Here is a 115343-nt window from a genome sequence, read left to right as displayed (position 1 = left end):
TGCGCTAAACGCACAACATTGAACCCACCTACGGATAGTTCATTCCAAGCACTACTTAGGTATGGGCTAGTTTTGTTAATTTTTATTGAAGGTGGTCTCTCTCTATGGTGGTGAATCTACAACAAATGCGCTTCATTCCACAAAGCGCGGAGCTGTCCTTATTAGGACCGATAGATCTTCAGCTTAATGCAGGCCAATGGCTATGTGTATTTGGCGGTAATGGCAGCGGGAAAAGCACACTAGCGCAAATACTTGCAGGTTGGCATAGTGACCTTATTCAAGGGAAAATAGAAGGAACCGCTGAAGTATTACAAGTTCCCTTAGCTGACAGCTCTGTGGTTCAGGTATCAGTATCACGCCAACTTGTTCAGCAATCCCCCCAATTACAACTCTCGGGTTGCGCGTTTACCGTTGAACAAGAAATTGCGTTTGGGCCTGAAAACCTTGGCTTGTCACCCAGTGAAATTAGTCAACGAGTTGAACACGCGATTGCGCTCACGTTTTGTGAAGCTCTACGTACGCGCCATCCTGCGACATTATCGGGTGGTGAAGCACAACGCGTCGTGTTAGCAAGTGCATTAGCGATGCAACCTAAACTCCTCTTGCTCGATGAAGCCTTTAGTCGGCTAACACCCAGTGCAACACAACGTATTTTAGTGCAATTACAACACTATACAGAACACACAAACTGCAGCATTATTTTTTTTGAACGCAATTTATTACCTGCCATCAGTTTCTGTGATTCATTCCTTTTGTTGAGTACTGGCAAAGCCTTTTTAGAATCTGGGAAAGTGGTTGCTATAGGCTGTTTGGATGATGTTTTTCTTGATGCTATTGAAACAATCAATATGCCAGAGGCTTGGCGTGCTATAGGTGAACTGGTCAAATTAGGGCATTGGCGAGACACAATTCCCCACAATGAAGCGCAATTGCTACAGATGTTTAAGGAGCGGCATGTTACAGCTTAAAAACCTGAGCTATCGTTGGCCAAGCTCTACTATTGATAATATACAATCTTTATCTCTATCCATTCACCCTGGTGAATGGGTCGCTTTAGTTGGGGATAATGGCGCAGGTAAATCAACATTATTACGCCTGCTCGCAGGGTTATTGCGCCCTACGCAAGGTGATATTCAGCTTGATAGCCAGCCGCTTAACCTTCTTTCCTCACCACAAAGAGCCAACCATATCGGTATTTTATTCCAAGAAGCTGAGAAACAAATTTTTCATAGTTGTGTGCGTGATGAGATTGCTTTTGGTTTAAAACGCCAAAGATATCATAAACGTGATATTCACGCGCGAGTACAGCAAGCACTTGAAATTTGTCACTTAGTCGATGTAGCAGATAAACACCCTTTAGATTTACATGCAGGCCAACGCAGGATGGTTGCTGTTGCCTGTTTAGAGGCCGTTTCACCTAAGTTATTGCTGCTTGATGAACCTAGCCGTGACTTCGACGCTTTTTGGCTGCGCAAATTTGAACATTGGCTAACCTTGCAACGTGAAAAAGGGGTAACCGTCGTTTCTATTAGCCACGACCTTGATTTTGTTGCCCGCCATTTTCAACGCGTATTGCATTTATCAAATGGCGAACTCATCGCTGACGGTCAGCCAACGGAAATATTAAGCCATCCAGAGTTACAAGTCGAAAGCCCATTGCCCGCGCCTACGTTGACGTCACTTAGTCAACAACTACAAATAAAGACTACTGATACCGCTCTCTCATCATGGATTACACATTTTATTAGCCAACAATCACCCTCGATTAGCGACTAAAAAAATAGCCTGCAATGCAGGCTAAAATCTCATTCAAATTATAGGAAATTGATTAATCTAGCTGTACGCCAATACGGCGTGCGACTTCTTCGTAAGCTTCGATTAAGCCACCAAGGCTCTGACGAAAACGGTCTTTATCCATTTTATTGAGCGTTTCTTTATCCCATAAACGGCTGCCGTCTGGTGAAAACTCATCGCCTAATACCACTTGGCCTTTATACAAGCCAAACTCCAGTTTAAAATCGACTAAGATTAACCCTGCATCCGCAAAAATTTTACTGAGTACTTCATTGGCTTTGTAGCTTAGCTCACGCATTTTTGCCAAGTTTTCTTTGCTCACCCAACCAAAGGTTTCACAGTACGATTCATTCACCATTGGGTCGTGTTTGGCATCGTCCTTTAAAAATAAGTCAAATAGTGGCGGATTTAACACCATGCCTTCTTCAACACCTAAGCGTTTTACTAGTGAACCTGCGGCACGGTTACGGATCACACACTCAACAGGCACCATATCTAACTTTTTCACCAGGGCTTCTGTGTCAGACAATAATGCTTCCATTTGTGTTGGAATACCGGCTGCTTCTAATTTGCTCATAATGAAATGGTTAAATTTGTTATTTACCATACCTTTACGGTCAAACTGCTCGATACGCTCACCATCGAGTGCTGATGTATCATTACGGAACTCCAGAACCAGTAGATCAGGATCCTCTGTGGTATAGACTGTTTTTGCCTTACCACGATACAACTCAGCTTTCTTTTGCATCTTACACACTCCAGGGATGTGATTAAACTAAACAAAAATCAACCTGCACAGCAGATTCAGATAAGTAACAGAAGAACAAAAACCAATCAAATGGCCTATTCATTGTTAATTTTCTGCTCTGTTTCAGTCAGTTACTGAAATTCACCATGTGAAACGCTAACTAGCTGATATTCAATATTTTATAATTCACTGTTAATCATGATAATAAAATTCCCGAGCAGACGCAAACGATTACTTAACCATAAACACTGATTTTTTGTCCATTTGTTTTAGGTGAAAACATGAAAGATAAAATTAGCCTACCAGAGAAGGAAAATTCAAATTGATGAAATGCTATTTAATAACTAACTAAGTATATAGATTACGAGTAGCATGAAATAAACAAAATACAGAGTTGATAACCACCAGCCTATGCGTATGAAGCTTAATATCTTTACCCCAATACAAACCCATCCAATTTAAATAAAAAAACCGCAGCTTGTATTTAAGCTACGGTTTAATTAGTCATCTCAAAATGTTGAATGATTACTTTTTGGCAGGTGCTTTACTAAATGCTGCTTTCAGCGCTGCAACCATTTCATCATTTTGTTTTTGTGTTAAAGGCACACCTTTGGTGGTGATAAATTGCAGTGTACTACGGTTATTTAAGTCACCAACCTGCACTTTATAATCTGCTTCTGGCACAGTTGGGTCATCAATACCCAAAGCCTGCCATTCTGAGCTGCTTAAACCTTTGTAAGTTACCATCACAGAACCACTTGAGCGCGTACGGTCACCCACTTTCATACCAACACTTTCTAAGGTGTGAGGTAAACGTTCCCATACTGCATCAAATGGCGCACGAACCACAACTAAAGGTAAGCCAGTATCATCACTACCGGTTTGAACATCAATGATACCGTAGGCATTTTGGATACTATTTTTGTTTGAAGTATCACGTAACGTATATAAGTTATCGGTTAATTCATTCAATAACAGCTTGTTATAACGTTGAGTTTCGACAACATCAGTAATTGTCTCTCCCCCTTGACGTAAGCCTAAGCTAGTTACCGTTAATGCCATCATACCGTTTTCTGGCTGCACTGTAACTTTATGGCGACTCTCAATCGGTACGTTTTCATCTGCGCGATCCCATTTCACCCAATCGGTTTCAATTGAGCGAGAGCCATCGTCTTTAGATGAAACTGGAATCCCTCTTTGCTCTAAGATCATCGTAACTTGTGACCAAAGTGCGCTATTTTCAGGTGTATTTTCTAGCAACAAACGACTTGCTTGAGCGCTATCCTCTGTACGAGAACCCGCTAATTGCGAAATTGTCAGTACTGGTGGACGAATGTCTAACGCTTTTCCTATTGCCCCTGTTGATGTGGCTTTAGGGATATCATACTCACCATTTTGTTCTGGTAATGTAAGCCCCTGTGGCACATTCAACACTTTCAATGGCGCAGCATTGAGATATTCCTCATCACCACTGACCTGACGTTTATAGCGCTGATCGCTGGAGCAGGCTGCCAGTAACACAACAAGTGACAGGCCAGCAACCTTCATAACCTTCGATTTTTGCAATAATGTTGCCATTAAAATTCCCTAAATTTTACAGTAATCCAGCGAGTTTCAAGGCTTCCTCAACTTTTTGCTGGCCCGAGGTGGTTAACGGTGTCATTGGCAACCGTAATGTCCCATCTGCAATCAGACCTAAGCGATGACAGCCCCACTTCGCTGGAATTGGATTTGGTTCAACAAATAACTGAAGATGAAGCCCCATCAGTTTTTTATTTAATTCACGCGCCTCAGTATATTTGCCTGCAAGCGCTAAGTCACACATTTTTACCATCTGTGCGGCCGCAACGTTAGATGTGACCGAAATAACGCCTTTACCACCTAGTTGCATGAAATCAAGCGCCGTTGCGTCATCACCTGTTAACAGTACAAAATCATCATCAACCAGTTCTTTGATTTGATGAACCCTAGCTAAGTTCCCTGTTGCCTCTTTAATTGCAACAATATTCGCCAGTTTTGCTAAACGCCCCACAGTTTCAGGCAACATATCACAGCCAGTGCGTGATGGTACATTATAAAGAATCTGTGGCAAGCTGGTGTTTTCTGAAATTGCCTTAAAGTGTTGATATAGCCCTTCTTGAGAAGGCCTATTATAATAAGGTGTTACCGTCAGGCAAGCAACCACACCGCTGTTTTCAAACTCATTTGTCAAAGAAATAGCTTCAGCGGTAGCATTTGCACCGGCTCCTGCAATAATAGGAATACGACCATCTGCTAATTCAAGCGTCGCTTTCACGACATCCACATGTTCTTTGTGCGTTAAGGTTGCTGATTCGCCAGTTGTACCAACAGAAACAATCGCAGTTGTTCCACTTTCAACATGATAATCCACCAACTTTTTCAGGCTCGCTTTATCTAAACGCCCTGCCGAATCCATTGGTGTAATAACTGCAACAATGCTTCCCGTTAAAAAATCTTTATAATTTGCGTTTCCATTAGCCATAGCGATACCCCCTTAATAATTGAACTACCATGTTACTTTTTCATTTCAAAGAAGAAAACCACCCAATAGCAAGAATTTAATGAATTTTGTTAATGCCGAGGACATTAACTTAAATAGAAGTAATAATTCACTGATATTTCTCGCAAGAGTCTATTTACCCCCTTGGCAGATTGCCTTTTTTATGGTTTCCTTACCCTCATAGCCAGTCAGTTGTTAGCGCTAGAATTTTACTGCTATATTCTAATTAAATGTTTAACTGACATAATTAAAATACTAAGGAATAGACTTTGCCTAAGACTGAACAGCAATTTCTTGTCATTACTGCGCTGGGAACAGATCGTCCGGGCATTGTGAATACCATTACACGTCTCGTCAGCGAGTGTGATTGTAATATTGAAGATAGTCGCTTAGCGATGTTTGGCAAGGAATTCACCTTCATTATGATGCTCTCCGGCAGTTGGAATGCTATTACCCTTTTAGAAGCGACATTACCACCTAAAGGCGCCGAGCTCGACTTGCTTATCGTAATGAAAAGAACTCAGAGTGTGCAAACAACCTATTACCCATCGACAGTAACAGTGAATGTTGTTGTCGACGATGCACCTCGTATTGTCGAGCAATTCACAAATTTATTCACAACTTCGCAGTGTAATATCGCAGAGCTTGTTTCTAAAACACAACCAGCCAATAATGATATGCCCGCTCAACTGGAAATTCAGATTACTGCACACGATCCGTTGGACGATAATGGCATAATTATAAAAAATAAATTTCAACAACTATGTACAATGCTAAATGCTAAAGGCAACATAAGTATTGTTAACAACCCCAACATGCAAAGTTAACGGAGATATATTTAATGAACCCATTGAAAGCCGGTGATAAGGTGCCTCAATTTAGCCTTCCTGACCAAGATGGTGAGCTCATCAATCTTTCTGATTATCAGGGTCAGCGCGTATTAGTTTACTTTTATCCTAAAGCGATGACTCCTGGCTGTACTGTTCAAGCGTGTGGTCTACGTGATGAAATGGATACACTTAAAGCGAAAGGTGTCGAAGTATTAGGTATTAGCACAGACAAACCAGAGAAACTATCTCGTTTCGCTGAAAAAGAGATGTTGAACTTCACTTTGTTATCAGATGAAGACCACCAAGTATGTGAGCAATTTGGGGTTTGGGGTGAAAAACAATTCATGGGGAAAACCTATGATGGGATTCATCGCATTAGCTTCCTTATTGACCCTACTGGGAAAATAGAGCACGTCTTTGACAATTTTAAAACCAGTAACCACCACGAAATCGTGCTTGATTACATCAATACACACGCTTAATCGTTACTTCTTAGTGCTGTATGCCCCCATACAGCACTATTACTAACCTAGTTCGTTGACTCCGTTGGCTCTTCCGGCCAGACATGAATAACCGCTTTAATCAGTGTTGCTAAAGGTATTGCAAAAAACACGCCCCAAAAGCCCCATAACCCACCAAACACCACAACAGATAAAATAATCACTAGTGGATGTAAATTCACGGCTTCAGAAAACAATAAAGGCACCACAACGTTGCTATCCAAACCTTGAATAACTAAATAAAACAACATTAAGTACCAAAATTCACTACCAATACCGTACTGAAAGAGCGCAACAATAACCACGGGGATCGTGGCTGCGACCGCACCAATGTAAGGGATTAATACCGCTACCCCGACAAGAACCGACAGCAATACGGAATAGCGCAAGTCAAAGTAAGCAAAACATAAATATGTTGCCACCCCAACAATCACCATTTCAGTAACTTTTCCTCGCAAATAATTGGTGATTTGTTCATTCATTTCGACCCAAACTTTACCCACTAACAAACGATTTTTCGGTAACAGCTTGAGGAAGCTTTTGCTAATACGCTCTTTATCTTTTAAAAGAAAGAATGTCATCAACGGCACTAGAACTAAGTAAACTGCTAAAGTAAAAATACCTATTAATGAAGCAACTGACGCTTTAACTACAGAGTCTGCAATACCCGACATACGGCTACGCAGGTTATCTGCCATCATATCGATAATGCCTACATCCACTAGTGCTGGATATTGCTCTGGCAGTTTTTGTGCAAATTCATTGAAACGGTTAACCATATTTGGCAGATCGGCCATCAAATTAATCCCTTGCTGCCATGCGGTTGGTGCAATAATTAAAATAACCATGGCACTTATTCCGGCGAATAAGGTCAAAATAATACCGACAGCAACTGAACGGGATAACCCTATGCGTTGTAATAAATTGGTTGGCCATTCAAGCAAATAAGCTAAAGCAATTGCCGCCAGCAATGGAGCCAGTATACTGCTGAAAAAGAAGATGATCACAAACCCTGATACGAGTAATGTAAAAAGGGCTATGGCTTGTGGGTCAGCAAAACGCCGACGATACCACTGTAAAAACAATTCCAGCATTTATTGCTCCTAGGGAATAACACAAAGGACAGTTCCTAAAGTAACGAAAATTATACCGAAGAACAGATTTTACGATAGCTTTTGCTATCATGTGTTTTAAACTTTTCGTATTTTTAAGTGCCTTACTTAAAGCACACCCGAAATAAAGTCGGTACTTACCCTAAATTAAAATGTTGTATGGGATACTCACGTTTCATGAAGAAAAATTTAAAATATCCATTATTGGCTTTCATGATCGCTGCGCTAATGAACGGTGCAGTATTACCTGCTTATAGTGCAATTGAAGATACCTTACCCGATATAGGAACCACAGCAGGAGGCACACTTAGCATCAACCAAGAAATTATTATGGGAGATGCTATTACACGCCAAATACGTGCCAGCACCCCTCTTATTTATGACCCATTGTTAACCCAATATGTTAACAAACTTGGCATGCGGTTAGTGAAAAATGCCGACTCAGTTAAAACACCGTTTAAGTTCTATTTAGTCAACAACCCCAATATTAACGCATACGCCTATTTTGGGGGCAATGTAGTGCTACACTCAGCATTGTTCCGATACAGCCAAAATGAAAGTCAGCTAGCATCCGTCATGGCGCACGAAATATCTCACGTTACGCAAAGGCACCTTGCGCGAATGATGGAAGACCAAAAAAGCACCACTCCTCTCGCGATTGCAGGGACGATTGGTTCTTTGCTGTTAGTGATGGCGAATCCTCAAGCCGGTTTTGCCGCTTTAACAGGCACAATGGCTGGGGTTCAGCAAGGTATGATCAGCTTTACCCAAGCCAATGAACAAGAAGCTGACCGTATTGGTTTACAGACATTAAGGCGCTCTGGCTTTGACCCGCATGCGATGGCTGATTTTATGCAAACAATGTCAGACCAAACTCGCTATATGTCAAAGCCCCCTGAAATTCTATTAACGCACCCCTTGCCGGATAGCCGTTTAGCTGATGCCAGAAACCGATCGAACCAATACCCTAAAGTGAGTGTGCCATCATCACTGGACTTTATGTTAGCCCGAGTTCGTATTTTGGCTATGTATAGTACCGAGCAAAAACATGCTTTAGACCAAATCATTGAAAACTATGGTAAAGGTTCTGCACAAGAACAAATTGCAGCGCAATACGGTAAAGCGCTACTACTTTCTCAAGACAAAAAGTACGCAGAAGCAGGAAAAATCCTGACAGAGCTATTAGCGAAACAACCCGATAACCCTTGGTTTATCGATAGCATGACTGATGTCGACATTGAACAACATCAAGTCTCTAGAGCGGTCTCTCGTTTACAGAATGCTTTGAGAAAAGCACCGAAAAATACCGTATTTATTGTCAACCTAGCTAACGCATTAATTAATAATCATCAATATAAAGAAGCAACAACCTTACTGAATAAATATACGTTTGATTACCCTGATGACCCGATTGGTTGGGATTTACTGGCAGAAGCGTCCGCAAAACAAGGTAAGCGTACCGAAGAACTTGCTGCTTACGCAGAAGGGATGGCGTTACGGGGTAACTATGACACTGCAATTAATTATCTCAGCGATGCTAGCCGTCAAAGCCGTTTAGGCAGTTACGAACAGCAGCGTTATGACGCTCGCATTGATGCGCTTAGAAAACTACAATTACGTGACAAAAATGCAAAACCGTAAGGAGTTATAATAATGACGGATTCGATTAAGATTTACCACAACCCACGCTGTTCTAAAAGCCGTGAAACCTTAGCACTTTTAACTGATAAGGGTATCGCCCCCACGGTGGTCGAGTATTTAAAAACGCCCCCAACGGTCGCTGAAATCAAAAAACTCCTTAAAATGTTAGGCTTTAAAGATGCTCGTCAATTAATGCGCACCAAAGAAGAGTTGTATAAGGAATTGAATTTAAACGATGACAGCTTAACTCAGGATCAACTCATTAAAGCAATGCATGAAAATCCTAAATTGATTGAACGCCCTATCGTTGTTAATGGTGATAAAGCACGTTTAGGTCGTCCGCCTGAGCAGGTTTGTGAAATCTTATAAACTCTATTTTGGCAGCTATATGGCTGCCAACTCATTTAATCAACTAGAGTTTTAAAATATCTTTTACGAAAGGAATCGTTAATTTTCGCTGAGCGACAATTGATGCGTGGTCAAGTTTGTTTAAGATATCAAACAACGTTCCCATTTTTCTATCTAGACGTTTTAATACGAAACGACAAACATCTTCCGGTAATTCAAAACCACGAATACGAGCGCGTAATTGCAGTGCCCAAATCTTATCTTCGTCACTCAGTGGGTGCAGTTTATAAATTTGCCCCCAATCAAGGCGAGAGGCTAAATCGGGTAATTTCAGTTCGATTTGCCGAGGAGGCCTGTCCCCAGTAATTAATAGACAAGTGCGACCAATTTCCAAAATACGGTTATACAAATTGAAAATCGCCATTTCCCACTCTTCATCACCCGCGATGCACTGAATATTATCAATACAAACGAGTGATAAATGTTCCATACCGTCGAGTACTTCAGGAACAAAATACGCACGTTTATCCAAAGGAACATAACCGACTGCAATGCCTTGTTCAGACAGCTCTGCACAAGCTGCGTGCAGTAAATGGCTTTTCCCGCCGCCTTCACGCGACCAATAATAGATATAACTGCCATGGGGTTGATTAATAGCAGACTGAATAGCAGACAGCAACGCCCCATTTTCCCCTGCATAAAAGCTCGCAAAGGTTTCATCATCTGGCAGATATAGTGGTAATGAAAGCTGTGATGGTGTGTTCAGAAGCGCCTCTGGCTGTACAAATCAATTTTCATCTAGCAGTTTACCATAAAAAACACGGATAGATGAATAAGAACGGTGACCAAATGCCGTTCAAACAATTGAACGGCAATATGGAAAATTGTGTGGCTTATTTTTTATTGCTATCAAGCTCTTGGACTTCAGATGTCACAAACTGCTTTTCAGGCCTAACAAACGTTATAAAACGGAATAATAATGCCATAAAGATCCCAACTATCGTTGCTAGCGCCATACCTTTGAGTTCAGCTTGACCAATATGGATAACGGCTCCGCTCACACCAATAATTAAAATCACTGAGGTTAAAATCAAATTTTGTGGCTTGTTATAATCGACTTTTGAATCAATCAACACTCGAATACCTGATGCACCAATTACCCCGTACAATAAGAGTGAAACCCCGCCCATCACAGGAACTGGTACTAATTGGATAGCAGCCGCTAATTTACCAACACAAGATAATAAAATAGCAATAATTGCGGCTCCGCCAATTACCCAAGTGCTGTATACCTTGGTAATAGCCATGACCCCAATGTTTTCACCATAAGTCGTATTTGGTGTCGAGCCAAAGAAACCGGAAATCACCGTAGAAAACCCATTAGCAAACATTGAACGATGTAAACCTGGTGATTTCATTAAGTCACGTTCAACAATATTCGCAGTGACGACCAAGTGCCCTACGTGCTCAGCGATAACCACTAATGCAGCGGGCAAAATGGTTAAAATAGCAAACCATTCGAAGCGTGGAGTATAAAATGTAGGAATAGCAAACCACGGCGCTTCAATAACCGGGGTAAAGTCCACAATACCCATAAAATAGGACAATGCATAACCCGCTAAAAAGCCAATCAAAATTGGAATAATAGATAAAAACCCACGGAAAACGACCGCGCAGAGAATAGTGACTGACAACGTGGTCAGGGAAATAATTAACGTGTTCGAATCAACCACTGCGCCATCTTTAGGTAATAGCCCAGCCATACCTGCAGCCGTTTGAGCTAATTCTAAACCAATTACGGCTACGATTGCCCCCATTGCTGCTGGGGGGAACATGACGTTTATCCACCCTCTTCCTGCAACTTTAACAATCAGTGCAACAATACAGAACAGCACGCCACAGATAATGAAGCCGCCAAGTGCCAGCTCATAACCTAATGGTAATAAAATCAGCACTGGGGAAATAAATGCAAAACTTGAGCCTAAATAAGCAGGAATTTGCCCTTTACAAATAAACAGATACAGCAGCGTTCCGATCCCATTAAACAGCAAAATTGTAGCGGGGTTTACACCAAACAGAATCGGTACGATAACGGTTGCGCCAAACATAGCAAATAGGTGTTGAAGGCTCAGTGGTATAGTTTGTAATAATGGTGGTCTTTCTTCAACACTGATGGTGCGACGTGTCATGTGGCTTTATCCTCTTTTAGCGAAATGGCTAATCACTGAATAAGCAGTGAGTCTCTACAATTAATCAAAAAAAAGCCGACTTCTCAGTCGGCTTATCATTATTTAGTACCAAATATCTTGTCGCCCGCATCACCGAGACCCGGAACGATATATCCCTCTTCATTTAAATACTCATCAATTGAAGCGGTATATAATTCAACATCTGGATGCGCAGCTTCCAACGCTTTTAAACCTTCAGGCGCTGCAACAAGAACTAAGATTTTAATCGAGGTACAACCCGCATTTTTTAATAAATCAATGGTAGCAATCATTGAGCCACCCGTCGCTAACATTGGGTCGACCACTAATGCCATACGTTCTTCAATGTTAGAGGCGAGTTTTTGGAAATAAGGGACAGGCTGCAGTGTTTCTTCATCACGATAAACACCTACCACACTGATACGTGCACTTGGAATGCTATCTAATACACCGTTCATCATACCAATACCCGCACGAAGAATTGGTACTACAGTGATTTTCTTACCTTTAATTTGTTCTATTTCTACAGGACCACACCAACCATCGATAGTCACTTTTTCAGTTTCAAGGTCAGCAGTTGCTTCATAAGTCAGTAGGCTACCAACCTCTGAGGCCAGTTCACGAAAGCGCTTTGTGCTTATATCATGATCTCGCATCAGGCCGAGTTTATGTTTAACGAGAGGGTGTTTTACCTCAACGATCTTCATGGGTTTCTCCTACTATTTAAGACGGCGGCGGACAAAAAAATCGCCGGATTATACCTCTTTTAGCTTTGGTTGCCACTAGATAACGCTTGATTTTGGTCAAAACAACAACGATTAACGCCATTTTTTTAAAAATTATACCTCATCTCAGTTAAGTTGAAATTGGTAAAACCGCAAATTTGATTTAAATAAATACATTTCTTATTTTGCTATACAACTTCTATAACGTTCTACCATTCTTCGATTATGCGTACCCAAAAATTTCCAACACAAAGCTATCGCAAACGTTTGCCTAGCCTGTTAGAATAATGTCAATGATGTTATTTTTCTCAAAAATGTAATTGCCTTGGGGGCCGTAGTGACTGATAAAACCTCTCTCAGCTATAAAGATGCCGGTGTTGATATTGATGCGGGTAACGCCTTGGTTGAACGTATTAAAGGTGTCGTAAAAGAAACCCGCCGCCCAGAAGTCATGGGAGGTCTTGGGGGATTCGGTGCATTATGTTCCCTACCGCAGAAATACCGTGAGCCTGTTTTAGTTTCAGGCACTGACGGTGTCGGTACCAAATTACGCTTAGCAATGGATTTAAAACGTCATGACTCCATTGGGATTGACCTTGTGGCTATGTGTGTCAATGACTTGATTGTTCAAGGCGCAGAGCCCCTGTTCTTCCTTGATTATTACGCGACCGGTAAACTAGATGTCGATACCGCTGCGAGTGTGATTACGGGTATCGCAGAAGGTTGTAAACAGTCAGGTTGTGCGTTAGTGGGTGGTGAAACCGCGGAAATGCCGGGAATGTACCATGGTGAAGACTACGATGTGGCTGGTTTCTGTGTGGGTGTTGTTGAACGCTCAGAAATCATCGATGGTAGCAAAGTGAGTGCTGGTGACGCCTTAATTGCTTTAGCCTCTAGCGGCCCGCATTCAAATGGTTACTCGCTGGTTCGCAAGATCCTCGAAGTCAGCCAAACCAACCCAGAAGAAACTCAATTAGATGGGAAACCTTTAGCTGACCACTTATTAGAACCAACACGCATTTACGTTAAAAATGTATTAGAGCTGATCGCAAACAGCGATATCCATGCAATTTCCCACATTACTGGTGGTGGTTTCTGGGAAAATATTCCTCGCGTACTGCCTGACAACACACAAGCAATTATTGACGGTAGCAGCTGGCAATGGCCTGCTGTCTTTAACTGGCTGCAGCAAGCTGGTGATGTGAGCACTCATGAAATGTACCGTACCTTCAACTGTGGTGTGGGGATTATTATTGCTCTACCACAACAGGAAGTTGAAAATGCACTTGCTCTGTTGAACAAGCTTGGCGAAAACGCATGGCAAATCGGTACAATTGGCGCATTACCAGCGGGTGAAGAGCAGGTTGTGATCCGCTAATGAAAAAAATTGTTGTCCTCATTTCTGGCAGCGGTAGTAATTTGCAATCATTAATTGATAGCTGCCGCACTGGGGCAATTGGCGCTCACATTGTTGCTGTCATTAGCAACCAAGCCAATGCTTATGGGCTTGTTCGGGCACAACAGGCTGGAATACCAGCCTGTTTTTTAGATGTCAAACAGTATACTGACCGCCAAGCATATGATGCTGCATTACTCGCACAAGTCGACCAATATCAGCCTGATTTAGTCGTATTAGCGGGTTTTATGCGTATCTTATCAGCCCAATTCGTCAACCACTTTGCGGGTAAATTACTCAATATCCATCCTTCTTTGTTACCGAAATACCCCGGTTTACACACGCATCGTAAAGCGCTAGAAAATGGGGATAAAGAACATGGCACATCCGTTCATTTCGTTACCGAAGAACTGGATGGCGGGCCAGTTATTTTGCAAGCTAAAGTGCCTATCTTTGAACAGGATAACGAAGACGATATTATCGAGCGGGTAAAAGCCCAAGAACATACGATTTACCCATTAGTTGTTGAGTGGTTCATTAGTGGCCGATTAACAATGCAAAAAGGTAAAGCTGTGTTAGATAACCGAATTTTACCGCAACAAGGTTACGCTAACGAATAATATTCGTGATGAGCAAAACGTCATTTCAAGGGTGGGTATCCACCCTTTTTCTTCGCATTCACATAAAAACACGATCGCAATCTATTACATAAAAACATTAGCGTTGGGTAAAATGAATTATTTTTCAACAAGGTGATAATCTCTCTGTGCTGTGTCATTATTTTATCGCAAATAAATGTTATCCTTATAGTCGAAGAACAAAACATTTTTCCTAACTAAATAGAGGTATTTTTATGACGACCGGGCAAGTTCATCCGTTTAGGTTGCGCCCACTTGAACGTGAAGATTTAGCATTTATTCACCAGCTTGATAACAATGCCAGTGTTATGCGTTATTGGTTTGAAGAACCTTATGAAGCTTTCGTTGAATTAAGCGATCTTTACGATAAACATATTCATGACCAGTCTGAACGCCGTTTTATCGTTGAAAATGACAGTGAGAAAGTTGGCTTAGTCGAATTGGTAGAAATTGATTATGTTCACCGACGCTCTGAGTTTCAAATTATCATTGCACCGAGCCATCAAGGCCATGGCTATGCGAGTCGCGCTGCGAAATTAGCAATGGACTACGCGTTTTCCGTACTAAACTTATATAAACTTTATCTTATTGTTGATAAAGAAAATGTTAAAGCTATCCATATTTATAATAAACTAGGCTTCCATACTGAAGGCGAACTGATCGACGAATTCTTTGTCAATGGTCGCTATCACACCGCTATCCGTATGTGTATTTTTCAGCAACAATATTTTACGATGAAGCAACAATCTGCTAATCCAGAAAGTGTTATTACCCAAGATAAAGCAATTAAACAACACATTTAGCTAACTGACTGGTATCATAGCCATAAAGTAACAAGAGTCTAATACGGAGTTAGAATGTCCCAAGAACGTCTCTATCATGAAAAAGAGTTAAGCTGGCTGTCTTTTAACGAGCGTGTTTTACAAGAAGCAGCCGACAAGCGTAACCCTCTTATTGAGCGAATGCGTTTTTTGGGAATTTATTCCAATAATCTAGACGAGTTTTATAAAGTCCGCTTCGCCGACGTTAAACGCCGTATTTTAATTAATGAAGAACGCGGCTCGGCAAGCGGTGCTCGCCACTTGTTAAAGAGAATTCAGTCAAGAGTTGCCAAACAAGAACAAGAATTCGACATTCTCTATAATGACTTATTATTGGAAATGGCTCGCAATCAAATATTCTTGATTAACGAACGTCAAATTTCGCCTCGCCAACAGATATGGTTACGTCAGTATTTCCGCCAGAATCTGCGGCAGCATATTACGCCAATATTAATTAATCCTGATACCAATCTCGTTGAATTTCTAAAAGATGACTACACTTATCTTGCAGTTGAAATCATCAATGGCAATCAGATTCAATATGCACTATTGGAAATTCCATCCGATAAAGTCCCGCGGTTTGTTAACCTGCCTCCAGAAATGCCAAAGCGTCGCAAGTCAATGATCCTAATTGATAATATCCTTCGCTATACGCTCGATGAAATTTTCAAAGGTTTTTTTGATTACGATAAGCTCAATGCCTATTCGATGAAAATGACGCGTGATGCAGAGTACGACATCGCAACAGAGATGGAATCGAGCTTGCTCGAAATAATGTCATCTACATTAAAACAACGTTTAACCGCAGAACCCGTCCGTTTTGTCTATCAGCGTGATATGCCTGACGAAATGGTTGCTCTTTTACGTGAAAAACTGGGGCTATCCAGCGATGACTCCGTGATTGCCGGTGGCCGCTACCACAATTTTAAAGACTTTATTAATTTCCCTAATGAAGGAAATAAAAACCTATTAAACAAGCCATTACCAAGGCTGCGTCACCGCTGGTTTGATAACTTCCGTAACGGTTTCGATGCCATTCGCGAACGCGATGTACTGTTATATTATCCCTACTATACCTTTGAACATACTTTAGAATTATTGCGCCAAGCGTCTTTTGACCCGAATGTATTATCGATTAAAATTAATATTTACCGTGTCGCGAAAGACTCACGCATTATCGATTCTGTCATTCATGCCGCTCATAATGGAAAAAAAGTCACAGTGGTCGTTGAGTTACAAGCACGATTTGATGAGGCCGCTAATATTCATTGGGCAAAACGATTAACTGAAGCGGGCGTGCATGTTATTTTCTCCGCGCCCGGGCTTAAAATCCATGCAAAATTATTTATTATTTCACGCATGGAAGAAGGCCAAATCGTGCGTTATGCCCATATCGGTACGGGCAATTTTAACGAAAAAACCGCTCGGCTTTATACTGATTACTCCCTACTCACTGCAAATGAACTGATCACCAACGAAGTTCGTCGGGTATTTAGTTTTATTGAAAACCCTTATCGCCCAGTGACTTTCGATAATTTAATGGTATCACCACAAAATACACGTATTCGTTTGATGGCCTTAATTGACCAAGAAATCGAAAATGCGCTCGCTGAACGGCCCAGTGGTATCACATTAAAAATTAATAACTTAGTCGACAAAGAATTGACTGACAAACTGTACGATGCCTCCAATGCAGGTGTCAAAATTCGTTTATTAGTCAGAGGGATGTGCTCTTTAGTCGCCGGCCAAGTCGGCTACAGTGAAAATATTCAGGTAACCAGTATTGTTGACCGCTTTCTTGAACATGACCGTGTTTATGTTTTCACCAATGGGGGGGACGAAAAAGTCTTTATTTCTTCTGCTGACTGGATGACCCGCAACATTGATTACCGCATTGAAGTCGCCGTTAGCTTAGTCGACCCGCATTTAAAACAACGGGTATTGGATATTTTAGAGTTGCAATTTAGCGATACTGTTAAAGCACGTTATGTTGACAAAGATTTAAGTAATCATTATGTTCCCCGCGGAAATAAACGTAAAATTCAGGCCCAGCTTGCTGTGTATGATTATTTAAAATCAATCGAAACACCGGATACAAGAGCTTAAAAATATGCCAATAACCAACGCCTCAACACCGAGACCACAAGAAATTGCGGCTATAGATTTAGGCTCAAACAGTTTTCACATGGTCATTGCTCGCATCGTTAATGGTGCATTGCAAGTTCTTACACGGTTAAAAAAACGTGTTCACCTAGCTGATGGTCTAAGTGATACCAATGAATTAAGTGAAGAAGCCATGGAACGTGGGCTTGCCTGCCTCGCGTTGTTTGCCGAACGGTTACAAGGCTTTCCCCCTGAAAACGTATGCATTGTTGGCACTCATTCATTACGTGTAGCAACGAATGTAAAACTGTTTTTGCAGCGCGCTAAAGAAATCATGCCTTACCCTATTGAAATCATTTCAGGTCAAGAAGAAGCACGGTTAATTTTTATGGGCGTTGAGCACACTCAACCCGAAAAAGGCCGTAAATTAGTACTCGATATCGGTGGTGGTTCGACAGAGTTAGTTATTGGTGAAAAATTTGAGCCGCTTTTGATTGAAAGCCGCCGTATGGGCTGTGTTAGCTTTGCCCGTACTTACTTTCCAAATGAAGAAATTACCCCTGAATATTTCAATCGAGCCTACCTAGGGGCTTGCTTAAAATTAGAAAGCACCGCGATTTTATTTAAGAAACAAACTTGGGACGTTGCGATGGGCGCCTCGGGCACCATCAAAGCTGCCCATAGTGTGATACAAGAATTAGGCTATAAAGACGGTATTATTACACGGGAACGTCTTATCGAAATCAAGCAAATGGCGTTGAAATATAAGTCATTTAGCACCCTGAATATATTAGGCCTATCGAATGAACGTAAACACGTATTTGTTCCTGGCTTAGCGATTTTACTTGCCGTATTTGATTCATTAGAAATTAAAGAGTTACGTTTATCTGACGGTGCATTGCGTGAAGGTGTTTTATATGAAATGGAAGGCCGTTTCCGCCACCAAGATATCCGCCAGCGTACTGCTTTAAGCCTTGCTGAGCATTATAATATCGATAGAGAGCAAGCTAAACGCGTATTAAAAACCATGGAAGAACTCTATTTCCAGTGGGGACAACAAAACCCTAAGCAACTTAACCCACAACTGGAATCCATTTTAATATGGGCAGTTATGCTCCATGAGGTTGGGTTAAGTATTAATCATAGTGGTATGCACCGCCATTCTGCTTATATTTTGCAAAATACCAACTTACCGGGCTTCAACCAAGAACAGCAACTATTACTGGCAACATTAGTACGTAATCATCGTAGGGCTATTAAGTATGACGATATCCCTAAATTTAATTTATTTAAAAGAAAACAATTTATGCCGCTTATTCAAATTTTGCGGCTAGCCATTTTGTTAAATAATCAACGCCAATCTACCACAATCCCCTCTTCGTTACGGATAGAAACGGATGATGGGCACTGGACTCTCTATTTACCATCTGAATATCTCGTGCAAAATACATTGATGATATTGGATTTAGAAAAAGAAAGTGGCTATTGGGAAGATGTCCCCGGTTGGTCGTTAACTATTTGTGCAGAAAATGAGTGATTTGCGGCCATTATTGTAGTGATTTATGCTTATTCTTCATCACTGATGACTTTGAAATCACCGCTTATTTGACTCAACTATTTGATATATTATTTAAATAGGCGACAATAATGATAATAAATTTCGTCCGCTCGCAGACGAATTCATAAAAAGCGCTTTTGCGCTGCTATTGCTTTAAGGATTAAAATGTCACAACCTGCTTTTTCAATCGATGCGGTGCCAACAGTCAACCCGCACTCTCAAAAACTGGCACATATTCGCCAGCAAATCCTGACGCTATTTTTAGATGACGAAGAGTTCGTCCATGCGCTTGTTGAAAATGATCAACACGTCAGTATTGATGACAAAGCAATTAGTGAAAAAATTAGTCTTGTAAAAGAATTGCTACTTGATTTACACACTGCGGATATCGCCGATATCTTAGAAATGCTCCCTTATGATGAGCGTCTCGCGTTATGGCGTCTTGTTGATAATAACGAACGTGGTGAAGTCTTAGTTGAGGCCTCCGTATCTGTTTGGGATAGCCTAATTAAGGATATGTCTGACAGAGAACTGCTTCGCGCCGTTGCTAATTTGCATGTTGACGAACAAGCTTATATTGCTGAGCATTTACCTCGTGACACCATGCGCCGGCTCCTCACCTATTTAGAGCCTAGCCTACGTAGCCGCATTCGCGAAGTTTTACAATATGCGAAAGATAGCGTCGGGCAAATGATGGATTTTGAATTCGTCACCGTACGCCCAAATGTGACACTAAAAACGGTTCAACGTTATTTACGCCAACGAGGCAAGATCCCAGAAGCCACCGATAAAATTTTTGTTGTCGATAACAATAATTATCTGCAAGGTGAATTACCACTAACCACTATTTTGACGCAATCCCCTGAAAAAATAGTGGCCGATGTCATGAAAACTGACACTGTGACCTTCTTGCCCGATGAAAAAGGCGAAGACGCCGCTAGTGCGTTCGAACGTTATGACTTAATTTCTGCTGCTGTTGTTGATAATAGCGGCCTACTGATGGGCCGCCTGACGGTTGAAGATATCGTTGATAACATCAGTGAAGAAAACGATAACAGTATTCGTCGTATGGGGGGGTTAAGCCCTGAAGAAGACGTTTTCGCCCCGGTTGGCCAAGCCGTTAAAACCCGTTGGACATGGTTAGCCATTAACCTATGTACCGCTTTTGTCGCTTCTCGTGTTATTGGCGTCTTTGAAGATACCATTTCCCAATTAGTCGCGTTAGCCACATTAATGCCAATTGTGGCAGGAATTGGGGGAAATACGGGAAACCAAACCATCACCATGATTGTTCGCGCCATTGCCCTGCACCAGATACAAAATAATAGTTTCTCTTTCTTAATGTTAAGAGAGCTTGGCGTCGCCTTTATTAATGGCGTTGTTTGGGGCGGAATTATGGGTGTCGTTACCTATTTCCTATATGGCGATATCGCTATGGGCGCTGTCATGACATTAGCGATGATTTTGAACCTACTGATGGCAGCGATTATGGGGGTGCTTATTCCGCTCATTATGCTGAAAATGGGCAAAGACCCTGCTATCGGCTCTAGCGTGATGATCACCGCTATCACAGACACTGGCGGGTTCTTTATTTTCCTTGGCTTAGCCACACTATTCCTCGTTTAAATTTACTTTGCACGCGTCCTGTTTCTTGGCGGGCGCGTGCAGTTTACAAAACACTCCCTGTACTAACAAAATCCCGTTAAAAACCCAAAGTTTCGCAAGTAGGCTTGTTATTTATCTATTAATTAAATGCTTTTATAGTTATTTAGTTCATCGAGATGAATAAAGTTAATTATAACAAAAAATAATTAGGTAATATTTGTTTACTATATTTCAGTAAGAATTTATTAAATTAAATATAATTAACACTGTAACTGACTAATTTAAATATACGATATTCTGCAAAATTCATATTATTAACATCATATAAGGTTATTTATCATCGCACCAAATCAATAATCCAGACAAACAAAACTAATTGGAATGTTATTCTTGTTTTTAGGGTTGAGGTTTACAGAATATAGAATTTCCTGCTATAAATATACACATGCAAAAAAGATACTGTGTATTAAACTAAGTTATACCCATCCAACGTTTTATACCTCTTATCTGCACCAATAAAAATGATTAGCTCATTATTATGAGCCAATGCTTATTATTTTGAATTTATGCAATTTAGTATTTCAGGTAGTTAGAAGGAAACTATAATGACACCGCAAACAGCCAGCCAGCCCTCTGCGAGGCCTTTGGGCAAAGAAGACTATAAAACATTAGGCTTATCCTCTTTAGGGGGTACCCTTGAGTTTTACGACTTCGTTATCTTTGTTTTTTACGCAAAAATTATTTCCCAACTATTTTTTCCAGGGGATAACGAATTTCTCGCACTAATGGCAACACTGGGCCTATTTGCAGCAGGTTATCTTGCTCGTCCTCTTGGTGGCATTATTATGGCTCACTTTGGAGATAAAATTGGCCGCAAGAAAATGTTTACCTTAAGTATTTTCTTAATGGCATTCCCAACATTTGTCATTGGTTTTTTACCGACTTTTGAAACCATTGGTGCTGCAGCCCCATTACTGCTGCTGTTAATGCGTATTATGCAAGGTGCCGCGATTGGTGGTGAAATGCCAGGAGCATGGGTATTTATTGCAGAGCATACACCAAAGCAACGCTATGGCTTAGGTGTTGGTACACTGACTTCTGGGATCACTGGCGGTATTTTATTAGGCTCTATCGTCGCTATTATTATTGAACGCTCTTATACCACAACTGAAATTCATGATTTCGCATGGCGTATTCCATTTATTCTTGGTGGTATTTTTGGGTTTATTTCTGTGTATTTACGCCGTTTTTTACAAGAAACTCCGATATTCAAAGAACTGGCCGCTAAAAAGGCTTTGTCACAAGAATTACCCGTCAAAACTGTGATTAAATCTCATAAGCAAGCCTGTATGATCACGGCGGCACTGACGTGGTCATTATCAACCGCTATCGTTGTCACTATTTTGATGACGCCAGATGTGGTGTTAAAAGGGATCTATAACATTGACCGAAATATTGCATTGCAAGCCAACTGTGCCGCAACATTAACCTTAACATTAGGCTGTATCTTCTGGGGTTGGTTAGGTGATAAAACAGGAACACGTACCTCAATGACTTTATCCTGGGGTGGATTGGCCGTAACGGCAATTTACTTCTATTCGTCATTATCCAGTGATATTGCGGCGAGTACGTTGATTTTTAACTATGGCTTGATGGGCTTCTTTGTTGGCGCGATTGCAACGACACCAATTATCAGTACACGCGCATTTCCACCTGAAATTCGCTATTCTGGCCTGTCATTCGCTTACAATGTGGCTTATGCAATTTTTGGTGGTTTAACACCAATATTAACTGGTGCTTGGTTGCAGCAGTCTCACATGGCACCTGCCTATTATGTTGCTGGCGTCTCATTATTAGCGGTTGCTGTAGCCTTTATTCCTCTATCTTGGAAGGGTTGGACAGTCAATTCTGAATCCTCAAACGAAAAATCTGCGGTTCTAAACGCTTCTAGCTTATAACATTTCTTGCACCCTATTTATTAGGGTGCAATTCTTATTGAGAAAAATTAATTTCCCCCACGCCCTCCTTTACACACACCGCAGCATACAAGTACAGAAATTGACACTTATTCATATTTCCTCCATTTTTCTTTGTACCTATCACGTTAAACTACTAATATGTCTAACTGACTCTTTTTTGTTAGTTTTTTAGTATACAGCCTGACGGATCTCATCCACTTTTTTGAGTTAAGCGAATTACCCAAAATGAATAAACAAAAACAACGTAAACCTTTTATTCGCTCTGCCATTTTTATTGCCATTATTGCGGCAGCTGGCGCTTCTTGGTATTTTTATCATCAAGAAAAACAATCAGATACACAATCTACTGACGCCGTAGCAAAACCAAACTCACAGCGAAGTGCAATGGGCCGCCCACCACGTGTTTTAGCCCCTGTACAATTTGCCGTCGCAGAACAAAAAGTCGTTCCGCGCTTTTTATCGGGTTTAGGCACAGTCCAAGCCGCGAATGTTGTCACTGTAACCAGCCGTGTTGAAGGCCAGTTAATGCAGCTGTATTTTACCGAAGGGCAATACGTCAATAAGGGAGATTTATTGGCACAGATTGACCCTCGCCCATTTGAAGTTCAGCTATCACAAGCAGAGGGGCAATTGGCAAAAGACAAAGCAACATTAGCAAATGCACAATTAGATTTAGCTCGTTATCAAAAGCTTGCTGGCACTAAAGTGATTTCGCAACAAGAGTTAGATAACCAAAAAGCGGCGGTATTACAGGCGCAAGGCAGTATTAAAGTCGACCAAGCGGCTGTTGATAATGCCAAACTGCAATTAACCTACAGTAAAATTACTGCGCCTATCTCAGGACGCGTGGGTTTAAAACAAGTGGATGTTGGAAACTTTATCTCTTCCGGAACCTCAACTCCTCTTGTCGTCATCACGCAAACTCAACCTGCAGATGTCCTTTTTGCGTTACCTGAGGGCGATATTCCCGCGATCCAGCAGGCACAATCCTCTGGTGAGAAAGTATTGATTGAAGCTTGGGACAGAAACAATATCGCGCTAATCGCAAGTGGTGAGCTACTCAGTACTGATAACCAAATTGATGCTGCGACCGGCACGCTGAAAATAAAAGCGCGCTTTACCAATGAAGAAGAAAAACTTTTTCCTAATCAATTTGTTAACGTAAAAATGCAAGTTGAAACGCTGCAAAATGCCGTGGTGATCCCAACCGCTGCACTGCAAATGGGCAATGAAGGCCATTATGTTTGGATACTGAGTGATGATAATAAAGTCAGTAAACACAATGTAACCGTGGGTATGCAAGATAGCCAACAAGTGGTTATTGAAAGTGGGCTCGCGGCAAATACCAAAGTCATCACGGATGGTGTTGATAAACTCACCGATGGCACAACGGTCGAAGTTGTAACCCCTGAAGGCATCGCTAAAAAAGAGCCCCGCAAAGGTAAACCTAATAGCGCGGAGAAAGCGTAATGCGGCCTGAAATGTTAAAAGGCGGTGGGCCTTCTCGTTTATTTATTTTGCGCCCTGTAGCAACCACATTATTCATGGTGGCTATATTACTCGCAGGGATCATCGGTTATCGCTTCTTACCTGTTTCTGCCCTGCCTGAAGTCGATTACCCAACGATTCAAGTTGTTACCCTTTACCCAGGCGCCAGCCCTGATGTGATGACCTCGGCAGTGACAGCACCACTGGAAACCCAGTTCGGCCAAATGTCAGGGCTTAAACAGATGTCATCGCAAAGTTCAGGAGGGGCATCCGTTATCACGCTGATGTTCCAATTAACCTTGCCTCTAGAAGTTGCTGAACAAGAAGTTCAAGCAGCGATTAATTCTGCCAGTAGCTTACTACCTTCGGATTTACCCTATCCTCCAATTTATAATAAGGTAAACCCTGCTGATCCACCTGTACTCACCTTAGCGGTCACCTCTGATGCAATGCCGTTAACGCAAGTACAGGATATTATTGAAACGCGAATTGCCCAGAAGATATCCCAAGTAAATGGAGTGGGCTTAGTGACGTTAGCCGGCGGCCAACGTCCTGCTGTTCGTGTGAATATCAACCCACAAGCCATGGCTGCTAAAGGGCTAGATAGCGAAACAATTCGCCTTGCCATTAATAATGCGAACGTCAACTCCGCAAAAGGGAGTTTCGATGGCCCTACGCGCGCGGTAACGCTGTCTGCTAACGACCAAATGAAGTCACTTGACGACTATCGTCAACTTATTGTGGCCTTCCAAAATGGTGCGCCGGTACGTTTAGGTGATATTGCAACCATTGCACAAGGTGCTGAAAATGCCTATTTAGGTGCATGGGCGAATAATGAGCAAGCGATTGTGATCAATGTTCAGCGACAGCCCGGCGCTAACGTGATTGAAACCACAGATACCATTCGTACGCTATTGCCCGAATTGATTGAAAGCTTACCTAAATCGGTTAATGTCGAAATTTTAACCGATAGAACCAGTACCATTCGTGCATCCGTTAATGATGTCCAATTTGAATTAATGCTAGCCATCGCCCTCGTAGTGATGGTGATTTACTTGTTTTTACGCAATGGAATTGCCACCTTAATACCGGGTATTGCCGTACCGTTGTCACTTGTTGGCACCTTTGCAGTGATGTATTTCTGTGGTTTTTCTGTCAATAACCTCACCCTAATGGCTTTAACCATCGCCACCGGTTTTGTGGTCGATGATGCGATAGTGGTGATTGAAAATATTTCTCGCTACTTGGAGCAAGGCGATAAACCGCTGGTCGCCGCACTCAAAGGGGCTGGTGAAATCGGATTTACCATTATTTCCCTCACCTTTTCCTTGGTTGCAGTATTAATCCCACTGTTATTTATGGGGGATATTGTCGGCCGGTTATTCCGCGAGTTTGCCATTACCCTAGCCGTGGCTATTTTGATCTCTGCTGTCGTCTCATTGACGCTAACGCCAATGATGTGTGCGCGTTTATTAAAACCGGAGTCGCAGCATAAACATAACCGTTTTGAACTAGCGTGTGAGCGCTTCTTTGACCGTATGGTTGCTGGATACGCAATTTGGTTAAAACGTATTCTTAATCACCAATGGTTAACCCTTTCTGTGGCGCTAGGTACCATGGTGCTGACTGTTTTACTGTATCTGTGGATCCCAAAAGGTTTTTTCCCTTTGCAAGACAGTGGAATTATTCAGGGCTCAATTGAAAGCCGCCAATCTATTTCATTTGCAGCCATGGCGCAAAAGCAGCAAGAAGTCGCGTCAAAATTATTAGCAGATCCTGCAGTCGACAATGTCACCACCTATGTGGGTGTTGATGGCAGCAACCCGACATTAAACAATGCGCGTCTCCAAATTACATTAAAGCCTCTTGATGAGCGTGAAGACAGAGTGATGGCGATTATTGATCGTCTCCAGCAATCCGTTGATAACATTGCTGGAGTGAATCTCTATCTGCAACCCATGCAAGATCTCACCATCGATACGCAAGTAGCGCGCACACAGTATCAATTTACTTTACAGGCTGGTTCATTAGAAGAATTAACCACTTGGGTTCCACGCTTGTTAGATGCCCTAGAACAACAACCTGAACTCACCGATGTCAGTAGTGATTGGCAAAATAAAGGGTTAGTTGCCTATGTGAATGTTAATCGTGATACGGCAAGCCGTTTTGGTATCACGATGTCGGCTATTGATAACGCCTTATATAATGCGTTTGGGCAGCGAATGATTTCGACTATCTATACGCAGTCAAATCAATATCGTGTGATATTAGAACATGACACACAAACCCGTGATGGTATGGATGCGCTGAATGATATCCGTCTAAAAGGGACTGATGGTGCCATTGTACCACTGAGTACTTTAGTGAACATTCAAGAAGGTAATGGGCCATTAGCCATTAATCACCTAGACCAATTTCCCGCGGTGACTTTTTCGTTTAATGTAGCGGATGGCGCTTCTCTAGAGTCAGCTGTCAATGCAGTGAAATTGGCCGAATCTCAAATTGCGATGCCAAAATCTATTACAACGCAATTCCAAGGAGCGACTTTAGCCTTTGAAGCGGCACTGAGCAGTACTATTTGGTTAATTGCAGCTGCCATTGTGGCGATGTATATCGTATTGGGCATTTTATATGAGAGTTTTATCCACCCGATTACGATTTTATCTACCCTACCGACAGCCGGGGTTGGTGCATTACTTGCTTTAATGATGGCAGGGAAAGACCTTGATGTCATCGCGGTCATCGGCATCATCTTACTAATTGGCATTGTGAAAAAGAATGCCATTATGATGATTGACTTTGCCCTTGCCGCGGAGCGTGAACAGGGAATGTCCCCTTATGATGCCATCTATCAAGCTTGCTTGCTGCGTTTTCGCCCAATTCTAATGACCACCATGGCGGCCTTGCTGGGTGCCTTACCATTGATGCTGAGTACTGGTGTAGGTGCAGAATTACGTCAACCATTAGGGATTTGTATGGTTGGTGGCTTAATTATGAGCCAAATCCTCACTTTATTTACCACACCGGTTATTTACTTATTGTTCGACCGTCTTTCTCATTACTTTAAAGACCGTCGCCAAGCGAAGAAGGCACAGGTGTCATAATGAAGCGCTTTTTTGCTCTGTTTATTAGCCGACCGGTAGCAACGACGCTTATCAGCGTTGCGATTACTTTGTGTGGTGCCCTGAGCTTTCTGTTTTTACCCGTTTCTCCGTTGCCACAAGTGGATTACCCTGTGATTAACGTGACAGCGTCACTTCCAGGGGCATCACCCGAAACTATGGCGTCCTCCGTTGCGACGCCACTTGAACGCTCTTTAGGCAGTATTGCTGGGATCAGTGAAATGACCTCAAGCAGTGCGCTTGGGCGAACCACCATTACACTAGAGTTCAATCTCGACAAAGACATTAATAACGCTGCACGCGAAGTTCAAGCCGCAATTAATGCCGCACAGAACCTGCTACCCAGCGGTATGCCAAGCCGTCCACGTTATTACAAGTCAAACCCGTCTGATGCGCCAATTATGATTTTGACCATGACCTCAGACACTCTAAATACTGGCGAAATTTATGATATTGCTTCGACGCGTTTAGCCCAACGAATTGCCCAAATTGAAGGGGTTAGTGAAGTTTCTGTGGGGGGAGGCTCGCTCCCTGCCGTACGCGTTGAACTCAACCCAACCGCCCTATTTAACCAAGGGGTTTCCCTTGATGCCGTGCGCTCAGCCATCAGCAATGCTAACGTTCGCCAACCGCAAGGCTATATCAATGATGACGAAAAACGTTATCAGGTACAGACCAATGATGAACTAAAAAAAGCCGCAGATTATCGACCCATTATTGTTCATTATAGCCAAGGTAATGCCGTTAAACTCAGCGATGTCGCCAATGTTAAAGATTCCATTGAAAACGTGCGTGCGGCAGGTATGGCAGACGGTAAACCGGCTATTTTGATTGTCATTCGTCGTGAAGCGGGTGCCAATATCATTGAAACGGTTAACCGTATTCGTGATGAATTACCCGAATTCAATGATATGATCCCCGCCGCCATTGAGTTAAAAGTAGCACAAGATAGGACACCGACCATCCGCGCGTCTTTAGCGGAAGTCGAGCGCGCCCTACTGATTGCCGTTGCCTTGGTGATCCTCGTTGTGTTGCTATTCTTACGTTCAGGTCGCGCTACTTTGATCCCTGCTGTTGCCGTCCCCGTCTCATTGATTGGAACTTTTACGGCCATGTATTTATGTGGCTTTAGTTTAAATAACTTGTCATTGATGGCACTAACGGTTGCGACTGGCTTTGTGGTCGATGATGCGATTGTGGTATTAGAAAATATCTCACGTCATATCGAAAATGGCACAAAACCGTTTATTGCCGCGGTTAAAGGCGTGCATGAAGTCGGCTTTACTGTCGTTTCCATGAGCATTTCTTTGGTGGCTGTTTTTATTCCCCTATTGCTAATGGATGGGCTAGTCGGGCGCTTATTTCGCGAATTTGCTATTACCCTTGCAACCGCTATCGGTATTTCATTGGTGATTTCGCTAACGCTCACCCCCATGATGTGTGCTTATTTACTGAAGAAACGTCCTCGCAACGTCAAAGCCAAACATCGTGGGTTTGGACGTGTGTTACTGCGTTTGCAAGAAAGCTATGGTGTCGCTTTAAATTGGGTGCTCGGACATCGCCGGAGTGTTCTCGCGGTGCTATTTGCCACAATCGGCTTAAATGTTTACCTGTATATCACCGTTCCGAAGACTTTCTTTCCTGAACAAGATACTGGCCGAGTGCTGGGCTTTGTGCGCGCAGACCAAAGCATTTCATTTCAGTCAATGAAAGAAAAAATGACCCGTTTTATGCAGCAAGTTAAAGCCGACCCAGCGACGGATAATGTCACCGGTTTTACTGGCGGTAGCCGAGTAAACAGCGGTTTTATGTATATCTCATTAAAACCACTGGGTGAACGTACTGAAAGTTCAGCTGAAGTCATTAATCGGTTACGCATGAAATTAGCCAATGAGCCTGGGGCTAACCTGTTTATGATGCCAGTACAAGATATTCGTGTGGGAGGTCGACAGGCCAATGCCAGTTACCAGTTTACCCTGCTTGCAGATGAACTTTCAGCATTGCGTGACTGGGAACCCGCTATTCGTAAAGCACTCGGTGAATTGCCACAGCTAACAGATGTGAACTCGGATAAGGAAGACAAAGGCGCGGAAATGGCGATCACCTACGATAGGGACTTAATGGCCCAGCTAGGTATCGATGTCCGTGAAGCTAACAGTCTGCTTAACAACGCATTTGGCCAACGCCAAGTTTCCACTATTTATGAGGCGATGAACCAATATAAAGTCGTGATGGAAGTTGCTCCTGAATATACGCAAGATGTCAGTGCTCTCGACAAAATGTTTGTCATCAACAAAGATGGAAACGCTATCCCACTGTCTTATTTTGCACGTTGGCAACCCGCAAATGCACCGCTAAGTGTGAATCACCAAGGGCTATCTGCTTCATCCACTATCGCGTTTAATGTTGCGGACGGCTATACCTTAAATGATGCCATTGTCGAAATTGAAAAAACCATGACTGCACTTGGCGTACCATCGACGGTAAGAGGCACTTTTGCAGGAACGGCACAAATATTCCAAGAAACCTTACAGTCACAATTGTTTTTAATTTTAGCCGCCATTGTGACCGTTTATTTGGTTCTGGGTATATTATATGAAAGTTATATTCACCCACTGACTATTTTATCAACCCTACCCTCTGCAGGTGTCGGGGCATTATTAGCTCTTGAATTATTTGATACGCCATTTAGTTTAATCGCCTTAATTGGCATCATGCTATTAATTGGGATCGTCAAGAAGAACGCGATTATTATGGTGGATTTTGCCATTCAAGCCCAGAGAACGGCGGGTTTAACCGCCCGAGAAGCCATCTTTCGTGCCAGTTTATTACGTTTTCGCCCTATTTTGATGACAACACTCGCAGCTATTTTTGGTGCATTACCGTTAATGTTGGGTAGTGGTGATGGCGCAGAACTCCGTCAACCTCTCGGGATCACCATTGTCGGTGGCTTAATAATGAGCCAATTGCTAACGTTATTTACCACCCCTGTTGTGTATTTAAGTTTTGATAGCTTGAGACAACGTTGGCAGCGCAAGAAATCAGTAACGCAGCAAATTGCGGAGGATACCCATGAAGCTTAGGTTGAATAGCGTGAGTACTCGGCTTTTTCTGGCTATTTTTGCGACATGCTTGTTGTTAGTGCTGATTATGCACCAAGGCGTACGCATGAGTTTCCAGCACGGCTTTATTGATTATATTAAAGAAAATGATCAACAACGCGTTGAGCTGGTTTCTTCTGCCCTTGCCGAACAATATGAAGAAATGGGCAATTGGCGGTTTTTGATTGGTAATGATCGCATTTTCTTTCGCATTTTGCGTTCTGTAGAACATCAACAACATCGTGGCCCGATGCGCCAACGCTGGCGAACCTTTTTTTGGGTTTATGATACACAAGACCGACTCATTTTCGGGCAAGACACGCCCTTGCCGAGTAAAGTTCTTCGTGAACCTATTGTTACTAGCAATGGCGATACCGTCGGCTGGCTCGTTGCCAGTTATGAAACAGGAATTAGCAGCGCCCTTGACCGCCGTTTTGATACCAAGCAAATGTATACCAGTTGGATCATCGCTGGGCTATCTTTGTTTGTGGCTCTGATTGCCACATTGTTCCTTGCTCGTAGCTTTTTAAAACCGATTAAGCGGTTACTCGAGGGCACTAACCGGCTCGCCAATGGTGACTTTGCCACACGAGTTCCTGAATCTGGCCGCGATGAACTAGGGCAACTGGCTAAAGATTTTAACCATCTGGCCTCGACTCTCGAAAAAAACGAACAAATGCGTCGTGACTATATGGCGGATATTTCCCATGAACTCCGCACACCATTATCAGTTCTGCGAGGCGAATTAGAAGCAGTGCAAGATGGCGTCCGGCAAGCCACTCCCGAAACAATCAATTCTCTACTCAATGAAACCCAAACTTTAATTAAGCTAGTTAATGACCTCCACCAGCTCTCATTATCGGATAGAGGTTCATTGGTCTACCGTATGCAACTTACCGATATTATCCCTTTAATTGAAATGGCAATAGGCCAAGCCCGCTGGCGGTTAGAAGACCAACAACTTTCAGTTGAACGGAAATTTATTGCAGAAGGCTACGTGTTTGCAGACCCAGATCGCATCACCCAGTTGTTCTATAATTTAATGGAAAACAGCTTACGCTATACGGATCCACAAGGTAAAATTGCCATCCAAATCACACAAGACCAAGACCAGCTCTGTATAATTTGGCAAGATAGCGCCCCGGGGCTTACAGCTGAGCAATGCCAACATTTATTTGAGCGTTTTTATCGCGCTGAAGGCTCACGTAATCGCGCCAGTGGTGGTTCCGGTTTAGGACTGGCCATTTGCTATAATATTGTTGAGGCTCATCATGGTACAATTTCTGCAGCACCGTCATCATTAGGAGGTGTCAAAATTACCATCAATTTGCCGATTCAATTAAAAGATAAAGGGTTATGATCATGGCTGAACAGAGCAATACCCCTATTTTGGTTGTGGAGGATGAACCCAAACTAGGCCAACTGCTGTTTGATTACTTACAAGCTGCAAACTACCAACCTGCGTTAATTGCACGTGGCGACGAAGTCATTGAGTATGTGAAACAACACCAACCTGCGCTCATTTTATTAGATTTAATGTTACCGGGTCTGGACGGTATTTCAGTGTGTCGTGAACTGCGAAAATTCAGTGATGTTCCCATTATTATGGTGACGGCAAAAACTGAAGAGATTGATCGCTTATTAGGGTTAGAAATCGGCGCTGACGACTATATTTGTAAACCATTTAGCCCACGAGAAGTTGTGGCTCGTGTCAAAACGATTTTACGTCGTTGCCAACCAAACATAACGACCAACAATAACCAAACCAAACTTATTATCGATGAAAATGCCTTCCAAGTACGCTATGGCTCACAGTTACTTGAACTCACACCTGCTGAGTTTCGGTTGCTTAAATTTATGTCTGATAATGCAGGCATGGTATTTTCTCGCGACCAGTTACTGGATATCTTGTATGACGACCACCGCGTGGTAACAGACCGTACAATTGATAGCCACGTCAAAAATTTACGCCGTAAATTAGAGTCCCTCGATAACGAAAAAACTTTTATTCGGTCAATCTATGGCCTTGGCTACCGTTGGGATGAATGTTAAGTAACCAATAGACATACTATTCTTGTGGGATATTTGGTTTTTTTAGCAAATAGGAGTAAAATCCCCATCCCTTAAAAACACTCTCTCGTATGAGTGAGTGCTGACTTGACATCAGATAGAGAATAACCATGTTTACACCAGAGCTTTTATCCCCCGCCGGTTCGTTAAAAAATATGCGCTACGCTTTTGCGTATGGGGCAGACGCCGTTTATGCAGGCCAGCCTCGTTACAGCTTACGCGTACGAAATAACGAATTTAATCACGAAAACTTAGCCAAAGGCATTCAAGAAGCCCATGAGCTGGGTAAAAAGTTTTATGTGGTCGTGAATATTGCCCCTCACAATGCGAAATTAAAAACCTTTATTCGTGATTTAACCCCCGTCATTGAAATGGGACCAGATGCACTGATTATGTCTGATCCTGGCCTTATTATGATGGTTCGTGAAGCGTTTCCTGAGATGGATATTCATTTATCTGTGCAGGCCAATGCGGTTAACTGGGCATCGGTGAAGTTCTGGAAACAAATGGGCTTAACACGCGTGATCTTATCGCGCGAATTATCCCTCGACGAAATTGCTGAAATTCGCCAACAGGTACCGGAAATTGAGCTTGAAGTTTTTGTCCATGGTGCCCTTTGTATGGCCTATTCCGGCCGTTGTTTACTTTCCGGTTATATTAATAAGCGCGACCCTAATCAAGGGACTTGCACCAATGCTTGCCGCTGGGAATATAACGTACAAGAAGGTAAAGAAGACGATGTGGGTAACATTGTCCATATTCATGAGCCCATCCCAGTACAAAATGTGACGCCAACCTTAGGTGCGGGTGCGCCAACAGATAAAGTCTTTATGATAGAAGAAGCCAAACGACCTGGCGAGTATATGACCGCCTTTGAAGATGAACATGGCACTTATATCATGAACTCAAAGGATTTACGCGCAATCGAGCACGTAGAAAATTTAACAAAAATGGGTGTTCACTCATTAAAAATTGAAGGCCGTACAAAATCGTTTTATTACTGTGCTCGTACTGCGCAAGTCTATAGACGTGCAATTGACGATGCTGTCGCTGGAAAACCCTTTGACCCAACGTTACTCTCCACTTTAGAAGGATTAGCGCACCGTGGTTATACTGAAGGCTTCTTACGTCGCCACACCCACGATGCCTATCAAACCTATGAATATGGCTACTCTGTTTCTGAAACTCAGCAATTTGTGGGTGAATTTACCGGCAAACGTGTCAATGGTATGGCAGAGGTTGATGTAAAAAATAAATTTAACGTTGGAGATAGCTTAGAGATGATGACACCTGCGGGTAATATCGTCTTTACCTTAGACGCCTTAACAAACCGCAAAGGTGAAACGATTGATGTTGCACCAGGCAACGGCCATGTGGTTTATCTGCCAATCCCTGAAGATGTTGATGTCAATTTTGGTTTGTTGATCCGTAACCTAGCAGGAACAACCACCCGAGCACCTCATCAAACTCAGCCAGAAAATCAAATTGCAGGCTAATCACCACTTAGTTATTTTTAAATAGCTTGTTCACTATAAGCCAAAACCTCATCGTTTAATACTTTGATATTTTGGCTTTTTTTAATATATAAAACGATATTATTTCACTTTATATGCTTTTTTCTTATATGATAATCATTCGCGTTATTGACATTTCCATTAAAAAATGCGCTGAATATCCAATTTTATGCAACAGATCACATCAATTGGTTATTCAATATCGTATAGTCACTCTCGAAAACGAAGAACTAGAAAGTCATAAAATAAGACTAGGAACCACCTCCTTGGCTGGCTCAATCTCCCTTGAGCTAGCCATTTCTTTTATCTGCTACTTTATTTCATTTCTCTTGTTAACTCTATTTCTGTAAAAAAACTAAAAAAAGCTCATCAATATTTTATTAATCCATTTATACTCATTTTAACGAATATTTGACATACGTTAAGCCAAATGGATGGGTATTTATGAATCAATATCAGTCAGCCATGGTTATTCTTAATGGTAAACAAGCAAATCACATTGAGCTGCGAAAAGCCATTACTCACCTGCGTAAAGAAGGCCATAAAATTCAAGTCCGTATTCCTTGGGAGCTGGATGATACGCATTATTTTATTTCTCAGGCGATAAAACACGGTGTTGATACCATTATTGCCGCCGGAGGTGATGGCACAGTGAATGCGGTTGCCAGCACCCTGATGAAGTTCCCTAGCGAGTCTCGTCCTGCTTTAGGGGTCCTTCCGATGGGTACAGCAAATGATTTTGCCACTAGCGCGAATATCCCAATGGATATTGAATCTGCCCTAGCACTCTCATTAAAAGGCAAAGCTGTGCCTATTGATATTGCGCAAGTCAATGAGCAATATTATTTCCTCAATATGGCCACTGGCGGCTTTGGGACACGTATTACCACCGAAACACCTGAAGCACTAAAGTCAGCATTAGGGGGAGCGGCTTACGTGATAAATGGCTTACTGCGTCCTGACACACTAAAAACGGACATTTGCCATATTGAAGGGGAAAATTTTAGTTGGGAGGGAGAAACGTTAGTCATTGCTGTCGGAAACGGCCGACAAGCAGGTGGAGGTCAGCAATTGACACCACAAGCACTCATTAATGACGGTGCATTAAATTTACTGATTATTCCTGCAAGGGATGTGATACCCGCATTTTTATCGAATTTATTTTCAGCTGATAAAAACGAACACTTAGTTGAAAAGCAATTATCGTGGGTAAAAATTTCATCTCCTCACGATATGATCTTAAACCTTGATGGTGAGCCATTATCGGGAGATACCTTTACGTTCTCAGTGCAGCCAAACGCCATTCAGTGCCGGTTACCTCCTCAATGTAACTTATTAACTTAAAGCATAATATGAAAGCCCAAGTATTTGGGCTTTCAATCTTTTAAGGTTACCACCATGCATGGAAGTGATGCACAGGACCGATTCCCTTGCCGACTTCTAAGCTATCCGCTTGTTCTAACGCGGCTTGTAAATACGCTTTAGCCTGCGTAACCGCTTCTTGCCAAGAAGCGCAACGAGGGCGCAATGCAGCCAAAGCTGCTGACAAAGTACACCCTGTACCATGGGTATTTTTAGTATTTATACGAACTGACGTAAAACGCCATTCACCTTCTGGTGTGATTAACCAATCTGGGCTTTCAGCATCACTTAGATGACCACCTTTCATCAATACCGCTTGGCAACCTTTCTCAAGCAATTTATACCCTTGAGTCAGCATTTGGCTTTCTGTTTGTGCGACTTTTTCGTCTAACAATACCGCGGCTTCGGGTAGATTTGGTGTAATAATAGAAACGAGGGGTAATAACTGTTGACGTAGCGCATCAACCGCATCTGGTAATAGCAACGGGTCGCCACTTTTAGCCACCATTACAGTGTCCAATACCACATACGGAATAGGATATTGTTTCAGTGCATTCGCCACAACTGCGACATTACTTTGGTTAAACAGCATACCGATTTTAGCGCTATCAATTCGCACATCACTGAGAACCGAGTCTAATTGTGCCGCTACAAATTCAGGGGGTAAGTCTTGAACAGATTGCACACCTCGGGTATTTTGAGCCACCAATGCTGTCATCACACTCGTACCATAAGCCTCTAATGCAGAGAACGTTTTTAAATCTGCCTGAATACCCGCCCCACCCGATGGGTCTGTTCCGGCTATGGTTAACGCATTGATCCTCATGTGTGATTCCCCTTTTCGTCGGCTAAAGCAATTGAATAGATTGATAAGCAAGGTTTACTGACATCATTTTAAACCAAACAATAAAACCGCCTTAATTGTCTCATAACATTTAACAAATACCAGCGGTTAGTGAATGAATTTTAATGAGTTAGATAAAAAGAGAGGATATCTCACACAGGAAAAATTGACATGATTTATAAGTACACATTAGGCAAATGAATATGACCAACGCCTCGTTGTCGTAATAGTTGAGCGAATGCCTCCACTTCTGTTTGGGTTGCCGCAGGCCAGCTAGCTGCTTCATTTTTTACGCCATGTTGTTGAAAGGCGTTAATCTTTATCCGTGTGTTTGTAGGCAATTGATTTAGGAAATCAGCAAGTTTATCAATATGCTCTAAGTAATCTGTTTGCTGAGGAATATACAATAAACGCAATTCATACAATTTCCCCGCTTGCCCCAAATATTGAATTGATTGAAAAACACGCTGGTTATCTTTTCCTGTTAGCCTTAAAGCACACTCATCACTCCATGATTTCAGGTCAATCATCACGCCATCCGTATACTCAATCACTTTATTCCAACCCGCAGAAGCCAGATGCCCATTACTGTCAATAAAGCAGGTTAAATGCTTGAGCTCTGGTGTGGCCTTAATTGCTTTAAATAATTCAATAATAAAAGGTAATTGTGTTGTTGCTTCCCCACCACTAATGGTTACGCCATTCAGGAAAACAACATTTTTTTTCAAATCATTGATTGCGTCATTAACACTTAATGGCACCGTCATCGGGCTTGAATTTTTAGTGCAAGTTTGTAAACAGGTATCACAAAGCTGGCAGGCATCGCTATCCCAGATAACCTGACCATCTACAAACAATAACCCATTGTGAGGACAGGTAAAAACACAGTCCCCACAATGGTCACAAAGCGCCATGGTATATGGATTATGGCAATTCAAACACCGTAAATTGCAACCTTGCAAAAAGATAACATGCCGATTACCCGGCCCATCTACACAGGAAAAAGGAATAACCTTATTCAGCGTAGCGCATCGATTGCTCATGACTAATTACTCGTTGCTGACGGGCTGTAATTTTACAGTTCTTAGTCGCTTCCTCCCCTAACCAGGTAGTGTTACTTCTAGAACCTTGTTCTTTGTATTTTTCGATATCCGACAGACGTACCATGTAGCCAGTAACACGGACTAAATCATTACTCGCCACGTTTGCAGTAAACTCACGCATTCCACAGCTAAATGCCCCTTTGCATAATTGCATTAGTGCTTGCGGGTTTTGTTTAATCGTTTTATCGATGGTTAAAATGTCACTGATCCCAGATAAATAGTGTTTGTGATGAGGAGCTACGGCTTGGATATGCGAAACAGGATCCGGCTCTTCACCGTATGGAATGCGAGCCCCCGGTGTAGTCCCTATATCCGAACTGATCCCAGATTGAGCATGGAGCATGGCTCGGTTTTTATAACCATATTTAACAGGTGTGGTTTCGACAAAGTCTGCCAACTGTTCACTGATTTGATAAGACAGTGGTAAGGCGGGTGAATTTGCTTGATATGCGCCTTTCGCTCCGTCTTTTTCCATGAGGATATTCACGGCTTCGGCTAAACCATAAATACCAAACATCGGGGCAAAGCGTTCTGGTTCTATTAACCCTTCTTGGACAAGAAAACTGGTTTGGAAGAAGTTTGATTCCTCAAATAAAAATGCGCTACGTGTTTCTATGAGTTCCATTTGTAACTCACAATACTTTTTCAATTGCACATTTAAAAAATCAACTGAATTTTGACTGCGTAATGCAACCTCGCGCAAATTAATACGGACTAAAGTGCTTCCTCCACCTGCAACAGGCAATGCATTATAACAGCTGACAATGCCGTAACCTTGTTCATCAAATGCAGCACGATGAATAATATCATTCGCAATATGCGGTTTGCTACATTCACAAATATTTTCAATCGCTTGTAAGAAAAGTGATTCAGGTGTGCGCTGTGGGTGGTAAACAAATGTCAGGTTAGGTGCTACTTGTTTCAATTCCGCATCGATACGTAAAATCAAACGGCAAATCACGTTGTCATCCGGCCCAATATTGGCATGCATAAAGGCATCAGGTAGAGTTCGGTCTAATTGTATCCAAAATCTTTTTAATTTTGGATACAATTGTTCTTCTGTCAACTCACCTACATATGGCATGAGTACTTTATCTAAGTACCCTAAAAATACAGGGAAATTGGTTACCGACGGAACGTGATGATACAAAATCATCAGATGATTAAGCGCATCATCAAAGTCCTCTGCAGGGGCTAATTCTAAGTATGTTGAACCTTGATTGAGGTATTTTACATAGTCAGGCAACACATAGCGCGGCTTATATGGTGCATTTCCTTCATACATATCACAAATAACACGTTCACTTAACGCCTCTGCGAGGGGTTCGCTCATCGCAAGATAGGGAATGTGGCTATCCGCTTCTACCGCTAAAAAATTGGCTTTTTGTTTTGGTGATAATATTTTATCTGTGGCGATAGCCAAGCATTTAGCTTGGTATTCAGTCAGTGGTTCTTGGCGTTTCATCATGGTGATGTTCCTTTTTTAGTTAGAAGCTAATGTTGCTTACAGCAATGTATCTGCCATAAACTTTCAAAAATTAGCTCCTAGCCGTGTTGACATGCAGCAACTTATAACCGCCGCCTATGTCCTCCATTTCATCCCATTGAGACAAGTCATTATTTGACGTGCGTCATACTTTTTGGATTTGTTTACACGCTATTTTTCATAAATGTCTGCTCTATCAACATTACTAGTCGTTATCACCTAAATAATACGAAATATCTCTTTATTACAGAAAGTTAGCCACAGCTATAATGAGTGATACATTAGTTTTTCTTATCTTTTTTTAACTCAATTCAGCTCATTTATTTTCATCAAGTAATCACATTATCTAATTTAAAAATGGAGTATTTTGTCAATTATTGGTTTTTAGGAGAATTAACCTATTCAATAACCAATTTGATGAGCTAATATCCCTTTCTACTGTCGGTTATCCCCCTTAAAAATAGGCAAAATTAAACAGTTCTAATATGACCAGCGAGTTATTATCCTTAACTATGTAATTAATACTGTTATATTCTGTACATCTTAATTAAAATAATTGAGCTCAAAATTATAATAATAATGCTAATCTGATAATCATTAGCGAGCTAATCATCATTTTTATATCTGCGATACAGAACTGGATTTACAATGAGAGTTTATAAAAACATACAGTTGGCTGTAGGTGCTTCGCTACTCATGAGCGCCTCAATCTGCATATCATCGCCTGCCGTTGCGCAAGAACAATCGGCAAATTTATGGGATAAATTTAAAAATAATGTCAGTACCACATGGGACTCTGACAAATATGAGTTATATGTTCCAGCGGTGACTTGGCACAACCGTGCAATGTACGACAAGAAAAAAACGGATGAGTATAACGAGCGACCTTGGGGTTTTGGCCTTGGTAAATATCGTTATGATGAAGACAATGACTGGCATGCTATCTATGCAATGGCATTTAAAGATTCACATAATGATTGGGAGCCAATTGGTGGTTATGCATTCCAAAAAATGTGGATCCCAGGGGACATTGATGGTTTTCGCATGGGAGCAGGTTTCACTCTGAGTGTCACTGCCCGTAGGGATATGTACTATATTCCAATCCCAGCACCGCTCCCGCTAGTATCAGTGGAATATGACAAGCTTTCGCTGCAAGCCACTTATATTCCAGGGACTTATAATAACGGTAACGTATTATTTGCTTGGCTACGTTGGCAATGGTGACCTAACGACTTCATCGCAGTATAAAAAGACCGGTCGGGTATTCCCACCGGTCTTTTTATTATAAGAAAAAACCAAATCTAACTTAATTGTTGGCTTTTGGCTAAGTCTTGTTTTTTAGCCCCTGAGAATTGGTATCCAACCCATAGAACTGCTATCCATAATGGCATAATTAATACTGAAATGCGCAAACCGTCCATTGTTAGGATGATCCCTAAAATCAGCAGTAAAAATGCTAAGCACAGATAGTTCCCAAATGGATACCAAATGCTTTTAAATTTCGTTTCAACACCTTGTTTGTTCATTGCTGCTCTGAACTTCAAATTTGAAACACAAATCATAATCCAGTTTAGAACTAACGTTGTCACGACCAATGACATTAACAATTCGAAAGCTTTACCTTCCATCACAAAGTTAATTAAAATCCCGCCAGAAGTCGCAATACCTGAAACCAATAAAGCCATGACGGGAACGCCACCTTTATTCACTTTCGCAAGAAATTTAGGTGCGTTACTTTGTTGTGCCAAGCCATATAACATACGGCTTGTCGCGTAAGCCCCACTGTTATACACCGACAACGCAGCGATTAGAATGACAACGTTCAATGAATTAGCAACCAGTAAGTCCCCTAATTCATGGAAAATTAATACAAATGGGCTTGTTTTGCCATCAAGGTCAACCCAAGGATATAATGCGAGTAATACCGCTAACGAGCCAATATAAAAAATTAAGATACGGTATACAACTTGGTTAATCGCTTTTGGAATGCTTTTATCTGGGTCTTCTGCCTCTGCGGCGGTAATACCGACAAGCTCTAATCCCCCAAATGAAAACATAATAATTGCCAAAGCCATTATTAGCCCATTAAAGCCATTAGCAAAGAAACCACCATATTCCCATAAGTTACTGACTTTCGCTTGTGGGCCGCCATGACCGCTGAGCAGTAAGTAGCAACCAAAAATAATCATAGCAACCACTGCAATGACTTTGATTAATGCAAACCAGAATTCCGTTTCCCCATAAGAGCGCACATTGACCAAGTTAACCGCATTCACAGCAATAAAAAATACCGCAGCAGAAACCCATATCGGGAGCTCAGGCCACCAATGTTGCATATATTTACCTGCGGCGGTGAGTTCTGTCATCCCAACAAGGATAAACATGACCCAGTAGTTCCACCCTGAGAGAAAACCCGCAAAGCCACCCCAATACTTAAATGCAAAATGACTAAACGAACCCGCGACAGGTTCCTGAACAATCATTTCTCCCAACTGGCGCATAATAAGAAAAGCAATAACCCCACACAGTGCGTAGCCAAGTAAAACCGATGGCCCTGCCATTTGTATGGTTGTTGCTATTCCAAGGAATAACCCTGTACCAACAGCGCCTCCCAAAGCAATCAATTGGATATGCCTGTTTTTTAATCCCCGCTTTAGCGTCTGTTGCTGTTGCGCCATAACTTTACCCTTTCGTCCTCTTACTTGCTTTTTATCGTCCAAAATAATGATAATGACACAAGTTTATTTGAATTTTCTTATTAACACTACATTCTTCTGGCGCTGTTTTTACCATATCTTACGGCCCAAAAGCAGGTGCTATTAGTTATTTTTTTTCATCACATAACAAAATGATACAGCGGGATAGCTACCCCAACTCAATATCATGGATTGTGCATTAAAAAGCAAATTCAAAATGGTAACAAGTCAGTTACACGACAAATACCAAAAATAAAGTTTTCTCCTCCCTGATCACACAGGTTGTCCATCGCTAAGAGATAGAAAAAAAGACACGCTAAAACAGCACTTACAGCAATAATTAATTTACGACCAAACACCGACAATTCCTTCATATTTCTATGATGATTTTATTTTTCAAATGATTACAATATTAAGGTACTGCCATTTTATGATAGATATCATTTATGGCATTGCACGTAATGCGTTTATAGAATAAATGGTACTCTAATTTAGAGCGTCAAATTTGAGGAAAATATGCAATTAACCTCTTTTTACAAAAATTCCGCTCATTTTAGGTGCTATTGGCCAGTAACTTATTCTGATTGTGCTTTTTTTACCCTAAAAATGGGAAATACCGCACAAGCAGCCTTTGTCATCATGAAATGAAGTTGTGTATACTTCTGCTACCGTAAAACTAGAAAACATTTGAGATGCCACAAGATAACCACTTAGCACTTGTTTATGCTTTGAGTAAATGGATAGAAGAACACTTAGGGCGCGTGATCCACTTAGAAGAGCTCGCGGCTTATTCAGGCTATTCACTTTGGCATATGCAAAAAATCTTTAAAGAAGTCACAGGGATTTCACTGGGTAAATATATCCGTCAACGCCGTCTTGCTGGTGCGGTTAACTTACTGCGCAATAGCAGCCAGTCTATTTTCGATATCGCTCTGGATTTTGGTTTTGGGTCACAATCCCACTTTACCTATATGTTCCGTAAAGAATATGGCATTACGCCATTTGATTTTAGACAGAATGACCAAATTCAATTAGATGTGAAGCAACCGCTTCATTTGATTCATAATTATGAGTGAGAATATTTTAGCCGCATTAATCTATTGATTCACATGCTAATGCTATAAAACATTGTCATTTCAAGCTTCGACTATTGAACAGAGTTCCTGCCTTGTATTCTGTTCAATTTCAAATCAAATACCCATTATTCTATTGTGAATAAAATTATAACTATTTGTATAATTTACATTCTGAATAATTGGAGTAAGGTATTGGCAGAAAGCACGCATTTTAGGAGGCATTGGATGTCAATCAAACTGGTCGCCATTGATTTAGATGGCACATTACTTAACTCCCAACACCAAATATCTCCCGCAGTAAAAGAGGCTGTCACTCAAGCCAAACAAAAAGGTGTACATATTATTTTAGCCTCAGGTAGGCCATTTTCGGGGATCTCCCCTTACCTACGGGAATTAGGTTTAAATACCGCAGATAACTATTGTATCAGTAATAATGGTAGTGTCATTCACCAAGCCAATGATGGCAGTCATCTGGCAGAGAATTTGTTAGATTTCGCTGACTTCCAATATTTTGAGGAACTGGCTAGAAATGTCGGGGTTCACATGCATGCTCTTGCGGATAACAGCATGTTCACGGCAAACCGCCATATTAGTCACTATACAGTTGCAGATGCTTATTTAACTCACACTCCGCTTATCTATTGCCCCGTTAATGAAATGGACTCTTCTTTGGAATTTACTAAATTTATGATGATTGACCATCCAGAGAAATTAGATATTGGTATCAGTTATCTTCCAGAGAATGTCTTCGATAATTACGCTTTAACCCGAACAAGCCCGTATTTCCTAGAGGTATCAAATAAAACCTCAAGTAAAGGCGCGGCATTGCAATGTATCTGTGAAAAACTGGGTATTACACCTGACAAAGTCATGAGTATTGGTGACCAAAATAATGATATCCAAATGCTACAATACGCCAGTGTTTCTGTCGCAATGGGCAATGCTTTAGAGCCAATTCGCCAAATGGTTAAATTTGTGACCACAACTAATGATGAAGATGGCGTTGCCGTCGCCATTAATAAATTTATTAATGTATAAGCCCGCAAAAATTCACTTCAGTATATTTTCTGTTGCAGCGCTTATCTGGGACGCGCTGCACCTTTTAACCGCGTATTGGTTTTTGCCTCGTCGCTAAAAAGCAAATCACCGACCCCATTGTCACCATTAACACACCTTGCCAAAAACTTAACGTTAATGCCGTGCTTAATAACATAGACGCGAATGCAGTTGATATAACTGGGGTAAAATAAGAGAGTGTCCCTAAAAAAGCCACATTGCCCTTGATAACCGCAAATGTCCATAATGCATTCGCACCGCCAGTCGCAATTGAGGCCACCACTAATAATAACAGGCTTTCTTTATTGATAATAAACGGTGTTGGAGTACTGAAAAAATACAATATCCATAACCCAATAGAGGTCATGATAAAGAATAGTACCATACCATTGTAACCTCCAGAAATACGCTTAGTGACATTGCTGTAAAACGACCAAACAATAGCCCCAATAAAGGCTAAAAAATAACACAGTGGATTACTTTGAATATTTGCCCAAATACTTTGCACCGACAATGGTTGATTTCCTGAAATTACCCAGATCAACCCCATAAATGCTAAAACTAAACCTAATCCTAATAATAAAGTGAAACGTTGACGGTTAAAAAATACAGCCAGTGCGATAGTAAAACTTGGCCACAAATAATTCACCATACCAAGTTCAATAGCTTGCTGCCGGCTATTGGCTAAGCCTAACGCTAATACAAAACAGATTTCATAGCTAACAAACAGTACCGTTCCCCAAAGCAAATAGCGTTTGGGATACTTCGTTATTTTAGGCACCCCCATGGCAAGTACTAACACAAGGGAACCGACTGTATAAACTAATGCTGCACCACCAACAGGCCCAAAATTTTCACTTACACTGCGAATCAGTCCTACCATTGTGCTCCACAACAAGATTGAAATAACTCCATACAGCGTTGCGGCGTACTGATTCAATTTCATAACTCTCTCGGCTATTTAAATTAGAAAATGATATATATTGTGATAATACATTTATTTCACCATCTTAAAAAACCTTATAGCTCAAAGAATTATAAAACAAGCGTTTATTCTTATTAAACCTTGATAATATTTCATAAAAAAATTCTCAGGCTTTCACCTAAGAATTTTATGCTTTACGTTTTTTATATTAGCGAGATGTTTCTTTCTCAACCCACTTATCGACTTCTTCTTTTTCCCATATCCCCTCCTCAAACTGTTTCTTTAATTCAGGGTGCTGATTAATATCAAAAGTCGGTATTTTACCTGCAACCAATTGCTGGTTATAATCTTTAGCGAGTTTGAAAGCGATACCCGATAATAAAAGGATCGCGATTAGATTTGTTATTGCCATTAACCCCATGGATAAATCAGCAAGTTTCCAAATAAATGGCATTTCAGCAAGTGCACCAAACATCACCATCCCTAATGCAGCTAAACGGAAAATAAATAAACCCGCTGTATGGTTATTCTCTAGAAAAATCATATTGCTTTCAGCGTATGCATAATTAGCAATGATTGACGTAAACGCAAAAAAGAAGATAGCAATCGCAATAAAAGTACTTCCCCAGCTACCAACGGCAGAAGATAGCGCAAGTTGTGTCAACTCAATGCCATTAATGTTATTCATCCCACTTTCTAGAACACCAGATGACAAAATAATAATTGCGGTCGCACTACAAATAACAATGGTATCCATAAAAACACCAAGCATCTGCACATATCCTTGAGATGCAGGATGAGGTGGATAAGGCGCTGCGGATGCCGCTGCATTTGGTGCTGACCCCATCCCTGCCTCGTTAGAGAATAGCCCTCGCTGAATACCTTGTGTCATAGCCTGAGCAACACCATAACCAACAGCACCACCCGCTGCCTCTTGCAAACCAAATGCATTTCGGATTATCAGCATAAAAACTTCAGGTAATCGTTCAATATGGTGCCCAACAACCCAAAATGCCAATAACAAATAGGCTAACGCCATAACAGGAACAACTAATTCAGCAACCCTCGCAATGGATTTCAATCCACCAAAAATAATAATCCCACTTAATAAAACTAAGCCAATGCCAACATAAATTGGATTGAAATCAAAGGCGACTGCGGTTGCTTGAGCAATAGAATTAGCTTGTACTGCATTAAATACTAAACCAAAGGCAATAATCAGAAATATTGAAAACAACACCCCCATCCAGCGTTGGTTTAAGCCTTTTTGCATATAATATGAAGGCCCACCGCGATAATTTCCTTTATCATCTTTGGTTTTGTATAACTGTGCTAAAGTACATTCAATAAAAGATGTTGCCATTCCGAGTATAGCAACGACCCACATCCAAAAAATAGCACCGGGTCCGCCAGCTGTTAGCGCAATTGCGACCCCGGTTAAGTTTCCTGTACCGACCCTAGCGGCTAAACTTGTACATAGTGCCTGAAAAGATGAAATACCTGCGCTATCAGATTGTTTACTGTTTTTTAAGACACTAAACATATGGCCAAAATGCCTAATTTGAATAAACCCTGATCGAAGCGTAAAATACAGGCCTGCCCCCAGTAATAAATAAATAAGTAACGAACCCCAAATAATATTAGTTAGTGAGTTTATAAATTCTATCAAATTACACTCCTTTTTTATTAGAACGATTAATATTGAATTAATCGAAAATCAACCCTCACATTTAAAACATAACTCCAAAAAAAGGAGTTTAGCTTACCAAAGCCAAATCATCTTAATATGATTATCAGAAATTATATTTTTTTCTCTTTAATGTAAATTAATTTCCGATTCGTCTACCGTTAACTACATTACGTTTTAATTAAAACGAGTTAGACGTTCACAAACAAATACATATAACACCTTGAAAAACCTAACCAAGAAAAAATCCTTTATAATTAAGCAAGAAACAAATCAAATGATTGATTTGCAGTATTTATTTTAACCAGTAAGTTACTTGAATAAATAAAAAATCGTTATTCATTTCATCGCTTCAATCTTAATTAACTTATTTCTCAACAAAAATATTTATAATATTTTTTTTGTTTAATTCAATTATTACTTGGAATATCTAGTCAATGAATGAGGTTAATTTATAATCAAAAAGCCTATCACGTTACAATCGTCACAATTAGATAGTTGCTTATACTTTCACTTAACAATAAACTGAGCCTAATTAAATTTTATAGACAAGAGGTTAACGTATGGAAATTAATATCAAGTTATCTGATGACCCACTTTCTCAGCTCCCTGAAAAATCATATGAATCCTTCATTGCTGAGCTAAAAGCACGTGTTTTAGAAGTCTACCCTGGCAGCTATCTTTTGATTACTCATGATAATGGCCCAACAACCTTTCAAACTAAAGGCTTTCATGATGATAACGAAGCACATATTGTCTTACATGAACTTGTCGAAGATGTCTTAAAACATGGCCATTGGTTAAAACAGTAATCTCCTTGTTAGGTTACATGAACAAAACCAGCTATGAGTCTACCTGACCTCTAGCTGGTTATTTTTTATTTCTCCCATATTTCGATAACACGCCTCTAATATGGGTTCAAACTCTGATCAAGATCATACTTAATCTTAACTTTCACCAAAACAAGTTAAAATCGCTTTACCTCACACCGTTATATGATACTGTATATAACGTAATTTTCATTTACATTGCTTTTGCTAATTATAGCGGCCAGTATTTATACTGGCTCTTTTTTATGAAATCATGCTAAAACCCTCTTTGTCATCCCCCATTTTAGGCCTAATCTGCTATAGTATTTTTCTAGTACCAGATAGAGTTATTATTCATTGTGTGCAAAATAGAGGTATGACTATGAAGCGTTTGTTACTGGCTTTTTGCCTGGCTCCAGCCCTTGTTATGGCTGATAATGCCCCATTAAATATTAGTGAAATAGCCAAAGATTATTGTGAGATCACTGGTCAAGCACTAAGTGAAGCATACAGCACTGACAAAACTAGCAGTGAATTAACCCAATCAACCATTGCTAAATTGAAAAGTGAAAATGTCGACCTCAAGCAATTAGCTACTGTAGAGTCAGACCTCCGCGAAAATCTAACATCAGCGATTGACGCCGTACGTAGCAATAAATCTAAGTTTGCTAATGAAGCTGACTTCAATAAATCATTAAATGACTCCATTTCAGCTTGTAAGATTCAAACTGAACTGCTTTTGAATAAATCTTAATCATTTGATTTTAAAAAAAAGAAAAAGCGCTCAAACTAAAATTTGAGCGCTTTGTTATTAATTGGTTTGTTTTTTAACACACAACTGTTCAATCGAAAATTGTAATTCAGGAGTTTCACTAATAATCAATTGCCCATGCTCAGAAAAACGCCCTTCTTTAATGCTGACATTTGCAACAAATGGTAGCGAGCTATCTTGGGTCGATAAGCGGTATAAGCCGCAAACCCGATAACTTTCTCCTTCCTTAAACTCACTTTTTTGTACTATATCCACATCACTGAACTCAATCGCTGATGCGTTTCCTAGCTTTTTTTCCACCATGCTTTGCGCTTCATTTTTAACATCTGAGTCACCAATACTGGTATAAGAATGGTATGCAAATACGCCTAAAGCCAATAGCAATACAATTAATAATTTTGTTTTTATACGTTTCAACGCATCACCCTTTCTATTTTATGATAACTCAACCTAGTATAAATGTATTATATCAATTTGAGTAAACAATTTGAGCTTTTGCCTTACGCATTTACGTTTGTCCTAACCAGTTGACACTACTTTATAAAAATTAGTTTTTTAAATTGAAAACATTACCAATGTCCTTCCTGTTATTATTGATTCAATCTATATCTATTAAATTAACATTAATAAAAAAAACATTTTTTATTTATTTATTTAGTTTTATACTGGCCTATATACTACCTGACTGATTTAATATATTTTTATGAAAGAAAAAATCGTTAAAAACCTTGTTAGCCTAACTCATGGTACCAACAATGATGTTAAAATAGCGGCGATAAATGCATTAGGCGATTATATTTGTTCTATTGAACAAGAAGATGCTATCGATAGACTATTAGCTTTATGTGAGGATTATAATAAAGATATTGCTGTAGCATCAATTGTATCAATTAGCAAACTAGCTAAATTCTTCCATGAAACCCAACAAAACAAAACCAATTAAAAAAATAACGATTTAACGTAAAATTCATTTATTTAACAAATGATTTGCATTATGAGAAAATAAAGGAAGAAACATGACTGAATTATGGTTTATTCATTTAGATAAGTAAATTCAATTGAATTAATTAATTCCAATGGCAGAATAATAATCAATAAATATCTAAAGGAGATATAACATGAATATATTAAAACCATTAATTCTCAGTGCAAGTTTAATCGCGATTAGTTTTTCAACATTCGCTTACCCAGGAGATGGTAATGGTTCATGGCACCGCGGAGGGTACCAAAACCAACAGCAATATAATGATAGGCCTTGCGATAATTACCGCCACTCTAATCATGCAAATCGTCACCGTGGTATGATGCAGTATTCAACATCAATTCAAACTACTCAACCAGATGAAACACTGAAAAAAATTGCTGCAGATGCTCCTAAAGGAGAAAATGGTAAACAATATATGGTTAAAGTTGCGGTTGTAGAAATTACACCTAACTTTCCAGTACAAGGCCAATAATTTTTACCAAGGGTAGAATAAACTACCCTTTTTTGTTTATATGACTTCAATGGTTATACCCCCCCATAATTGATCCCCCTTACTTTGCTATCTTGGCATGACATGTTTCTTTTCTTATTTACCGTAGATAAATTTGCAATAGTTCAGAAACTAACCAGATGAATAAGTAATCATAAAAAGTAAATAATTATTTACTTTGGAACTATTTTGAGTAATCTAATACTTTCAAAGATAATAATTTCAGGGAATAACTATGGATCGCCGTTCGTTTCTTAAATCCACATCACTAGTTGCAGGTGGAATTGCACTTAACTCACTTTTTAATCAAGCCATTGCGCAAACAAACAACATAAATATACCAAGTGAAAAACAACCTCTCTTGCTGAATTTTAATGAAAATTCATTAGGGATGTCACCGAGTGCAAAAGAGGCCATTATCAAAGCGTTACCTAATGCATTTCGTTATCCGGATGACGCTCGTGCTGAATTACAGCATAATATTGGTGAGCTCTACAGTTTATCTAATAAGCACATTAGTATGGGTAATGGATCATCTGAAACGATTCAAGCTGTTGTCGCTATGTTGGCAAATAAAGCAAACAAACTCGGTAAAAAAATTCAACTAGTCACCCCTGATCCAACGTTCAATTATGCAGAACTTTATTCTCTGCCATTAGGTATTAAGATAACCAAAATTCCTTTAAAAACTGATTTATCATTTGATCTAGAAGGAATGGAAAAAGCTGCTAATGATTTTGACGGTTTATCAATGGTCTATATTTGTAACCCGAATAACCCGACAGCAATGATCACGCCTTATAGCCAGTTGGTTAAATGGATGAGTAAAGAGTCTGACAACACATTTTTTATCGTTGATGAAGCTTACGCCGAGTTTGTTGAAGACCCAAATTTTACGAGTGCTATTCAATTAGTCAAAAAAGGCCAAAATAACCTGATTGTCACACGTACTTTCTCAAAAATTTTCGCCTTAGCAGGTTTAAGAGTTGGCTATGGTGTTGCGACCCCCGAAATTATTGCTGCTGTAGACGAATTTTTATCTATTGATAATACCAATACAGCGGGAGCAGTCGCTGCAATAGCGTCTCTAAAGGATAAATCATTTATTGAATACAGCCTAAAATCTAACAATATTTCGAGAAAAATCGTAGAAAAAGCATTAAATGAGATTGGGTTAGAATATGCCCCATCACAGGCTAATTTTATTTTCCATAAAGTTAAAGGTGACGTAAAAACCTATCAACAACGTATGGCTGAAGCTCATGTTATGGTTGGCCGTGAATTCCCACCTGCCATTGGCTGGAATAGACTCACACTAGGAACCCCCGAAGAAATGCAGCAATTTGTTGTGATATTAAAGCAGTTTCATGAAAAAGGATGGGTATAAATTAAGTTCTCTCCAAAAAGAGCAGTTCAAGCTGCTCTTTTTACATTAAAATGGCCCCTTAAAGATAAAAAAGGCGCCTGCAAAAATAAAAATAAAACCAATTAAATGGTTAATGGTAAAATTTTCACCTAAATATAATACCGAAAAAAGAACAAAAACACAGAGTGTTATCACCTCTTGCATTGTTTTTAATTCAGCCGCACTGTAATACTGATGCCCTAACCGATTAGCTGGCACTGCAAAACAGTATTCAACCAATGCAATTAACCAGCTAAAGAAAATAACAACATACAACGGCTTTGTTGTGAACTTTAAATGGCCGTACCAAGCAAACATCATAAATACATTTGAAATAATAAGTAAGAATACTGGATAAAATTTAGTTAACATGCTGATTCAATAGACAAACAATAAATAACCGATATTATGAGGTTAGAATTAACACACGACAATGTGCTCCCATAAATACCCCTGCGCTTCATATCATAAATTTAAACGTATTTAGCAATCATTACGAGGTAATAATGAATATTAAATATGAATTAATGACACAACCAGATTGTCCTGCTGTTGCTCAATTATTGCAATCTAATTCTGAATCTCAACAAGGTGGATTACTCGGTGAATACCCTCAAGCCAAAGTCAATGCAATGTTTGCAGGAAGTCTGACTACCGTTGTAGCTCGAGATGGAAATAAAATTATCGCTGTCGTATTTAGCTTTGACCCTAATTCCTCATCCCTACCCCCTATAGCACATTTGATCATTAAACAGCATGCAGAAATTGTACAAGGCAACTGGTTCTATGGTCCTGTTTGTATCGATAGTGATTATCGAGGGAGAAATATTCTCAAATCACTTTTTGATAAAATTTGTTCGTACAACCAAGGAAAGCCTATTGCCTTTATTAATGCAGACAATCTCAGATCGCTTATGGCGCATCAAAAAATAGGCATGAGCAATGCCACTAACTTTGAATTTAATGGCATCACATATCATCTAATGGTAGGGAGTTAATTGTGTACCAATTGGTACATTTTTATTTTAATTTGCTTATTTTTTGCTACACTGTGACAAATTATTGTATACAGGAGTCATTTTATGACAGATTTCATTAGTGCAAATCAAAAAGCATGGGATAAACAAGCTGAATCACAACTTGCTTGGTCAACCCCCGTTGATTCCAAAACTATCAATGATGCCAAACAGGGAAAATGGCAAGTTCATTTAACACCAACTCCTGTTGATGATACTTGGTTAGGGAATGTAAAAGATAAAAAAATTCTTTGCTTAGCTTCTGCGGGGGGGCAGCAAGCTCCGGTACTCGCGGCAGCAGGAGCAAATGTGACTGTTTTTGATTTTTCTCAGAAACAGCTTGACCAAGACAAAATGGTGGCAGAAAGAGATAATTTAACCTTAGAGATTGTTCAAGGTGACATGCGATCATTACACATGTTTGCTAATGAAACATTTGATATTATATTTCATCCTATTTCTAATCTGTATATTCCGGATGTTAGCCCTGTCTGGCAAGAATGCTACCGTGTTTTAAAACCAAATGGACGGCTGTTATCCAGTTTTTTTAATCCTGTTGTTTTTATTGGGGAACGAGATAAGCAATATGACGAACAAGGTATAATAAAGCCAAGTTACACTATGCCTTACTCCGAACTATCTACTTTATCAGTAGAGCAAATAGCACAAAAGCAGGCAAAGCAAGAAGCTTTTGTATTTGGTCATTCACTGACAGATCTCATTGGTGGGCAAATAAAGGTAGGTTTTCATATCACAGGCTTTAAAGAGGACTGGCAACCTAATCCACGCTTTGTCGTTGACAATTATCTACCCACATTCCTAGCGACGATGGCAGTTAAATCAAATTAATATTAGTGACGCTCGTTTTGCTAGCAACTCAACGAGCTATCATTAATTTAGCTTCTTTTACAATATCTATCCCACACAGCTTCAAATTGTTCTGCGGGAATAATATCATCTGTTTTTTCTACAAAAGGAATGGATATCATTACTTTTCCAGCTCTATTTTTATGAAGCCTAACGATAAATCTTTTATAGCCATGGGGTAACTCATTTTCAAAACCAAAGACTTCACCGCAATAATAGCCCGTTTCATCCCCTTCTTCATTTTTCGTCAATACATAATATTGAACATTTTTATAATTTGCAGCCGAAGGGTAAGCAAGAAAATCTTCGACAGAACTTTTCACTCGGCTTTCAGTATCTAACTCAGCATCAAGTTTAACTTCAGTCATAATTCCTGCAATATACGCACAGCCAGCAACTAACAGTAATACCAGGGTTCTTAATAACATTTTAATGGTACAGCTCAATAGAAAACATTGCTTATCATTATAGTTAATACTTAAATTTTTGCGACTATAGCCAACCATGTTTAAGCCGTCAGCATATCGAGAGAGTTTAGTTTTATGATGTTTTATAGCTAATTATTTTACTCTATGTTATTTATTGAGTGAGTTGCCATATATAAACTAATATTGCCGCTGTTATTATCCAAATAGCGGTTGCCATACTTAAACTTCCCCAAGCGGTCATTTTCGTTGCTAATAAATATACCGTTAGTAAATACATTGCATAAGGAATGAGAGACCAGAGCCCAAACAGTGCAGTTTTTCTGAGAGCTTCTGTTCCTTGTTCTTGAACGACGATAACATGAGCAATTAATGCAAATGTAGGAAATAACGGAACTAAACCTGCAATATAGTAAATTTTACTACGTGAAAATAGTGCAATAATCAATACGGCTAAAGTACCTAAAAGGCATTTAAAGAATAAAGAAAGCATACCGCACTCTAGACTCAAATTTTAAACGTTGACTATTATTATCACAAATCACTCGTAAATTAACTCTCTTGTAGGTAGCAATCTACAACAATTATTTCCTCTTATTCCCTCGTTATCAGTAAAAGTTGCCTAATCCCTTTCAATTTTATGAGCTAAGTCAAATTGTTGAATATAAAGTATCCAGAATTAGTGCCGATACATTTACTTAGTCCCTACGCCTGATGCTTTCGCGTGACTACATATAACTTTTTAGCTATCGGACAGCTTCGATTTGCTCATGGTTAATAACGTTATGTTTAGAAGTCGTTCTTAGTATGCGTACAAACATACTACTCGATGGTATGAAAGGAAATAATCAATGATGTCTGGTAATTTAAAAAAAATTAATTTTAGTTCAGCTAAATTCTCTTTTTCTGGTTTTAAGACAACAACCCTAGTCTGGTTTATTTCAGGCCTGCTTATCGCCCTTCTTCTTTCAACCTGTTGGTTTTTCTTTAGTTCTTTAAAACAATATCAAGAAACATTAACCAAGCTCGATACTATCTATAACGAACAAACACAGTTGAATAATACATGGCAGTCTTTATTACAGGCACGAAATACTTTAAATCGTGCTAGCTCTCGCCATTTGTTGATTATCAATAAGATGAAAACTTCAAATACTGACATAGATAGCCTTATCGAGTTTTATCATAAAAAAATGGCAGAAACAGGTAATTATTGGGATGCATCCACTGCCACCTCACTCTACAAAAATAGCGATAAATTTGCTGAGTTAGAAAAATCATATAAAGCGTTATATGCTGCATTGAATGAACTTTCAGTCTTTCTAGTTCAAGGAAAAACATATGACTTTTTAAACCAGCCGACTCAAGGATTTCAGGATACATTTGAGAAAAACTACGTAAGTTATCATCAACAATTAAATAGTAGTTATCATGATATTGCTCTTGCAAGTGAGCAACTGTATAAACAAAGTTTGATTGGTTTAATCATTACTATCTCAATAGTTATCCTCTTAGCTCTATTTATTCGATTTATTCTACAACTTTTCTTTATTCGCCCACTAAACCAAGTTATTGATGGTATTGAAAAAGTTAGCCAAGGCGTTTTATATCACAGCTTTGATAATAAAGGGTTATATGAGATCAAGTTACTTAAACAGCATGTGTCTAATATGCAAAGTAAACTGATTGATATCGTCAAAAATATTTATGACAACACTCACCATATAAAAGTTGAACTTGGTGACATCACTCAAATGAATCACGACCTTTCTATTCGAGCAGATCAACAGGCCGCAGCCATTGTTGAAACAGCAGCCAGTGTCGAAGAGCTCGATTCCTCTTTTAAATTAAATACGGCCCACACTAACCAATCGTGTCAATTGATGTCCGAGACGAGTGTAACGATTGATAAAAGTAATGAACTTATTTCTGATGTTGTAGAAAACATGGATGATATTGTCGATTTTTCCAAAGAAATCAGTAAAATCACCTCCACCATCGATAACATTGCTTTTCAAACTAATTTATTAGCATTGAATGCCGCTGTAGAAGCTGCCAGAGTGGGTGAACATGGCAAGGGCTTTGCGGTTGTCGCAAATGAAGTACGCGAATTATCAATTAGTTGTACTCAGGCATCCAAAGAAATTAAGCTATTAATTAATAATTCAAACGATAAAATTAATCACTGTTTCCAATTAGCTGCGGATGCAAATGATAATATAGTTTCAATTGCACAAGACACATCTAATATCAATGAAATGATCCAAAGTGTTGCCCTTGCTTCGAATGAGCAAACCCATGGGGTAAGCCAAATACACTTAGCAATTAATGAGTTAGATAATACCACACAAGCGAATGCAGCTATGACTCGCGAATTGCAATCATCCTTAAAAGCGTTAGAGTCTCAATCAGATTTATTAGAAGATATTATTTCTATTTTTCACACAGAACCGAAAAGTGACCATGAAGTTGACAGTGATATTCACTACGAGGTGAAAAAAGTAAAATAATTTGTCTAAACATGTATTATCTTGTATCGCAATTTATTTAGGAGGTTGGCTTTAGATAGTCGCCTCCGATAATTTTCTCATATCCCTCTCATTCCTCCAATTTTTGTTACTATGTTTTATCGCCATTTAATAACTTTTTACAGTTTATCTGATATAACAGATTACGATTACTTCTATTAAACATGAGTTCATGATGACAATAAAAATTACTGTTCTTGTAGATAATAATACCCTAATTGATAGCTATTTTTGCGGTGAACCCGGTGTTTGCTACTATATCGAAGCTGATAATAAAAAAATATTATTCGATACAGGCTATTCAGATATATTTATTGATAATGCACATATCTTAAATATTGACCTTGCTGAGATCACTGATCTGGTTCTTTCTCACGGCCACAACGATCACACATGGGGCTTAAGTCACTTAATTCAACATTTTGACCGCCGTAACATTGAAACACAAGAAGCTAAGCACCTGATATACCATCCAGATGCCTTAATTCCAAAAAAATTTCAATCTAAAGTCATCGGAGCGAATACACCTAAAGAGTTTTTAGCTTCTTATTTTCATTGTATTGAAACGACTAAGCCATATTATCTTTCTGAAAATATTATATTTTTGGGCCAAATTCCTAGAGCCAATAGCTTTGAAGGAAAAGACCCCATTGGTACTACCCTCGACTTCAACCATAATATCGTTGACGACTATGTCTTTGATGACTCTGCACTTGCCATTAAAACATCGGAAGGCCTAATTGTGATAACGGGTTGCTCTCATTCTGGAATTTGCAATATTACTGAATATGCAAAGCATGTAACTGGCATCAATAACATTGTTACTGTGATAGGCGGGTTTCATTTGCAGCAAGCCTCAGAAGAAGTTTTAGAACAAACAGGTAATTACTTTCGCCAGCAAGATTTAAAATTTATACACCCATGTCACTGTACCGATCTTAACGCCAAAATACATTTAGCGAAATTTGCGCCCGTACAAGAAGTTGGCACAGGGTTACAGTTAACTTACTCAAGTTAATATAAAACCAGTTAACACAAAATAGAATAAAGTAAAACCTAGTGTTACATTAGGTTTTACTTACACCAGTAATATTAAGCCCTTACAAAAACAATCAAAATTTATGTTCTTGAACCCAAATCTTCATCCGTATTACTGCCTTTAATCATTCTTGTCATTTCTTCGCAACGGATAATTTTCCCATCTTCTATTTGAAAACAAGCAAATACCTCAAATTCACTTATTGAACCATCTTTTTTAGTCGCTTTTGCCAGATGCTGAGTATGAACACAGCCATCCCCTTCTGCGATCGATTTTATAGTAATAACGATTGATTCAGTGGCTTCTTTCAATACCTGCAAATGGGCAATAAACTCATTAAAATTAATTTGTTTTCCATCAACAACTTGGATATATTTATCTGAAAAATATTGCTTAGCCACAGACAACGAACCTATATCCTCGCCCAATACCGCATTTAATGCTTGTGTTACCCACTGCGCGTTAGTCATATTTTATCCCTTATCATAAAAACAGCTTTCATCATTGTTATGGGAGTATTATTTTGTATTTCAAGTCAAAAACCAATTTATTATCTTTTTAATTTTATTCTTATACTATATTTCAATAATTTCTTATTTGTCCGTAATTTAATCTACAAAATACCACTTAATTTACCATTTTTATGATTACTCTGATTTGGATTAAGCACTAATCACTGGTATTATCTAATGGTCTATCTAAGCAATAGACACCTTATAACAATAACTATAAATATACATTTCCATTAGATACCCCTGCATGCAGGGGCTTTTTTTATTAAATAATTTCATCCCCCAAAAAACCATTATTGATAACCTGTGACTTTTTCCTCATTTTACGACTCTCCTAATTGCTAACATCATACTCCAATCCCATACTTTTTAAGCATTATGAAAATATCTTAGCTAACCACCTAAAGAGGTTAATCATGAAGTTACTTTTGTTAGGATGCATACTTACTGCTTCTTTTTCTTTGCAAGCAATTGCCGCTACTGAAACGCCGATCCGGCTAGTTATCCACGGTGGTGCTGGTACTATTACAAAAAATACAATCACGCCTGAACAAGAAAAAGCATACCAAGATAAATTAAATGAAGCGCTAAAAGCAGGTTATAACGTATTGAATAAAGGAGGTTCTAGCCTTGATGCAGTACAAGCTTCCATTAATGTAATGGAAGATTCGCCTTTATTTAATGCAGGCAAAGGTGCGGTATTCACTCACGATGGAAAAAATGAAATGGATGCCTCAATTATGGATGGTAGTAACCTGAAAGCAGGCGCCGTTGCTGGTGTTACCAATATCAAAAACCCAATCAATGCCGCCTATGCTGTTATGACAAAAAGCCCTCACGTGATGATGGTTTCTAAAGGTGCTGAGCAATTTGCTGCAGAGCAAGGCATTGAAATTGTTGATCCATCTTATTTCCGTACTGATTTTCGCTGGGAACAATTGCAAAAAGCGAAAGAAAAAGAAAAAGTCGTATTAGATCATGATGGGAAAACAGCTGCACTATTTGTAGACCCTATGTTATACGATTATAAATATGGCACTGTTGGAGCTGTTGCTTTAGACAAACAAGGTAACCTTGCAGCTGGTACATCAACAGGGGGTATGACAAACAAACGGTATGGTCGCGTTGGTGACTCGCCTATTATTGGTGCAGGAAATTATGCAGATAATAATACCGTAGCTGTTTCCGCAACAGGCTCTGGAGAAATGTTTATTCGTACAGCAACGGCTCATAATATTGCAGCACAGGTAAAATATAATAAAGCCACCCTTTCTGATGCATCTCGTAATGCACTCGATGACGTTAAAGCTATCGGAGGCAGTGGCGGTGTAATTGTATTGGATAAATCTGGCAATTACGCAATGGAATTTAATTCAGAAGGTATGTACCGTGGAACTATAGGTGATGACGGTATCCCTCATGTATCTATTTATAAAGAATAAACTTTAAATAAACAACAATCCCTCAGACTTAATTAATAAGTATTGAGGGATTTTTATTTCTATTATGACAATATTAAGATGAATGACAGTTACAATCTTTAACTATTTGTAAAGGAAATAAACATGCAATTAGAGTAGGTTAATTAATAATTATAACTTTTATAAAAGGTATTTTTATGCGATTTAATCTAACTCAAGTAAATATATTAGAAGAAAACACAAAGGTTACAGGGTTACATATAATTTTACTCGGTGATGATAGTTCTGTTCATACACTTAAAATGGATATAAAAGGTTTGGATACCATGAACATGAGTTTAAGAGATATAGAAAAATATGCTATCAAACAACTTAAACATAACTTTGAACATTGTTCTAATGGTTAAATTTTACGATTACTTCTAGGCAATAATAAAATTTATTGCCATATAAATAAAATTTTTATTCTTCATCAGGATTTTTAAGCACTTTATATATTTCTTCTTTTAATCGTAGTTTCTGTTTTTTTAACTCAACCACCTCATCGCCATACCCTCTTCGGTCTGAATGTTCCAATCTTGCAATTTCATGGTCTAACTGATTATGTTTTTCAAAAAGAGCACGAAAATGAGGGCTTGATTGACGAAGTTGAGAAATTAAATCGCGGTACTCTGGAAACATAAGTTATTTCTCCTGCGTTAGTTTTATCAGCACATAATCTAATCATTTTCACCTAAATCAAAAATAATATCATCCACCTTATATCAAATTTACAACCGACTTCAACTAAATTCCATGTCATTTCGAGTTAAGCATCATCACTATGTTAGCTTAAGCAAGTTATTAATACTTTATTTATGGGTTCATTAAGTTATCAATAAAAGACAGCATCATAATGACTCTATTACACAATGCGTTAATGTTAATATAGCATTTCTACCTCTCATGAAATTTAAACCAATGAGTAAGGTGCACTCAAAAATTTAAGATATCTATTTAGAACTCGGGAAAATAAATGCAAATTAAAAATACCGGCGAAATTGAGCAAGATATTCAGGTATACCTTGTGAATTCTTTCACACAAAATAATACTGGTGGCAACCCTGCTGGTGTTGTTCTCAACCCGCCAGCACTCAGTACTTCACAAAAAATAGCTATTGCGCAACAAGTCGGTTTTTCAGAAACAGCATTTGTCTATAATGGTGAACAAACTGATTTTGAAGTAGATTTCTACACCGCTGAAGGTGAAGTCGATTTTTGTGGTCATGCCACATTAGCGGTGTTTTTCACTTTAGCGTCACTTAAGCTGATTTGCTCTGGGTGTTACACCCAAAAAACCAAGGCCGGTATTCTAAGTGTGTCTGTTAGCCCGAACAATATCGTTATGGAGCAAGCGCTACCCACCCTGCGAGATGGACCTAATATCAATGAAGTTGCAGCAGCCCTTGGCATAACGAGTGACATTATCACTGAAACAAGCTTACCTATCATGATAATTTCAACTGGGTTACCCGACATTATTATTCCCGTAAAAACAGGTTATTTAGATTTACTACAGCCTAATTATGAAGCAATAGCGAAACTAAGCCGTGAATTCAATACGATCGGCTTCCATGTATTTGAGTTAAATCAAGACACATCAATCACAGCACATTGCCGAAATTTCGCACCGCTCTATGGAATAAATGAGGAATCGGCAACAGGCAGCGCTAGCGGAGCGCTTGGCTGCTATTTGGTCAATTATGTCTTACCAAATGAAACTCAATTTCTATTTGAGCAAGGTCGTGCCATGGGATGCACCTCATCGATTCAAGTAAACATTCACTCACAAGCGAAAAAGATTACTCAAGTGAAAGTTGGCGGCCAAGCCGCCATGATGGGAGCTCGAATAATACATATTTAACTAGAAGTACAATATGTTAGGCCATAGATTATGATTTAATTATTCAATAAAACAATGAGGCTAGCACATGCAAGATTGGAACCCTGATTTGTATCTGCAATTTAAACAGGAAAGAACTCGCCCATCATATGACTTAATCCGCCATATTCATGCCGATAACGTATGTAATTTAACCGATTTAGGTTGTGGTCCAGGTAATTCAACTCAAATACTTCGTGAAATGTACCCATTAGCAAGAATAATTGGGGTCGATAACTCTCCTGCCATGCTAGTTGAAGCAAAAAAGAACCTTCCTGACTGCCAGTTTATAGATGCAAACATTGAAACCTGGGCTCCTGAAATCAAACAGGACCTTATATTTGCCAATGCTTCGTTACAATGGTTACCTGATCACAACCTATTATTCCCTCATCTTGTTGATCAATTAAAAAGCAACGGTATTTTAGCCATCCAGATGCCAAATAATTGGAATGAACCCACACATGCTTTAATGCGCAAAGTGGCCAGTGAGCAAGCGATTTCCGCCGTCAATAGAACAGCGCTTTTATCAATAGCTGAATATTATGATTTGCTTTCAGCAGCCCATTGTTCTGTTGATATATGGCAAACGACTTATTATCACGTCATGCCATCGATTGATTCAATCATTGATTGGTTAAGCGCGACAGGATTAAGACCCTACGTTGAAAACCTAGATAAAAAACAAACCGAACAATTTCTCGCTCGTTACCATGAATTATTAACAGAAGCTTACCCAGCACAAGATAATGGCTATGTTTTAATGCCATTTCCTCGATTGTTTATCATCGCAAGAAAGCTTAACTAGTTAGTATGGAAATTTTTCCCATGGATGGGATAGTCTAGCAATATAATGAAATGCTAAGCTGTTAGCCTATAACTATCTTCGATTAACTCCTTGAGTTCATCATCAGTAAGGCGCCCTGGCAACTTTATCGTAATCCAATGCTCTTTATTCATATGATACGCTGGATAAATATCATCTTTTAACCGCAATGAACCAATAAGTTCAGGGGGAGCTTTAAGGTTGATAATATTAATTACCTCCTCATTTTTATTTATTTCTAATTTCTTAGATGAAATACGCATAATAACTGCAAACCACTTTGCGTTGTTTTTTCGTCTAAAAACAATATATTCAGGGTACTTCATCCATGGAGTTTCAGGCTCCACACCATAATTATGCTGAATATAATCAATCAATTCACTTCTGTTCATTTTATCATTCCATCTCATCAATGATGATTAAATAAAATTACTTACCTACGGAATTATACGCCTTCTCGCTCGCTCTGTAACAATATCTTTATTTCATACAGTTATACTCAAAGGAGTTTTCTTTTACTAAAATTCTTATGGCAACATGAATATCACCAGTGAATCTTCTAGAGGAACTATTGAACCGAGATTTATTTTTCGAACGATAAATTAACAAAGAACAGTTACTAAATAGAAATCACTTTAATGATCCCAAGCAACCACAAGACCATTATAGTGAATAATGTGCTTAATTACTGACATCGATTATCCCAAATCTTCTGAAAATCCGGCTCAGAGATCATTTCCCCCTCGAAATCAAATAAAGGAATGGAAAACACGCACTGGCCTTCATGATTAGCAGCAACTTCAACAATAAACCGCTTATACTTATATGGTAAATCATCTTTAAATGTAAACACTTCACCACATACATCCCCAATAACCTTATGACCCATCATTGAACCATGTGAATAGAATTTAACATTTCTCATGTCAGCAGCTTTCGGTTGGTGCATAAAATCCACTACTGTCTGTTTAGCGCCATCAATAAGGGTTGGTTTTTTACTAAAGTTTATTGAAACACCTATGATAAAGGCTAATAATATCAACAACAAAACACATAGAACTCGCAAAATTTTGGTGTACACAACAAGCTACCACTCCTGATATTAATTGCTTATAATGTATTCCTAATATACGTTTAGGGCAATCATAACCCCTATTTAGCGTGTGATTTGCTTAAGTCCTTTGAAGAAAACCATATCTGTTTTGCACTTACATGAACCCTTTTCTGTTAAAACTCGCTATTACCATTCGATGTTGTATCTATCATGGCAGATAAAATCTGATACAAATATTACAACTGATAAAACATCAATTATGTGTATTTAATCAATCTTGAATATGTATATTCACCCATTATTTTATAAGAAAATTAATATTTGAGGGTGCCAATTTTTACATTTAGTTAAAAATGCACCAATTCAATTCACATAGGAAGTAATTATTTAAAGAATATAACAATAAACACTAAAGACAACCTTTACCTTTGGAAATATGAATAGCTATACTGTTTTATTTTTCAGCAGTAAATAAATAATAAACGCATGGTTCCATATTGAAACGAGACATGAAAATTTCACCCTTCACAATTAATTTACTCAAGTATATAAAACCACTGCCGATATTCTAAATAATCACGACTAGATTTAATATAAATCCGTTATTACTCATAGTAAAATCAGTACATAATAAAATTCCCTGGACTGATTTATTATTATCCAATCAATTAATTTGTAACAAAACATTTCAATTGATAATATTTTATTACCAATATGATACAGCATTGTAAATAAGGATATTTATATATGTATAAATTAAATAGAAATATAGAATAAAAAAAATAGAATAAATAAAATACTAAACAATAAGCATAATTTAATCATTAAAATTAATATTCAATGTATCGTATAAAAATGAAATCGCAAATACTCTTTATACGAGTAAATACAATTGTCAATTCATTTATCTCGCAATATTGGAAAAATAGCAAAAACTGATTTAATTGCTATTTATCAATATGTTGTTACAAGCTGAAAATTAAAATCAAACGATTGACTTTTCTCTTTCAATCGATTGCGCCTATGAAAAATATATCATTAAGCGTTTTAAACGATTGTACTTAATATTATTATTTGATTAATTTTTATCTCAGAAAATTCTTACTCACTATAGGGGTTAATATGGATCGTGCTATTTTAAATAGCAAAGTAAACATCTTAATTGGAAATTATTTAAGGCAGAAACGTATCGAAAATGATCTGACAGGAGAAGATATAAGCAAATTACTTCATGTCAGTCAACAACAGGTTTCACGCTACGAAAATGGTGTTAATACTATATCATTCAGTCTAATTTTAATGTTTTTAATACAATTAAACATTAGCGTAGAATCCTTCTTCGTTTCTTTATTAAAAGAATTGGAGAGCGAAGGTGAAATTATTGATTTGGGTTTAAATTTATATTCAAATTCATTACCCAACAGAAAACAATATCTTTATTTATAATAACATTCATTATCAACAAAAATACTGCACCAACACCAATATGCTAGAAAAAGAAATAATAAAGAAAGAAATCACACAAAGGAATAAGAACCTTGGTGAATATATAAAAATTATAAGAGTGAAAAATAAAATATCAACTCATGAAATGGCAATTAATTTGGATATTACAGAAAGTCATTATATAGAGTATGAGCATGGAGGCACCTCAATTTATGCAGATCATTTAATAACCATATCTAAAATTTTTAATATAAATATAAATGTATTCTTAAATGTATATATGAAAAACTAGATATTACCACCTGTGTTAAAAGGCTTGGCTGCTGCTAGCCTTTTAACCTTTTCCCCCTGATTTGTCTACATGCTTAAACTTGAAACTAAGCCATCGAGTTGGGCAAAAACCTATGTTATGACCGAAGAATTTTTCTAAATGCACAAACGGGAGTTTTAAGCTCTCGTTTTTCATCTCATAATACCAAGACTATGTAATGCACTACCCTTAGGGTTTATTAACAATTTATTGAATTGACAATGATTATTATTCAGTGCTAATTATGATTATAATCACTAAGTTTGAACATTTTTCTTTACGCAAGATTAGTAAGTTAACCAAATACCCTGTAGGGCGTAACATGAATAATTACTGCTTTTTTATCAAGTCGGAAAAAACCTAAATCAAGCGAACAAGAAATACAAAAGCTGCTGGCTATATACAGCAATTTGAAGAGGTTGAAGCCCCTTCAAGCAAGAAAACACTTGAACGTTTTGCCGATACTCGCAGTGAAGAAGTTAAAAATATCTATGCCTTTGCTGGTGCTGATATCCTTTTAGGCATCGTTGGCGCTGTCGCAATGGTGTTTAAATAGCGTAGGCTGAAGATTACAAAAGTAGATGCTGAGAATATATGCATTCAATTTCCTCATAGCGTGTTTGCTTCTATCCTGATAAGTTTACTAGGTTGTTAGTCCGTATCTGATTCATGATATCCACACGAATTTTCAAGCAAATCGTGGTGAACAAAAAACTACAAATATAATAACAACAAACTTTAAAAATGCGCTAAATAAGTCCGGTTCTGATTGTGGAGAAAAAACGCCAACTTTATTCTATGAGCGACGCTCTTTATCAGAAGGCTATATCTCGAATAGAGAGTTGATACATTAAACTCAAATCAATCCTCTCCATGATATCGACTCGTTCTTATTGGAAAACCTAACCACTTAAAATAGATAAAAAGGAATGTCTTAATGTTGTCTAAAGTCACTCGATTATTCCCATTATGGGCTCTACTCTTATCCATATTTGCTTATTATACACCAAACTCATTTACAGGGGTCTCCCCATTTATTAGCTACTTACTGATGCTAATTATGTTTACTATGGGAGTAACACTAAGAATTAGCGATTTTAAACGCGTCGTGACAAGACCCGCCCCAGTGATTATTTGTACCTTTATTCATTACTTGATTATGCCCCTAGCAGCTTGGCTTTTGGCTAAAGCTTTTGATATGCCAGCTGATCTTGCCGTTGGAATGATATTAGTGGGTAGCGTGGCGAGTGGAACGGCTTCAAACGTGATGATCTATTTAGCGCGCGGGGATGTGGCATTATCTGTTACGATTTCATCGGTATCTACCTTGGTTGGCGTATTTGCAACACCTTTATTGACTCTGTTATATGCAGATACATCAATTAGTGTAAATGTCATGGGTATGTTGCTGTCTATCTTACAAATCGTAATTATCCCTATCATTGCAGGGTTAGTCATTCATCATCTTTTCAGTGAAATAGTGAAAAAAATTGAACCATTTTTACCTTCTTTATCAATGATTTGTATATTAGCAATAATCAGTGCTGTCGTTGCAGGTAGCCAAAGCCATATTGCTTCTGTTGGATTTATGGTCGCTATTGCTGTTGTATTACATAATGGAATCGGTTTAATTGGTGGCTATTGGGGCGGGCGTTTATTTGGTTTTGATGAGTCAACTTGCCGAACTTTGGCAATTGAAGTTGGCATGCAAAACTCAGGGTTAGCAGCAACTTTAGGAGCGCAATACTTTGGTGCTATGGCTGCTCTTCCAGGCGCATTGTTTTCTGTTTGGCATAACTTATCGGGCTCTTTACTCGCCGGATATTGGCAAGGAAAACCAACTAAATAGATACTGTTTGAATACTTAATATCCCCATTAAAAAATTGAGCTACCCAATAATTTGGGTAGTTCCAGTAAAAAGACCATTCCTTGTCATATAGAGGACTAAAGATTTAATATAATGAAAGTTACTCCGCAATAATTTGCCCTTGATGCATTAAAATAATGTGATCAGCAAAGCTGAGCCGTAAGGTTTAAATCGCGTAATACACAACACACATTTATTTTTCGTGTATTGACTAGATGCCGTAACAAACGAAAAAGATGTTGTTGGTGGTGAATATCGAGTACTGATGTCGGTTTATTCAAAAATAACCATTTAGATACAGGTTCATCTCCCCAAAGCTGAGCCAATAATATTGCCAACACCCTGCCCACCAGTGCCAAAAACTAACCATCTTGCCATTAATTATTCTCTTTAAGTTGCTTAACTAATAAACGAAAAGCTTCAAGTTGTTCCTGTAATAATTGACGGTGTTCATCACGCCCTAAGAAAATTTTAAACATGGCATCTCCTGATTGATTAAAAAATAAAATCGAGGCGGTATCCATTCCCATAAATTTTCGTTCAATTAGTGCAATATATGTACAATTTTCAGCTTTGATATGCCCTGTCATGCCTTTTTTACCACGTAAATTAAAATAACCATGGCGATGAAAACCTGAAGGCAACTCACCTGAAAATTCTAGAATAACATCCTGCGTATGAACTAGCGTGGTGACATTACCCCATGTGTGGACAGCATCCCAAATCAAGTCAAAATGTTTTCCTATCGTCAAAGCCATATCGGGCAAATGTCTTACTACATCCAATAAGGTGGTATCATATTGTTTTGCAATAGTTTCTAATGTTCCATCGGGCTCTGTTTTCAAAAAATCAGCTAACGCTACATTACTCATTAAATGTTCCTTTACGATATTTTTTCTTGCGTGAATTGGATAGAATTAAGATTCACGATAATCTCTTGAAGTGATTGAAGAATATTACTTGCCCAAAAACGGCCTTCATTCGTTAGTCTTAAATCAGTCGAAGTATCTTGTGTTAATCCTGACTGATACCACTGCTGTAAGAGTGGAGACAGCATTTGCGCATGAGGGGTAAATTGTTCAAGTACAACTCGCGCTGTTTCAATACCAGCCTGTAAGCGATGGCGCCATTGATACTGCGGATCGGTCGTCTGCATCATCATCATGAGCGGTTTTCTTTTCGCATTAATTGCTTCATAATACGAGGTCAGATTCCTCTCCCCCATCCATGAATATCCATTGAGAGAGCCCCCGGCACCAGAGCCAAACGCCAAGCAATCAGCCCCTTGTTTAATCAACAAATTATATAAATTGCGTTCCCGTGTTGTCCGCGCCCAGTGGCTATTACTGATGCAGTGCCAGCCTTGTTTATCCATAAATTCGCAGCCTTGTAAATACAAGTCACGACGCTTGGCAGGATCAGGAACTGTGACTCGATTATTTTCAACCGCTTTACCAAGTGGCGTACTTGGGATCAAATTAAGTGCATAAAGGTCGACACCATCTAGGCCAATCTCACTTGCAATTCTCAGGTCTTCACCCCAAAACTCGGTTGTCTGCTCAGGTAAACCAAATAACAAATCACAAACCACCGCCGCTCTATCTCGATGGCACAATTTTTCCATAAATTTCCGAGCTTCCTCACCATTTGATGTCCGGGCCATTTTTTTACGAATTTTGCTATTAAATGACTGAATACCAATTGAAAAACGATTTGCTCCTGCATCTAAGCATGCATCAATACGTGCATCATCAAAATTAAGAACTCTCCCTTCAATGGTTATTTCACAATCAGGAGCTAATGGTAAACGAAGGCGTAACACATTAATAATACGCGCTAAATCATTAGCAGAAAGTGCAGAGGGTGTTCCACCGCCAAAATAAACAGCATGGATAGGGGCAGACTGGTGTAATACGTTGTCGGCTTCCGTTTCAATCTCCCGGATCAAATACTCTGTATAAATATGGCTTTCAGAGGCATCATAGCGATTTTGGTAGAAACCACAGAAAGTACAATGTGTTGCACAAAAAGGAATATGTAGGTATACCAATCGCTTACGTGGTTCGAACGTCGAATTGATTAATTTCTGCCATGTGTCTTGTCGTTTATCAGCACTAATTGGTACCGCCCCGCGCCAAGGCATTGTTGCATGCCTATCTTTAAATGGTTGATGGCCTTCTAATGCAAAATAAGGCGATAAATCAATATCATATTTCATATTATCACTCACTATCCGTTTCATCTGGCCAAATATTGTGGTGTAAAATCTCAACGGCATCCGCAATTCGAGGCCCCATACCTAAAATGAGTGCCTGATCGATACTCACAATGCGTTTATTTTTCCAAGCAGAAGTTCGGGTAAGTCCGGGAACTTGTTCTAGCTGGTTAAGGCCCTTTTCTACCATCTGGCTGGTTACAATGATCACTTCAGGGTTTGCCGCAATCAAACCTTCTGCGCTATAACTTCTGTATTGTGTGTGTTGCGCAAGATTGTTCGCACCAGCCAGTGTCAAAATGATATCGGCAACGCTACCTTTCCCTGCAATTTGTGGCGCACTACTACCCGCGGAAAGAATAAATAGCACATTGATTTTTTTGCCTTTCTTTTCATTTATTTGAGCAATATTATCCAATCGGCTACGTAACTGATTAACCAACGCATTCCCCTGTTCCGGTTTATGTAACACCTCCGATAAGGTATGAATATTGAGATACATTTGTTCAACCGTAGCTGGTATTCGAGGTAACGTTAATACACTGACTTTTTGCAGTTTTAGCTGATCAAAAACCAATTGAGGGCTTGCATCTTGCCAAGTGACAAACAACGTTGGATGCAAAGATAAAATTCCTTCGGCACTTAACTGTTTCCAATAACCAATATGAGGTAATTTTGCTGTTTCCACTGGCCAACTTGTTGTTTCATCAACACCAATCACTTGGTTTCCAGCGCCTAAAGCGTAAACTAACTCTGTGAGAGAGCCTCCTGCCACAACAATTCTTTCACTCGCAGCACTCACTATTGAAAAACTGAGTACAAATAGTGCAGCTATTATTTTTTTCATTTTTAGAATTTCCATACAAAGCCTGTTGCAGCGCTAAAACCAGAAGCAGGGATTGATTCGTGGGCAGTTTGGTATTTTTTATTGGTTAAGTTATTTAACGATAAGTTAATTTGGTACTGATCGTCTGAGCCAAATTCTGTATTAAACGCAAGGTTAAGAGTGGCCCAGCCTGCTGTGCTCGTTGGCTTTTCACCCGTTTTATCCTGTGCTTTTGCAGCAGCTCGAAGATATAAATCTGAGGTTAAGTTCACTTGGTCTAGAATCAATTGATGTTTAGCTCCAAAGCGCCCACTAACATTAGGCTCTCCGGTATCCCAAGTTTTTATATTCACACCATCAAATTGACGACGTAAATAATTCCCTGTGGCATAAGGAGTGATATCCCATCCTTGGTATTCGACGGTCATTTCTAGCCCGTATGTTTTCGCACGATTGATATTGTCATAATAGTGATATCCTGTTCGTGAAGAATTACTGTTTCCACTGCATATTGACTGCCCTGAACATGTGACTAAAGCGATATAATCCTTCGCTTCAGAATAATATAAAGCGCTATCGATATACCATTGATTACCGTTATAACGCGCACCGATTTCATAGTTGTTAGAACGCTCTGCTTTTAGTCCCTCATTTCCATAATTGATACTTCCCCCCGCTGAGGTTTGCATAAATAATTGGTTCAATGTTGGAAATACATAACCTTGAGCGAATGCGATACGCAGCTCTGTATTCTCAAACCCTGAATACCGTAAGCTTGTTGATGTAATAAATTGATTATCATGCGTTTTTGAGCTTTTAAGGTTATGATAAGTGTTCCCCGTTGTTGAGTGATTTGTATTTTCAAAACCACTTAACAACTCCGAACTTAACCAATATTGCCGCGCCCCTAATGTCCACTTCCAATCATCTGCAAAAGCATATTGATCTTGAGCGAATATCGACCAGTTTGTTTGCTCTGCTCGATTATGTGAATCACTGGTTTTTGTATAATTGACGGCAGGAGGGAACTGCGTTGAGCTTTGGGACTCTGTTGAACTTTTTGAAGACTGCTTTACACGGTCGCGCTGAAGCTGAGCTCCCACAACCAGTTGATTATTCGCGGGTAGTGTAATATCTGTTTGTAGTGTGATCCCTTGAGTATATTGTTTGTCATTCGATTGAGTCTGATTAGCTACTCGTAAATCGCCAATCATTGGGCTCCCTGTTGGTGTCACAACCGCCAGCTTATTTTCAAAATCACGCTCAATAGTTTGTTCATAAGCATCTAAATGAATATTTTTAATATATTCACCATCCGCTTGATAATCATAAAAAAGACCAATTTTTTCACGAGTTAAATCAGGAATTTTGACACTGAAGTGTTCATAGCTTGGGTCTTCATGCCATGTTTGTGTCGACAATTTATATCTATCAAGGGAAAGACCAAATTTATGTTTACCTTCGGTGTAACCTAACCACATACCTTGGCTATTATTGCGATGGTCCGTATTTTTTAGGCGCCCCTCGGGAGTATCTCTGTCACCTTGATCGGAGTAACTTCCGTTGAGCCGATAATCAAACTTACCTATGCTCCCCCATGCCGCTGCTGACTCTTCCCACCCTGTCGTTGCGGAGTTATATACCGCCTTAACAGTGCCTCCCAATGGCTTATTGCCACCTTTTTTGGTTATGAAATTAACAATACCACCAATAGCTTGAGAGCCGTAAAGTACTGAATAGGGGCCTTTCACCACTTCAATGCGTTCCAATGCGGATTCATCAATAAGCAGCCCAGCACCATAATCTTGCCCTGCCCGTTGATAAGTGACTTCTTGCCCATCAATTAAGATCAATACTCGAGAAGATGCTTCCCCACGAATGCGAATTTGTTTACGTCCCGCTAAGGCATTATCGGTAATTTCAACACCTGGAATATCGCGTAAATCATCTGCTAGCGCTATGTTTGTCGAACTATCAAGCTGTTGCTTATCAATGAGTTGCATTGTTACTGGGCTATTCCATAAACTACTTTCACTTCGAGTTGATGTGACAACCATCGTTTCACTGGCATCAATATGGGCACGCGGTGGAGGCGTTGATGCAGAGAAGGCTCCTTGACTAACAAAAAGCGCTAATGAGCTGAGTAAAAATGTTCCATTAATATCCGTACGCATAGTTAACCTTTATGATAATAATAATCAGTATCATTACCATTTATAGTTTAGGGACTAATTAATGGTCAATTAATAAATTGCAAATAGCATGCAACTTTGATTTAAATCAAAAAAGCATAACGAAAATTATAAGTCCACCCTCCAGCAATCCGCTGCTGCAGTGCGCCGAACTTATTCACCCATAAAACTGGAAGGGGAAATATTGCTCAAGGTTGCCCCTGTTCCTGAAAGAAAGGTCGTCAAATTCTCGCTGGAGCTTATTAAGTTCATAGAGGTTATGATTATCACAAGCTGTAATTTCTTAAGCTTTATGACAAAATTCGGGATGGCAATTGCGAATAATTATTTATGTAAATAATAAAATTAAAGCACTAAACTGTACCATCAATATCTTCAATGCTACATCGCACACATTTGAGGACTAGAATATGAGTACCTTTTACCAATTAACGGCTAGAAGTCTTAGTGGCCAGCTTGTCTCTATGGCAGACTACGCAGGTAAGGTGGTTCTAGTCGTTAATACAGCCAGTCATTGCGGTTTTACACCACAATACGGTGGACTTGAATCTCTCTACAAGAAATACGCCGCCCAAGGTTTGGTGGTGCTTGGTTTCCCCTGCAATCAGTTTGGGAAACAGGAACCTGGCAACGCTGATGAAATCGCACGGACCTGCTATATTAACTATGGTGTGAGTTTCCCGATGTTCGAGAAAATAGAAGTCAATGGAGCCGCTACACATCCAGTGTTTCGCTATCTTAAGAACGAACTGCCCGGTTTGCTAGGTAAGAGAATTAAGTGGAATTTTACTAAGTTTTTGATTGGTCGTGACGGCGCCCCGCTCAAGCGCTTTGCACCCAATACTACCCCTGAAAAAATGGAAACGGCAATCTTTGCAGCACTTTCGAAAGAACAATCATAATTAAATATCTACATCACAGGAGATTGATTATATCTGTTATCTTGAAATAGCGAGAAACGGAATCCTTTTCTACCTGTAGTCTTCCCAAGAGTTTTCTTTGACGCCAAACTCAATATTCGCTTCCAATCCTTTTATCTTCTTGATTATAAGTGGGATAAATTGTGATATACATCGCGAATAATAAATTTTCTATCGCCGATATTTTCCTTTTCCAAACAACTCAATAGGCTTTGAATTTAGAATTCAAAATACCTCAAAATATTATTAACCATCATGATAATTTAAAATCGAGTCCCGCTTACCTGAATGCAATTACGAAACAAAACGAAGCAATGAAAGCAGTCATAGGTAGTTAATCTGGTATACCAAATTCTACAAATACTACTCAATGCATAGCATTTGTAGAATTAAATAAAAACAATCTCGAAGTATTCTAATGAGGGAAAACACCGAAGTTATAAGCACTGTAGATAAAGTAAGGATTAACCAATAATCCAAAGTAAGGAGTTTTTGACAGGCATACCACTTGAAGTTACCTTATTGTTATAGAAAACAAAAACCACACAGCACAACCTCATGGATTTCTTTGCGCTTTGCACTTAACCTTTGTAGCCTCAGAATACCCCCTTTAAAACAGGATAGACAGTATGCATAAAAACAAAGCTATATTAGTATGTTTTGTTATCGCTTTAGTAACAGCTTGTTCATCAAACACTAAACCCCAAACTAAGTCAGATACTTGCGAGATAAAAATGGATACTCCCGAAGGTAACTTACCTGGGAAAATAGAACAGTCCAGTGGAAATAGTCCCGAATGTAAAGCGATTGAAAGAGCGATAGATAAAGCTATCTAACTAACATACGAATTAGACAGAAGCTAGCAAGCGGAGTTTTCATTGCAGAAAAGCCCCGATCATGGGGCTCATTAAAGATTTACGATTATTTATTGATAATAGTTACTCGCTTCACATCAACTTCTAATGAAGCCCACTCTTTATCAATTTCACCATCTAAACGAACTTTTGTTTCAGGCGTCACAACCTGTCCACGCCAGCGTCTATCATCAATATCTACAGCGATTGAGCCAGTACTATCTTTAAATTCGTAAAGCTCTTTACCAATCTGTTTAACAATATGACCTTCAAGTGAAACCCATGCATCATCAGGAAGCTCTTTCGCTTGAACGACAGTTGTCACTGCTTGAGCCGTTGCAACAAACCCACCTTTTGGACCAACAGAACCATCATTCGAAACAAATCCGCCAGCATGGTTGTTAGCTAACACGCCAAATGAAGCTGCTGATAATACGAGCGCAATAATTGCCTTATTCATAATAATTCCTTTTGTCTGTTAATTTTTTATAGTTTATCGATTAAATCTTAACAGAATCTTAAGGCAAATAATTAACACTTTAGAGGGGTTATTGCACATAACTGCACATGTAACTCTGACCAATCGTGACGATAAATCTTATGTTTATTTTAACTATAAAAAAGACCGCCTAGGCGATCTTTTATGGATAACTGATATAGCGCAGACGAACCGTTTAAATTAGGGCTGCTCAAATATCCAAGCACTACTGTGCGCTTGGTTCTCTCAATAACACTTACATCATCTTTATAGAAAATGGTCAGGTTCAGCACAAAACCAGAAATTAACGAAAATAATTAGATGGTAATATTAAATATTCCACTTGTGATATGAGCTGACTCTTAAAAAAGAAAACCCGCCATTGCTGACGGGTCATAAATTATAACTCTATGATTTTATATCTTTATTTTCAATAGCTATAACTCGAGGTTTTTCTTCATCTGGGATTTCGTATTCAATGTCCAAAGTAAGTAAACCACTAGATAACTCAGCGCTTTCAATCTTTACATTCTTACCGAGATTAAATTCAAGCGAAAATTTATTTTGAGTGATTCCTTGATGGATCCATTTCTCTTTCTCTGAGTCATTAACTAATTCAGCTGATTGCTCACCTTGAACATACAATTTCCCACCTTTTAAGGATACGCTTAAATCATCTTCCTTATAACCTGGAACACTAATGGTTAATTGATAACTCGTTTCATTTATTTGTTTTAAATTATACGGATGTTCTGAAGTTAAAGGCCTATTACCTGTAAGTTGACTAAACAGACGATCCATTTGGTCAAATCTGTTAGAAAGTAAGCTATCCGATAATGTTGGGAATAATGAAAAAGATCTAATGTTAGACATAATTTCTCCTTCAATATTTTATATATCAAACTAAACACACACTACTCATGCACCATTAATTATGTACTTAGTGTAGAATAATGTTTTATCTTGGTGCATTTCTTATATAGTGTCTCTAACTAGAATTTCAAGCTTGCAATTACATTTCTTTACAAATTAATAGTCATCGTCATAGAATAAAGGACACACCATAGCTGACAGGCCTACACCGTAATCCTAAGGTACTGATCGATATCTTCGAGAGATATAAAGGTAACAGATGAGCTGCATATCGACAGTTACAACAGATAATGCCATAAGCGATTAGAAGCTCGTTAATGATACCATCAAATTTATGGGAGAGAATGTCGGGGAGCCCTAGTTGCTTTCGCTTCCACTTGGCTTTATCACCTTGTAATCCTCCAAACTCAGCGAGCCACTTCCGAATCTTTATGACTTTTTTTATTATTTCTGCCACGTGTTTCTTATGCCAAAAATTAACAAATTAAAACGCAAGCGCTCAGCTATCGGCTGAATAGGGAGAGCTTCAACACGCTTTATCTGAAAGGTTATATAAAACAAGGCATCGATACTAAAAGTTTATCAGGCCATAAGAGTCAAGCGATGACTGATAAATATAATGATGACCGAGGTAAAGAATGGCAAATTACCGCAATCTAAATAGCCTATTTTTTGAGCCGTTTTGGGGAGGAGTTTTGGGGAAAATTTTAATTGAACAAAAAATAAACGGGAATTTTTAGGCTCCCGTTCCTAATCATACCATGTAATAAATTACATGTGTTTAATGATTGCGTCACCGAACTCGCTACATTTCAGTAATTTAGCGCCTTCTAACTGACGTTCAAGTCATAGGTTACAGTCTTAGCTTCGATTGCGCCTTCCATACCTTTAACGATTAGGTCAGCCGCTTCAGTCCAGCCCATATGGCGCAGCAGTATATAGATGCATTAATCATAACCATCTGATATTTATGATATTACCATCAATGCTTTATCTTTTTCACGATAAAAATAGAGGATTTTAAGTCATTGATAATATAAATGATTAATTTAGTTTTGATAACTGCTATTTTTCAATAATTGAATATAAATCAATCAATTTTAACACGCTTAAATCCTATCCTTCCACTTAGTTTTTTATAGAGAAGATAAACCAACCAATTAGTGTTTTTAAATTTTAAGCTGAATATAGCTAAGGTTAACCCCATCACAGTAATCGTCTTTTCTAATTGCTCAAACTTTCTTTACTCTATATAAGACAACTAAACCTGACGGTCCGGTCTGAGCAAACAGCGGAAGTTTGTTAGATTACAGAGCTCGATTGTGGGTAGAGATAAGGTGAGTACAATTCACCTCCCCATTCAATGCTGTTTTAGGGCTGCCTGAAAGACGTAAAAATTACTTTTTGTACAAGCCAAAGCTTTTCGCAGGTACAAAAAGTAATGTTTCGAATGTTGCTAATCTGATTTGAGTGATATTCAGGGATAACTGATTGTTGAGTCTGAAAAAAGAATCCAAAACAGATACGCTAAGTTACGAGCCTCGACTGAAGCGATGCAGGAGCTTTTAACGTCTGATTTTTTGGTGAAATTAATTGTGAATATACCTGCTAGTATTTCAGATTAATGCCCGACGATAGTTCCGATTGCTGCCGGATCTAAATCCGTGTCGTCATTCATTGCCCAGCGAACAAAACTGCTGCCTTCAAGCAGGCTTAAAATCTGAAACGCTTTCTGCCTGGGGGTGCTTGTTGCTGCGAACTCACCTGCTGCGGTACCTTCCTCAATGGTCTTCTCAAGCCACTGCAACTGCAGAGTAAAGTATTTTCGCGTGAGATTTTGCATGGTTTCAGGCAGGGCTGCCATTTCAGCTGCCAGTGCACCACATAGCGGTAACATACCATCAACCATCGCAGCTCTAAACAACGCAGCGAAAGCGCAAAGCCTCCCAAAAGCATTTGGAAAGTCATGATCGATTTTTTCGAAATCCACTGCCGAGCGGCTGATGTAGGTTTCGACTATTTCCACACCAAGATCTTCTTTTTTAGGAAAATAATGGTGAATACTGGCCTTTCTGATACCGACCATTTTTTCCAGATCAGCGTAGCTGAAGGCAGCATAGCCTCTGGAACGTAGCATAAACTCTGCAGAATTGATTAATGATTGTCGGGTATCCATAGACATATAAACGACCTGTGCTAAAAATGACGAAGCATGAGAAGGCGCTTGCCCATGTTTCAGGACAGGGCGTCTGCCATCATGCGATTTAGGTTATTGTGCAATGACAAGTTTCGGCTCCATCTTAATGGAACGCGAGAAGTTTGCATAGTTTGGTGACGTCTTCAGGACGATCTGATGAATTTCTTCAATTTCTTCCGGCTGAGCGTCAGCATCAATAAACGCGGTGTACCGGACTGAATCATATCCGGGGTTAACGTTTTCATCCAGCCCAAGGAAGCCACGCAGATCCAGCTCGCCTGACGTTTCAATTTTCAGAGAATTAACTTTAATTCCTTTGCTGGCAGCTACCGCCACATACGCTACGGTCAGACAGGCATTCAGTGCAGCCATGAGCAGTTCCTGCGGGTTGGGTGCAGTATCGCTGCCAAGTATTTCTGAGGGTTCATCTGCGGCGACATGGAAGGTTCGCTCGATGGTGTCTCCAAATAGTTCATATGACTTCATGGTAGAAACTGAACGGGTCTGTCCTGCCCAGCGGGTTTCTACATTAAACCTGGCTTTTGCTTTTTCCGGGTTTTGGGTCACTTTTTCGGCGAATTGCTGAAATGCAGCAACATCAATACCGTTCACTTTCTCTGTCATCTTGATATTCCTGTTCATTGAGATTTACCGGGCTGCCAGATTGTAGAGGGCGCCCGGCTTTGAGTCTTTCGGTAGTTATACAAGCCGGAATTACAGCTCGTCGTAGGCGTCCATCACTCGTGCAGAATAGACAAAAGCAGCCCCGGCGTTAAGCGCAATCGCAGTACCCACTGCAGCACCGATCTCATCTTTCGTTGCACCAGCTTTTTTGGCGGCGGCCACGTGTGCGGAAATACAACCGTCACAACGCGTAGTCACTGCCACAGCAATGGCAATCAGTTCGTGAGTTTTGGCATCCAGAACACTGTTTTCGCGCGTAGCGGTTTCAAGACCATGAAACGCGTTAGCAACAGGTTTATTGGTTTTGGCCAGATTACCGACGCTTTTGATCAGCGCGGAGAGACGATTGCCCCATTCTGCAGACATGATGATTTCCTCTGATTAGTAAAAAATTAATTGCCGAGTTTCCGGGCTGCCATTACACCACCGTCCACATCCCAGACTGCCCCGGTTACCCACGAAGCTTTATCTGAAAGCAGGAAAACAATAGTTTCCGCAACATCGCGCGGTGTACCATTCCGGCCTAGCGGATGGAAGTTATTGAAACTGGCCAGCGCACCATCCAGTTGTTCACCCGGAATAAAACGTTCGAAAATTCGGGTTTCAACAATACCAGGGCTTACTGCATTGACACGAATACCGTGCTCAGCCAGCTCTGCTGCGGCGTGGCGTGTCAGAGTATCCAGACCCGTTTTAGCCATTGAGTAAGCTGATGCAGTGATGGTTTCTACTGCCTGGCGTGCAGCGACTGCAGTAACATTCACAATAGATCCAGCTTTCTTCTGATCTACAAGTGATGCAGCAACATGCTGTGTAATAAAGAAGAATGCCCGGTTCAGATCGAGGAAGTTGTTGTAATCCACGGCTGAATGCTCAAGGAAACTTTTTGGGTAGTAAATGCCGGCGGAATTGACCAGCATATCAATATCGCTGTGCTCCTTTTTCAGGGCAGCGATGAGCTTTGCAACACTTTCCATACTGGATAAGTCAGCAGTCAGAGTGAATGCATTCTCCTCACCCGAAATAGCCACGAGTTCCTGGCGTGCGGCTTCTGCTTTTTCAGCACGGCTACCTATAATGACAGCCTTTCCGCCCTGTTCTAAAACCATCTTTGCTGTTTCAAGACCGATCCCACTGGTGCCACCAATGATCAGGACTTTATGATTCTTAAACTGTGTACCTTGCATAATTCCTCCGGTGAGGTAAGTTTCTGTAATTAACTATCTACTGGTAGGTAGTCTGAGCGAAAGTGTTTTCTTTGTCAAGTTTACGTTTTATTTTTTTACTGACCGATGTCGGGTTATGACATCTAAAACATTGTCAAAACCCAACGGGTGGTATCGTCAGTGTACGTCTGCTTCATGTTCGGTAATTGATGAAAAATAGCTGCGTATTGCTCTTCAGTTTTCTGTCCTGTAATACGTTTCATCAGCTGACCATATCTGAACACCAGAACAGAAAGAAACCTAAAAACCTCATATCCACTTGATAACAAAGATCATTTAACATTGCCTATCACACCAACCTTTGCATGTGGCCCCAATTTTTTTGCGAATTGCAAATATTCCGCTTCACTCTCACGGCAGAGTGGACACCACGGTGCAAAGAGCCTGATTACAGCCAGTCCCTCACCCCATGCGATATCATGAAAGTTGTCTTCATTGTAGGTGCGTACATTGTCATCGTTATCTCCGGCGTTGTACGTATCAGTCATTACGGTACGAAAAAACAGATTTTCACTTGCCTACCTAGTAGTAGGTTGATATGATACACACGCTTTCACTCGCTGACAAGATTGACCCGACATCCATGCTTTATGCTGCGGGTGAGTTTTGACGGAGTGACCAGAACGGTCGTTGTGGCCAGAAATTTCGTGACTCTTAAGATGAGGAATGCAATGAAGACGTTATTTACCCCTTACAATCTCGGTGGCGTTGAGCTGAAAAATCGCGTGGTTATGGCACCTATGACACGTACTCGCACGTTGAATGACATCGCTGATGACGTAGTTGCTTTGTATTACGCGCAGCGTGCTTCAGCTGGATTGCTGATCACTGAAGGGCTGCCTGTTTCTGAAGAAGGTCGCGGGTATCTCTATACGCCAGGCCTCTATAATGATGTGCATGTTGAGGGGTGGCGTAAGGTAACGGATGCTGTCCATGCGAAAGGTGGCCGAATTTTCGCGCAGCTGTGGCATGTTGGGCGTATGTCTCATACCTCACTACAACTTGGTCATATTGCCCCCGTCTCTTCAGGCACCATTCCTGCGACTAACACAACAGTATTTGCCTGGGACGAAAGTGGTAAACCCGGCCCGGTAGCCCCAAGCATTCCGCGTGCACTTGAAACGAATGAAGTAAAGCGTGTTACCCGCGATTTTGTGAAGTCAGCACAACTGGCGGTGGAAGCCGGGTTTGATGGCGTTGAAATCATGGCGGCTAACGGTTTCATCTTTGACCAGTTTCTGAGCAGTGAGCTGAATACCCGTACCGATGAGTATGGTGGTTCGGTTGAAAATCGTCAGCGCTTCCTGCTGGAGACCATTGATGCCGTTTCCGATGCAATTGGCGGCAACAAAGTCGCAGTACGACTCTCTCCGTTCGGTCGCATCTATGATCTTGCCCCCTATGCCGGGGAAGAAGAAACCTGGTCTGAAATGGCGAAGGCTCTTAGTCAGCGCTCCCTGGCCTACGTGCACCTCTATTTCCAGCCGACCTACGTCACCGCACCGCAAGCCGCTGAGAAATTTAAAGCTGATTTCCGAGAATCATTTGGTGGGACAATCATTGCAGCAGGTGGATTCAGCCGCGATATTGCAGAAGAACGACTGAATAACAACGAAGTTGACTTGGTTGCGTTTGGTGTGCCATTTATCGCTAACCCGGACCTGGTTGAAAGAATGAAAAATAACTGGCCACTAGCGGAAAGCGATCGCACGACCTACTACGGTGTCAGCGGCTCTCCTGAAAAGGGCTATACCGATTATCCGGTATACAGCGAACAATAATTAAGTCAGCCTGGGTAATATTAATCCGGGCATTTTACTTTACCTGTCATATACCATCAGAGTACAAAATGAAATCATTAATTCCCCGAATCTCAGTAGATGTCTGGTCTGACTATGTGTGTCCGTGGTGCTGGATCGCTAAAAAACGATTTGAACAGGGTCTGGAAGAGTTTGAATATTCGAAACTGGTGGATGTACGTCATCACAGCTATCGAATTACGAGTGACCATCCCCCTATTCCATTCAGATCGGCGTTGTATCAGAAATTTGGTGGTGAGCATGGTGCAGAGTTAATGATGAACCAGATTGAAAGTACAGGAAAATCTGAAGGATTAATTTATAACTTTGACACCATGCTTTTCGGGGATACACGTGAAGCGCATGCTCTCGCAGCTGCTGCACGTGAATCAGGTCTTGGCGATCAGATGTCAGAAAGATTATTTTTTGCAGTCTCGACTGAAGGACGTTCTATTTTTGATCGTAATGAACTGATTGCGCTGGCGATTGAAGTTGGCATGACAAAGCCATTGGCTGAAAACGCCCTCGAAAACCGTGTATTCAGAAACTCTGTTGATGACGACGAGGCTAAAGCGCGCGCGATAGGCGCAAGTGGTGTGCCTCTTTTCGTAATCAACAATAAATATGCAATTAGTGGCGCCCAGCCAGCTGCAAATTTTTTGAACGCCTTGAGACAAGTTTGGGAAGAAACCAAAGATGAGTCCATGTTCATGGAAGGGCAAGTCTGCGGAATTGATGGTTGTAAGTAACGTCCCCATGCATGCGTGACAATTCTGGCTCCCACTGATAGTTTTCCGGCAAAAATTATCAGTAGGAGCCAGTATAAAAATGATTATCGTCATCAAACGAACCGTCAACTTCTAGAGAGTCGCTGACATTCCAACTTCCGCTTTTGGCACAGAGCAGCTAATCATATTGAATCTAGCTCTGTGTCCCAGCTGTGTCAGGCCAAAAAGCACAGTCCATATTGCTTGTATTTCACAGCTCTTCTCCCTGCTTTTTTTACTTATTCAGCAATACATTTAAAACGTTCAACCTATTTATTAGCTTTTAACCACCGGCAATTCATCAAAATTTGTCGTGTAAGCAGGTGACAACATTTCTCTTTTCATTTTGTATCCGCTATCACCGCCCTTACTTGCAAACCACACTTTACTCTGCCCGCTCTTATTAATGGCGTCTAATGTTTTCATTAACTCATCGCTATTACGAAATGGCTTTTGTGTTGAAAACATATCAAGCTGAGCAATATCTGAATCAGTAAAATCAGATAGTATGATGCCTGCTTTATAATACCGGTAACCGTCACGCCAAATAGTATTTAACCCGCGCATTGCTGCATTGATAATATCTCTGGTGTCACTGCTGGGGTATTCGAGTTTTATATTAATGCTATTTGCGTAATCTTCACCTGATACGTGACGGCTAGTTTGAATAAATAATCCGATAATTTTGCAACGTTGCTTCTCTTCCCTTAATTTTTCTGCTGCACGTTCTGCATAATCACACACAACCTTACGCATTGTTTCTATATCTAAAACTTTCTGGCCAAATGAACGGGAGCAGAGTATTTGCTGCTTAACTTTTCGGACTTCTTCAAGCTCAATACACGACTCACCATTGAGTTCTCTCGAGGTTCTTTCTAATGTTACCCCGAACGTTTTACGGATAGTTGCTACCGGTGCATTCGCTAAATCCAAAGCAGTATTTACACCCATAATTCTTAATTTTGCCGATATTCTGCGACCAATACCCCACACTTCTTCGATTGGGATAAGAGATAATAATTTTCGCTGCCGTTGCTTGCAGGAGATTTCAACAACTCCACCTGTTTTTTTCCATGTTTTTGCCGCATGGTTGGCTAATTTAGCTAAAGTTTTTGTAGGGCCAATGCCGATACCTACAGGGAGGTGAGTGTTTTGGAGGATAGTTGATTGAATTTCACGGCCGTATTCCTCAAGATTAAAAGTATTATTCATACCTGCAAAATCAAGAAAGGCCTCATCGATTGAATAGATTTCTAAACGGGGCGCGAATGTTGATAATAGTGACATGACTCTATTACTCATGTCAGCATAAAGTACGTAGTTAGAACTAAATATATTAATGTTGTTTTGTCTATAAAAACTGTGGCGCTCGTAATACAGTTCCCCCATCTTTACGCCAAGTTTTTTCGCTTCTGATGAACGTGCAATCACACAGCCATCGTTATTACTTAAAACAATTACCGGCTTCCCTGCCAGATCTGGCCTAAAGACTTTCTCACAACTTGCATAAAAACTATTTACATCAACCAGCGCAAACATTATTGAGCCCGATGAATAATATAAGTAACGACACCAAATATTTGAAAATCCTGCTCATCGTTGATAATAATCGGTGAATAAGTGGGATTCATTGGAAGTAACATAGGTGGGTTGAGGTGTAGTTTCTTGACCGTAAACTCGCCCTCGAAGCTAGCTATAACGATATCTCCCTCTTTTGCTGTGACCGCGCTGTCAACAATAACAACATCACCATCATTAATATTCGCATCAATCATTGAATTGCCTTCGACCCTGAGCATATATGTGCTTTCAGGGTGTTTAATGAGGGCGCTATTTAAATTTATGCGGTCTTCAACATAGTCCGCAGCGGGTGATGGAAAACCTGCTGGCACTCGGTCAAGAAAGATAGGGAAGCTTGCTAGTAAATCATCTGTTTCAATTAGTCTTAATTTCATACGACACCAATAATACTGTATGCATGCACAGTATTATTTGATCATTTTATGCGTATGTAAAGCCCTATTTTTTACATGCCTCTACATCGTACTAGTTAGTAAGATTTATATTTTTCCGACTGATCTTGATATAATCCTCCCTGTGGCTCACATATCATACGACCTCATAATCGGAGGTTACATGAACAAAAATCAACTACTTTTACTTGCACTATACTGTATCAACGAAAATAGAGAGCCATCTCACACGGAGCAGTCAAAGATTTACGTTTTTTATAGAACTGAAGTAGATTGCAAAGGCATTTCAATTAACGAGTTTATGCTTAACCAGAATTGGCAACTCGCTGATGAACAAAAGATTCAAAAAGTGATAAGATTTATTGAAATATATCTTCATCTGTCATTAAAAAAAGCTAAAGATAGAAAAAATGTCGAACAAAACTCTCGGTGAATTTATTAAGCACTTACGTTTATCTCAAAGCATATTAACATCGGAAATTGCAAAAAATCTCACTATTTCCGAGGTCGACTATATAAAGTGTGAAAATGGCGAAATATCTGTCTATGTAGACGACTTGATGATTATCGCAGATATATTGTCCGTTGAAGAATCAACTCTAATAGAAAAATATAAAGAATAGGCCAAAACAAATTGGCCTTGCGATTTATTCATCTCTTTTCTACGCATATCCGTGCATTATTACAACAATACATCATTTTCGCCAAGGCCATACTGTTTACGTTCTGCAGCTTCCTGCTCCGCCCTTTCCGCTTCCTCTGCTGCACGTTTAGCTTCTTCTTGCGCTAATCGCTCTGCTTCTAGCTTAGCGACTCTCTCAGCTTCAGCTTGCTTTTGATTGTAGGTGGAGTTAGGTGGCATTTCGACACGCATGTCTATCCAGCGCGATTCAGGTACGTCGCAAGGTTCGTAGTTTTCGAAGTAAACCGGAGCGCCCTCTTCATCAAAGAGCTTGATGCGCTTGTTCTGGAAACGTTCTGGCATATCTGCGTTCTGTTGGTGGAAAACAAAAACTTCAATATCACCATCAGGTCTCACCTCGTAATCAATGAGAACCATGTTTTTACCGTTATGGTCTTGAGGAATGACAAAGCCGTTATTGATACCCCATGCACCATCTGCATTAAAGCCCACAACGCCTTTAATGAGGTAATGGCCAACACCAAGATGTTCCATTTCAACGCCTTCAGATTCGTCGTTTAACTCAATGTCATCAGCGAAGAGTTTTACCACCGGAGAAGCGGCTTTTAAGTTGCCATTGGCGTCTTTAGTGGTGTTTGCTGTGTTATAAATATCATATTTTGTGAGCGCACCATTAAAAACGGTATAATTACTCACCTTTCCCGTCCCACTTGAGAAAAAGATACCGTTCGATCTATCACTCGCGTAATTGACATTAAACCCATTACCCCACGTATTAAAAGAGTTATCTTCCGCCCCTCCTCCTTGCCTAATCACCTGTGTGGGTAACACAGCTTTTAGCTCTGCATCTTTTATAATGCTGGGTGCTCTTGAACCAAAGCCAAAATCACCCACTTGCATTGCTGTACCCATAGACTTAGGAAACGAAATGCTGTATTTGATTTTCCCATCAGGCCCACGCTCATATAGCTGAGCCATAACGGGTTGTTCGTCAGGCTTAGATTCTAAGTAAAGGGTTGAGCCATCATCTTTTTTCAGTCTTAAAGTAGGATAATTCATCCCTTTTTTATATACCGTTATTGACTCCATTTCCCCTGTAGTTTTATCAACCTTTCCATCTAGCAGCCTATCCCTTTCTTTCTCCGTTCTCAGTTGCATTTCAGTGCCATCAGGTAACACCACTTTAATCACACCGGATTCGGTCATGAGTCGGTTCAATATCATCATCAATTGATAGCTTTCAGTAACCATCGCTGTTGCTTTGTTAACGCCGTCTGATACTGAACCAATCATCGTGATTGAAATAACGTATTTCACATCTGTTAGCGCCACTGGAACGGGAAAGCTTAACGTCATTTGTGTATCGCTTTCCACCGAGCGAATGCTGTTTTGATATATCGTATTGCCCGACTGGATAAGAATAATTTGCCCCACAGAGACTTTCGTCACGCTGTTTTTCCATAACGTGTTTTTACCTGTGATTTTCGGGTCGTTAGCCTTTGTTGAGATAGTGCCAATTTCATAAATCATGGTGTTTCCTTGAATTTTGAACGTAAAAAAACCGCAATTAAGCGGCTTATTTGTGATTGAGTGTTTTTAGAAGCTAAAAGTAATCATTAAAATCGATGCAATAGGAACTGGAATACACGACTTGGTTATACATATAGTTGGCATAACTTGGGTAAAAATCAATGGTCCACATCCGGTTTGCGATTAGCTTGTTATTTTCAACTCTAAACCCTGATAAATAACAGTTAACGTTTACCCTTTCATTTTCTAACCAGGTATTGGGCATATCCATGCTGAACATCGGTTTTTCAAATGAGCTTGTGGCGACATTTCCACTCATTTTGATGGTGTGCCCATTATTAAAGAATGGAATGTAATCTGAGTTGAAAACTACTTTACCCTGTTTGTTCCAAATCGTTAATCCATCGGCGGGTTGTAGATTTAAGCCGTACGAAAAAACGACGACATACACCCAACCCGCTCCCCAAGATATAATTCGGTTGTTAGGCCGGTCATAGCGAAGTACTTGGCTTGTGCTTTCTGGTCGCAGGAAAACTAATGCAGAACTACGATTGGGTATATCGTTCGGTAAGCTCCAATATCCTCGATTATTATTGACGTCGATATAAATCTTCTTACGATAAACACAATAAGCCACTTCATTTTCTTGGGTGATACTTCGGAAGTTATCAATTGCTGCAGACGCCCCTGCATTCAAAAATAAACCATAAGTATCAGGTGGGTTATCTTTTAGCGTACCGTATAAGAAAAAATGCGACTCTCCATCACTTCCCGGCAACCAACCATCGGGGCCACCGAACTCATCATAATAGCAGTGGAAAGTATCTCCTGAAGTCCAATAGCTACCGACTCTTACCATTTGTACCGAACCATAGGCTAGAAAATGACAAAGTGCTGAGGGAATAATCACCACGTTATACCGAGAGAGCCCGGGCACATTAACGGACTTGTTTCTATTGTCTTTTTGCGGATATCTGGGGTGGGTGGTGATTTTAGTGATGAACGTCAGAGGGTAATTATCTTTTGTTAATTCAATGGATTTTCCTCCATCTTTAGGGTTAATAAATAAGCCCAGATCACTCATGGTTTCCTCCCAACTTTAACCGCCCATCGCCCTGATTGGTCATAAATCATCAGCCCCGTTGCATCTAAAATGACACGCCCAGCATCGCCGCTTACTTTAAAATCACCGTAAACCTCCAATTTATTAAACTCCGCGCTACCTGTTTCCGCATCAAGCCGATACCCAGCCTTTCCTTTTTCATAGCGTTTTGACTTAATTTCTACACCAACCAGAAGCTTTTCAATTGTGGCCTTGTTAATAAACGCTTCATTGATGAACACCTGACCATTTTCTACAAAGAAAACAGGCTCCAACTTGCCGCTGGATGGATTGAAAATACCGAAGGTATCCGCACTGAAACCAATTTGTGTAACCACTTTTCCATTCTGAACAGTTGCGCCCATGAGAAACTTAGCGTCATAGTATTGGCCGTTCCAGTTAATACCCGTCTTAATTGTGTAGATAGCAGAGCCATTTCCTTTGTGATCGAAAACGGTTTGCCCACACAATTCAATTGCTGCCTTATTATCACCAATTTCTGATTTAATTAGCTCATTTAATTCCGCTTGTGATTTCTCATTATCAGACACTGTTTTCTTAAGTGTTGTGATGGTTGCATTCACATCATTAAACTGCGTTTCTAGCTTTTCAATAGACTGTGCAAATGATTGGAATTTGTTAGCTGTAACAGTATCGAGTCGAGTAATAGACGCTTTTATTCTTAATTGCTCAACCGATTGGTTGCCATATTCCGCTGTCAGCTGCATCCCCATTTCTGCTAGTGAGCTTTCAGCATTGGCAATTGTGCGTGCCAATTGATTAATTAACGCTTCATTATCACTAAATCGGGATTCTGCTGTTTCAATATGCTTCGTCTGTGTCTCATCGATTTTAGCAATCGCCTCTGACTGCTCCGTAATACGGGCATCCATCGGCCCTAGCTTGTCATCAACTTGTTTAATCTCAGCTTTGACCTGTGAAATATCTTTCGCTGTTGACTCCTCAAGTGTTGATAATGACTCTTGTACTTTTAGAACAGCGGATGAGGTTTGCTCGTAGTCGGTTTTAACTTGCTGCTGCCAGCGTGCTAGCGCCTCCTGGTCTGATACTCTCACTTGTTCAAGTCGGAATATTTCAGATTTACGCGTGCCCTCTTCTTCGAATAAGCGCCATGAGACTTGATTTAACATCATTGTGTTGTTAAGTGTCGCTTCGGCTGCTTGCTCAAGTTGCAGTTGAACATTTCCTTGATTGAAGTCGATTAGCTCCTGCATTTGCTGGCCAGCTTCAGTGCTGAGGAATTTATTCCCCAGCTCATCAATCATATCCTTTGGCGTTCCGTCAGCCTTTCCTACAGCTTCAACAAACGGTGACTTGCCATAGCTGTTAACCGTACGAACATAAAACCAATAATCAGTGCCGGCTTTTAAATTCTCCTTAGTCCAGAATTGTCCCTGACCTTGTCGATTGGCTTTTGCTGTGACTTCGGTGTCATTCGTGCTGGCAAGTTTTTTGTCGCTGAACCAGAATTCAAACGTATACCCATGTTGTGCGGTTTCGCCACCGTGCGGAATACAGGTCAGAGAGAACATACCGCCTACCATTTCAACGCTAACCGGTTTAGGTGGTGCTTGGATATCAAAATCAACAATCGCGGGGGCAGACATTGCACCAGCCGCATTAATAGAACGGACTTCGGCACGATATGATCCGCGCACCAAACCTGACAATTCAACTCTATCTTGCGGCACTTGAATGGACTGTATAACTTTGCCATTTTCAATGATGTTTACTGTGTTATAGCGAACATCTGCAGCCGCTGATTGCCAACTCAAATAACCCTGAACGACTTCACCGATATTTGTGGCCACAAAAGCAAGGTTAAGCGGTGGTGCCACGCCACCAGTGGGTAAAACAGTGAATGGAGGCCGAACAAAAGGTTTACCAATTATATCCTCATAGATATAAGCTCCGTCTTCCTCGAGGAGAAGATCAACGCCCTCTTGCGGGTGAAATTTCCACTCAGCCACACGACACTCAAAGTTCTGTATGCCAATATGTGGTAAGTTCAGCAAGCAAACATCCCCTGGTCGATACGCATAACCATCCATGTCCATTTTTAATTGAATGCGACGACCTGCGCGTTTTTTGCGTAGATATAAATTAGAAAGGCGTGCTGCTTGGTATGGGCTAGTGACAAAGCGGTAATCGATATTTTCTTTAATCTCTAACCCATCTTCCTCAATCCATTCATCAACAATGACTGGTTCAAAATCAGTTTTAACATATTGCTGCTCGGCATCGACGAAGGTACCGTAAATCGCATTAGTTGCATCACGTAGCGCAAGTTCAGGTGTGATGTTAACGGTGTCGATGATTTGATTCGGTTCAATGCGTAATACTGCAGGGCCATTATAAGCCTGCATTAAAATACCATGCTTGCCTGCAACATAAGTCGGCTCAGCAGCAATGCACCGATGCATGTGATCAAGTAGTGATGATGGTGATTCAGAAAGCTCATAAGCGCCATTGATAGTATAGCGGGGTTCCGTATTCCCTTCTGGGGTTACAACTGGTTCATAGCTTAAATCTGCTGCCGTTTTAAATTCATCAAAATTTAGTTCTAAATCAGGCACATTGAGATAACTGCGATAGTAATCAAGCGCAATCAATACTCCGTTGTCAGTCCAAGCATCTTTACCAATGCGCGGATCGAAAACCTCTTTGCCCCACATTTCAACTTTGACATTAGGCACACCATAAGGGAATTTTTCCGCATCGTATTTCAGTGTTAACCGCAACCACGCTAAATTTTCGCCGATCATGTCATCTTTCCATGATGGCGCATGCTTCAATAAATACGGGTCACTTGTGGTGCGGCCGTTATGAAACTCGTAACTGACCTTGTCGCCAAAGGTTTCTATCAAATCATCATTTAACCAAATGCGGTCAATTTTATGAATCGGGTGGGCCGCAAGTGCAATGGCCATAAATAAACGTTCGCCATCTGTTTGATCGCCCTTTTCCTCTTCGGCAAAGAAGAGAAGACCTGAACACACTATTTTACCAACAACCACAGTCTCTGGCGCCACCGCTGAACGTAACATTTGCTTGCGTTCAGATTGATCCCGATAACGCATTGATGGCATTTTTTCTTGGAAAATAAATGTGCTAGCCGCCTGAACCGCAATACCAGCCACAATTAAAGCGGTACCTAACCCGCCTGTTGCCATAACCCCCGCAATCATTAAACCCGCAGAGACGATATTAGAGACAACTTTACCCATTACTCAACTCTCCACGCTTTAATAGGTTTATGATTAACTGGTCGCGCGCCATTCTCAGTGACAGCCCATATTTTATTAGCCCACAGCACACCAAGAGTTTTGCCGTCGTCACCATCAAACATAACAAGGTCACCACGTATCACTTTATCGGGTTCTATTTCTTGAAAGAAACCCGATAGACCCGTTTCCAGCCCCCCGAACTCAGATTTTAAAACTCGCATAGCCCCTGATTTAGTTTTGTATCTGCCTCGAGCCTTTTCTGCGATATCAACCCCGCACACCGCAATCGCACAATCAGCAGCAAACAAGCAGCAATCATGCTCACCCCAAACAAACGGTTTTTGCATAGCTTGGCGCAAGGTTTCAGGAAGTTGAGTTGTCCAATTTGGGTGTCGCATTTTCTGATCTCCGGGCATAAAAAAACCCGCCGAAGCGGGTTACTGAGTAACATTCAATTTTTTGAAGATTTTACTTCTTAATGGGCTCGTCCATTTTTTTCAACTCTTCAAGTAAGGACTTTTTGCGTTCACTTATATTTCTAAGATTACACTCTATTTCTTTTTCTTTGTCCTTGAGTTGCTCTGCAGAATAATTCAATGCTAATTCATCAATAGACTCAACACTTTTATTACTTAAAGAGCTAATTTTTTCATCACTATATTTAGGGCAACCATCATACCAATATTCTTTATTTTTATTAGTATCAGCGAGAGATAACATTGGAAAGAATATAAATAGATAAAAAATATATTTCACTGAATTCCCCTTTATTAATTAATAATAGAATAACGCTTTATTTGTAAACAAAAGTTGGTGCATCCTTTTTGCTTCCCCAATAAATGGCTCTCTCTGCCATTTGGGCAACATAACGAAATATCCTATCACCCTTGTGCCTTTTAACCCAAGATTCATCGGTAAATCTATCAGGTAAACCATTTGACCACCGCTCAAAACGATTCGATACAGTGACAGAAACCTCATTTAAGTTTCCAGTAGATACACCAATATTAGAAATTTGCCCTGCAAAAATAATTTCAGCTAAACTTGGTTTGCCATCTTTATCGAGTGCTATCAGCATGATACTGACATTCCTTCCTCGGCTACGTTCATTCATAACATCCGCAACTAGTAAAGAATCAAAACCAGAAAGAGAAAGGATTAATTGTTGAGGACTTGTTGAGTTATTTTCTGTTACTGGTTCAATCTTCCCCAAAGAGCCCACTCCTTGGTACACCTCGCCCGCTATAATTAAATTACCGATTCCTGTGTGTGCCCTTGTCGTGCCTGATTTTAGTTCTAGCCTTGCTGCAATAACTAATTCGGCCCCATTATTTATCGCATTAACCATATCATTCGAAAAAGGATGGTATAACATTAATACAAAGCCTCCTTCAAATTTATCGTTACACTTGAGAAAACTCCGGGGCGATATTGAAAACTCCCTTGATCATTACTCGTTAATTTAAAAATACCGTAAGGCCTGACGGTTTCTATTTTTTCATTAACGGCTGGGGATCTCCGAAGAATAGGTGAAATTGGAACAACAGCACCGCCACTCTTATCACTAATCACATTGTCAGTAATCATTTTCAATTCATTGCTTACTGTAATGTAATCACCTTTTCGTAATACGATAGAATTTGCAAGCCACCCTTTTGTTTGCAATATAGCTCCGGTTTGATTAGCTACGCTCACAGTGGGTTCCCCTTTGTTTAATAAACCGGGTCTAATCCAATTGCTTATTTTTACTCGACCACTTTCTCCATCAAGCTGAGCCATTAACACCTCCAATTCTCTAGAGGTGTTTTCCGTTAAATTATTAAAAGTTAAAGCGCACCGCCAGTGGCTTCCGGGGAAACGCACCGTTTGTTCACTTCCCGTAAATACAGAAGTAAAAGTTTGACTATTACTGAATAGTTGCCAACTCATCGTTGAAGGTGCGACGTTTTCTGGCCATGTTAGCGCCATACTTATCTCCCAAGCGTTTTTCTGATATTTCCATTAGATTGAAAGTCACGCTGAATTCTTGCAATGGCATCATCAGAACCTTGCTTAGCACCTGACTTAGCCGCTTGCTGCATGGCCTCTAGCAATGCCTGATCCCCATTACCTGAAACCTGTATATTTTGATATATTTCAATCTTATTCATTTGGCTATTATCTATGGAATTACTCCCTGTTCTTTTCCCAGCAGCTTTAAATTCACTAGCACCAAAACTAGCATTATTCACTGTTCTCTCTATTCCGTTTCGCCTTATAGATTCAAGGTTTTCCACGCCAATACTTTTGGTTGCCCATGCATCGAATACATATTCTTTGCCATGAACAACCCCAGATATTTCATTAACTCCCTTATCACCGGTATACCCACCACGACTATATCCTTTCCAGCTTGTCGGCATTCCCATCGCGCCTGTTCCTGAAGCGGAACCACTAGCACCAACTGATGCACCTGACGCAGCTCCACCAGCTAATCCTCCCATCAAACCAGTTAAAGCATTCGTTATCATTGCCTGCATTGCAATTCTGACAAGGTCTTGAATAATAGACTGAGCTAAGGACGCTGAAATATCCTGAAGAGATTCCGAAAATGATTTTGAGCCTGTTATCATCCCTGTGAGTGAATTTCCCATTCGCTGCTCAATAGATTCAAATAAATTTATTTGCATCCGTTGCCAATTGCCTTGAGCCGCGTAAAGCTCTTTGCTGGCTTGAAGCTGAGCTTCTTTAGAGCGAGTGCTGGCCGCAGTCATTAATTGTTCATAGCGCTCTTTACTAACAATCCCATTTTGATAAAAAGCTTCGTACAGAGCTCTTTGTTCTTCCAGTTGATTTTTTAACTGAACAACAGGATCTATTTCGCCAAGAATGCTAATATTTGGTAAAGCAATACCCCTCGCTTGCTCTGAAAGTCGATTCTTCGTTGAATCTTGTTCCAAACGCATTTTGGCATGATGATATTCTTTATCCGATAGTAATCGAGCATCCAATAAAGACTTTAATTCCTTATTGGCATCTTGCTCATTTCTGATAAGAGCTCGTGTTGGCGAATATTTCTCAGCCAATTCGGCTCTTTGCTTCATATGGTTTTCGGCGTTAAGGGTTTTTAATCGTTCAAATTCCCCTTGCTTCATTCCTCCAGATTTATAGCTTTCTTGAAGTTTTCTGAGAGTTTCCGTTTCACTTAATGAAATTTTCTCTAGGCTTACAGCATGCTCCGCTTCGATTTGTCGGCGTAACTGCTGATACTGGTTTAACTGTTTTGCACCTGAAGTGCCTTTTGGTGGTAATTCCCTTGTTCCCGTGGAGCCATCACCATCTGGCGCAGTAGATAATATTTGTTTAGGCTTTTCTCCTGACGCTAACCTCTCCCTAGCTTCCTTTGCGTTTTTGAGAGTATTACTTTCAATCTCATAAGCCTTATCAAGATCCTCTAGCTGACTTAAAAGTAAATTTCTTTTTGCAAGTGCCTCTTTTGGATCTTCGTAGAGTGAGCTAAAAACTCTCTTGTTTTGCCTTTCAAGTCTCGCAATTTTTACATCAGAATATGATCCCAACTGACGATTAACAATTGCTCTTTGTTCGGTAATATTTTTAATGCTTTCTTGAAGATCATCAACTTTTACAGCTAGTTTCACTTGAGATAATTTCATCAATTCTGCAGTGGTTTCAACAACTGCATCTTTTAGACTCAGGGCGCTTTGCCGAGCTTCAATTGATTTATTATGGAAATAATATAAGGCAGAACCTGCCAACATGATTGCGCCAACAGGTCCACCCATGGCTGCATACGCCCCCCTGAGTGCAGTTGATGTCCCTGCTAAGGCTCGCTGACTATAAGATAATCTATTTGTCGCTACCTCTAACTCTCTTGTGTACTTTATTTTTTGGTTAGTTGCCTCAATCTCAAGTCGAGCTAATTTATCTCGTTCGCGGCCTCGATTAAGAGTTTGCATATCAAACTCTTTCATTTTTCTATCATGGTCTGTCAACCTTTCCCCTTGAAGGGTAAGGTATTTTAACTGCTCATTAGCATCGGCTATCCCTTTTAAGGCCGTATCTCTCATCTGAACGGACGCTGCCCTTGATGCTTTTTGTATGTCATACCAGGCAGTTGTTTGATCTTGCAGACCTTTAGAAAGCCTACCTCCAAGCAATGGAATAAGCCCGTAGGCTGCAATATCCACCACTGTGTTCAAATTTCCAGCCAGTGCATTTACTGCATCTGTTGTTGTATTGATCCCAGCTCTTAGTGGCCCTGAAGACATCTGACCGACTTTTATTGCTATTCCTTCAAAGGCTGACGACAGGCCTAATAAATCTCCGTTAAGATTATTCGTTCTCTCTTTTGCTTGCTCATAAGCTGTGTCTGTGCCCGTTAATGCCTGAGTTAACTCTTTAACTTTTTTGGCATTTTGAGAAAGGATCATGGCCGTGTTTACATTTTCAAGACCAAACAATTTTGTTAATGCAGTTGTTGAATAATTCTTCTTACCTAAATTTTCTAGCGCGGCACCAAGGCCAACAACTGAGGGTTTGAGGCTTTTGTCAGTACTAGCTTCTAGCTTCAAAATCATGTTTCTCAGCGCAGTTCCCGCATCAGAGCCTTTAACCTCACGCTCCGCAAGCGTCTGGATCGCTGCATTTAATTCTTCGAAGCTCATTTTCGCATTTGCAGCTGATACACCACTTTTCTTAATTGCCTCGGAAGTTTCATTGACTTCGGAAGAACCATATTTAGCACCAGCGGCTAACACATTAATATAACGATCTGTATCTGCAACAGACGCGCCAAACTGGTTTAAAGACAATGCTAATGTCCTTGTTGCATCTGGCAAGGTTGTTCCTGATGCCTGAGCTAAAATTAATGCACTTTTGGTGACATCAATTAACCCTGAGCTTGTTTTCATTAAATCTGGCTTAGCTGAAGCCATTAATTTAATAGCTTCAGCACCTTGCATCGCTGAAAATTGAGTGGTGCGCCCCATCTCCTGTGCAGCTTCATCAAATAGCACCATTTGTTCTTTTGTGGCACCAGTTATTGATGCTAAATCAGATAAAGATTGGCTATATTGGCGGGTTGTATTGATGATTGCGCCTAACGATAAGCCTGTTCCAGAAATAAGTGCCAATTTCCCAGCTACGCTATTTATTGATTTTGATAGCGATGCAAATGATTCTTCTGATTTTTTATTATCAGCACTAACTTTACGTGAAAATCGCTCTGATTCACTGCCTGCATGTCGGTAAGCATCTACTATTTGTGTTCTAAAGCTAACATCATTGAGCAGTAACCCGACTTTCAGATCAGCTAAATTTGACATGTATTACCTCAGCATTTTCATGACGGCCGAGCACTGTTCATCTATTGTTGATGATGATGCAGGCGTTTGAGTTTCTAATGATTTATTGTTTGTTTGAGGGGTCGTTTTGAGCTCGAAATGAGCCTGCCACCCCAATAATGTGGCGGCAGGCAAGGCTAAAACACGATAAGGATCTATTTCGCCTAATTGCTCAGAAAGCTCATAAGCGAAACTTAATAACGGTGTATCCGTTAGTTTTTTTTTGCTTCTTCCAGTGTGCCAACAGAATGACGTTTAACTAATGAAATAGCTTCAATCAGTGAGGCGTTGTCATGGATGTCGAGTAATTCTTTTGCCGTTGGCAACTCATCTTTACTAAGTGCCTTGCCATCATCGCTGACTATGCAAGACAAAATCATTTCGACATTTTTTAATGAGGCTTCTGTGACCTTCCCTTCCATATTTAACTCTGCCGCTTCTTCTTCCAAAGTAAGCAGCTCTGAAGCCGTCATTCGACGGATATTTACATCAACACCAAGGAGTTGAACTTTTTGAACATGAACGCGCGGAGTCAAAAAAGCTGCCTTTAAGTTTTTCATTACTTAGTGCCCCCTGCTGTTGCTGTTCCCCAAACCAAGTTATTTTGCTTTCCTTTTACAGTAACCTGAATAACTTCACTCGCTGGAGCACTGATATCGGCCATTTCCCAACCAGATAATGCCAAAATCATTGTTGCTGTACGCTTGTTGGGTAATTCAATATAAAACTGAACGGTTTTCATACCCTGAGCCGCATTTAGAAATGCAGTGAAGTCTGCATTCTGCGGATCGTCAATAAACCCTAGTGTTTTTTCAGGGCCTTCTGGCATATCTGAAATGAACTGCTTGTTTTTATCAATTAATGTTGTGCAATCAACAAAATTACCTGTTAAACCCGTTGCGCCTATTGCTTTACAATTCACAAGTGGTTTTAAAGCAGCGGGAAGATCACCCACTTCTCCCCATTTAACAACCGTGCCAGCAGGAAGCATGGCGTACTCTGGCGAAGATTTTTGATCTGCCATAATATCTCCTAATTTCAATATGTTAATTATCTAATTCGATACAAGGCGTCTCTAATTTCCATTACAAGAATATTGAGAACGGCTTGTTTGTTGTAATCCAGTGCTGGACGTATGAAAGGGCGCGAAACTTGCTTCACCGTTCCCATTTCTTGAGCTAATGCCTTCATGAAGTGTTTTTTAGAGGGGCCAACAGTAATCAATACTGAATCATTCAGTTTTTTACTTTTTGTTGAACGAATTTTAATACTGTCACGCATATGTTCTGACTGTGCTGTTTCATCGAAACCTGCATGTTGCTTCATATCTTGCAACACTGGTTCCATCGCTTTTTTCCCAGCATCACGCAATATTTTTGTTTTTATTTCCTCCTCAACTCGACTTAATGCCTCACCTAGTTCACGTAACCCAGTTACATTCACTCCAAATTTCATTCAGCCCCCTCTGGATAAGTGATAATAAAATCACGCATCACACGCCAAATAACCCGTTTATCCGTCTGTTCTTCTCGGTTCTGCATAAAATTACCTCGCTGAACTGTTTGAACGGGATAACGTCCAATGTGACCATGAGTGATGTTTTCCCATGCATTGAGCACTACTTTTTCAAGCTTTAAGGCTTTTGAATAGTCATTAGGGATCTGAAAGGTAATTTGAAATCGCGCTTGAACAAGAGATGTTTTAGCTAGGCCGGTTATCATTTTGGGGTCACTTATTTTCTGATAAGTCACCCCCTCAAGCACATTTGAAGGAAGCTCGACAGGGTAAGCGTTCAATCCCGTTAGTCGCTCTAAGTCTGCCTTGATATCAGTTTCTATCATGTCGACTGTCGACCTCCGCTGTAATAATTAAACGGTCTGGCTGGTTTCTATCTAATGCACGTACGGTAAAGTTGCGCTTTTGATAAGTGATCATCCATCCCTCGTCAATATCGCTACGAGGCCGAATGGTGAAATGGTAGGTTTCGATAACTTGTTGCTGATCTGCGGTGCGAATTTTACGGTTAGACATCGCCTCCACTTTGGCCCATACCTCAGTGACTTTTACTAACTCTGTTTTAGGTTCACCAAAATCGTCCCTGATTTCTTCTGGGCGTGATAACGCAATACGTTTATTAAGTTCACCAGCTAACATTACTTAGCCCTCATGGGTGATATTCGATAATCGCTTAACAACTCGTAAAAACCTTGAGGGATTTTTTTTAGTTCCCTCGTGTCATACCAAAAACCAACCGCCAGCATCAATGCCAGCTTTATGACTGGCGTTATTGTTATGCCATTTGGATCATCATCGGGAACGCTGTCATTATGTAACGCTCTATTTAAATAATTAGCTGCTTTTTCTTTAGCGGCTGATAAATAACCCAATAAAATGGCATCTTCATCTTCGGTATCAATACGGCATTGCAGACGTAGCTCCTCTATAGTTGGCAAAGACATTATTCCTCCGTTATATATTATTAAAGTGATGCGACTATCTTCGCATCTAAGAGGTATAAAAAAGGCGGCAACTAAGCCGCCATGGATAACATTGTAATTATTTAGCTGCTGGCGCTTTCAGCAGCTTCACAGCATTGCTATCCGTCATCATTGAACCAACACGCTTAGTGGTATAGAAATGCACAAATGGCTTGTTGGTGTACGGGTCACGCAACATGCGGACGCCAATACGGTCAAGAATGGTGTAACAACGCTTAAAGTTACCAAATGCAACAGGTGCTGAGTCTGCAACAACATCAGAAAACTGCTCATTTTCTGCGATGCCATAACCCAGTAATGCGGAAGGTTGACCTAATTGCAAGCCCGGTTGCCACAAGTAATTACCCTGAGAATCTTTCAGCGTACGAACTTGGAACAAGGTATTGTTGTTCATCATGAACTTAGAGCCCAAGCGGTAAGCTTTACGCATGGTGTAAATCAGCTTCATGATTTCATCAGCGGTAATTTCTGTCGGTTTTTTCAGTAACAGATGCTGCAATTTGCCCCAATCGCGATCTTTATCAGCTTGTTCGTCACTGCCATAGGCTAATAGGCCTTTTGGCTTTTTGATACCATCACCATGAGTGAAAGCCGCCTCTTCTTGCTCAGCAAATTCAATCGTCAGCTCACCCGTAATGAATTGCTCAACATTAAAGAACGCATCATCAAGCATAACTTGTGTTGCTGCGGGATTTCCGTAAATTTCCCCCCACACTGGCTCAATAGAGGCAAGTTTTGAGGTTGCAGTTTCAGGGCGTTTATCCACCTCACCAACCCAACCACTATTTGTACCACCTTGATTCACCAAGCGTTTAAAGTGAGGCGTACCCACTGTAATAACATTACACTCCTGACGCATAACCACTTCATCGCGCAGAGCAGTAATGATGCTGCGATCTAATTCTTCTGGCACTGCGAAGCCACCGTCTGGATCAGAGCCCGTTTGCATAGCCTTACGCTCTAAATCAGCAAGACCATCTTCTTTCCCTTTACGAACAAACTGTTCAAAGGCGGCTTTGTGTTCAGTCACCTCTTTTGTCGCGCTTACACTACCATCAGGGCGCTTAATTTCAGCCAGTTCAGCTTCTAAGCTGGTTTTTAATTCATCCAGCTCCGATAACTTGCCGTTTAACGTGTCAACTTGGCCCGCAAGTTTACTTTTTTCTGCTTCAATCGCATCGATGCGCTTGTCATTTTTTTGGGTGAACTCTTCGAATTTACCTTTAAGTTCCTGCGCAACTTCACTAACGTCTTTATGATCTACAGCCATAATAGTACCTTTATTTATCAAAAATGGATTTCAATGTGTTGATAGCCTCTTGCTCAGCATCACGCAGAGAAAGTGCATCGTAGCCTTTAGCCATAAAGGCCTTAGCTTGTGTTCGCGAAAGCCCAACATCGCGCAGGACTCGCTCAATACTTTTTTGTGTGGGTAATTCGCCTCGAGCAAATGCCGACTTCACATCACTGACTCTGGCTTCATCATTTGAGGGAAATGTCACTAAACTGACCTCCCACAAATCGATTTCCTTCAATAGAAAGGCATCTTTATTGCGGTCATACTCCCAATCTTTGAGGATGTATCCAATAGAAAGGCCGGATAGTGATCCGGCCTTCATGTGTGCATGCGCGCGCTTAGATAAGGGGTCGTCATCAATGAGCAATCGCCCTTTGACATAGAGCCCCGTGCTGTCTTCCCGCATTTCGGTATAAATACCAATCGGCTCAGACATTTTGTGCTGCCAAAGCATGGCGGGTAATGACTCTTTTTCTTTCCACTGATTCAGTGAGTTAAGAAAAGCACCCGGCATCACAATATCCGCATAACTATCTTTCACGCCGAAAACTGAGCCATAGCCTTCAAACTCTCCCGAGTCGGTGACTGACTTAATTTTTAGTGGTACATCAAGCCGTTGTTTTGTCATTATCGACATGCGTTTCCCCCTCCTGTTTTGAGGATTCTGGCTTTGTGGTCATGTTCATTGGTGTGAGGTAAATATCACCACCCTCACGTGGGTTTAGCTCTTCCAATTCACGACACTCATTTGGCGAATAAATCCCCCAGTTGATACCCGTTGCATAAGATTCAAATCGCGACTTCATATCACCACGTAGCAGTGCGCCTGTATTAAATTTGGCATAAAAAACACCCTGCTTACTTGATTTAACAAGCCCAGCATTAATGCGCTGTTCGATACGTGTAAGATAAGGAACTAAAGAGTAATTGATAAACCCGATCCCAAGGTTTTCAATATTATTGAACGTGGCCCTATCCGTATTTTGGACCATATGAAGCGGTACACGGAAGATACGACAGATTTCTTCAAGCTGAAATTTTCTCGTTTCAAGAAATTGTGCATCTTCAGCAGACAAACTAATTTGCTGCCACTTCAATCCCATTTCTAGGATCATAGGTTTATGAGCATTAACTAATCCCTGATGTCTGCCCGCAAAATCTTCCCTTAACCGTTCATAAGCATCATCCTTTAAATATTGGTCTGTTTGTAAAACACCACTGGTTACAGCACCATTACCAAACAATCTCGCGCCATGCTCTTCAGTCGCCAAGCCAAGGCCAACAGCTTGTTTTGCATAAGCGATAGGGCTGAGTCCGGTTAATCCATCTAGTGTGAAAATGCGTACATGCCAAATTTCAGACTGTGTTAATGTTTCACTCTTACCATTTGGAAATGTGACGTTATATTCTGGCTCCCAATTACTGTTTAATTTTGGGGTAACTGAACCGGGGTTAAGAGGGAGTAATTCAACCACTTCGCCTAGCGCGTAGACCTTGTAAGCATAAAAATTACCCCGTAAACACAAGCAAGCGATCAGCAACTCCCAAAACTCTTGAGATGTCATATAGTTATTTGGTTTTACTGATATTAGCTTATGGACTCTTTCTCGTATTGCCCGCTGATTTCCTTTTTCTAGCTGCTCATATAAGGAACACGGCAACATCCCAACAGATTCCGCTAAAACTCGAACACAACTAAATACCGCGGTTAATTGCATCGCTAACTGCGGACTTACCCGTCTACCTGAATAGGTATCATAAGAAAGCCCAATTAACTCGCTGAGTTCATGTGAAGTCATCCCCTCATTCGATTTCCGAAATAGACCAGGAAAAAACATAGTTACTCCTTATCATCTTTCGGTTGGCTCATGGATTTTGAAACCAGATATGACCAAAACAAACATAATCCACCCGCTGTTATATACCCCGCCGCGGGGTAAACTTGCCAAGCACCAAACGATAGTAAACAGGCACCAGCAATCCCAACCAATAAGGCTGTAATTGTTAAAAATTTCATTGAGTTTCCTTAGAGGGATCTTAAACCTCTTGACGATAAAACAGATGAGAGCGTTTCTTCCTGTTCGTTCAGCATAGCCCGACCAACAGCCATAATAAGTGCTACAGCCCCGTCAATTTTATTTTCATTTTGCTCTTTTATAGGTCTAACGACATCATCGTTACCCGGTAAATATTTACCCACCACATTACCCATACACCATGTCATGATTGGGTTGCCGTCATGATGAAAGCGCCCCGAAGCAATCGCAGCTTCAAGCTCTTTCATCGGGTCAGACATATTCGTGTAGTTTTGAACAATGGTGATAGGGTTTAATCCCTCATCAGCCAGTTGGTGAGATAAATTTGTTGCGCCGTGAGGGTCAATCGGGCTTTCATCAATCGGGTTATTCAAGTTATCTGCCTTGGCATCTTCTAAAATAACGCGATAATCAATTTCGGCACCGTCTGTTAACTTCAGATGCTTAGTTTCAACCCACTTTCTAAAGCGTTCTGCAGTACGTTGATTCTCAATATCTGAGCTAAAAACAGCGTCATAAGGCACATAAAAGCTCGGAGAGATACAGTAATAATGCCGCTTACCGTCAATTTCACGAGTAAATAACTTAACCCGTGAGTTCATATCCAATTTTCTGGCCAGATCGAGTGCCTGAACACAAGATTGCCCTTCAAACATTTCTAATGTCAGGGTTTTATCTTCACACTCGCGCCAGCTCAACATATTGAAATACGCTGAGCGTGCTGAAACCCAGATATTTAAATGCTTTGTTTTGAAGATGCTGGCAAGTCGAGGGTTATTTTTTGCTCTGTTTTGCTGACTAATTAAAAACTCACTGTAGACTGAAACCCCCATATTCGGGTTGGCTTTCTTCAGCGTGTTAGGATCTGTCCAATCGTCGCCATCATCTACAGTATAAATGACACCAAACAATTCATCATTCGGTACCGTACCATTCAACATTTCAATCACTTCGCGGCGCTTGTCGTAACAAGGCCCCTCAATGTTATAACCTGCTGTAGTGATAGCCCACATCAACGGCTGTCGCCTTGCCCCCATCCCCGTTAACATCGTTGTATAGAGCGAATCCGTATCATGTTCGTGATACTCATCGACAATAGCGCAATGTGGCGATTGACCATCCCCCGGATCACCTATGAGCGGCTCAAACCTCGCACCATCTTCAGGACGGTTCATGTTCTTGGCGTTCACTTCAATACCAAATGCTTCTGTGAGTAACGGTGTTCGCTTGCACATCAATTTTGCAGGCCTGAATACTTCCCACGCTTGCTTTTCGGTTGTTGCACCTGAATAAACCTCAGCACCAAATTCGTTATCACACGTAAAACAGTATAATGCGACACCTGCAGAAATAGCCGATTTCCCATTTTTACGGGGGATCTCAGTATAAACCTCACGGAAACGCCTGAGTTTTGTGCCCTTTTGCACCCAGCCAAACGCACAACAAACAATAAAAAGTTGCCACGGTTCGAGTGTAATAGGCATGCGCTTAAACGCCCACTCCCCCTTTGTGTGGGGTAATAACTGAATGAATTTAGCGGCTTGTTCTGCCAAGTCTTTATCAAATCGATAGCGGAATTTACGCCCTTTCTCTTGGGCCATATCATCAATGTGTCGTTGGCAAGCATCAATGACATACTGACACGCTACAACCTTGCCGCGAACCACATCACGCGCATATTGATTTGCCGCATTGACGTTTGGGTAAGATTTACGGCTCATGATGAAATAATCCTCATAAAGGGGTTATCTTGTTTCTTTTGCCCTGCCATGCCAATTAACCGCTGGCGACTGCTCGGATCTAAACCCAACATTGCGCCAGTACGATCCATTTCGCTTTCCTGCTCTTTTTTTGTCGTTAAGTCAGGGTTTTTTATTGGGCCACCCGTCGCACCTATTAAGCGAGTTCCATCTCGCATGATGGCAATAACTGCATTGCGCCAAATATGGTAAGCAACACACCAGCGCTCAAGCACAGCAAGGTCGGTAATGCATAAAATACCCTGTCCGCAGAGTTCTTTTATCGTCAGATCCCACATAACAATGGCTAGCTCTAATTCGTTCTCAGTGAACCAATCAGGTGGTGCCACACCTTTTAGTGGCGTGAATACTGGTTCATCTTTATTTAATGCACGTTTCCCCGGATTGCCGGCCAATTCTTTTCTGGCCGTAGGCTTCGGGCGACGACCAGATTTGCCCGGAGTGCCAGCCATAATAGAACCTCCAATAAAGCATTAATAATCATCAATGCCCGGTAAATAGATTTGTGCTTCAGAAACAATTCGCTCTCTTGCTGCAAGTAACAACTGCTTACGCCCACCAGATCCCCAATTAGCCATCGTTCTCGCACAACCACTGACATTTTTAGTTTCAGTGTTAATGATGTAATCCAATTTATTCAATCTCGATAACACATCGAGGCCTTTACGAGCGGCATCACGGAAAGTGTTATAAACCAAAATTTCAAATTCGGGTTTTAGCCAAGCGGCATATCGAATAACAACAAGCTCTAAAGCCCAAGTACCTTGATTTAATCCGCCTTTTATTACTTTGACCGATGCACTTTTTGTTGCATCGCTCAAAGCTTGAACAAATCGTTTCACTTGGCGGCTTTTTAGAAAGACACCAGGCCGCTGTGATTCTGTTGCTTTTCCGTCAGCAACTGCCGCGACATGCAAATCATTGAGGTTATAACGCCCCTCACTATCAACTCTAACTGATACTCCATTGATACTTACTTTGAGGTGATTCATGGTGTGGATCCTTATAGAAAATCGAACCTGTTCACACAGAAATACCGCCCACAGAAACACCATTACGGGATTTCTCAGGCTCGACTTTCTGTAAGGCTCTGTGGTTTTTAATTTGTGCGCTGTGAATGCGCAGATACAAAAAGCCCCGCAATTGCGAGGCCAGTGATTTTCGATACATAAATTAGGCTAAACAGTCAGCCAGTTTTAATTTCATTTTTCGCGGTTATAAAAATTCACTTGAAGCGGCAGTCCTAAAGGGTGAGAGGGGTAGAGATTTTACCCGCCCCTCCCCATAGATGATAATTATCATCATTAATATAAATATTCATATATAACATCTACTTGCGTAATCTCTCTGTTGCTGTCTTCCTTTTATGGCAAGGCCAGCAGAGTGATTGCAAGTTACCATCATCATCAGTACCACCATGTGCTTTAGGTATGATGTGGTCGACAGTCTTGGCTTCTACAGCCCGAGGTAAGCAGTTTTGACAAAGATATTTATCACGCTGAAGGATTCGAGGTCGTATCTTATCCCACTTAGAACCGTAACCTCGCTCATGTCGGCTCTTGCCGGGCTGGTGGCTCTCCCACCCTGTACTCATATGTTCTTGGCAGTAACCACTACGGTCAGTCGTTGTCTTGGTACATCCGCGCTTTCGGCAAGCACGAGGGATACGTGGCGGCATCGGTAACTCCTACAGTCGCTTGTTGTGGTGCGGCATTCAGCAATCTATCAACCATCATCTGCTGCTCTTTGATATCAGAATCAATAGTTGCTCTTTGCTTTTCCACTTCAGGTGGTAACTCTTTATCACCAAACATTGTGATAGCCGTCTTTATTAAATGAAGAGCAATGAGTTTGAGCACCTCATTGAATCCCTTCGATTCACTGTTGCAAACCGATTGTCTTGGCTGTGAGTTGCTCATAATTGCCATCCAGACTTAGCTGATTGAATATCGGCATGAACTCGCTCTAGGGAAGCTGCAAATGCTCTATCTGAATCAGCCATGGTCTGTTGTATTGATTCCATGGATGACTGTAGTAAGCTAAATTTAGTTTCCAACCCTTTGATTCTGCGCTGTTCGTCTGTTTCTGTTTTAGTTGTAGCCGTTAAAAATCCGCCTTCAGCGCCCTCCTTTGCTGCCTGTCGCATAGCATTATCTATTGCTATGCCTTTTATCTTTAATCTCGGAATGGGTGCCGGTGTTATATAAGAGCTATCAATAAATACCTGACCGTTTGTAATAAAGAACTTATCAGCGCTAAATCCAACACTTGTTGGCTCCTTCAGCCCAGTGCTAACGATCAATCCTTCAATGCGTTTTAATTGTACTTCCAACTTATCTAAGTCAGTGCTATCGACTGATATCTTTATAGATAGGGTGGCTATTTCTTTTTTATCTGACATGTCTGTCTCCATAAATGAAAAAGCCACCAGTGATTAGCTGATGGCTATGAATATTTTATTTAAGTATACTCACATCGCTTCACAATAAATTTCTTTACTTACTTTTTTCAAATCAATTAAGGGTATCAAAATGCAAAGAAAAATAATTGTTGCCGCACTCGTAGCGTTCGTTGCTCCAGTGATTGCAAATGCTTCATGCGACAGTGTTGTTGAAGAGATTACACAAAAGATTATTAATAATGGTGTGCCTGAAGAGGGTTTTACCATTACTGTCGTTTCCAATGAAGAAGCTGCATCACAGCAAGGTACTGTTGTTGGTAACTGTTCAAATGAAACACAGCAAATTATTTATACAAAAAAATAATTGCTGCTACGCAGAGGGCTTTATTCAAAGCCCTCTCACTTTTTATTCGAGTTGTAGAACGCCGTGTTCGATTGAACCTGAATAAGCCACTAGACCTTCATAAACAACATTATCACCATCAAAGGCTTTGCCCACTTCAATAGTATAAGACCGTTACCCTTCCTCCCGCGCAAACTCATGAAGAGACTTGATTTGTTCTGGTATTAATACGATTTTGCTCATCAATAAATACTCCGATTTGGATTAAGCAATAAGTAGTGATAATATCCTGCCGCTGGTTAAGGATGACTGGTCCTACAACAATAATGATAAAGATGCATTTCCATTAGATATGCCCTTCTATAGAGGGGCTTTTTTTTATTTGCATACGCGTTTTTCAATATTCTTTTCCGTATTTCGTAACAATTTATACATAGATTATTTAACCTATGTTGGTACCATTCGCACACCCATTTGACATTTGGGTATTCATAAACAAAAAATTGGTTCTATTAATCGAATATTTCGCCCCACGCCAACGAGGGGCTTTTTTTTTTATTCTTTCGGAATGCTTTTATCCAACTCTTCACGGAATTGAGATGGTTTATCGAAGTCTTGTGTTGCCATGTTATTTCTCCATTAAAAAGCCCCGCAATTGCTAGGCTGACATATTTAGTTAAGATTTTTTACACTTATTCATCAGTCAATGTATTAATCTTAAAAATAGACATATATAACAATAAACCTACTAGGCAGTGTATATAGTTAGCCCATATTCCACTAGGCGGTGGTATGGGCTATTTTTTTACCCTTTTCCCTTCAATTTTCCGTGCTGCTTTCCTACATAATAAAACCACCAATAACTAGTTGATAGCTATTAATATTTAACTTATGTACAACTAGTTGCAATTAACCAAGTAAAGAGTGCTAATTATGAATGAATATCACATGACAGGGATTGTAATTGAATTTATGTTAATCATGTGCACATACTATTGCTTCAAAGATATAAAAGAAGCATCCCCATCGGGAGCAGCATTTAGAACGCTAATTGGTGTCGTTCTTTTTCTTGCCTCAGCATATGGTTCAATGCTACTTTTTATTACTCTTATTATTTGACCTCAATAACTCATGTTGTTTTATTGTCTAAAATATCCACTTATAGAGATAAATCAGACCTTCAATTACTCCCCATCCAAGCGCTGCGCATACGAAACCAAGTAAAAGGAATGCTCTTGATCCAGGTAAGTTATTAAACATAATTACCACCTTGTTATTTACTATGCCTAGCCGCTTCAATCTCTCTAATGGCCTTTTTGTCTAAATTACATTGCTCGATAACTGTTAGTAGTGACTCATTTATCAATAGAGAGTCACCCCAAGGAAATGTCTCAGGAATGTACTCAGGTAAACAATCATTGAGTAGATGAGCTGGAATGGGCACTGATGGCGTTTGAACGTATTCTATTCGCGTGGTTGTGCAGCTCGACAGTAGCATCACGAGGAGCATCAATAGCAGCACACTTATCACCCACAATAACAGTTTTGATAATAGTTTTAACCGCTTCAGAAGCCACTGCTGACGCGTCGCGTTTCCTAAGGTTATTTCGTGAGATTTCATTGAATGTTACCGATAGTTCTAAAACCGTGGACAATATGAATTGACTTGCTACCGCTTCATTTTCTAATCGCTCAATATCTTTTTTTACTAGAACATTGCTGTCATAAAGCATTGTGGCCCACCAGCTCACAGCAAGTAGCACCAAAAATAACCAAGTGGAACTATCTATTTTCATAAGTTCACCTACCTGCCCTTATAGTGGTCGATAGCTTTTTGGCACCGCTTTTCTAAGCTTATTTTGTCAGTACCACAGGTATCGTCTCTGAGTACATATACGCCAGTTGCCAAGTAGATAGGGAATCCGATAATGAAAGCGGATATGCATAAGCGAACTCGCCAAGGCATACGGCTTTTTCTACTTCTCGTCTTGTCATTAACCCTTTCCATTTGACGCCTCCAGCATATATCCAGCGTTTAAGTTCATTACATGCGCCAGCTTGATCACCAGCGTTAAGCTTTTTAAGTAACGTAGAACGCGAAAAAGCCCCTACCCCTACGTTATAAGTGAAAGAGTAAAGTGCAGCCCTTGTGTAATCAGGGATATTGACCTTAATTAAGGGGTTCACTGCTTTAGCGACAATTGCCAAGTCTTTTTCTAACAGCGCATCACACTCGGCTTTTGTGTAGGTTTTTGTGGGGATAATGTCGGGGCCCGTGTGCCCATAACATACGGTAAGAACTCCCACTACATCACGGTAAGGCTTGGACTCATACCCTTCAAACTCTGCAATCATCGCAACAGTTAAGGTCATCAGCCCACCAGCTGCAGCGGCCATTTTTATTTTATTTGGTATCTTTGGCATGAGCCGCCTCCTTGCGCTTATCTTCTTTTCGTTTGAAATATAAATTTGTCAAAAATGTAGCCACACCTAAAAGTAGGCTTCCCAACACCCCAATTGCTGCCCACTGCTCAGATGAGAAACCATCTAACAATTGTTTTAGCCAATAGAATGTTGAACCCGTAGAGGCAGCATAGGAGGCGCCAGTTGTTAATTTGTCCATACGCATATACCACCCCCTACGGAGTGCCCGAAATTTAGTTAATAGAAAGCCACCAGCAATAGCAGCTAGATTTTATTTGTTGTTTTAGTAGATTGATTTGAGTTTTGTGGATTAGAGCGAGAATCAACAAAGCTTACATGAGTTGGAATAACAGATTGTTTACCTATGGAGCCTTCAAGATGCCCATTTTTATCATAGCTCGCCATTCCACCATTAAAGGTTAACGAAACGCCCGTGTCTGATATATTAATCATCATAATATTTTTAAGGTCCACGCTTCCTCCTAAGGAACTGATATGAACAAGCAGATATTTATAGACAAAGTTAATGAAATTGGCGTCAATAAACTATTGATGCAAGCCATTCGAACAGAAGATGATATTGGTGCGGTTTTGCGCGTTCACTTATTAAGTGAACAACTGGCTGAAGCTTGGATTTGCGCAGCTTGTGATGCCGATAATTTCTTCGGAGAAGGTAATTATTCAGTAAGAATTAATTGCAGCGATAAATTTAAGTTAGCTCGAAATTTAGGTGTTCCAGATGAATTATATAGCAGCCTTAAAATGATTAACTCACTAAGAAATAATTTAGCACATGGAAGTGGGCATAATTTAGTTTCTGACGAATCAATAAATAAACTCGTTAATTTATTAAAAGGGTTTCAATTGGAAAACCAGTCAGATAAATGGAACATAGACGCCCCCTTGCTTGTAAGAGACCAGGATGGATTGGCTGTTAATGAGTATTCAATTAACGATAAGAATACACCAAACAGGGTGAAACTATTCATCTGTTTTGCATTTTTAATGTCTAGGCTTGCATTCTATCTTGGAATAGAAGCGCTAGAGTTAGAATAAGACGGTCACAAAGCTATTGAATGAAAACGACTAATCCCATCTGAGCACACTTCAAGCGAACCGCCCTTATCTTTAACGCGGCAGACAACTTGAGTAGATTTAGTATGGTCAATTGATTCTGACTCAGAGCCGAACAACTCAATAAAGGCATTCTTAACATCCCGAGCCAATCTCTCCATTGGCTCTTTTTCCATATGAGATCTATCCATAATTAATCGAGATAAACAATTAGCAGCAACCAATTGAATATCAGCGGGTAAGTCTTCAAATTTCATAACTACCTCTCTTAAATAGAAAAAGGCCACGCAATGCGCAGCCCTTGAGTAATTATCAACTACTGAATTAATAACCTCTTTTATATATTTGTCGGTCTATTTGCACTTTCTGGCTAGCTTTAATGCTGTTTAACGTACTCTCAGCATAGGGATCATCTTTAGGTTTTTCCTTGCTGATATCCTGTCCAGAAGATGTGCAAGCAGAAAGTATTACCGCAAAAACTAATATAAACGGCCTCATGTCATACCTCATAATCATATTTATGTTAGGTTTTAGACCTGTCGAGGCTTGTAAGTTCAGTTAAGTAACTAAACTAAATCTAAACGTTAATAACATTAGAAGTATTGTGGAGGCATACGCTGAGAGTGTATGCGTTCAGGTTCCCATGGCGTGTGTGCTTCTATCCTGATAAGTACAGATAACTCATGCGAGTTAGCCAATCAGCCTTGGCATTCTCCACAATGAAAACCCTACTCGCTTTAATGCCGCTATGTGAAAGATAGAAGCTGGCAAATAGAGTTGTCATTATAAAGGCACTTGCTAAAAGGTATTCTTATTCATTCGGCTTTAATCTTTCGGAGTTTGCAAAGTATAATGCGATAACTAATATCAGTATGGTGACCGAATATATGATAAACAACTGAGGACTGTTGTGCTCAACAACAATAAGCCGAATTACCGCAGTGATCGCAATATAGATAAAATATTGTAATGGAAAATGATAATCAGACTGAAAATACTTGATAATCAATGCAATAAATTCAAAATATAAAAAATAAATGATAAGACCATCAATTAGGGAGTAAATTGAAGTTGAATTGCTAACCGCAAATAAAAGTGCGGCCAATACTATAGTTTCTTTGATTAAAAAGATAATTAATATAACTGCAAGTAGAAGCAATGCAGCGCTACTAATCCATTGCAATACTCTACTAATTAGCTTTGATTGACTCAATCCAGACATCCCCCCCCCCCTCATGATCTTAACCTTTAAACATAGTTAGTGGAGTGGTCCGCCATCGAGGCATCGAACCTCGACTCTTAGCCTTAATAAGGCTAAATACTCTTCCAGTTGAGTTAATGGCGGAGAAGGCTTATTTAAGCCAGTTTAGTATTGCAAAAGCCATTAAGGACATAATAGCTATAAACATAATATTCTGGGTATAACTAATTATTCGGTCGTAAATAACAAGCCAATTCATAGTTTACTCCTTGGGGTGTTTCTCTTAAAAATCTGCATCTACTTTTCAAATAAAATGTTGCAAATACGAAACGTTAAAAAAATACACCCTTATATATAATAAAACCTCGACATTGCGAGGTTTAAAATACTAGATAGCGCGAGCATTCATTATATTTTTACAAAATATACATGTGGCGCCATGTGGATTGCTAACCGAAATATCAAACTGCGATGTCCGATACTGGGATCCGTTACAACATGGGCACTTGTAATAGAAGCGAATTTTTATAATGTTTTTAAAGCGCCACTACGTTAGCTGCTGCTGGGCCTTTTGCGCCAGTCTCTAATGAGAAGCTTACTTTTTGCCCATCATATAAAGTTTTAAAATCATCACTTTGGATAGCTGAAAAATGCACAAAAACATCTTTGCTTCCGTCTTCAGGAGAGATAAAACCAAAACCTTTAGATTCGTTAAACCATTTTACTAAACCAATCATTGAATTAGACATAGAATTTCCTTTAATTTTTAAGTTTGCCATAAGGCATAGGTAAGGTTTGTTTTTTATTTTTACTTATGGGAATTAATTAGAAGGAATTCGCAATGAAGAGGTATCTTAGATAACGCTAAATGGTGAACAACTTTAAACTGACTAGCATAAATAGGCCTGTACTTCCAAACCGATGAATCCATTAAGCCACACATCCTAAGCGATAGCAAATTTTATTTTCTAGCTTACTTTATAACTACACATGTAACTCTGACCAATCATAACAGCAAGTCTTATGTTTGTTTCAGACATAAAAAAAACCCCGCATTGCGAGGTTTCATTCTATAAGTTCGATTACAACGTATTTACTCTTATCACAATAGCATCGAATTTGCGTAGCGCACTAATACTTTTTTACTATCTATCACTTTTACTTTATTAATAACATCAGAATCCATTTCTAGGGCTACACCCAACATAGCCAGACAGCCATCAACAAAGCCCTCAGCGACTTGCATCATTTGCCGAATTCGCCCTTCGCTCATTTTCCATTCCTTGGCAATACTGCGCTTAGATACACCGTAAAGGTAATGCAATACTATCAAATTTAATTCTTCTTCTTTTCGAACTTGTCTCAGCTTAGCTATAACACTGTCGATGGTTATTCCATCGTCATCGCTGCATGATTCCCTTGACGGCTCTTTATTTACGATTAAACCTTTAAAACCTGCTGCAATATGAGAATAATCAACCCCCGGATTATCACTCGCCCAACCAGCCCATTTTTGTAAAACTAACTGAATATCTCTCATGCAAAAAGTCTCCTGCGTTCCGCATAACGCATTAACCAAAAACACCCAGTGACGCAGAACGGTCTAGGAATCGAAATAACAAAACCAACTGGCTTCCGTGCTCGCGCTCCCACTCATTTGGATCTTTATGCAACTCGCTGTGGTGAATGCGACATAATGGAATAGTGAACAAATCATGGGCCTTAGTGCCCATTCCGCCCTGACCATGACCGATTAGGTGATGTGCATCGTGCGCGATAGAGTTACAAACACAACATGGCTGTGATTTAACCCACTGCAGGTAGTTATCATTAATCCAGCGCTGTAATTTTGGCTTTAACATCAAGCTAGCTGGTGGTTCGGGTTCGACGGTTAAATTTAACACAGGTTTTGATACCCGCTCACCACTCGCTATGTCGTTGAGGTATTGATCAGAAAGAGAGATAAGGCCCGATGCTTTGTGCTTTAGCTCTTGTGGCAAAGTCATCAGTAGCATTCTGCCGTTGAATGTATGCATATGTGCACCAGGCTTAAATATTATGGCTCCAATTTCTGGTACCAGTATTGGTGTTAATATCCATTGGTAACTCATTCTATTCCCCACATTTACGCAACCTTACTTGCGCTTTCATGCATACTGATTGTTATTTCAAAGCGCCCACCCTTGACTACTTCACACCACTCCATTTCAACTCGCTTAACTTGGCCGTCATCCTTCCAAATGTTGGCATGCGTTAATGCGTCGAATGGTGCTTTTAAATAGTTATCTATGTCCCGCTTGTGGTTTGTTGGCGGGTACATTTTTACTTTTACTGTAACGGGCTCTGTTATCGCTATCGGTTTACGCCTTAATTGCTCATAAATGGCGACAATCGCACTGCCACGAAATTTACGGCCTTTCTCGCTAATTAGCGTTCTGCCATTCACATTACGCCAACATGCATTAACACTTGGTGGAAATGGCAATACAAGTAATATGCTCATGCTCTTACCCCTGCCAATAATGCATCAAACTGTTGAACTAAAGCGGACAAAGCTGTCTCAGCAACAATCCCATTTGAACTCGCTGAAGTATCATGAGAACGAAACTTCCCATCCCTTAGCATTTTTTCACAATCATCAGATACGTGATAAAGACCATCTTTGCCTTGATACACCAAGCCATAGTTGATTAGAGATTTGATGATAGTTGTCGCCCCAGAGTGCTTTTTCATATTAAACTCATTGAACAAATCATCACGACTAAACGGTCGGCCTTTGAAGTGAGTTGTGAACTCGATATACCGACGTTTCTGTGAAGAAATCATACTGTCATCTCCTTTGCTGCTTGTTCTGCTGCTTGCTGCCAAATGCCTTTCCATGCAGCACGGCCCGCAAATTCATTAAGTCGACCTAAGCCGCTTTTGCTGGCCATTTCTTTGGCAATTTCTTGGAGCCTATTAGCTGGCTTCCAGCCCGTTGAGAAAATTTGAGTGAATACAGTGTCACGTTCAACAGTGTCGATACTCATAGCCGCCTCACCCGGCTTTAGCCATTTACCGTTGGCGCATTTAGGGCGACCAGCCTCATTCCATTTCTGAGCCTTTTCGAAGTACTCCATACAGTTTTCAGGGCTAAATAATGTTTTTGGCCGCAGGTAATCACACATTTTTGAGTCATTTAGCCACTTGGCTGTGATGTAGTCAGTTACCAGAATTAAATCATCCGAGGTATAGTTTTCAGATAGACGGGCTCTGATGTGGCCCATAGTGGTTTTCCCATCCCGATAACTTGAATTCGTGACTTTATTGAAATGTTCTAAAACAATTTGCGCTTGGTCTGGCTCAGCATGAGCCGGACAAAAAGAGTTACTCTCTGTTGTAATCTCTTGAGTATTCTCTGTAGTACTCTCTGTAAGATCAGGGCAATTTGCCCCGTTCGATGGGGTCATTTTGATATTATTCGAACGCTTCATTTTGCGCTTATCGATATGGTCATTTTGACCTGTTCGAATGCGCTCGGCTGAACTATTCGATGGGTTCAATTTGACCTCATCGGATAACAACACATGTTCATAATTTATAGAGTAATAATTAGTACGGTCATGAGTTCGTTTATTGATTTGCTCAATATTTAAGACACCCAACTTTTTTAAATTGTTAAATGCACGCTTAATTGTGGATTCAGAAAAATATGGGAATTGTTCACGCCATTCTTCAATAGTGTTATAAATCCAGCGGTGCCCCTCATGGTCAACGCCCGACGAGGTTTCAGATAGCCAATACTGAACTTGCTGAAGCAATAAAGCCTCATTCAAGCCCAAGCGTACCGCTAGTTCAGGTATAACAATTTGTGGGCGTGTTTTAAGTAGTAATAAGCTGCTCATTCCATCACCCTTGTGAATTCGGCTTTAAATTTGTACAAAGGGGCAAAGCATTCATGTTCATAACCGTCACGCATGAATATGACCCACTGTTTGATTCGGTCATAACGTATGACGCGAACACGAATACCGCGCTTATCCAGATAAATGCGATTGAGATTATTGGCGTCTTCATTGGACATGCTCCCCTCTCCCGCAACTTGCATTAAAATCATCTACCAACCACTCAACAAACTTGTAGTTGGTCTCCTGCCGCCCTTCTGGTACCTTTAGTTCATAGACAAAACGACCATCACGGATAGAAACTCTCACTTGCGTTCTACCGCGTAAATTCGTTACACTGCTCATGCTAGTTACTCCACACAAGTTGTTATTAGCACCCGACGCCTCGGACCGCATATCTGGGGCGTCAACCTTTCTTATGTAATTTAATGAGCGCATTGATAGCCCCTCTAGTGCTTGCGATTGCTCTATCCAACATTGTCAGAATTTGTTTTTCTTCATGCTTATCAACAACACCGTCTTCCAATGCTTTACCAATGAATACAACTAACTCGCCGCGAGTTGTTGATGCTCGAGTTTGTAATTTGAATAATTCTGGTTCGTCCAAATCCTCTGGGCTTATCTTTTCCACCAGCAATAAATTTCTTCTATTTGCGTAATACCCTGCAAGAAATGAGGTATTAGATAAATCTTCCATCGCTTCAAGCTCTTCACGCTCAAAAAAACGACAGCCGTTCTTTTCATACAAATTGTTATTGAACGTGGTTTCTGTCATACCCAATGCGCCAGCCATCGCTGAACGTCCACCGGGATACGCCTTACACATCTCTTTCACGACTTCTTTTAATGTTTGTTTGCACATATCTACAATTCCGTTGTTTTGTTGGTAGTTAACTCAGTTAGTTGGTTTTGTTATTGTTTGCCTGTTCCAATTAATTCATAAAGGTCTGGTCTTATTTCATGAGGTAAAACTGCATTGTTGGTGGCTTTCACAATAGACATAACCAATCTTGCATCTACACCGCCACCATGAAGCCATCGCCAAACCGTCGGCTGGCTCACGCCACACAAGTCAGCTAGTTTTTTTTGCCCTCCAGCAATATCAATTGCTTTTTGAATTGCTTTATTTTTCATTTTTTAACCCTTTTAGTATTGTTGTGAGATAAATAATAGCAATGAGTATTAAATTATACAATAGCAATGAGAATTTGATTTTTAATACGCATGACTATAAATTCGCATTCATGAAAACGACACTGTCTGAACGCCTTCAAGAGGCTATGAAATATAGGGGCAATATGACTCAGGGTGCTTTAGCTGAAGCATCAGGAGTTGCTCAACCTACGATCTGGCGTTTAGTTAATGGAAAAGCCAAAGGCTCTGTTAAATTAGTTGATATCGCTAATGCGCTTGGCGTGAATGTTGATTGGTTGGCGAACGGTATTGGGGAAATGGAAGGGCCTAATAACGAGCATAGATTTAGGTTAGACAAATCTCTTAACATTTCAGTTTGGGATGAGACTGGTGAGACTGACGATTTCGTTTTATCCCCTATGGGCAAGCCATTACCGTCTTATCGTGCATATGTTCTTAGTCGCAATACTGGGTGCGCCGAGGCACCTAACGGGAGCATTGCTATAGTAGACACTGAGATAACACCAGGAACGGGGGATCTGGTGATAGCGCAGGTCAACAATTCTATTTCTGTATATAAATTTTTAGATGGCGGCAGTCACGGCTTCCTGTCAGTTGATGATAATAGAGTGCCATTGATTGATTTATCCTCTGCACTATTTATCGGTGTAG

The 115343-nt window shown here is 40.2% G+C and carries 120 protein-coding genes, 1 tRNA gene and 6 pseudogenes (2 of these 127 cut by a window edge); 49 read left to right on the top strand and 78 right to left on the bottom strand.

The features are described 5' to 3' along the window. The 3 genes and pseudogenes from P3L37_RS08865 to P3L37_RS08855 all read left to right on the top strand — a co-directional run. Positions 1-114: the 3' portion of an energy-coupling factor transporter transmembrane component T gene (locus P3L37_RS08865; RefSeq protein WP_164528761.1), read on the top strand. 591 nt of this gene lie to the left of the window's left edge; the window shows 114 of its 705 coding nt (coding positions 592-705); its start codon lies off the left edge, out of view; its stop codon occupies positions 112-114. After that, on the top strand, positions 105-968 hold the full coding sequence (locus P3L37_RS08860) for an energy-coupling factor ABC transporter ATP-binding protein (RefSeq protein WP_109912440.1): 864 nt from the start codon (positions 105-107) through the stop codon (positions 966-968). Before P3L37_RS08865 ends, P3L37_RS08860 begins: the two co-directional genes overlap by 10 nt. Then, positions 955-1596 (top strand): annotated as a pseudogene (locus P3L37_RS08855) (energy-coupling factor ABC transporter ATP-binding protein); the annotation flags it as partial. The gene P3L37_RS08860 and the pseudogene P3L37_RS08855, both read left to right, overlap by 14 nt. Before the next feature lie 232 nt (positions 1597-1828). Here P3L37_RS08855 and purC read toward each other — a convergent pair. From purC to dapA, 3 genes are all read right to left on the bottom strand, one after another. After that, positions 1829-2542 (bottom strand): phosphoribosylaminoimidazolesuccinocarboxamide synthase, encoded by a 714-nt coding sequence (gene purC, locus P3L37_RS08850; protein WP_004911363.1) that lies wholly within the window; start codon positions 2540-2542, stop codon positions 1829-1831. A 525-nt stretch (positions 2543-3067) separates the two neighbouring features. After that, the gene (gene bamC, locus P3L37_RS08845) at positions 3068-4120 is read right to left on the bottom strand and encodes an outer membrane protein assembly factor BamC (protein ID WP_004911365.1); all 1053 of its coding nucleotides are present in this window, start codon (positions 4118-4120) and stop codon (positions 3068-3070) included. A gap of 16 nt (positions 4121-4136) precedes the next feature. Beyond that, the gene (gene dapA, locus P3L37_RS08840) at positions 4137-5045 is read right to left on the bottom strand and encodes a 4-hydroxy-tetrahydrodipicolinate synthase (RefSeq protein ID WP_004911368.1); all 909 of its coding nucleotides are present in this window, start codon (positions 5043-5045) and stop codon (positions 4137-4139) included. A 287-nt stretch (positions 5046-5332) separates the two neighbouring features. Between dapA and P3L37_RS08835 the strand changes: the two genes are divergently transcribed. Then, the gene (locus P3L37_RS08835; RefSeq protein ID WP_004253549.1) at positions 5333-5890 is read left to right on the top strand and encodes a glycine cleavage system transcriptional repressor; all 558 of its coding nucleotides are present in this window, start codon (positions 5333-5335) and stop codon (positions 5888-5890) included. 14 nt (positions 5891-5904) lie between these two features. After that, positions 5905-6375, top strand: coding sequence for a thioredoxin-dependent thiol peroxidase (gene bcp, locus P3L37_RS08830; protein ID WP_272667379.1), 471 nt, complete (start codon positions 5905-5907; stop codon positions 6373-6375). 47 nt (positions 6376-6422) lie between these two features. Here bcp and P3L37_RS08825 read toward each other — a convergent pair whose 3' ends face one another. Next, positions 6423-7487, bottom strand: coding sequence for an AI-2E family transporter (locus P3L37_RS08825; protein ID WP_004911372.1), 1065 nt, complete (start codon positions 7485-7487; stop codon positions 6423-6425). 195 nt (positions 7488-7682) lie between these two features. Between P3L37_RS08825 and P3L37_RS08820 the strand changes: the two genes are divergently transcribed. Both P3L37_RS08820 and arsC read left to right on the top strand, forming a co-directional pair. Next, on the top strand, positions 7683-9146 hold the full coding sequence (locus P3L37_RS08820) for a tetratricopeptide repeat protein (RefSeq protein WP_272667378.1): 1464 nt from the start codon (positions 7683-7685) through the stop codon (positions 9144-9146). A 12-nt stretch (positions 9147-9158) separates the two neighbouring features. After that, the gene (arsC, locus tag P3L37_RS08815) at positions 9159-9515 is read left to right on the top strand and encodes an arsenate reductase (glutaredoxin) (protein WP_272667377.1); all 357 of its coding nucleotides are present in this window, start codon (positions 9159-9161) and stop codon (positions 9513-9515) included. A 43-nt stretch (positions 9516-9558) separates the two neighbouring features. On the opposite strand, the gene hda is transcribed toward arsC, so the two are convergent. The 3 genes from hda to upp all read right to left on the bottom strand — a co-directional run bounded on the left by hda (position 9559) and on the right by upp (position 12408). Further along, a complete protein-coding gene (hda, locus tag P3L37_RS08810) occupies positions 9559-10260 on the bottom strand; it encodes a DnaA inactivator Hda (protein ID WP_036957653.1) in 702 nt (233 codons plus the stop codon). A 127-nt stretch (positions 10261-10387) separates the two neighbouring features. After that, positions 10388-11683, bottom strand: coding sequence for a uracil permease (uraA, locus tag P3L37_RS08805; RefSeq protein WP_004253542.1), 1296 nt, complete (start codon positions 11681-11683; stop codon positions 10388-10390). A gap of 98 nt (positions 11684-11781) precedes the next feature. Then, the gene (upp, locus tag P3L37_RS08800) at positions 11782-12408 is read right to left on the bottom strand and encodes a uracil phosphoribosyltransferase (protein ID WP_004253541.1); all 627 of its coding nucleotides are present in this window, start codon (positions 12406-12408) and stop codon (positions 11782-11784) included. A 355-nt stretch (positions 12409-12763) separates the two neighbouring features. On the opposite strand from upp, the gene purM reads away from it, so the two are divergent. From purM to yegS, 14 genes and pseudogenes are all read left to right on the top strand, one after another. Then, positions 12764-13804: a phosphoribosylformylglycinamidine cyclo-ligase gene (gene purM / locus P3L37_RS08795; RefSeq protein WP_109912436.1), complete on the top strand. Its 1041-nt coding sequence runs from the start codon at positions 12764-12766 to the stop codon at positions 13802-13804. Then, positions 13804-14442: a phosphoribosylglycinamide formyltransferase gene (gene purN / locus P3L37_RS08790; RefSeq protein ID WP_109912435.1), complete on the top strand. Its 639-nt coding sequence runs from the start codon at positions 13804-13806 to the stop codon at positions 14440-14442. Before purM ends, purN begins: the two co-directional genes overlap by 1 nt. 233 nt (positions 14443-14675) lie before the next feature. Continuing rightward, a complete protein-coding gene (gene speG, locus P3L37_RS08785) occupies positions 14676-15263 on the top strand; it encodes a spermidine N1-acetyltransferase (protein ID WP_004911388.1) in 588 nt (195 codons plus the stop codon). 54 nt (positions 15264-15317) lie between these two features. Beyond that, complete coding sequence (ppk1, locus tag P3L37_RS08780; protein WP_109912434.1) at positions 15318-17387, top strand: polyphosphate kinase 1; 2070 nt, start codon at positions 15318-15320, stop codon at positions 17385-17387. Between the two features lie 4 nt (positions 17388-17391). Then, positions 17392-18921, top strand: coding sequence for an exopolyphosphatase (locus P3L37_RS08775; RefSeq protein WP_109912433.1), 1530 nt, complete (start codon positions 17392-17394; stop codon positions 18919-18921). A 360-nt stretch (positions 18922-19281) separates the two neighbouring features. Beyond that, positions 19282-20568: pseudogene (mgtE, locus tag P3L37_RS08770) on the top strand (magnesium transporter); the annotation flags it as partial. Positions 20569-21152: 584 nt separating this feature from the next. Continuing rightward, a complete protein-coding gene (locus P3L37_RS08765) occupies positions 21153-22505 on the top strand; it encodes an MFS transporter (protein WP_004911396.1) in 1353 nt (450 codons plus the stop codon). Positions 22506-22751: 246 nt separating this feature from the next. Continuing rightward, complete coding sequence (locus tag P3L37_RS08760; protein ID WP_109912431.1) at positions 22752-23996, top strand: MdtA/MuxA family multidrug efflux RND transporter periplasmic adaptor subunit; 1245 nt, start codon at positions 22752-22754, stop codon at positions 23994-23996. Beyond that, the gene (locus P3L37_RS08755; RefSeq protein WP_004911400.1) at positions 23996-27118 is read left to right on the top strand and encodes an MdtB/MuxB family multidrug efflux RND transporter permease subunit; all 3123 of its coding nucleotides are present in this window, start codon (positions 23996-23998) and stop codon (positions 27116-27118) included. Before P3L37_RS08760 ends, P3L37_RS08755 begins: the two co-directional genes overlap by 1 nt. Continuing rightward, the gene (gene mdtC / locus P3L37_RS08750; RefSeq protein ID WP_272667375.1) at positions 27118-30219 is read left to right on the top strand and encodes a multidrug efflux RND transporter permease subunit MdtC; all 3102 of its coding nucleotides are present in this window, start codon (positions 27118-27120) and stop codon (positions 30217-30219) included. The genes P3L37_RS08755 and mdtC overlap by 1 nt, the downstream gene beginning before the upstream one ends. Continuing rightward, positions 30209-31597, top strand: a complete 1389-nt coding sequence (baeS, locus tag P3L37_RS08745) for a two-component system sensor histidine kinase BaeS (RefSeq protein ID WP_109912429.1) — start codon at positions 30209-30211, stop codon at positions 31595-31597. The genes mdtC and baeS overlap by 11 nt, the downstream gene beginning before the upstream one ends. Continuing rightward, a complete protein-coding gene (gene baeR, locus P3L37_RS08740; RefSeq protein ID WP_109912428.1) occupies positions 31594-32289 on the top strand; it encodes a two-component system response regulator BaeR in 696 nt (231 codons plus the stop codon). The genes baeS and baeR overlap by 4 nt, the downstream gene beginning before the upstream one ends. A 128-nt stretch (positions 32290-32417) precedes the next feature. Beyond that, complete coding sequence (gene yegQ, locus P3L37_RS08735) at positions 32418-33803, top strand: tRNA 5-hydroxyuridine modification protein YegQ (RefSeq protein WP_272667374.1); 1386 nt, start codon at positions 32418-32420, stop codon at positions 33801-33803. Between the two features lie 462 nt (positions 33804-34265). After that, complete coding sequence (gene yegS / locus P3L37_RS08730; RefSeq protein WP_004911418.1) at positions 34266-35165, top strand: lipid kinase YegS; 900 nt, start codon at positions 34266-34268, stop codon at positions 35163-35165. Between the two features lie 46 nt (positions 35166-35211). Here the strand turns inward: yegS and thiD are convergent, their stop codons facing one another. The 3 genes from thiD to P3L37_RS08715 all read right to left on the bottom strand — a co-directional run bounded on the left by thiD (position 35212) and on the right by P3L37_RS08715 (position 38598). Continuing rightward, positions 35212-36009, bottom strand: coding sequence for a bifunctional hydroxymethylpyrimidine kinase/phosphomethylpyrimidine kinase (thiD, locus tag P3L37_RS08725; protein ID WP_004911421.1), 798 nt, complete (start codon positions 36007-36009; stop codon positions 35212-35214). Between the two features lie 194 nt (positions 36010-36203). Further along, complete coding sequence (locus P3L37_RS08720; protein WP_109912426.1) at positions 36204-37070, bottom strand: YjjW family glycine radical enzyme activase; 867 nt, start codon at positions 37068-37070, stop codon at positions 36204-36206. Further along, positions 37042-38598, bottom strand: a complete 1557-nt coding sequence (locus P3L37_RS08715) for a YjjI family glycine radical enzyme (RefSeq protein ID WP_272667373.1) — start codon at positions 38596-38598, stop codon at positions 37042-37044. Before P3L37_RS08715 ends, P3L37_RS08720 begins: the two co-directional genes overlap by 29 nt. Positions 38599-39264: 666 nt before the next feature. Here P3L37_RS08715 and pagP point away from each other — a divergent pair. Then, a complete protein-coding gene (gene pagP / locus P3L37_RS08710) occupies positions 39265-39840 on the top strand; it encodes a lipid IV(A) palmitoyltransferase PagP (protein ID WP_109912424.1) in 576 nt (191 codons plus the stop codon). Positions 39841-39917: 77 nt separating this feature from the next. Here pagP and P3L37_RS08705 read toward each other — a convergent pair whose 3' ends face one another. After that, positions 39918-41294: an amino acid permease gene (locus P3L37_RS08705; protein WP_109912423.1), complete on the bottom strand. Its 1377-nt coding sequence runs from the start codon at positions 41292-41294 to the stop codon at positions 39918-39920. A 230-nt stretch (positions 41295-41524) separates the two neighbouring features. Then, positions 41525-41671: a PhoP/PhoQ regulator MgrB gene (gene mgrB / locus P3L37_RS08700; RefSeq protein ID WP_004911439.1), complete on the bottom strand. Its 147-nt coding sequence runs from the start codon at positions 41669-41671 to the stop codon at positions 41525-41527. A 333-nt stretch (positions 41672-42004) separates the two neighbouring features. On the opposite strand from mgrB, the gene P3L37_RS08695 reads away from it, so the two are divergent. Next, positions 42005-42388: a helix-turn-helix domain-containing protein gene (locus tag P3L37_RS08695; RefSeq protein ID WP_004911441.1), complete on the top strand. Its 384-nt coding sequence runs from the start codon at positions 42005-42007 to the stop codon at positions 42386-42388. A 225-nt stretch (positions 42389-42613) separates the two neighbouring features. Beyond that, complete coding sequence (gene yidA / locus P3L37_RS08690) at positions 42614-43426, top strand: sugar-phosphatase (protein ID WP_109912421.1); 813 nt, start codon at positions 42614-42616, stop codon at positions 43424-43426. Positions 43427-43490: 64 nt separating this feature from the next. Here the strand turns inward: yidA and yddG are convergent, their stop codons facing one another. Next, positions 43491-44390: an aromatic amino acid DMT transporter YddG gene (gene yddG / locus P3L37_RS08685; RefSeq protein ID WP_109912420.1), complete on the bottom strand. Its 900-nt coding sequence runs from the start codon at positions 44388-44390 to the stop codon at positions 43491-43493. Between the two features lie 187 nt (positions 44391-44577). Continuing rightward, positions 44578-46038, bottom strand: coding sequence for an alanine/glycine:cation symporter family protein (locus P3L37_RS08680; protein ID WP_110731981.1), 1461 nt, complete (start codon positions 46036-46038; stop codon positions 44578-44580). Positions 46039-46619: 581 nt separating this feature from the next. On the opposite strand from P3L37_RS08680, the gene P3L37_RS08675 reads away from it, so the two are divergent. Then, complete coding sequence (locus P3L37_RS08675; protein ID WP_004253462.1) at positions 46620-46868, top strand: DinI-like family protein; 249 nt, start codon at positions 46620-46622, stop codon at positions 46866-46868. Between the two features lie 379 nt (positions 46869-47247). Next, on the top strand, positions 47248-47619 hold the full coding sequence (locus P3L37_RS08670) for a hypothetical protein (RefSeq protein ID WP_109912418.1): 372 nt from the start codon (positions 47248-47250) through the stop codon (positions 47617-47619). A 57-nt stretch (positions 47620-47676) separates the two neighbouring features. On the opposite strand, the gene P3L37_RS08665 is transcribed toward P3L37_RS08670, so the two are convergent. After that, positions 47677-48054, bottom strand: coding sequence for a hypothetical protein (locus P3L37_RS08665; RefSeq protein ID WP_109912417.1), 378 nt, complete (start codon positions 48052-48054; stop codon positions 47677-47679). Positions 48055-48340: 286 nt separating this feature from the next. Between P3L37_RS08665 and P3L37_RS08660 the strand changes: the two genes are divergently transcribed. From P3L37_RS08660 to P3L37_RS08650, 3 genes are all read left to right on the top strand, one after another. Next, complete coding sequence (locus P3L37_RS08660) at positions 48341-48580, top strand: HEAT repeat domain-containing protein (RefSeq protein ID WP_004911467.1); 240 nt, start codon at positions 48341-48343, stop codon at positions 48578-48580. A 175-nt stretch (positions 48581-48755) separates the two neighbouring features. Further along, positions 48756-49094 (top strand): hypothetical protein, encoded by a 339-nt coding sequence (locus P3L37_RS08655; protein WP_004911469.1) that lies wholly within the window; start codon positions 48756-48758, stop codon positions 49092-49094. 253 nt (positions 49095-49347) lie between these two features. Further along, positions 49348-50499: a pyridoxal phosphate-dependent aminotransferase gene (locus P3L37_RS08650; RefSeq protein WP_004911470.1), complete on the top strand. Its 1152-nt coding sequence runs from the start codon at positions 49348-49350 to the stop codon at positions 50497-50499. Positions 50500-50544: 45 nt separating this feature from the next. Here P3L37_RS08650 and P3L37_RS08645 read toward each other — a convergent pair whose 3' ends face one another. Beyond that, the gene (locus tag P3L37_RS08645) at positions 50545-50889 is read right to left on the bottom strand and encodes a DMT family protein (protein ID WP_109912416.1); all 345 of its coding nucleotides are present in this window, start codon (positions 50887-50889) and stop codon (positions 50545-50547) included. A 134-nt stretch (positions 50890-51023) separates the two neighbouring features. Between P3L37_RS08645 and P3L37_RS08640 the strand changes: the two genes are divergently transcribed. After that, entirely contained in the window at positions 51024-51515 is a 492-nt protein-coding gene (locus tag P3L37_RS08640) for an N-acetyltransferase (RefSeq protein ID WP_109912415.1), read from the top strand. An 84-nt stretch (positions 51516-51599) separates the two neighbouring features. Next, positions 51600-52382, top strand: coding sequence for a class I SAM-dependent methyltransferase (locus P3L37_RS08635; RefSeq protein WP_109912414.1), 783 nt, complete (start codon positions 51600-51602; stop codon positions 52380-52382). Positions 52383-52429: 47 nt separating this feature from the next. Here P3L37_RS08635 and P3L37_RS08630 read toward each other — a convergent pair whose 3' ends face one another. After that, on the bottom strand, positions 52430-52906 hold the full coding sequence (locus P3L37_RS08630; RefSeq protein ID WP_004911484.1) for a hypothetical protein: 477 nt from the start codon (positions 52904-52906) through the stop codon (positions 52430-52432). A gap of 73 nt (positions 52907-52979) precedes the next feature. Continuing rightward, on the bottom strand, positions 52980-53318 hold the full coding sequence (locus P3L37_RS08625) for a GlpM family protein (protein ID WP_109912413.1): 339 nt from the start codon (positions 53316-53318) through the stop codon (positions 52980-52982). 358 nt (positions 53319-53676) lie between these two features. On the opposite strand from P3L37_RS08625, the gene P3L37_RS08620 reads away from it, so the two are divergent. Both P3L37_RS08620 and P3L37_RS08615 read left to right on the top strand, forming a co-directional pair. Continuing rightward, positions 53677-55335 carry a methyl-accepting chemotaxis protein gene (locus tag P3L37_RS08620; RefSeq protein ID WP_272667372.1) on the top strand — a complete coding sequence of 553 codons (1659 nt, stop codon included), beginning with the start codon at positions 53677-53679 and terminating at the stop codon, positions 55333-55335. Positions 55336-55528: 193 nt separating this feature from the next. Further along, a complete protein-coding gene (locus P3L37_RS08615) occupies positions 55529-56371 on the top strand; it encodes an MBL fold metallo-hydrolase (protein WP_004911498.1) in 843 nt (280 codons plus the stop codon). Positions 56372-56472: 101 nt separating this feature from the next. Here P3L37_RS08615 and P3L37_RS08610 read toward each other — a convergent pair whose 3' ends face one another. After that, positions 56473-56862, bottom strand: a complete 390-nt coding sequence (locus tag P3L37_RS08610) for a nuclear transport factor 2 family protein (RefSeq protein WP_004911500.1) — start codon at positions 56860-56862, stop codon at positions 56473-56475. 458 nt (positions 56863-57320) lie between these two features. On the opposite strand from P3L37_RS08610, the gene P3L37_RS08605 reads away from it, so the two are divergent. Further along, the gene (locus tag P3L37_RS08605; RefSeq protein WP_109912411.1) at positions 57321-58346 is read left to right on the top strand and encodes an isoaspartyl peptidase/L-asparaginase family protein; all 1026 of its coding nucleotides are present in this window, start codon (positions 57321-57323) and stop codon (positions 58344-58346) included. Between the two features lie 176 nt (positions 58347-58522). Next, positions 58523-58732 carry a hypothetical protein gene (locus P3L37_RS08600; protein ID WP_109912410.1) on the top strand — a complete coding sequence of 70 codons (210 nt, stop codon included), beginning with the start codon at positions 58523-58525 and terminating at the stop codon, positions 58730-58732. Positions 58733-58787: 55 nt separating this feature from the next. Here the strand turns inward: P3L37_RS08600 and P3L37_RS08595 are convergent, their stop codons facing one another. Continuing rightward, on the bottom strand, positions 58788-59006 hold the full coding sequence (locus P3L37_RS08595) for a YdcH family protein (protein ID WP_110731982.1): 219 nt from the start codon (positions 59004-59006) through the stop codon (positions 58788-58790). Between the two features lie 334 nt (positions 59007-59340). Between P3L37_RS08595 and P3L37_RS08590 the strand changes: the two genes are divergently transcribed. Continuing rightward, positions 59341-60228: a PhzF family phenazine biosynthesis protein gene (locus tag P3L37_RS08590; protein ID WP_109912408.1), complete on the top strand. Its 888-nt coding sequence runs from the start codon at positions 59341-59343 to the stop codon at positions 60226-60228. A 67-nt stretch (positions 60229-60295) separates the two neighbouring features. After that, positions 60296-61054, top strand: a complete 759-nt coding sequence (gene tam / locus P3L37_RS08585; RefSeq protein ID WP_109912407.1) for a trans-aconitate 2-methyltransferase — start codon at positions 60296-60298, stop codon at positions 61052-61054. 53 nt (positions 61055-61107) lie between these two features. Here tam and P3L37_RS08580 read toward each other — a convergent pair whose 3' ends face one another. Beyond that, on the bottom strand, positions 61108-61464 hold the full coding sequence (locus P3L37_RS08580; protein ID WP_004911514.1) for an MmcQ/YjbR family DNA-binding protein: 357 nt from the start codon (positions 61462-61464) through the stop codon (positions 61108-61110). A 293-nt stretch (positions 61465-61757) separates the two neighbouring features. Then, positions 61758-62153 (bottom strand): hypothetical protein, encoded by a 396-nt coding sequence (locus P3L37_RS08575; protein ID WP_109912405.1) that lies wholly within the window; start codon positions 62151-62153, stop codon positions 61758-61760. 1095 nt (positions 62154-63248) lie between these two features. Between P3L37_RS08575 and P3L37_RS08570 the strand changes: the two genes are divergently transcribed. From P3L37_RS08570 to P3L37_RS08560, 3 genes are all read left to right on the top strand, one after another. Then, entirely contained in the window at positions 63249-63572 is a 324-nt protein-coding gene (locus tag P3L37_RS08570; protein ID WP_004911517.1) for a helix-turn-helix domain-containing protein, read from the top strand. A 40-nt stretch (positions 63573-63612) separates the two neighbouring features. Then, on the top strand, positions 63613-63864 hold the full coding sequence (locus tag P3L37_RS08565) for a helix-turn-helix domain-containing protein (protein ID WP_004911521.1): 252 nt from the start codon (positions 63613-63615) through the stop codon (positions 63862-63864). Between the two features lie 955 nt (positions 63865-64819). Beyond that, complete coding sequence (locus P3L37_RS08560; RefSeq protein ID WP_004911522.1) at positions 64820-65731, top strand: bile acid:sodium symporter family protein; 912 nt, start codon at positions 64820-64822, stop codon at positions 65729-65731. A 125-nt stretch (positions 65732-65856) separates the two neighbouring features. On the opposite strand, the pseudogene hmuV reads toward P3L37_RS08560, so the two are convergent. The 5 genes and pseudogenes from hmuV to P3L37_RS08535 form a co-directional block, all read right to left on the bottom strand. Next, positions 65857-66088: pseudogene (gene hmuV, locus P3L37_RS08555) on the bottom strand (hemin ABC transporter ATP-binding subunit); the annotation flags it as partial. A gap of 39 nt (positions 66089-66127) precedes the next feature. Continuing rightward, positions 66128-66622 (bottom strand): heme utilization cystosolic carrier protein HutX, encoded by a 495-nt coding sequence (hutX, locus tag P3L37_RS08550; RefSeq protein ID WP_109913089.1) that lies wholly within the window; start codon positions 66620-66622, stop codon positions 66128-66130. A gap of 11 nt (positions 66623-66633) precedes the next feature. Then, a complete protein-coding gene (gene hutW / locus P3L37_RS08545; RefSeq protein ID WP_109913126.1) occupies positions 66634-67968 on the bottom strand; it encodes a heme anaerobic degradation radical SAM methyltransferase ChuW/HutW in 1335 nt (444 codons plus the stop codon). A gap of 4 nt (positions 67969-67972) precedes the next feature. Continuing rightward, positions 67973-68827, bottom strand: a complete 855-nt coding sequence (locus P3L37_RS08540; RefSeq protein ID WP_109913090.1) for a hemin ABC transporter substrate-binding protein — start codon at positions 68825-68827, stop codon at positions 67973-67975. Continuing rightward, positions 68815-70965 carry a TonB-dependent receptor gene (locus P3L37_RS08535; protein ID WP_238562723.1) on the bottom strand — a complete coding sequence of 717 codons (2151 nt, stop codon included), beginning with the start codon at positions 70963-70965 and terminating at the stop codon, positions 68815-68817. The genes P3L37_RS08540 and P3L37_RS08535 overlap by 13 nt, the downstream gene beginning before the upstream one ends. Positions 70966-71393: 428 nt before the next feature. Between P3L37_RS08535 and P3L37_RS08530 the strand changes: the two genes are divergently transcribed. Together P3L37_RS08530 and P3L37_RS08525 are read left to right on the top strand one after the other, a co-directional pair. Beyond that, positions 71394-71885: a glutathione peroxidase gene (locus P3L37_RS08530; RefSeq protein WP_004911535.1), complete on the top strand. Its 492-nt coding sequence runs from the start codon at positions 71394-71396 to the stop codon at positions 71883-71885. 647 nt (positions 71886-72532) lie between these two features. Further along, entirely contained in the window at positions 72533-72739 is a 207-nt protein-coding gene (locus P3L37_RS08525; RefSeq protein ID WP_004261484.1) for a hypothetical protein, read from the top strand. Positions 72740-72824: 85 nt separating this feature from the next. Here P3L37_RS08525 and P3L37_RS08520 read toward each other — a convergent pair whose 3' ends face one another. Further along, positions 72825-73217, bottom strand: a complete 393-nt coding sequence (locus P3L37_RS08520) for a YgiW/YdeI family stress tolerance OB fold protein (RefSeq protein WP_004911541.1) — start codon at positions 73215-73217, stop codon at positions 72825-72827. A 426-nt stretch (positions 73218-73643) separates the two neighbouring features. Next, positions 73644-74108 carry an Hsp20 family protein gene (locus P3L37_RS08515; RefSeq protein ID WP_004911545.1) on the bottom strand — a complete coding sequence of 155 codons (465 nt, stop codon included), beginning with the start codon at positions 74106-74108 and terminating at the stop codon, positions 73644-73646. A 527-nt stretch (positions 74109-74635) separates the two neighbouring features. Between P3L37_RS08515 and P3L37_RS08510 the strand changes: the two are divergent. Further along, positions 74636-74768 (top strand): annotated as a pseudogene (locus tag P3L37_RS08510) (integrase); the annotation flags it as partial. A 111-nt stretch (positions 74769-74879) separates the two neighbouring features. On the opposite strand, the pseudogene P3L37_RS08505 reads toward P3L37_RS08510, so the two are convergent. The 5 genes and pseudogenes from P3L37_RS08505 to P3L37_RS08485 form a co-directional block, all read right to left on the bottom strand. Next, positions 74880-75046: pseudogene (locus tag P3L37_RS08505) on the bottom strand (NADP-dependent isocitrate dehydrogenase); the annotation flags it as partial. A gap of 683 nt (positions 75047-75729) precedes the next feature. Then, the gene (locus P3L37_RS08500; protein ID WP_272513343.1) at positions 75730-76290 is read right to left on the bottom strand and encodes a TetR/AcrR family transcriptional regulator; all 561 of its coding nucleotides are present in this window, start codon (positions 76288-76290) and stop codon (positions 75730-75732) included. 87 nt (positions 76291-76377) lie between these two features. Then, positions 76378-76929 (bottom strand): OsmC family protein, encoded by a 552-nt coding sequence (locus P3L37_RS08495; protein WP_272513344.1) that lies wholly within the window; start codon positions 76927-76929, stop codon positions 76378-76380. A gap of 90 nt (positions 76930-77019) precedes the next feature. After that, a complete protein-coding gene (locus P3L37_RS08490; protein WP_003863470.1) occupies positions 77020-77355 on the bottom strand; it encodes a carboxymuconolactone decarboxylase family protein in 336 nt (111 codons plus the stop codon). A 26-nt stretch (positions 77356-77381) separates the two neighbouring features. Next, positions 77382-78176, bottom strand: coding sequence for an SDR family NAD(P)-dependent oxidoreductase (locus P3L37_RS08485; RefSeq protein ID WP_272513345.1), 795 nt, complete (start codon positions 78174-78176; stop codon positions 77382-77384). Positions 78177-78886: 710 nt separating this feature from the next. Here P3L37_RS08485 and P3L37_RS08480 point away from each other — a divergent pair. After that, the gene (locus P3L37_RS08480; RefSeq protein ID WP_272513346.1) at positions 78887-79996 is read left to right on the top strand and encodes an alkene reductase; all 1110 of its coding nucleotides are present in this window, start codon (positions 78887-78889) and stop codon (positions 79994-79996) included. A 68-nt stretch (positions 79997-80064) separates the two neighbouring features. Next, positions 80065-80763 carry a DsbA family oxidoreductase gene (locus P3L37_RS08475; RefSeq protein ID WP_272513347.1) on the top strand — a complete coding sequence of 233 codons (699 nt, stop codon included), beginning with the start codon at positions 80065-80067 and terminating at the stop codon, positions 80761-80763. 294 nt (positions 80764-81057) lie between these two features. Here the strand turns inward: P3L37_RS08475 and umuC are convergent, their stop codons facing one another. After that, entirely contained in the window at positions 81058-82320 is a 1263-nt protein-coding gene (gene umuC / locus P3L37_RS08470) for a translesion error-prone DNA polymerase V subunit UmuC (RefSeq protein WP_196719467.1), read from the bottom strand. Next, positions 82320-82736: a translesion error-prone DNA polymerase V autoproteolytic subunit gene (umuD, locus tag P3L37_RS08465; protein WP_196719466.1), complete on the bottom strand. Its 417-nt coding sequence runs from the start codon at positions 82734-82736 to the stop codon at positions 82320-82322. The genes umuC and umuD overlap by 1 nt, the downstream gene beginning before the upstream one ends. A gap of 181 nt (positions 82737-82917) precedes the next feature. Here umuD and P3L37_RS08460 point away from each other — a divergent pair, with 181 nt between their 5' ends. Then, complete coding sequence (locus tag P3L37_RS08460; protein ID WP_272667369.1) at positions 82918-83187, top strand: hypothetical protein; 270 nt, start codon at positions 82918-82920, stop codon at positions 83185-83187. Positions 83188-83436: 249 nt separating this feature from the next. Here P3L37_RS08460 and P3L37_RS08455 read toward each other — a convergent pair whose 3' ends face one another. From P3L37_RS08455 to P3L37_RS08340, 24 genes are all read right to left on the bottom strand, one after another. Further along, positions 83437-84927: a hypothetical protein gene (locus P3L37_RS08455; protein ID WP_272667368.1), complete on the bottom strand. Its 1491-nt coding sequence runs from the start codon at positions 84925-84927 to the stop codon at positions 83437-83439. Between the two features lie 73 nt (positions 84928-85000). Further along, complete coding sequence (locus tag P3L37_RS08450) at positions 85001-86011, bottom strand: DUF6453 family protein (RefSeq protein WP_196719464.1); 1011 nt, start codon at positions 86009-86011, stop codon at positions 85001-85003. After that, entirely contained in the window at positions 86008-89277 is a 3270-nt protein-coding gene (locus P3L37_RS08445) for a phage tail protein (RefSeq protein WP_272667367.1), read from the bottom strand. The genes P3L37_RS08450 and P3L37_RS08445 overlap by 4 nt, the downstream gene beginning before the upstream one ends. Next, positions 89277-89675 (bottom strand): DUF6950 family protein, encoded by a 399-nt coding sequence (locus P3L37_RS08440; protein ID WP_264967613.1) that lies wholly within the window; start codon positions 89673-89675, stop codon positions 89277-89279. Before P3L37_RS08440 ends, P3L37_RS08445 begins: the two co-directional genes overlap by 1 nt. A 70-nt stretch (positions 89676-89745) precedes the next feature. Beyond that, a complete protein-coding gene (locus tag P3L37_RS08435; RefSeq protein WP_109913102.1) occupies positions 89746-90033 on the bottom strand; it encodes a hypothetical protein in 288 nt (95 codons plus the stop codon). A 37-nt stretch (positions 90034-90070) separates the two neighbouring features. Beyond that, a complete protein-coding gene (locus P3L37_RS08430) occupies positions 90071-90652 on the bottom strand; it encodes a hypothetical protein (protein ID WP_109913103.1) in 582 nt (193 codons plus the stop codon). Beyond that, the gene (locus P3L37_RS08425) at positions 90652-91245 is read right to left on the bottom strand and encodes a hypothetical protein (RefSeq protein WP_272667366.1); all 594 of its coding nucleotides are present in this window, start codon (positions 91243-91245) and stop codon (positions 90652-90654) included. The genes P3L37_RS08430 and P3L37_RS08425 overlap by 1 nt, the downstream gene beginning before the upstream one ends. 2 nt (positions 91246-91247) lie before the next feature. Next, complete coding sequence (locus P3L37_RS08420; RefSeq protein WP_272667365.1) at positions 91248-94601, bottom strand: phage tail tape measure protein; 3354 nt, start codon at positions 94599-94601, stop codon at positions 91248-91250. Between the two features lie 230 nt (positions 94602-94831). Further along, positions 94832-95179 (bottom strand): phage tail protein, encoded by a 348-nt coding sequence (locus tag P3L37_RS08415; protein ID WP_140170606.1) that lies wholly within the window; start codon positions 95177-95179, stop codon positions 94832-94834. Further along, on the bottom strand, positions 95179-95643 hold the full coding sequence (locus tag P3L37_RS08410; protein WP_140170607.1) for a phage tail protein: 465 nt from the start codon (positions 95641-95643) through the stop codon (positions 95179-95181). The genes P3L37_RS08415 and P3L37_RS08410 overlap by 1 nt, the downstream gene beginning before the upstream one ends. A gap of 26 nt (positions 95644-95669) precedes the next feature. Continuing rightward, on the bottom strand, positions 95670-96074 hold the full coding sequence (locus tag P3L37_RS08405) for an HK97-gp10 family putative phage morphogenesis protein (protein ID WP_264967606.1): 405 nt from the start codon (positions 96072-96074) through the stop codon (positions 95670-95672). Further along, positions 96071-96460 carry a hypothetical protein gene (locus P3L37_RS08400; protein WP_272667364.1) on the bottom strand — a complete coding sequence of 130 codons (390 nt, stop codon included), beginning with the start codon at positions 96458-96460 and terminating at the stop codon, positions 96071-96073. The genes P3L37_RS08405 and P3L37_RS08400 overlap by 4 nt, the downstream gene beginning before the upstream one ends. Next, entirely contained in the window at positions 96447-96773 is a 327-nt protein-coding gene (locus P3L37_RS08395) for a phage head closure protein (protein WP_272667363.1), read from the bottom strand. Before P3L37_RS08395 ends, P3L37_RS08400 begins: the two co-directional genes overlap by 14 nt. Then, the gene (locus P3L37_RS08390; protein WP_272518324.1) at positions 96773-97078 is read right to left on the bottom strand and encodes a head-tail connector protein; all 306 of its coding nucleotides are present in this window, start codon (positions 97076-97078) and stop codon (positions 96773-96775) included. Before P3L37_RS08390 ends, P3L37_RS08395 begins: the two co-directional genes overlap by 1 nt. Positions 97079-97175: 97 nt before the next feature. Beyond that, positions 97176-98387 carry a phage major capsid protein gene (locus P3L37_RS08385; RefSeq protein WP_272667362.1) on the bottom strand — a complete coding sequence of 404 codons (1212 nt, stop codon included), beginning with the start codon at positions 98385-98387 and terminating at the stop codon, positions 97176-97178. 10 nt (positions 98388-98397) lie between these two features. Beyond that, complete coding sequence (locus tag P3L37_RS08380) at positions 98398-99045, bottom strand: HK97 family phage prohead protease (RefSeq protein ID WP_196723644.1); 648 nt, start codon at positions 99043-99045, stop codon at positions 98398-98400. Continuing rightward, the gene (locus P3L37_RS08375) at positions 99023-100252 is read right to left on the bottom strand and encodes a phage portal protein (RefSeq protein WP_272571724.1); all 1230 of its coding nucleotides are present in this window, start codon (positions 100250-100252) and stop codon (positions 99023-99025) included. Before P3L37_RS08375 ends, P3L37_RS08380 begins: the two co-directional genes overlap by 23 nt. A gap of 2 nt (positions 100253-100254) precedes the next feature. Beyond that, positions 100255-100431, bottom strand: coding sequence for an ABC transporter ATP-binding protein (locus P3L37_RS08370; RefSeq protein ID WP_162598872.1), 177 nt, complete (start codon positions 100429-100431; stop codon positions 100255-100257). A 9-nt stretch (positions 100432-100440) separates the two neighbouring features. Next, a complete protein-coding gene (locus P3L37_RS08365) occupies positions 100441-102171 on the bottom strand; it encodes a terminase large subunit (protein WP_272667361.1) in 1731 nt (576 codons plus the stop codon). Next, positions 102168-102662 (bottom strand): phage terminase small subunit P27 family, encoded by a 495-nt coding sequence (locus tag P3L37_RS08360; protein WP_004911637.1) that lies wholly within the window; start codon positions 102660-102662, stop codon positions 102168-102170. Before P3L37_RS08360 ends, P3L37_RS08365 begins: the two co-directional genes overlap by 4 nt. Before the next feature lie 21 nt (positions 102663-102683). Then, complete coding sequence (locus P3L37_RS08355; RefSeq protein ID WP_272667360.1) at positions 102684-103202, bottom strand: KilA-N domain-containing protein; 519 nt, start codon at positions 103200-103202, stop codon at positions 102684-102686. A 338-nt stretch (positions 103203-103540) separates the two neighbouring features. After that, entirely contained in the window at positions 103541-103888 is a 348-nt protein-coding gene (locus P3L37_RS08350) for an HNH endonuclease (protein WP_109913118.1), read from the bottom strand. Then, the gene (locus P3L37_RS08345; protein WP_238562740.1) at positions 103830-104129 is read right to left on the bottom strand and encodes a hypothetical protein; all 300 of its coding nucleotides are present in this window, start codon (positions 104127-104129) and stop codon (positions 103830-103832) included. The genes P3L37_RS08350 and P3L37_RS08345 overlap by 59 nt, the downstream gene beginning before the upstream one ends. Further along, entirely contained in the window at positions 104126-104611 is a 486-nt protein-coding gene (locus P3L37_RS08340) for a hypothetical protein (protein ID WP_272577016.1), read from the bottom strand. The genes P3L37_RS08345 and P3L37_RS08340 overlap by 4 nt, the downstream gene beginning before the upstream one ends. A gap of 130 nt (positions 104612-104741) precedes the next feature. Here P3L37_RS08340 and P3L37_RS08335 point away from each other — a divergent pair, with 130 nt between their 5' ends. Beyond that, the gene (locus tag P3L37_RS08335; protein WP_109913318.1) at positions 104742-104975 is read left to right on the top strand and encodes a DUF1161 domain-containing protein; all 234 of its coding nucleotides are present in this window, start codon (positions 104742-104744) and stop codon (positions 104973-104975) included. A 1394-nt stretch (positions 104976-106369) separates the two neighbouring features. Here the strand turns inward: P3L37_RS08335 and P3L37_RS08330 are convergent. Genes P3L37_RS08330 through P3L37_RS08315 form a run of 4 tightly spaced genes read right to left on the bottom strand, consistent with a single transcriptional unit; the run spans position 106370 to position 107852 of the window. Beyond that, entirely contained in the window at positions 106370-106750 is a 381-nt protein-coding gene (locus P3L37_RS08330) for a hypothetical protein (protein ID WP_272577017.1), read from the bottom strand. 58 nt (positions 106751-106808) lie between these two features. Continuing rightward, the gene (locus P3L37_RS08325; RefSeq protein ID WP_115167088.1) at positions 106809-107378 is read right to left on the bottom strand and encodes a lysozyme; all 570 of its coding nucleotides are present in this window, start codon (positions 107376-107378) and stop codon (positions 106809-106811) included. Beyond that, on the bottom strand, positions 107359-107583 hold the full coding sequence (locus P3L37_RS08320; protein WP_004911666.1) for a class II holin family protein: 225 nt from the start codon (positions 107581-107583) through the stop codon (positions 107359-107361). The genes P3L37_RS08325 and P3L37_RS08320 overlap by 20 nt, the downstream gene beginning before the upstream one ends. 59 nt (positions 107584-107642) lie before the next feature. Continuing rightward, positions 107643-107852: a hypothetical protein gene (locus P3L37_RS08315; RefSeq protein ID WP_115167087.1), complete on the bottom strand. Its 210-nt coding sequence runs from the start codon at positions 107850-107852 to the stop codon at positions 107643-107645. 21 nt (positions 107853-107873) lie between these two features. Here P3L37_RS08315 and P3L37_RS08310 point away from each other — a divergent pair, with 21 nt between their 5' ends. Then, the gene (locus tag P3L37_RS08310; protein WP_115167086.1) at positions 107874-108434 is read left to right on the top strand and encodes a hypothetical protein; all 561 of its coding nucleotides are present in this window, start codon (positions 107874-107876) and stop codon (positions 108432-108434) included. 5 nt (positions 108435-108439) lie between these two features. Here P3L37_RS08310 and P3L37_RS08305 read toward each other — a convergent pair whose 3' ends face one another. The 14 genes and pseudogenes from P3L37_RS08305 to P3L37_RS08240 form a co-directional block, all read right to left on the bottom strand. After that, the gene (locus P3L37_RS08305) at positions 108440-108709 is read right to left on the bottom strand and encodes a hypothetical protein (protein WP_109913124.1); all 270 of its coding nucleotides are present in this window, start codon (positions 108707-108709) and stop codon (positions 108440-108442) included. Between the two features lie 554 nt (positions 108710-109263). Further along, complete coding sequence (gene psiE / locus P3L37_RS08300; protein ID WP_109913125.1) at positions 109264-109674, bottom strand: phosphate-starvation-inducible protein PsiE; 411 nt, start codon at positions 109672-109674, stop codon at positions 109264-109266. A 45-nt stretch (positions 109675-109719) separates the two neighbouring features. Then, positions 109720-109797: transfer RNA gene (locus P3L37_RS08295), tRNA-Asn, on the bottom strand. 262 nt (positions 109798-110059) lie between these two features. Then, positions 110060-110182: pseudogene (locus tag P3L37_RS08290) on the bottom strand (cold-shock protein); the annotation flags it as partial. A 7-nt stretch (positions 110183-110189) separates the two neighbouring features. Then, positions 110190-110402 (bottom strand): RNA chaperone/antiterminator CspA, encoded by a 213-nt coding sequence (gene cspA, locus P3L37_RS08285; protein WP_004911672.1) that lies wholly within the window; start codon positions 110400-110402, stop codon positions 110190-110192. Between the two features lie 353 nt (positions 110403-110755). Beyond that, complete coding sequence (locus P3L37_RS08280; protein WP_004911675.1) at positions 110756-111193, bottom strand: antiterminator Q family protein; 438 nt, start codon at positions 111191-111193, stop codon at positions 110756-110758. A 31-nt stretch (positions 111194-111224) separates the two neighbouring features. Further along, on the bottom strand, positions 111225-111764 hold the full coding sequence (locus tag P3L37_RS21385; protein ID WP_109913343.1) for a DUF968 domain-containing protein: 540 nt from the start codon (positions 111762-111764) through the stop codon (positions 111225-111227). A gap of 14 nt (positions 111765-111778) precedes the next feature. After that, positions 111779-112156 (bottom strand): RusA family crossover junction endodeoxyribonuclease, encoded by a 378-nt coding sequence (locus P3L37_RS08270; RefSeq protein WP_109913342.1) that lies wholly within the window; start codon positions 112154-112156, stop codon positions 111779-111781. Then, on the bottom strand, positions 112153-112479 hold the full coding sequence (locus P3L37_RS08265) for a hypothetical protein (RefSeq protein ID WP_109913341.1): 327 nt from the start codon (positions 112477-112479) through the stop codon (positions 112153-112155). The genes P3L37_RS08270 and P3L37_RS08265 overlap by 4 nt, the downstream gene beginning before the upstream one ends. Next, positions 112476-113537, bottom strand: coding sequence for a conserved phage C-terminal domain-containing protein (locus P3L37_RS08260; RefSeq protein WP_109913340.1), 1062 nt, complete (start codon positions 113535-113537; stop codon positions 112476-112478). The genes P3L37_RS08265 and P3L37_RS08260 overlap by 4 nt, the downstream gene beginning before the upstream one ends. Beyond that, entirely contained in the window at positions 113534-113716 is a 183-nt protein-coding gene (locus tag P3L37_RS08255; protein ID WP_115167084.1) for a DUF4222 domain-containing protein, read from the bottom strand. Before P3L37_RS08255 ends, P3L37_RS08260 begins: the two co-directional genes overlap by 4 nt. After that, complete coding sequence (locus P3L37_RS08250) at positions 113706-113882, bottom strand: hypothetical protein (RefSeq protein ID WP_196723636.1); 177 nt, start codon at positions 113880-113882, stop codon at positions 113706-113708. Before P3L37_RS08250 ends, P3L37_RS08255 begins: the two co-directional genes overlap by 11 nt. 61 nt (positions 113883-113943) lie before the next feature. After that, positions 113944-114399, bottom strand: coding sequence for a YmfL family putative regulatory protein (locus P3L37_RS08245; protein ID WP_115167082.1), 456 nt, complete (start codon positions 114397-114399; stop codon positions 113944-113946). A 50-nt stretch (positions 114400-114449) separates the two neighbouring features. After that, the gene (locus tag P3L37_RS08240) at positions 114450-114671 is read right to left on the bottom strand and encodes a helix-turn-helix domain-containing protein (protein ID WP_006657725.1); all 222 of its coding nucleotides are present in this window, start codon (positions 114669-114671) and stop codon (positions 114450-114452) included. A gap of 41 nt (positions 114672-114712) precedes the next feature. Here P3L37_RS08240 and P3L37_RS08235 point away from each other — a divergent pair, with 41 nt between their 5' ends. Then, positions 114713-115343: the 5' portion of a helix-turn-helix domain-containing protein gene (locus tag P3L37_RS08235; RefSeq protein ID WP_228367625.1), read on the top strand. It continues 32 nt past the right edge of the window; only the first 631 of its 663 coding nucleotides appear in the window; its start codon is at positions 114713-114715; its stop codon lies off the right edge, out of view.

The organism is Providencia sp. PROV114 (assembly GCF_032704305.1).
Lineage (GTDB): Bacteria > Pseudomonadota > Gammaproteobacteria > Enterobacterales > Enterobacteriaceae > Providencia > Providencia rettgeri.
This window is presented reverse-complemented; position numbering and strand designations above follow the sequence as displayed.

Excerpts from the sequence above, each read along its gene's own strand:
- P3L37_RS08860 (WP_109912440.1), top strand. The coding sequence starts at position 105 with ATGGTGGTGAATCTACAACAAATGCGCTTCATTCCACAAAGCGCGGAG.
- purC (WP_004911363.1), bottom strand. The coding sequence starts at position 2,542 with ATGCAAAAGAAAGCTGAGTTGTATCGTGGTAAGGCAAAAACAGTCTAT.
- bamC (WP_004911365.1), bottom strand. The coding sequence starts at position 4,120 with ATGGCAACATTATTGCAAAAATCGAAGGTTATGAAGGTTGCTGGCCTG.
- dapA (WP_004911368.1), bottom strand. The coding sequence starts at position 5,045 with ATGGCTAATGGAAACGCAAATTATAAAGATTTTTTAACGGGAAGCATT.
- bcp (WP_272667379.1), top strand. The coding sequence starts at position 5,905 with ATGAACCCATTGAAAGCCGGTGATAAGGTGCCTCAATTTAGCCTTCCT.
- P3L37_RS08825 (WP_004911372.1), bottom strand. The coding sequence starts at position 7,487 with ATGCTGGAATTGTTTTTACAGTGGTATCGTCGGCGTTTTGCTGACCCA.
- P3L37_RS08820 (WP_272667378.1), top strand. The coding sequence starts at position 7,683 with ATGAAGAAAAATTTAAAATATCCATTATTGGCTTTCATGATCGCTGCG.
- arsC (WP_272667377.1), top strand. The coding sequence starts at position 9,159 with ATGACGGATTCGATTAAGATTTACCACAACCCACGCTGTTCTAAAAGC.
- uraA (WP_004253542.1), bottom strand. The coding sequence starts at position 11,683 with ATGACACGTCGCACCATCAGTGTTGAAGAAAGACCACCATTATTACAA.
- upp (WP_004253541.1), bottom strand. The coding sequence starts at position 12,408 with ATGAAGATCGTTGAGGTAAAACACCCTCTCGTTAAACATAAACTCGGC.
- purN (WP_109912435.1), top strand. The coding sequence starts at position 13,804 with ATGAAAAAAATTGTTGTCCTCATTTCTGGCAGCGGTAGTAATTTGCAA.
- speG (WP_004911388.1), top strand. The coding sequence starts at position 14,676 with ATGACGACCGGGCAAGTTCATCCGTTTAGGTTGCGCCCACTTGAACGT.
- ppk1 (WP_109912434.1), top strand. The coding sequence starts at position 15,318 with ATGTCCCAAGAACGTCTCTATCATGAAAAAGAGTTAAGCTGGCTGTCT.
- P3L37_RS08775 (WP_109912433.1), top strand. The coding sequence starts at position 17,392 with ATGCCAATAACCAACGCCTCAACACCGAGACCACAAGAAATTGCGGCT.
- P3L37_RS08765 (WP_004911396.1), top strand. The coding sequence starts at position 21,153 with ATGACACCGCAAACAGCCAGCCAGCCCTCTGCGAGGCCTTTGGGCAAA.
- P3L37_RS08760 (WP_109912431.1), top strand. The coding sequence starts at position 22,752 with ATGAATAAACAAAAACAACGTAAACCTTTTATTCGCTCTGCCATTTTT.
- P3L37_RS08755 (WP_004911400.1), top strand. The coding sequence starts at position 23,996 with ATGCGGCCTGAAATGTTAAAAGGCGGTGGGCCTTCTCGTTTATTTATT.
- mdtC (WP_272667375.1), top strand. The coding sequence starts at position 27,118 with ATGAAGCGCTTTTTTGCTCTGTTTATTAGCCGACCGGTAGCAACGACG.
- baeS (WP_109912429.1), top strand. The coding sequence starts at position 30,209 with ATGAAGCTTAGGTTGAATAGCGTGAGTACTCGGCTTTTTCTGGCTATT.
- baeR (WP_109912428.1), top strand. The coding sequence starts at position 31,594 with ATGATCATGGCTGAACAGAGCAATACCCCTATTTTGGTTGTGGAGGAT.
- yegQ (WP_272667374.1), top strand. The coding sequence starts at position 32,418 with ATGTTTACACCAGAGCTTTTATCCCCCGCCGGTTCGTTAAAAAATATG.
- yegS (WP_004911418.1), top strand. The coding sequence starts at position 34,266 with ATGAATCAATATCAGTCAGCCATGGTTATTCTTAATGGTAAACAAGCA.
- thiD (WP_004911421.1), bottom strand. The coding sequence starts at position 36,009 with ATGAGGATCAATGCGTTAACCATAGCCGGAACAGACCCATCGGGTGGG.
- P3L37_RS08720 (WP_109912426.1), bottom strand. The coding sequence starts at position 37,070 with ATGAGCAATCGATGCGCTACGCTGAATAAGGTTATTCCTTTTTCCTGT.
- P3L37_RS08715 (WP_272667373.1), bottom strand. The coding sequence starts at position 38,598 with ATGATGAAACGCCAAGAACCACTGACTGAATACCAAGCTAAATGCTTG.
- pagP (WP_109912424.1), top strand. The coding sequence starts at position 39,265 with ATGAGAGTTTATAAAAACATACAGTTGGCTGTAGGTGCTTCGCTACTC.
- P3L37_RS08705 (WP_109912423.1), bottom strand. The coding sequence starts at position 41,294 with ATGGCGCAACAGCAACAGACGCTAAAGCGGGGATTAAAAAACAGGCAT.
- P3L37_RS08695 (WP_004911441.1), top strand. The coding sequence starts at position 42,005 with ATGCCACAAGATAACCACTTAGCACTTGTTTATGCTTTGAGTAAATGG.
- yidA (WP_109912421.1), top strand. The coding sequence starts at position 42,614 with ATGTCAATCAAACTGGTCGCCATTGATTTAGATGGCACATTACTTAAC.
- yddG (WP_109912420.1), bottom strand. The coding sequence starts at position 44,390 with ATGAAATTGAATCAGTACGCCGCAACGCTGTATGGAGTTATTTCAATC.
- P3L37_RS08675 (WP_004253462.1), top strand. The coding sequence starts at position 46,620 with ATGGAAATTAATATCAAGTTATCTGATGACCCACTTTCTCAGCTCCCT.
- P3L37_RS08670 (WP_109912418.1), top strand. The coding sequence starts at position 47,248 with ATGAAGCGTTTGTTACTGGCTTTTTGCCTGGCTCCAGCCCTTGTTATG.
- P3L37_RS08660 (WP_004911467.1), top strand. The coding sequence starts at position 48,341 with ATGAAAGAAAAAATCGTTAAAAACCTTGTTAGCCTAACTCATGGTACC.
- P3L37_RS08655 (WP_004911469.1), top strand. The coding sequence starts at position 48,756 with ATGAATATATTAAAACCATTAATTCTCAGTGCAAGTTTAATCGCGATT.
- P3L37_RS08650 (WP_004911470.1), top strand. The coding sequence starts at position 49,348 with ATGGATCGCCGTTCGTTTCTTAAATCCACATCACTAGTTGCAGGTGGA.
- P3L37_RS08645 (WP_109912416.1), bottom strand. The coding sequence starts at position 50,889 with ATGTTAACTAAATTTTATCCAGTATTCTTACTTATTATTTCAAATGTA.
- P3L37_RS08640 (WP_109912415.1), top strand. The coding sequence starts at position 51,024 with ATGAATATTAAATATGAATTAATGACACAACCAGATTGTCCTGCTGTT.
- P3L37_RS08635 (WP_109912414.1), top strand. The coding sequence starts at position 51,600 with ATGACAGATTTCATTAGTGCAAATCAAAAAGCATGGGATAAACAAGCT.
- P3L37_RS08630 (WP_004911484.1), bottom strand. The coding sequence starts at position 52,906 with ATGGTTGGCTATAGTCGCAAAAATTTAAGTATTAACTATAATGATAAG.
- P3L37_RS08625 (WP_109912413.1), bottom strand. The coding sequence starts at position 53,318 with ATGCTTTCTTTATTCTTTAAATGCCTTTTAGGTACTTTAGCCGTATTG.
- P3L37_RS08620 (WP_272667372.1), top strand. The coding sequence starts at position 53,677 with ATGATGTCTGGTAATTTAAAAAAAATTAATTTTAGTTCAGCTAAATTC.
- P3L37_RS08615 (WP_004911498.1), top strand. The coding sequence starts at position 55,529 with ATGACAATAAAAATTACTGTTCTTGTAGATAATAATACCCTAATTGAT.
- P3L37_RS08610 (WP_004911500.1), bottom strand. The coding sequence starts at position 56,862 with ATGACTAACGCGCAGTGGGTAACACAAGCATTAAATGCGGTATTGGGC.
- P3L37_RS08605 (WP_109912411.1), top strand. The coding sequence starts at position 57,321 with ATGAAGTTACTTTTGTTAGGATGCATACTTACTGCTTCTTTTTCTTTG.
- P3L37_RS08600 (WP_109912410.1), top strand. The coding sequence starts at position 58,523 with ATGCGATTTAATCTAACTCAAGTAAATATATTAGAAGAAAACACAAAG.
- P3L37_RS08595 (WP_110731982.1), bottom strand. The coding sequence starts at position 59,006 with ATGTTTCCAGAGTACCGCGATTTAATTTCTCAACTTCGTCAATCAAGC.
- P3L37_RS08590 (WP_109912408.1), top strand. The coding sequence starts at position 59,341 with ATGCAAATTAAAAATACCGGCGAAATTGAGCAAGATATTCAGGTATAC.
- tam (WP_109912407.1), top strand. The coding sequence starts at position 60,296 with ATGCAAGATTGGAACCCTGATTTGTATCTGCAATTTAAACAGGAAAGA.
- P3L37_RS08580 (WP_004911514.1), bottom strand. The coding sequence starts at position 61,464 with ATGAACAGAAGTGAATTGATTGATTATATTCAGCATAATTATGGTGTG.
- P3L37_RS08570 (WP_004911517.1), top strand. The coding sequence starts at position 63,249 with ATGGATCGTGCTATTTTAAATAGCAAAGTAAACATCTTAATTGGAAAT.
- P3L37_RS08565 (WP_004911521.1), top strand. The coding sequence starts at position 63,613 with ATGCTAGAAAAAGAAATAATAAAGAAAGAAATCACACAAAGGAATAAG.
- P3L37_RS08560 (WP_004911522.1), top strand. The coding sequence starts at position 64,820 with ATGTTGTCTAAAGTCACTCGATTATTCCCATTATGGGCTCTACTCTTA.
- hutX (WP_109913089.1), bottom strand. The coding sequence starts at position 66,622 with ATGAGTAATGTAGCGTTAGCTGATTTTTTGAAAACAGAGCCCGATGGA.
- hutW (WP_109913126.1), bottom strand. The coding sequence starts at position 67,968 with ATGAAATATGATATTGATTTATCGCCTTATTTTGCATTAGAAGGCCAT.
- P3L37_RS08540 (WP_109913090.1), bottom strand. The coding sequence starts at position 68,827 with ATGGAAATTCTAAAAATGAAAAAAATAATAGCTGCACTATTTGTACTC.
- P3L37_RS08535 (WP_238562723.1), bottom strand. The coding sequence starts at position 70,965 with ATGCGTACGGATATTAATGGAACATTTTTACTCAGCTCATTAGCGCTT.
- P3L37_RS08530 (WP_004911535.1), top strand. The coding sequence starts at position 71,394 with ATGAGTACCTTTTACCAATTAACGGCTAGAAGTCTTAGTGGCCAGCTT.
- P3L37_RS08525 (WP_004261484.1), top strand. The coding sequence starts at position 72,533 with ATGCATAAAAACAAAGCTATATTAGTATGTTTTGTTATCGCTTTAGTA.
- P3L37_RS08520 (WP_004911541.1), bottom strand. The coding sequence starts at position 73,217 with ATGAATAAGGCAATTATTGCGCTCGTATTATCAGCAGCTTCATTTGGC.
- P3L37_RS08515 (WP_004911545.1), bottom strand. The coding sequence starts at position 74,108 with ATGTCTAACATTAGATCTTTTTCATTATTCCCAACATTATCGGATAGC.
- P3L37_RS08500 (WP_272513343.1), bottom strand. The coding sequence starts at position 76,290 with ATGTCTATGGATACCCGACAATCATTAATCAATTCTGCAGAGTTTATG.
- P3L37_RS08495 (WP_272513344.1), bottom strand. The coding sequence starts at position 76,929 with ATGACAGAGAAAGTGAACGGTATTGATGTTGCTGCATTTCAGCAATTC.
- P3L37_RS08490 (WP_003863470.1), bottom strand. The coding sequence starts at position 77,355 with ATGTCTGCAGAATGGGGCAATCGTCTCTCCGCGCTGATCAAAAGCGTC.
- P3L37_RS08485 (WP_272513345.1), bottom strand. The coding sequence starts at position 78,176 with ATGCAAGGTACACAGTTTAAGAATCATAAAGTCCTGATCATTGGTGGC.
- P3L37_RS08480 (WP_272513346.1), top strand. The coding sequence starts at position 78,887 with ATGAAGACGTTATTTACCCCTTACAATCTCGGTGGCGTTGAGCTGAAA.
- P3L37_RS08475 (WP_272513347.1), top strand. The coding sequence starts at position 80,065 with ATGAAATCATTAATTCCCCGAATCTCAGTAGATGTCTGGTCTGACTAT.
- umuC (WP_196719467.1), bottom strand. The coding sequence starts at position 82,320 with ATGTTTGCGCTGGTTGATGTAAATAGTTTTTATGCAAGTTGTGAGAAA.
- umuD (WP_196719466.1), bottom strand. The coding sequence starts at position 82,736 with ATGAAATTAAGACTAATTGAAACAGATGATTTACTAGCAAGCTTCCCT.
- P3L37_RS08460 (WP_272667369.1), top strand. The coding sequence starts at position 82,918 with ATGAACAAAAATCAACTACTTTTACTTGCACTATACTGTATCAACGAA.
- P3L37_RS08455 (WP_272667368.1), bottom strand. The coding sequence starts at position 84,927 with ATGATTTATGAAATTGGCACTATCTCAACAAAGGCTAACGACCCGAAA.
- P3L37_RS08450 (WP_196719464.1), bottom strand. The coding sequence starts at position 86,011 with ATGAGTGATCTGGGCTTATTTATTAACCCTAAAGATGGAGGAAAATCC.
- P3L37_RS08445 (WP_272667367.1), bottom strand. The coding sequence starts at position 89,277 with ATGGGTAAAGTTGTCTCTAATATCGTCTCTGCGGGTTTAATGATTGCG.
- P3L37_RS08440 (WP_264967613.1), bottom strand. The coding sequence starts at position 89,675 with ATGCGACACCCAAATTGGACAACTCAACTTCCTGAAACCTTGCGCCAA.
- P3L37_RS08430 (WP_109913103.1), bottom strand. The coding sequence starts at position 90,652 with ATGTTATACCATCCTTTTTCGAATGATATGGTTAATGCGATAAATAAT.
- P3L37_RS08425 (WP_272667366.1), bottom strand. The coding sequence starts at position 91,245 with ATGGCGCTAACATGGCCAGAAAACGTCGCACCTTCAACGATGAGTTGG.
- P3L37_RS08420 (WP_272667365.1), bottom strand. The coding sequence starts at position 94,601 with ATGTCAAATTTAGCTGATCTGAAAGTCGGGTTACTGCTCAATGATGTT.
- P3L37_RS08415 (WP_140170606.1), bottom strand. The coding sequence starts at position 95,179 with ATGAAAAACTTAAAGGCAGCTTTTTTGACTCCGCGCGTTCATGTTCAA.
- P3L37_RS08410 (WP_140170607.1), bottom strand. The coding sequence starts at position 95,643 with ATGGCAGATCAAAAATCTTCGCCAGAGTACGCCATGCTTCCTGCTGGC.
- P3L37_RS08405 (WP_264967606.1), bottom strand. The coding sequence starts at position 96,074 with ATGAAATTTGGAGTGAATGTAACTGGGTTACGTGAACTAGGTGAGGCA.
- P3L37_RS08400 (WP_272667364.1), bottom strand. The coding sequence starts at position 96,460 with ATGATAGAAACTGATATCAAGGCAGACTTAGAGCGACTAACGGGATTG.
- P3L37_RS08395 (WP_272667363.1), bottom strand. The coding sequence starts at position 96,773 with ATGTTAGCTGGTGAACTTAATAAACGTATTGCGTTATCACGCCCAGAA.
- P3L37_RS08390 (WP_272518324.1), bottom strand. The coding sequence starts at position 97,078 with ATGTCTTTGCCAACTATAGAGGAGCTACGTCTGCAATGCCGTATTGAT.
- P3L37_RS08385 (WP_272667362.1), bottom strand. The coding sequence starts at position 98,387 with ATGGCTGTAGATCATAAAGACGTTAGTGAAGTTGCGCAGGAACTTAAA.
- P3L37_RS08375 (WP_272571724.1), bottom strand. The coding sequence starts at position 100,252 with ATGTTTTTTCCTGGTCTATTTCGGAAATCGAATGAGGGGATGACTTCA.
- P3L37_RS08370 (WP_162598872.1), bottom strand. The coding sequence starts at position 100,431 with ATGAAATTTTTAACAATTACAGCCTTATTGGTTGGGATTGCTGGTGCC.
- P3L37_RS08365 (WP_272667361.1), bottom strand. The coding sequence starts at position 102,171 with ATGAGCCGTAAATCTTACCCAAACGTCAATGCGGCAAATCAATATGCG.
- P3L37_RS08360 (WP_004911637.1), bottom strand. The coding sequence starts at position 102,662 with ATGGCTGGCACTCCGGGCAAATCTGGTCGTCGCCCGAAGCCTACGGCC.
- P3L37_RS08355 (WP_272667360.1), bottom strand. The coding sequence starts at position 103,202 with ATGAATCACCTCAAAGTAAGTATCAATGGAGTATCAGTTAGAGTTGAT.
- P3L37_RS08350 (WP_109913118.1), bottom strand. The coding sequence starts at position 103,888 with ATGCCGCCACGTATCCCTCGTGCTTGCCGAAAGCGCGGATGTACCAAG.
- P3L37_RS08345 (WP_238562740.1), bottom strand. The coding sequence starts at position 104,129 with ATGAGCAACTCACAGCCAAGACAATCGGTTTGCAACAGTGAATCGAAG.
- P3L37_RS08340 (WP_272577016.1), bottom strand. The coding sequence starts at position 104,611 with ATGTCAGATAAAAAAGAAATAGCCACCCTATCTATAAAGATATCAGTC.
- P3L37_RS08335 (WP_109913318.1), top strand. The coding sequence starts at position 104,742 with ATGCAAAGAAAAATAATTGTTGCCGCACTCGTAGCGTTCGTTGCTCCA.
- P3L37_RS08330 (WP_272577017.1), bottom strand. The coding sequence starts at position 106,750 with ATGAAAATAGATAGTTCCACTTGGTTATTTTTGGTGCTACTTGCTGTG.
- P3L37_RS08325 (WP_115167088.1), bottom strand. The coding sequence starts at position 107,378 with ATGCCAAAGATACCAAATAAAATAAAAATGGCCGCTGCAGCTGGTGGG.
- P3L37_RS08320 (WP_004911666.1), bottom strand. The coding sequence starts at position 107,583 with ATGCGTATGGACAAATTAACAACTGGCGCCTCCTATGCTGCCTCTACG.
- P3L37_RS08310 (WP_115167086.1), top strand. The coding sequence starts at position 107,874 with ATGAACAAGCAGATATTTATAGACAAAGTTAATGAAATTGGCGTCAAT.
- P3L37_RS08305 (WP_109913124.1), bottom strand. The coding sequence starts at position 108,709 with ATGAAATTTGAAGACTTACCCGCTGATATTCAATTGGTTGCTGCTAAT.
- psiE (WP_109913125.1), bottom strand. The coding sequence starts at position 109,674 with ATGTCTGGATTGAGTCAATCAAAGCTAATTAGTAGAGTATTGCAATGG.
- cspA (WP_004911672.1), bottom strand. The coding sequence starts at position 110,402 with ATGTCTAATTCAATGATTGGTTTAGTAAAATGGTTTAACGAATCTAAA.
- P3L37_RS08280 (WP_004911675.1), bottom strand. The coding sequence starts at position 111,193 with ATGAGAGATATTCAGTTAGTTTTACAAAAATGGGCTGGTTGGGCGAGT.
- P3L37_RS21385 (WP_109913343.1), bottom strand. The coding sequence starts at position 111,764 with ATGAGTTACCAATGGATATTAACACCAATACTGGTACCAGAAATTGGA.
- P3L37_RS08270 (WP_109913342.1), bottom strand. The coding sequence starts at position 112,156 with ATGAGCATATTACTTGTATTGCCATTTCCACCAAGTGTTAATGCATGT.
- P3L37_RS08265 (WP_109913341.1), bottom strand. The coding sequence starts at position 112,479 with ATGATTTCTTCACAGAAACGTCGGTATATCGAGTTCACAACTCACTTC.
- P3L37_RS08260 (WP_109913340.1), bottom strand. The coding sequence starts at position 113,537 with ATGAGCAGCTTATTACTACTTAAAACACGCCCACAAATTGTTATACCT.
- P3L37_RS08255 (WP_115167084.1), bottom strand. The coding sequence starts at position 113,716 with ATGTCCAATGAAGACGCCAATAATCTCAATCGCATTTATCTGGATAAG.
- P3L37_RS08250 (WP_196723636.1), bottom strand. The coding sequence starts at position 113,882 with ATGAGCAGTGTAACGAATTTACGCGGTAGAACGCAAGTGAGAGTTTCT.
- P3L37_RS08245 (WP_115167082.1), bottom strand. The coding sequence starts at position 114,399 with ATGTGCAAACAAACATTAAAAGAAGTCGTGAAAGAGATGTGTAAGGCG.
- P3L37_RS08240 (WP_006657725.1), bottom strand. The coding sequence starts at position 114,671 with ATGAAAAATAAAGCAATTCAAAAAGCAATTGATATTGCTGGAGGGCAA.